Raw genomic sequence first — 82749 nt, forward strand, 5'->3', positions numbered from 1 at the left:
CGCCCGGGGGATAGCCCAAGTGATGGCCGAGTTCAGCGGTCAAGGCTCGTTCAATCAGGGCCTTCTTGAACGCTGCCGAGGCGTCCTCGATGGCTTCCGCTGTCATCAGCCCCTCACCAAACTGCTCAAGCAGCTCTTTGGGGATTTTGGGCAGGTCACGCAGGGGTTTCTTTTTGGTTGGCATACATGCACCTCTGACTCATGTTATGCCCGAACACAAAATTTCTGACACTCCCTAAGCCGCCGTTACCCAAGAAACGGATATACACACAAACCCCACCCATAAAAAAACCCGCATCACTGCGGGTTTTCTCACACCACTGAAGGAAGCCTCAGTTGACCTTAGCGTTCAACTCACCCTTCAAATACCGCTGATACATCGCTTCCAACGAGATCGGCTTAATTTTGGAAGCATTACCCGCCGTCCCAAACGCCTCATACCGCGCAATGCACACATCACGCATGGCCGTCACAGTAGCGCCGAAGAACTTACGCGGATCAAACTCACTCGGATTGGTCGCCATCAAACGACGCATGGCACCAGTGGACGCCAGGCGCAGGTCGGTGTCGATGTTGACCTTGCGCACGCCGTACTTGATGCCTTCGACGATTTCCTCAACCGGCACGCCGTAGGTTTCCTTGATGTCGCCACCGTACTGGTTGATGATCGCCAGCCATTCCTGCGGAACCGAGGACGAACCGTGCATCACCAGGTGGGTGTTGGGGATGCGCTTGTGGATTTCCTTGATGCGGTCGATGGCCAGCACGTCGCCGGTAGGTGGCTTGGTGAACTTGTAGGCGCCGTGGCTGGTGCCGATGGCGATGGCCAGGGCATCGACCTGGGTTTTCTTGACGAAGTCCGCCGCTTCTTCCGGGTCGGTCAGCATCTGGCTGTGGTCCAGCATGCCTTCGGCGCCGATGCCGTCTTCTTCACCGGCCATGCCGGTTTCCAGCGAACCCAGGCAACCCAGTTCGCCTTCCACGGAAACGCCGCAGGCGTGGGCCATGGCCACGGTCTGCTGGGTAACGCGGACGTTGTATTCGTAGTCGGTCGGGGTCTTGCCGTCTTCGCCCAGGGAACCGTCCATCATCACCGAGCTGAAGCCCAGTTGGATGGAGCGCTGGCAGACGTCCGGGCTGGTGCCGTGGTCCTGGTGCATGCACACCGGGATGTGCGGGAATTCTTCGATCGCCGCCAGGATCAGGTGACGCAGGAACGGCGCGCCGGCATATTTGCGGGCACCGGCCGAAGCCTGGACGATCACCGGAGAGTCAGTCTTGTCAGCGGCTTCCATGATGGCGCGCATCTGCTCAAGGTTGTTGACGTTAAAGGCTGGAACGCCGTAGCCGAACTCGGCTGCGTGGTCCAGCATCTGACGCATGCTGATAAGTGCCATTGTGTGTCTCTCCCGGTCGAGGGTCGTTAATCGTGCCAGCCTGCCGGAGCGGCGGCGGCTATTCAAGTCATTGCGGATCGGGGGTTGGCCCCGGCCTGCGTGTTCGGTATCGCTAAACCCAAATACTGACGCGATCCCTGTGGGAGCGAGCTTGCTCGCGATGAGGGCGGTACATTCAACATCACTGTTGCCTGATACACCGCTATCGCGAGCAAGCTCGCTCCCACATCTAGATCTCTGTGGATCCGTTCAATCGTATTACTGCGCCTTGCAGCCACGCCCAATCAAGTCATTGGTGGCGACCCAATACACCAGGCCTTCTTCACCCTTGACGTGAAAAGCCAGCATGTCGTCGCTGTACAGCGAACCTTCAGCACCCGGCTCAAGCTTGAGGCGATAAACCTTATCGGCGCCGCCCAGGCGTACATCGACTTCCTCGCGGGCGGCATCGGTGTAGCGCCAGAGCACTTTGGCCTCGCTGTCACAGGTCCAGCTCGTCCAGCCCTCTGCCACGGGCTCGGACGACTGCAAAAAACCCAGTTGCGAACAACCGGCCAGCAATGCCAACGCCATAACGGCGATCAAGCCTTTCATCCATGTTCCTCGACGGACAGCACACGCCGCCCGCCATGAGTTAAGAGTCAGACCCGTCAAGGACAACCATGTTCCTTGGCCGGGGTTTGCGTCTCGTATTTGTCCAGGCCGTCCGGTCCGGAACGCTTGTTCAGCACCGGATTCGTCTCAGCCTGCCAGTCGGCCTGGTAACAGCCTTCTTCGGGCGTCGGCGTGCCAGTTTGGGAGGCCGGAGCCTGCGGGCTGCTCGAGCAAGCCACCAGCATCGTTGCCGCCAGCAACAACGTGAACGTCTTGACCATCAGAACACTCCTTTGCCTGGTCAACGCAGCCTCAGGCCTTGGCCCGGCTTTCCAGGACTTCCACGGCCGGCAGCACCTTGCCTTCGACGAATTCGAGGAACGCGCCACCACCGGTGGAAATGTAGGAGATCTGGTCGGCCACGCCATATTTGTCGATGGCCGCCAGGGTGTCGCCGCCGCCAGCGATAGAGAACGCGGAGCTTTCGGCGATAGCCTGGGCCAGCACCTTGGTGCCGTTGCCGAACTGGTCGAACTCGAACACACCGACCGGGCCGTTCCACAGGATCGTCTGGGAGGATTTCAGCAATTGGGCGAAGTTGGCTGCGGTTTGCGGGCCGATGTCGAGGATCATGTCGTCGTCGGCCACGTCGGCCACCAGCTTGACGGTGGCCGTCGCGCTTTCAGCGAATTCCTTGGCCACGACCACGTCCACCGGCAACGGTACGCTGACCTTGGCGGCGATTTCCCGGGCGGTGTCCAGCAGGTCCGGCTCGTACAGGGATTTGCCGACCGGGTGACCAGCGGCGGCGAGGAACGTGTTGGCGATGCCGCCACCGACGATCAACTGGTTGCACACCTGACTCAGGCTATTGAGCACGTCCAGCTTGGTGGAGACTTTGGAGCCGGCCACAATGGCGGCCATCGGCTGGGCCGGCGAGCCCAGGGCCTTGCCCAGTGCGTCCAGCTCGGCCGCCAGCAACGGGCCTGCGGCGGCGACTTTGGCGAATTTCGCCACGCCATGGGTCGAACCCTCGGCGCGGTGAGCGGTGCCGAAGGCGTCCATCACGAATACGTCGCACAGGGCGGCGTATTGCTGGGCCAATTCATCGGCGTTCTTTTTCTCGCCCTTGTTGAAGCGCACGTTTTCGAACAGCACGACATCACCGGCCTTCACATCCACGCCGCCCAGGTAGTCAGCGACCAACGGCACGTCGCGGCCCAGGGCACGGCTCAAGTAATCGGCTACCGGCTTGAGGCTGTTTTCCGCAGAGAACTCGCCTTCGGTCGGACGGCCCAGGTGGGAGCAGACCATCACGGCCGCGCCTTTTTCCAAGGCCAGCTTGATGGTCGGCAGCGAAGCCAGGATACGCGCGTCGCTGGTGACAACACCGTCCTTGATGGGGACGTTGAGGTCTTCGCGGATCAGTACGCGCTTACCTTGCAGATCGAGGTCGGACATCTTCAACACGGTCATGGGTCGCAATTCCTGGGTAACTGTTTAGAGAGCAGGTTTTTTCGAAGCGGTTTGCAGGTAATGCTCGGCAACGTCCAGCATTCGGTTGGCAAACCCCCATTCGTTGTCGAACCAGGCCAGGATGTTCACAAGCCGCGGCCCGGAAACACGGGTCTGGCTGGCATCGACAATGGCCGAATGGGGGTCATGGTTAAAATCACAACTGGCGTGAGGCAACTCGGTGTAAGCCAGGAGGCCTTTGAGCGGGCCGCTGGTGGCGGCTTCGCGCAGGATCCGGTTGACCTCGGTGGCGTCGGTATCGCTCACGGTCTGCATCGTGATGTCGAGGCAGGACACGTTGACCGTCGGCACCCGCACGGCTTTGGCCTGAATTCGCCCGGCAAGTTCCGGTAGCAGGCGTTCGATGCCGCGCGCCAGACCAGTGGACACCGGAATCACCGATTGAAACGCCGAACGGGTGCGGCGCAAGTCCTCATGATGGTAGGCGTCGATCACCGGCTGGTCGTTCATTGCCGAGTGGATCGTAGTGATCGACACGTATTCCAGACCAATGGCCTGGTCCAGCAGGCGCAACAGCGGCACGCCGCAGTTGGTGGTGCAGGACGCGTTGGACACCAGCAACTCTTCGCCGGTCAGGCAATCCTGGTTCACACCGTAGACGATGGTGGCGTCGACATCCGCTTCGCTGGCCATCGGCTGGGAGAACAGCACCCGCGGCGCGCCAGCCGCAAGAAAACGCTGGCCATCTTCGCGGGTGTGGTAGGCACCGGAACACTCGAGCACCAGATCGACACCCAGGGACGCCCAATCGATGCCTTCGGGGGTGGCACTGCGCAGCACTTTCACGCAGTCGCCATTGATAAGCAGACAATCGCCCTCGACCCGCACTTCGCCGGGAAACCGGCCGTGGGTGGAGTCAAAGCGTGTCAGGTATTCGATGCTGGCCATGTCGGCCAGATCGTTGATGGCCACAATCTCGAACCCGGCCTTGGCTCCTCGCTCGAACAATGCACGCAAGACGCAACGACCTATCCGGCCGTAGCCGTTGAGTGCAACTTTGTAGGGACGCGGTTGGGGCATGGGGCTCTCGATTACCGTGGTGAATCCTGCAGTTCAGTATTGCCTGAGCCTGCGCTATCGCGAGCAAGCTCGCTCCCACAGGATCGGTGGAGAACCTTGTGGGAGCGAGCTTGCTCGCGATGGCGTCAACCCGGACGATGCAACGTTCGGATCAGTCTTCCAGCAGCTCTTCAGCCTGCCCCAGGATGTTTTCCAGGGTGAAGCCGAACTCCTCGAACAGCGCCGGCGCAGGCGCCGATTCGCCGTAGGTGGTCATGCCGATCACGCGGCCTTCCAGGCCCACGTACTTGTACCAGTAATCGGCATGGGCAGCCTCGATGGCGATCCGCGCGCTGACTTGCAGCGGCAACACAGCCTGCTTGTAGCCAGCATCCTGGGCATCGAACACGCTGGTGCACGGCATGGACACGACGCGTACGTTGCGGCCCTGCTCGGTCAGCTTGTCGTAGGCCTGGACGGCCAGGCCGACTTCGGAGCCGGTGGCGATCAGGATCAGTTCTGGCTCGCCGATGCAGTCCTTGAGCACGTAGCCGCCGCGCGTGATATCGCCGATCTGGTCGGCATCGCGGTTCTGGTGCTGCAGGTTCTGACGGGAGAAGATCAGCGCCGATGGGCCGTCGTTACGCTCGAGGGCGTATTTCCAGGCCACCGCCGACTCCACCGCATCGCACGGACGCCAGGTGTCCAGGTTCGGCGTGCAACGCAGGCTCGCCAGTTGCTCGATCGGCTGGTGCGTCGGGCCATCTTCGCCCAGGCCGATGGAGTCGTGGGTGAACACATACAGGATGCGTTTTTTCATCAGCGCCGACATGCGCACGGCGTTGCGGGCGTATTCCATGAACATCAGGAAGGTGGCGCCGTAAGGTACCAGGCCGCCGTGCAGCGCGACGCCGTTCATGATCGCGCTCATGCCGAACTCGCGAACGCCGTAGTACATGTAGTTGCCGCTGGCATCTTCGGCGCTGACGCCCTTGCAGCCTTTCCACAGGGTCAGGTTGGAACCGGCCAGGTCGGCCGAACCGCCCAGCAGTTCCGGCAGCAATGGGCCGAAGGCGTTCAGGGTGTTCTGGCTGGCCTTGCGGCTGGCGATGGTTTCGCCCTTGGCGGCGACTTCAGCGATGTACGCCGAGGCTTTTTCGGCGAAGTCGGCCGGCAGCTCGCCGCTGAGGCGACGCACCAGCTCGTTTGCCAGCTCGGGGAACTCGGCGGAATAGGCAGCGAAGCGCTGGTCCCAATCGGCTTCGAGCGCACGGCCCTTTTCCTTGGCATCCCATTCGGCGTAGATGTCGGCCGGGATTTCGAACGGGCCATGGTTCCACTTCAGCGCGGCACGGGTCAGGGCGATTTCCTCGGCCCCCAGTGGCGCGCCGTGGCAGTCTTCCTTGCCTTGCTTGTTCGGCGAGCCGAAACCGATGGTGGTCTTGCAGCAGATCAGGGTCGGCTGGGCGCTTTTGCGAGCGGTCTCGATGGCGGTCTTGATCTCTTCCGGATCGTGACCGTCGACGTTGCGGATCACCAGCCAGTTGTAGGCTTCGAAGCGCTTGGGGGTGTCATCGGTGAACCAACCTTCGACTTCGCCATCGATGGAGATGCCGTTGTCGTCGTAGAACGCGATCAGCTTGTCCAGGCCCAGGGTGCCGGCCAGGGAGGCGACTTCATGGGAAATGCCTTCCATCATGCAGCCATCGCCCAGGAACACGTAGGTGTGGTGGTCGACGACGTTATGACCTGGGCGGTTGAACTGCGCCGCCAGGACTTTCTCGGCGAGGGCAAAGCCCACCGCGTTGGCGAGGCCCTGGCCCAGCGGGCCGGTGGTGGTTTCCACGCCTGGGGTGTAGCCGTATTCCGGGTGGCCCGGGGTGCGGCTGTGCAACTGACGGAAGTTCTTCAGGTCATCGATCGACAGGTCATAGCCGGTCAGGTGCAGCAGCGAGTAGATCAACATCGAACCGTGGCCGTTGGACAGCACGAAGCGGTCACGGTCGGCGAACGAGGGGTTGCTCGGGCTGTGCTTGAGGTAGTCGCGCCAAAGCACCTCGGCGATATCCGCCATACCCATGGGGGCACCGGGATGGCCGCTGTTGGCTTTCTGCACGGCATCCATGCTGAGGGCACGAATGGCATTGGCACGCTCACGACGGCTGGGCATCGCTGTTCTCCTGCGGGTATTGAATCGAGAATGAATAAAACGAAACTGAAAAAGGCGAGCATTTTCCCTCACCCACCCGCCCCGGGGCAATGACAGATAGTCATCCTTGAGCGTTTTTCCGGTGGATAAAGTCGCATTCGCCGGGTGAAACCTTTCCGCTGATGATCTGTAGAGTCAAGCACGGATCGGGAAGTGCCATTTATCAACCAATATCAAAACTTTTTGATATTGAACTTGCGAGGATCCAAACCCCTCACTAGACTGCCCTCAACCAGACCGCCCTCACTGGGACGGACCGCCCCACCAATGAAGACTGCGCCACCATGAACCTGCCCGCGCCCTCCATTCGCCAAGACGACTGCGATGAGCTGGCGGCCCTTTGCAAGGCCGGCGGCGATCCGTTGCGGCTCAATGTATTGCGCGCCCTGGCCAACGATTCGTTCGGCGTGCTGGAACTGGCGCAGATCTTCGGCATCGGCCAGTCCGGCATGAGTCACCACCTCAAGGTCCTGGCCCAGGCCGACCTGGTGGCGACCCGCCGGGAAGGCAACGCCATTTTCTATCGCCGCGCCCTGCCCCACACCGACCTGCTGGGCGGCAAACTGCACGCGGCCCTGCTGGACGAAGTGGACGCACTGAGCCTGCCGACCGACGTACAGGCTCGCATCGCCCAGGTTCACGGACAACGGGCGGCCGCCAGCCAGGACTTCTTCGCACGGGTCGCCGAGAAGTTTCGCGCCCAGCAAGACCTGATCGCCGGCTTGCCGCAATACCGTGAAAGCGTGGTGGCGCTGCTCGACAAATTGAGCTTCGAGCCTGCGGCCACGGCGATCGAAGTCGGCCCCGGCGATGGCGCCTTTCTGCCGGAGCTGGCGCGGCGCTTCAGCCAGGTGACGGCACTGGACAACAGCCCGGCCATGCTCGAGCTGGCGCGCCAGGTCTGTGAGCGCGAGGCCCTGGCTAACGTGCGCCTGCAACTGGCCGATGCACTGGACGGCATGAGCCTGCAGGCCGACTGCGTGGTATTGAACATGGTGCTGCATCATTTCGCCGCGCCGGCCGATGCACTCAAGCACATGGCTCGCCTGCTGCAACCGGGCGGCAGCCTGCTGGTGACCGAGCTATGCAGCCACAACCAGAGCTGGGCCAGGGAAGCCTGTGGCGACCTCTGGCTCGGCTTTGAACAGGACGACCTGGCCCGCTGGGCCACCGCAGCGGGCCTCGTGCCCGGGGAAAGCCTCTATGTAGGCTTACGTAATGGTTTCCAGATCCAGGTTCGCCACTTTCAGCGACCCACTGGCGACACTCACCAACGGTAACTTGTAGGAAAACATCGAGATGAGCGAATACTCCCTTTTCACCTCCGAGTCCGTGTCTGAAGGGCATCCGGACAAAATCGCCGACCAGATTTCTGATGCGGTGCTGGACGCCATCATTGCTGAAGACAAGTTCGCCCGGGTGGCGTGCGAGACTCTGGTGAAAACGGGCGTGGCGATCATCGCTGGCGAAGTCACCACGTCGGCCTGGGTCGACCTGGAACAGATCGTTCGCGACGTCATCCTGGGCATCGGCTACAACAGCTCCGACGTCGGCTTCGACGGCGCGACCTGCGGCGTGATGAACATCATCGGCAAGCAGTCCCCGGACATCAACCAGGGCGTTGACCGGGCCAAGCCTGAAGACCAGGGCGCAGGCGACCAGGGCCTGATGTTCGGCTACGCCAGCAACGAGACCGACGTGCTGATGCCGGCCCCGATCACCTTCTCGCACCAGTTGGTTCAACGCCAGGCCGAGGCCCGTAAATCCGGCCTGCTGCCTTGGCTGCGCCCGGACGCCAAGTCCCAGGTGACCTGCCGTTACGAAGGCGGCAAGGTGGTCGGTATCGACGCCGTCGTCCTGTCGACCCAGCACAACCCTGAGGTGTCCTACAAAGACCTGCGCGAAGGCGTGATGGAATTGATCGTCAAGCACGTGCTGCCTGCCGAGTTGCTGTCCAAGGACACCCAGTTCCACATCAACCCGACCGGCCAGTTCATCATCGGCGGCCCGGTGGGCGACTGCGGCCTGACCGGTCGCAAGATCATCGTCGACAGCTATGGCGGCATGGCCCGTCACGGCGGTGGCGCGTTTTCCGGCAAGGATCCATCGAAGGTTGACCGTTCGGCCGCCTACGCCGGTCGTTATGTCGCCAAGAACATCGTGGCCGCCGGCCTGGCCGAGCGCTGCGAGATCCAGGTGTCCTACGCCATTGGCGTCGCCCAGCCTACGTCGATCTCGCTGAACACCTTCGGCACCGGCAAGATCGGCGATGACAAGATCATCAACCTGGTCCGCGAAGTGTTCGACCTGCGTCCATACGCCATCACCACCATGCTCGACCTGCTGCACCCGATGTACCAGGACACCGCCGCCTACGGTCACTTCGGTCGTACGCCAGAGACCAAGACCGTCGATGGCGATACCTTCACCACGTTCACCTGGGAAAAAACCGACCGCGCGGACTCCCTGCGCGCCGCTGCCGGCCTGTAACACCCGCGAGCAAGGAAAAGCCCCTGGCGACTGGGTCGCCAGGGGCTTTTTTTATTAAAAAATCAAAGTCAGGCACCGCTTCTGTGGCGAGGGGATTTATCCCCTCGCCACAGGGGGACCCAACAGGGACCTCAGAGAGTCTAGGCCCGCCGTGCCACCAGCAAAAACGAAGCCGCACTGGCGAGCAGCCCCGCACACATCCGATTGAACAGGCGCTTGCCACTGGGCCGGGCGAACAGCCGCCGCGCGTAAATGCCCATGTAGCAATACAACCCGATGGCGATGCACTCCAGCGCCAGGAACAAGCCACCCAGCACGGCGAATTGTTGGGTGACGGTACCTGTACGGTCGACGAATTGCGGCAGGAACGCAGTGAACAACAAGATTGCCTTCGGATTGCCAATCGCCACCAGGAACTCCTGGCGCGCCAGGCCGGCCCGGGTCATCGATGCGAGCCCGGCTTCGCTGTCGGCCTCGGGCCGGGCCCGCCACAACTGCACGGCCAGATAGAACAGGTAACCGGCACCGACGAGCTTGATCCCCAGGAACAGCAGCTCCGATGTGTGCAACACCGCGGTGAGGCCCACCGCAGCCAGGGCGATCATGATCGCGAACGCCAGCAACCGACCGATGCCGCCGCTGCACGCCCGGACGAAGCCATAACGCGAGGCGTTGCTGATGGAGAGCAGGTTGTTCGGCCCCGGCGCCATGTTCAGCGCAAAGCAGGCCGGAATGAAAACAGCGAGTGTCGGCAGGTCCATTCGGGCGTTCCAGACAGAGGTGGATCGAAGGCTCATTCTGCACCGGTCATTGGGCGGTTCAAGGGACAGTTGCGTGGCGAAATCCCGCGGGACTGTACCGCCGCGACTTTGCCACCAGGCGCCGCAAAATCCGGTAACGCTCCGCCCCTCGCAACAGCCGGGACGCTGACTAGCCTTCAGATACTCAACCGAGCAAGGATGCTTCGATGCCACCGTTCCTCTATGCCCTCGCCTGTCTCGTATTCATGGCCCTCCCCGCAGTAGCCGCACCCTGTCCCGACTGGGCCGCTGAACGAGCCCGGGCGGAGATCGCCGCGCTGCAACAGCAAATCGACACCTGGGACGACCGTTACCACCGCCTCGGCCAGTCGCTGGTGGCCGATGAGCTTTATGATCAATCCCGCACACAGCTGGGCCAATGGCGCCACTGCTTCAATCTCGCGGCGCCCGACAATCCCCTGCGCCCAGCGGGCGGAAAGGTGCGGCATCCTGTCGTCCATACCGGCCTGGAAAAACTGAAGGATGCCGACGCAGTGGAGGCCTGGCTGCTCGGGCGAGAGGAGGTCTGGGCGCAACCGAAAGTCGATGGCGTGGCGGTCTCCCTGGTTTACCGCAAGGGCCGCCTGCATCAGGCGATCAGCCGCGGCGATGGCGTCCAGGGGCATGACTGGACCGCGAGCGCGCACCAGATCGGCGCCCTCGCGCAGCGACTGCGCCAGCCCGTGGACCTGGTCGTCCAGGGGGAGTTGTACTGGCGCCTGGACGCCCATGTCCAAGCCAGCCGTGGCAGTCTGAACGCCCGCGCAACCGTGGCGGGCTTGATGGCGCGCAACAATTTGACGGCGCAGGAAGCATCCTCCATTGGCCTGTTCGTCTGGGACTGGCCTGACGGGCCCGACACCCTGCCAGAGCGGATGGCCGCGCTGAACGCGCTGGGCTTCGCTGACACCCGCGACTACAACCAGCCTGTCCGGACACTGAAGGATGCCGAGCGGTGGCGCGACCACTGGTACCGCACCCCGCTGCCCTTCGCCAGCGATGGGATCGTCCTGCGCCAGAGCCGCCGCCCACCCGCCGACCGCTGGCAGGCCAGGTCGCCGTTCTGGAGCGTGGCCTGGAAATACCCGTATGCCCAGGCCCTGGCCGAAGTGCGCAAGGTGCGCTTCAAGGTCGGGCGTACCGGGCGTATCACCCCCGTGCTGGAACTTGAACCGACCCTGCTCGACGACCGGCGGATTCGCCGGGTCAGCGTCAGCTCCCTCAAGCGCTGGGAGGAGATGGACATCCGTCCCGGCGATCGGGTCGCCATCAGCCTGGCCGGGCTGACCATTCCACGACTCGACGAGGTGGTGCTGCGCAGCCTCGAGCGCCAGGACGTCAATGCGCCTGTGGCGAGCGATCACCACTTCTTGAGCTGCTGGCAAGCGACGCCCGGCTGTGAAAGCCAATTCCTCGCACGCCTGAACTGGCTCAGCGGCAAGCACGGGCTCGCCCTGCCCCATGTCGGCCCCGGCACCTGGGAAAAACTCCTGGCGGCCGGCAGGCTTCACGGATTATTGGATTGGTTGACCCTCGATGCCGCCGAGCTTGCTAACATTGACGGCTTCGGCGAACGCACCAGCGCGCGCCTGCTCGCCAGCCTCGACAGCGCCCGGCAACGCCCTTTCGGGCAATGGCTCAAGGCCTTGGGCCTGCCCCCCATCGGTGAGGCCCGGCTGGAAGGGCCGTGGCAGGCGCTGGCCGAGCGCAGCACCGAACAATGGCAAGCCGAAGTCGGCATCGGACCGGGACGCGCCGCGCAATTGAGCGCCTTTTTTCGCGAGCCGCAGGTGCTGGCCTTGAGTGACGTATTACGCTCCGCCGGGGTCGACGGTTTTTAATCCGCCCCCCGTGCGGTTGAACCCAAGGGGCGAACATGCGTTCCAACAGCGCATCTGTACCGACCGCTCGCGATTTTTTTACGGAGTTGCTATGAATTTCCTGTCCCCCGTTGCCCTGCTGGTCTTATGCAGCGCCATGGCCGCCCCTTTGTTGGCGGACGAGCAAACCCCGGAACTCACCGGCTGCGCGGCCAAGCGCCAGGGCATCATCAACCAGATCGAACTGGCCAAGTCCCGTGGCAACCAGGACCAGCAGGCAGGCCTGGAGACCGCACTGAGTGAAGTCACCACCCATTGCACCGATGCGTCCTTGCGCAAGGAGCGTGAAAACAAGGTGCTCGATGCCAAGCACGAGGTCAGCCGGCGTCAGGCCGACCTGGAAAAGGCCATGAAGAAAGGCGATGCCGAGCGGATCAACAAACGCAAGGACAAGCTGGCAGCCTCCCGCAAGGAATTGCAGGAAGCGGTGGATGAGTTGGATAAGTGAACATTGAAAAGATCGCAGGCTTCGCCAGCGCCTACAAGGATCCGATCCAATCTGTAGGCGCTGGCTGGCGAGCCCTGCGATCTTTCAAGGCAAGTCAATAATCCCGAAACTCTTTATGACAGGCACTGCACGCATCTTCGACCTTCTGCACTGCCGGCCCCAGGTAACTGGCCCTGTACGGTTGGACTTTGCTGGCGGTCACCAACTCACCGGTGGCCGCTTCAAGGTTGCGAGCCAGCTCCTGGAAGCGCGCCTGTTTTTGCCAGACGTCATCCCGGGCGCTGGTGTGGTCTTGCTCGCGTACTTGCGGGAAGTGCTTCCACGGCTCATGGGACAATTGGTCCAGCTGCGCCGCGCCCTCGGCGAAACGTGCGCCATCGAACGGGACTCGGCCGCGCAGCATGCCGCCCAGCTCTTCATTGGTCTTGAGCATCTGCTTGAAAATCGTCTTGCGCTGGCCCAGGGGCGAATTGGGATCGACGCCGCCACAGGCGGACAACATCAGGCAGGCCAGCACGGCCATGGAAAATCGTTTTACAAACATCTTGGCCTCGGGGCAGGAAACGGCGGTTAGTATCCTCGGGTCATCGGTAAAGACCAATGGCCCTATCAACAATACGGGTTGTTCGAGCGCCTGACAGCGTCCGAATGGCTGCAAAGGAAATCTTCATGAACAGCCGCATCAAGCCCTGGCACAAAGGCCTGGCATTGACCCTACCGCTGATGGCACTGTTGGCCGGTTGCAACCGCGGCGAAAAGGTCGAAGAACCGCAGACCCACGCCCTCGCCACCTATGTCAGCGCCCCCTGGGAGGCGCTGCCGGCGGTATCCGATGCAGACCTGCTGGCCGGTTTCGGTTCCTGGCGCAGCGCGTGCACCCGGCTCAAGGCCGATGCGACCTGGGGCCCGACCTGCGCGGCAGCGGCCAATGCGCCGCAAACCCCACAGGATGTACGCAACTTCCTGAAACAGAACCTGGACGTCTATGGCCTGCGCTCGGGGGACAACAGCCCCAACGGCCTGATTACCGGCTATTACGAGCCGGTCTACCCCGGCAGCCTCACCCAGACCACCACGGCGAATATCCCGGTCTACGGTGTACCGGAGGACATGATCATCGTGTCGCTGGACAGCATCTACCCTGAGCTCAAGGGTAAACGCTTGCGCGGCCGCCTCGAAGGCCGGGTGCTCAAGCCGTACGACGACGCGGCCACCATCGAGACCAACGGCGCGAAGGCGCCGGTCATTGCCTGGCTGACCGATCCCATGAACCTGCAATTCCTGCAAATACAGGGTTCGGGACGCATTCAATTGGCTGACGGCCGCCAACTGCGCATCGGCTATGCTGACCAGAACGGCCATCCTTACCGTCCCATCGGACGCTGGCTGGTCGAACAAGGCGAACTCAAGAAAGAAGACGTGACCATGGGCACCATCAGTGCCTGGGCCAAGGCCAACCCGAACCGCATTCCCGAATTGCTCGCCAGCAACCCCAGCTACGTGTTCTTCAACCGCAACCCCGATAGCAACGAAGGCCCGCGAGGTTCGCTGAATGTACCTCTGACCGCCGGCTACAGCGTGGCGGTGGACCGCAAGGTGATTCCGCTGGGCAGCCTGTTGTGGTTATCCACCACTCGTCCCGATGGCAGCGCCTTGAACCGCCCCGTCGCCGCCCAGGACACTGGCGGTGCGATTACCGGCGAAGTGCGGGCGGACCTGTTCTGGGGCACGGGTGAAGCGGCGGGCCAACTGGCCGGGGACATGAAACAGCAGGGACAGATCTGGATGCTCTGGCCCAAGGGCATGGCGTTGCCGCAAGTGCCTCAGGTGGCGAATGCAGTGGCCGCCAACCCTTGAGAAATGGATTGAGGGTACAGGCCCTATCGCGAGCAAGCTCGCTCCCACAGTAGATCGCCAGTGGACACATATCTTGTGTGCGGCTAGATCCAATGTGGGAGCGAGCTTGCTCGCGATAGGGCCAGTACAGACGCCGACGATTCGGCCGCCAGGCTCAAATCGAAACGAAGAAGAAACTCGCCACCAACCCTACCCCCACGAACCACACCAGCGAACGCAGAATCGCCCAGTCTGCCAGATAGCAAATGATGTAGAGCAGGCGGCTGGTGATGAACAGCACCGCCAGCACGTTGATGGTGACCAGTTCGGCGTTGCCGGCCAGGTGCGCGACGATCACAGCGGCGGCGAAAAACGGGCTGATTTCAAAGCTGTTCAGTTGCGCCGCGTAGGCACGCCGGGGCGCGCCTTCGAGTGAATCGAGAAAGTCCCGGGGATCGTGATTATCCTGCAACCGGTATTTCCCACCGGCCTTGGCGATCCCTATACACAGGTAAGGCAGGAGAAAAGCAATCAACACACACCACAGGGCAACCGTCATACCGCACTTCCTTTTTGAGTTTTATAGAGAATCGAGCGTCAGGCTTTCATCACCAGCATGCCAATCAGCACCAGCCCGCAGGCTAAGAGCCGCGGCCGGCCAAAAGGTTCTTTCAGGTAGCGCATGCCGAACAGCACCACCAGGATCACGCTGATCTCCCGCAGTGCCGCCGCTTCGGCGATTGAGCCCAGTTGCATGGCCCATAGCACCAGAGCGTAGCTGAACAATACGCAGAATCCGACCGCCAACCCCAGCCGCCACTGTTCGTGCCAGAACCCCATGAACGCCGGCCGTTTGCTCACCAACGCCAGCAAGGGGAAGGGCCAGGCGCTGAGCAGCGTGACCCAGACCAGGTAATCCAGCGGATGGGACCAACGTCGCAGGGCATGGCCATCGATAAAGGTGTAGCAACCGATGCACAGGCCGATCAGCGCCACCACTGGCAGCATCGACCAGGGCAGCCGGTCGCCGCCACCGCCCTGCCACAACAGGCAAAGCATGCCGAACGGGATCAGCAAAATGCCGATGACCTGCTGGGTCGTCAGCGCTTCGCCAGCGAAAATAAACGTCAGGGCCAGCACCACCAGCGGCGACAGGCCACGCATCAGTGGATAGACCAACCCCAGGTCACCGACCCGATAAGCCTGGATCAGCAAATAGCGGTACAGCAGCTCGAACGCCGCCGAGGCCAGGATCCACGGCCAGATCTCCAACGGCGGCAATGCCACGAAACCCAGGGTCAACGCGACGAACAGCAGGGCGACGCTGTCCATGCACGCCACCACCAGCAAACGCTCGCCACTGAATTTGATCAGCGTATTCCACGCCGCATGCAACAACGCCGCTACCAACACCAAGGCCGTCGCAAGCACGGCACGCTCCTTGTCTTGTCCCTCCTCCCGTAGGCGCTGCCGAAGGCTGCGATCTTTTGATCTTTCACGCCAGACTCAATTGTCAGTGGAAAGATCGCAGCCTCGTTGCACTCGACAGTTCCTACGATCAGCGGGGCTCATGAATTGATTCGCGATCGTTTATACTTCAAGCCGACCACGCCGCACTCAGTTGCGCATACCCCTAATTCCAATAATCTCGCGGTTGTCCCGTTCACTCGAATAGGGGCGCCGGCATGCGTATGCCTGATCAGAGCGTCAAGACTACAGACAGAGACCCTGCGCATGCCACTCGCCTTGCTTGCTTTGGCCGTTGCCGCTTTTGGCATCGGCACGACTGAATTCGTCATCATGGGGCTGTTGCCCGATGTCGCCCGGGACCTGGCCGTGAGCATTCCCCAGGCCGGACTGCTGATCACCGGCTACGCCCTGGGCGTGGTGTTCGGCGCACCGGTCCTGGCGATCGGTACCGCCAACATGCCGCGCAAGGCCACGCTGCTGGGCATGACCCTGATGTTCATTCTCGGCAATGCGCTCTGCGCCCTGGCGCCGAACTACACCACGCTGATGGCCGCCCGGGTCGTTACTGCGCTATGCCACGGAGCATTCTTTGGCATTGGTTCGGTGGTGGCGGCCGGGCTGGTGGCGCCGAACAAACGGGCCCAGGCGATTGCCATGATGTTCACCGGCCTGACCCTGGCCAACGTGCTGGGCGTCCCGTTGGGCACGGCCCTGGGTCAATACGCCGGCTGGCGCTCGACCTTCTGGGCGGTCTCGATCATCGGCGTGATCGCGGCCATTGCCCAATGGGTCTGGCTGCCCAGGGAAATCCCCATGGACAAGGCCAACCTGGCCAGTGAGTTCAAGGTCCTGGGCAAGGTCAACGTGTTGCTCGCCCTGGGCATGAGCGTACTGGCCTCTACCAGTCTGTTCAGCGTGTTCACCTACATCGCGCCGATCCTGCAGGACATCACCGGCGTCAGCCCCCACGGCATCACCGTCATGCTGCTGTTGTTCGGCGTCGGCCTGACGGCCGGCAGCTTCCTCGGTGGACGCCTGGCGGACCGGCGCCTGCTGCCTGCGCTGGTGGGCATGGCCCTGGCCGTGGTGCTGGTGTTGGCCGCGTTCAGCCAGACCAGCCGGTCGGTGATCCCGGCGGCAATCACCCTGGTGCTGTGGGGCATCTTCGCCTTCGCCCTGTGCCCGATCCTGCAATTGCTGATCATCGACCAGGCCCACGAAGCACCGAACCTCGGCTCCACACTCAACCAGAGCGCATTCAACCTGGGCAACGCCGCCGGGGCCTGGATGGGTGGGTTGGTGGTGGCCAGTGGTGCCGACCTGGCGGATCTCCCCTGGACCGGAGCAGCGGTCGGCGGCCTCACGGTATTGACCGCCCTGTTCTTTATCCATCGACAACGACGCTTGGTGGCAGTCGCTGTTTGAGGGCCTGGGAAATATGCCCTGCCGGTGAGCGAATGGGCGACGCCTTCAGTAAGATTTAGCCCCCCAGCCGTGCGAGCCGTTTTACCAGCCCTCCAGAAGCCTTGTTCCAGAGCGCTTCGCAATGACATCCGCCGGGGACTGCTTGCAGCCGGCGGATGTTTGTCCAATTGAGTCGCAACGAAATTAGCCTTCAGATCTTGCTTACAGTTCGGCCCCCTTCCCTCCCGGGCACACGGAACGAACCAGAATGCTAGCAATCTCGCAATACACCCCCTCCCTTCACACGTTTGAAAACGCAGGCCAGCTCGCAAGGCAAGCCATCCCTGAACGCCCCCGACAATTGGCATGCGGCGCGACAGACCGGTCGATTACCCTCGTTCGACATGAAGACGGTAGTGCTCAAGTCAGTATCGATCGGCCTCCCATCACAGAACTGGTCCTGAGCGGCGGTGGCGCCAAGGGGGTGGCGTATTCCGGCTTCGTCGATACGCTCGAAGCCAACGGCATCATGGACAATATCAGAACGATTTCAGGCTCCTCTGCGGGAGCCATATCGGCAGCGCTGCTCGCCAGCGGTATGAATCATGCCGGCTTCGACAGGATTTCTGACGATATCCCTCTTATTTCCTTGCTCGACAGCACCAACGCTACTGTTCAAAAAATCCAGAACGGATTGTCGAAGCTGGGCGAGAAACTGGAAAAAATCCCGCTGGCGCAACTGTTGTGCGATTTGCTGCCACGCCTGGGTTCCAAAGGAATGCCACTGGAGAAGCTGATCAGGGAGGAGGCTTGCACGTCGCTGTTACAACGTTGCAAGGAACACCCGGAGCCTCTTTCCGAAGACGCGCAACAAGCCGTTGCCAATGTGGAAAGGAACCAATACGTCACTTTTGCCGACCTGGCCGTCCTGAGCAAAGAGGTCCCGCAAATCAAATCCGTGGAAATCACCGGCACCGCCATGTTCGAGGAAGGCACGCAATTGGTGGTCTTCAGCGCGGACCTGACCCCCGATATGGACATTGCCGTGGCCGCGCATATCTCCGCGTCACTGCCGGTGGTGTTCAGCCAGCCGACCCTGCAAGGACAGCCGTTCCAACCGATGGGCGCCACCACGGCATTTGCCGATGGCGGCATCCTGAACAACACACCGGTACCGGCCATCTACAACCCGGCCACCTCCATGAGCCCGATCCCGGACGGCGAGCCTTTGATTCTGGTATTCGAAGCTCAAGAGTCGGCCCAGGAAAACCCGCGAGGCACCGGCATCTCGGCCCTGATCGATCGGGTTCTCAAGGCTCCCCACACAGCCAGCGCTGCATGGCATGCCGAACAACTGAAGCAATTTGCCGACAAGACCGTCGTCGTGCCGCTGATAACCGATAAAGGCAATTATTCTGGCCTGGTGAGTGGAACGATCAACTTCAGCATGTCCAAGGAGACCAAGAACCATCTCCAGGAAGAACTGCGCAAGGCTGTTCAAACCCACGTGGACGAACGCAACGCCACGCAGCAGACCTTTTCGTTTGCCTCGGTCGAAGATGCCCTGTTGGCGTTGAGCGACAAGGACTTCGAACCGCTGAGCGCAGAACTGGAAGGCGATGATGCCTGCGCCGAGGTAGTCGCCTTCAGGCGCCATGCGCTGCTGGCGTTGACGCAATTGAAGGAAGCGATCCAGGCGGCCAACGAAACGGCCTCCAAGCTTGAACCCACTTCACAAATGCACACGGCCATCTGGGTCCTCGACCAGCTTGCGGACCAGCCCGGCAAGCTGGATTGGCTGGCAAAACGTCTCAACCACAGCAATGACCCGGACTTCATGCAATTCCTGCAGGCCGCTGCCGAGTGGGACAGCGGCGCGACCAGCGCCATTTCCGAGGTGACCCGTCACGCCGTCGAGCAAATGCACCTGCACGACGTTGCCACGCGCATCCATAACGTCGTGCAAAACGTACTGAATCCCGCGCGCTTTATCGGTGGCCAGCCCGATGCAAACATCAAGCTGATAAAAGGGGCCATCCGGGACCTGCAGGACGTGCAAGATCCAAAGAGCTCCAAAAACTCACTGGAGCAGAAGATCGCGTTCAACAATTCCCTCGAACGGGTCATCGCCAACTACAGGTCGCGCTACACGGGGATGCTCGATCCGGAGTCGACAACCCGCAAGACACTGCGCAACATGCAATTCAAATAACCGCCGCTCACGCCGGGAGCCAGGGATCAGGTTCCCGCCTATTCCGAATCGCTGCGCCGCGCAGGCTTATCCGGGCGTTTATCTTTGGGCAGGCCGACTTCGCTGCGGATCTGTGCATGGCTGATCAAAGCGAAGATGAAGCTGCCGCCGACGATGTTGCCGGCCAGCGTCGGCCCGGCGAAAACCATCCAGAAGTCCTCCCAGGACAACTGGCCGGCGAACACCAGGTAGGACACTTCGGCCGAGCCGACGACGATGTGGGTGAAATCCCCCAGCGCCATGAGGTAGGTGATCAGAATGATGATCCACATCTTGGCGCTTTCCATGGACGGGATCATCCAGACCATGGTGGCGATCATCCAGCCGGAAATGATGCCCTTGGCGAACATCTGGCCGGTGTCGTTCTCCATGACCTTGCGGCCGATCTCCAGGAAAGCCTGATCGGTGCGCGGGTCGAAAATCGGCAGGTGCAGCATCACGTAGGCCACCAGCAAGGTGCCGCACAGGTTGCCCACCAGCACCACCCCCCAAAGCCGCAGCAACCGACCGAAGTTGCCCAGCGTGGGTTTGCTCATGATCGGCAGCACGGCGGTCAGGGTGTTTTCGGTGAACAGTTGCTGGCGGGCCAGGATCACCGCAAGGAAGCCGGCGCAGTAACCGAAACTGGCGATGACCTTGAAGCCCTCGTGATCCGGCAGCCGGGAGCTGAGCAAGCCCATCGCCATCAGCGACAGCCCCATGGTCAGCCCCGCCGCCAGGGCCGACCACCAGAGCGCGGCGATACTGCGCTCCAGCTCCAGATCGCCCTGGGTGCGGATGATTTCATGCAACACGGCCGCCCGCGGCGGCTGGTTACGGTCGACTTCGTGCTGCTCCTGAGCCGAAAGGTCAGGGGTCTTGCCGTCTTTATGAGTGTCCATGCAACTCCTGAACCCGTGGCGTGATGTACCTACGACACGCGGCGCCCGGAGCTGTTCAGTGGCACCCCAAACACAAATGTGGGCGCGAGCCTGCTCGCGATAGCGGTGGGTCGGTTTGCATCGGTGTTGAATATGCAATCGTCATCGCGAGCAAGCTCGCTCCCACAAAGGGTTCTGCGGTGAGGTCGAGATTCAGGTTTGCCGCCAACTCCCCTGTGGGAGCGAGCTTGCTCGCGATGAAAGCGCCGCCGATCTCACTCGACGACATCATCCTTGAACTGGTCCTTGACGTACTTGATCTCGGTCCGGCCATGGGGCGCGGGCAAGCCGTCTTCGCCGAGGTTGACGAAGACCATTTTCTCCACGGTCAGGATGCTCTTGCGGGTGATCTTGTTGCGCACCTCGCAGGTCAAGGTGATGGAGGTGCGGCCAAACTCGGTGGCGGTGATGCCCAGCTCGATGATGTCGCCCTGGCGCGAAGCGCTGACGAAATTGATTTCCGAAATGTACTTGGTGACCACGCGCTGGTTGCCCAACTGGACAATGGCGTAGATCGCCGCCTCCTCGTCGATCCAGCGCAACAGGCTGCCGCCGAACAGCGTGCCGTTGGGGTTGAGGTCTTCGGGCTTGACCCATTTGCGGGTGTGGAAATTCATGATCACTCCTGAGCGTCTGGTCGATGGATTGCTGCATCATGGCAGACCGCACGGCCAGGCTCTACGTCGCGGGCCCTATGACGGTCATCGGCAATTTCGATTTGCCGACAGAAACCCTTTTGGAAGATCCGATTAGCCCGTTATAATCGCCCCGCTTTACCCGGTCCACCCGTTGGACCGGTCCCGCCACCTGTCCGAGGGGCGCTGCAGCAGGCTCGACCTGTCAGGCTCGGATGGGGCGTTGTTTGTACGGGCCTGCCCGCACGGACACTAAACGCACAACGGCGCCCATTCGCATACATTACGAATGGAGGCTCTTCATGAGCGCTGTTATCACGCCCGCAGCTTTTACCGATTACAAAGTCGCCGACATGTCCCTGGCTGCCTGGGGCCGTCGCGAAATCATCATCGCCGAATCCGAAATGCCAGCCCTGATGGGTCTGCGTCGCAAGTACTCTGGCGAACAGCCATTGAAAGGCGCAAAAATCCTCGGCTGCATCCACATGACCATCCAGACCGCCGTGCTGATCGAAACCCTGGTTGCCCTGGGTGCCGAAGTGCGCTGGTCGTCCTGCAACATCTTCTCGACCCAGGACCAGGCCGCTGCCGCCATCGCCGCCGCCGGTATCCCGGTATTCGCCTGGAAAGGCGAGACCGAGCAGGAGTACGAGTGGTGCCTGGAGCAGACCATCCTCAAGGATGGCCAGCCATGGGATGCCAACATGATCCTCGACGACGGCGGCGACCTGACCGAGCTGCTGCACAAGAAGTACGCCGCGGTACTGGACAAGGTCCACGGCGTCACCGAAGAGACCACCACCGGCGTTCACCGCCTGCTGGACATGCTGGCCAAGGGCGAACTGAAGATCCCGGCCATCAACGTCAACGACTCGGTGACCAAGAGCAAGAACGACAACAAGTACGGCTGCCGTCACAGCCTCAACGACGCCATCAAGCGCGGCACCGACCACCTGTTGTCGGGCAAGCAGGCGCTGGTGATCGGCTACGGTGACGTGGGCAAGGGTTCGTCCCAGTCCCTGCGCCAGGAAGGCATGATCGTCAAGGTGTCCGAAGTCGACCCGATCTGCGCCATGCAGGCTTGCATGGACGGTTTCGAACTGGTTTCGCCGTTCATCGACGGGATCAACGACGGCACCGAAGCCAGCATCGACAAGGCGCTGCTGGGCAAGATCGACCTGATCGTGACCACCACCGGCAACGTCAATGTCTGCGACGCCAACATGCTCAAGGCCCTGAAGAAGCGCGCCGTGGTCTGCAACATCGGTCACTTCGACAACGAAATCGACACCGCTTTCATGCGCAAGAACTGGGCATGGGAAGAAGTGAAGCCACAGGTCCACAAGGTGCACCGCACCGGCACCGGCAGCTTCGACCCACAGAACGACGACTACCTGATCCTGCTGGCCGAAGGCCGCCTGGTTAACCTGGGCAACGCCACCGGTCACCCAAGCCGCATCATGGACGGTTCGTTCGCCAACCAGGTCCTGGCCCAGATCTTCCTGTTCGGCCAGAAATACGCCGACCTGTCGCCGGCCCAGAAAGCCGAGCGCCTGACCGTGGAAGTACTGCCCAAGAAACTCGACGAAGAAGTGGCCCTGGAAATGGTCCGCGGTTTCGGCGGCGTGGTCACCAAGCTGACCAAGCAACAGGCTGACTACATCGGCGTCACCGTCGAAGGCCCGTTCAAGCCGCACGCTTACCGCTACTGATCGGCGCTGCTCCCCCTGTGGGAGCGGGCTCTTTTGTGGGAGCGAGCCTGCTCGCGATGCAGACACCTCGATCTGACTGTCGGACCGAGGTGATACTAATCGCGAGCAGGCTCGCTCCCACATAAGCCCGCCCCCACCTGGGATATGCAAGCCTCACCGGCCTACGAGTTTCCAAGGATATGACCATGTCCCAAGACCGTCGCTACAGCTTCGAGTTCTTCCCGACGAAGACCGATGCTGGGCATGAAAAACTGATTGCCACTGCCCGCCAGTTGGCCAGCTACAACCCCGATTTCTTCTCCTGCACCTATGGCGCGGGCGGTTCGACCCGCGATCGCACCCTGAACACCGTGTTGCAGCTCGAAAGCGAAGTCAAAGTTCCCGCGGCCCCTCACCTGTCCTGCGTCGGCGACAGCAAGGACGACCTGCGCGGCCTGTTGACCCAGTACAAGGCCGCCGGCATCAAGCGCATCGTTGCCCTGCGTGGCGACCTGCCGTCGGGCATGGGCATGGCCAGCGGTGAGCTGCGCCATGCCAACGAACTGGTGAGCTTCATTCGTGAGGAAACCGGCGAACATTTCCACGTCGAAGTGGCTGCGTATCCGGAGATGCACCCGCAAGCGCGCAACTTCGAAGACGATCTGCGCAATTTCGTGCGCAAGGCCAATGCTGGCGCCAACAGTGCCATCACCCAGTATTTCTTCAACGCCGACAGTTATTTCTACTTCGTCGAACGTATCCGCAAGCTGGGCGTCGACATTCCTGTCGTGCCGGGAATCATGCCAATCACCAACTACAGCAAGCTGGCGCGCTTCTCCGACGCGTGCGGTGCAGAAATCCCACGCTGGATTCGCAAACAACTGGAAGCCTATGGCGATGACTCCTCAAGCATCCAAAGCTTCGGCGAGGAAGTCATCACACAAATGTGTGAGCGTTTGTTGCAGGGCGGCGCACCAGGGCTGCATTTCTATACCCTTAACCAGGCCGAGCCCAGCCTCGCGGTATGGAACAACCTCAAGCTGCCGCGCTGAATTGACTTAATGCGGTGGTACAAAGAGGCCTTGGCGAAAACCAAGGCCTTTTTTATTAAGCACAGACATCTGGAGGATCGCAGTAGATGCCCAATGGTCACAGGCTAACGACCCCACAACTCATTTATCTGGTCTACGGGGCCGAAACCTATCACCAGGAAGCGTTGTTCAGCATCGCCAGCGCATTGGCCGGTCTGCGCAAGACACCGGACCAAGCCTTGGATATCCAGGTGTTCACCGACAATCGCGCACCGTACGCAGGGCTGCCGGTGCGTCTGCGCCCGCTGGACAATGAAACCCGCCAGGCCTGGATCGAACCCCACGGGTATCACTTCCGTGCCAAGCACGTGGTAATGCAGAAGGTGCTCGAAGAAGCCGAAGTGGCGCTGCTGATCGACACCGACACTTTTTTCCATTGCTCCCCCCTCGAACTGTTTCGCCGGGTCCAGCCTGGCACGTTGCTGTGCAATGCCTTCGGCCTGACGTATGGCGCCAACAAGGACGCCGGGCTTTACCTGACACTGGCCGACACACTGCGCCAGCGGCAGCTCGCGGACGACGACATGCCGTTGTTGAACTCCGGGGTCATTGGTCTCAACTGCGTCGATGCGTCGGTCCTGGATCGCTCGATCGCCCTGATGGATGAGCTGTATCCATTGGCGAAGGGTGCCTACACGCTGGAAGAATTCTGCCTTTCGGTAGCGGCCTATCGCTCGGTGCGGGTGCGCGAGTGCCCGGACCTGATCCACCACTATTGGAGCCGCAAGCAGCTGTTCCGCGCCAAGACCAAAGCCTGGCTCGACAAACACGGTGCCGCACCGACTTGCCACCAGGCCCTGGATGAAACCGGTCAAGTCACCGCCACCCTGCCTCGACCGCCGGCCTTCCAACGCCTGGCCTATAAGTTCATCACCCTGGGGCTGCCCAGCCATAAACGCCAGTTCATGCGCGAGATCCTCTATGGCTGCTATCGCCATACCAATGAGTTCGACCAGGCCTGCGCCCCGGTCTGGTGGGAAAAAGCCCTGCAGAACGTCGAACATCGCCTGGAAAAATCGCTGCAGGACCATGAACTCAAACGTTGGCTCGATCATCCGCTGATTCGCCTCGTGCTGGGTGAGCGCCGCGAAGCCATCTATGCGCATCTGATGCAGGCAAAAGGTAACTAGTGCCTGCGTGGTGAGTTCGTCAGTTCAAATTCGCAGAAGTTGACTCACTCACCAAACAGGCCACCAGGGCACAGGCCAGAGCGCTCTAGCTATTTGATGAGCTCTCGTCGTAACCTCAGGCCCATGCCCGTCATTGTCCAGCTGCTGACCACCCTTCTTCTCTTGTGCCTGAGCGTGACCGCCCAGGCCGAAAAGTTGCGCATTGTCACCGAACCCTGGGCGCCTTATGTCTACGAAGAGAACGGCAAGATGCTCGGCCTGGACTACGAAACCACGGCCATTGTGTTCAAACGCCTGGGCATCGATGTGGAATGGCAGTTCCTGCCCTGGAAGCGGTGCCTGGCGATGCTGGAACAAGGGCTGGCGGACGGTGCGCTGGACATTTTCCACAGCGATGAGCGCGATGCCCTGTTGCTTTACCCCAGCGAACCGCTGTCGGACGTGGAGTTCGTGATGTTCTACGCCAACGCCCGCCCCCATCCGTTTCGCACGCTCGACGACCTGGGCGGCCTGACCGTTGGCACTTCGCCCGGTTACCTGTACAGCCAGGCCTTCCGTGAGTCGACCCTGTTCAAACGTGAAGCGGCGCCCACCCACGAAGCCAACTTCGGCAAGTTGCAACTGGGTCGGATCGACCTGCTCATCACCGACCGCAGGGTCGGCCGACATGTGCTCGAACAAATGCAGTTGGGCGACCAGATCACCGAAAACCCAGTGGTAGTGAGCCGTCAAAGCCAATACCTGGCGGTGCGGCGCAATGCCGGGATGGATTTGCTGGTGCAACGCTTCAGTGCCGAACTCAAGCGTTTCAAGCGCGAACCAGCCTATGCCGAACTGAGCGCCCGCTACGGCGCAGGCGCTATGACCAAGGCCACCTCGCCCGGCCGGGCCAGCACTGAAATAAACCGTTGAGCAGCAGGAAAGCGGCGCGAGGCGTTTGCTCTGTTATACTCCGGCCTTCCCGCCAGGCTTACGCCCGGACGCCCGGCCTTGCAAAAGGCATCCCGACACCGCTACAGCGCCGCCTACGGCCCGCGCGAGCCTTGTCCGGACCCGCCTTCGAGGCCCGGCAGGACCGGACGGGATGACGTCTTTTGGTTGAACGTCATTCGCGCCCGGCAAGACTATCCCATTGGGCCAGGCCCTCACTAAAACAGGATTACTCATGTCCTTTGCTTCCCTCGGTCTCTCCGAGGCTTTAGTCGGCGCCATCGAAGCCGCCGGCTATACCCAGCCTACCCCGGTGCAACAGCGGGCCATTCCCGCCGTGTTGCAAGGTCGCGACCTGATGGTCGCGGCGCAGACAGGTACTGGTAAAACCGGTGGTTTCGCCCTTCCGATCCTGGAGCGGTTGTTTCCCAACGGTCACCCAGACAAATCCCAGCGTCATGGCCCGCGCCAACCGCGCGTACTGGTCCTGACCCCCACCCGCGAACTGGCGGCCCAGGTACACGAGAGCTTCAAGGTCTACGCTCGCGACCTGAAGTTCGTCAGCGCCTGCATTTTTGGCGGCGTCGGCATGAACCCCCAGGTCCAGGCCATGTCCCGTGGCGTCGATGTACTGGTGGCCTGCCCCGGTCGCCTGCTGGACCTGGCCGGCCAGGGCAGCGTCGATTTGTCCCACGTTGAAATCCTCGTGCTGGACGAAGCCGACCGCATGCTCGACATGGGCTTTGTCCATGACGTGAAGAAAGCCCTCGCCCGCCTGCCCGCCAAGCGTCAGAACCTGCTGTTTTCGGCGACGTTCTCCAAGGACATCACCGACCTGGCCGGCAAGCTGCTGCACAACCCGGAGCGCATCGAAGTCACGCCGCCGAACACCACGGTCGAGCGTATCGAGCAGCGTGTGTTCCGCCTGGCGGCCAGCCACAAACGTGCCCTGCTGGCGCACCTGATTACCGCCGGCGCCTGGGAACAGGTCCTGGTCTTCACCCGTACCAAGCACGGTGCCAATCGCCTGGCCGAGTACCTGGACAAGCACGGCCTGCCAGCCGTGGCGATCCACGGCAACAAGAGCCAGAACGCCCGCACCAAGGCCCTGGCCGACTTCAAGGCCGGCGAAGTGCGTATCCTCGTGGCCACCGACATCGCGGCCCGTGGCCTGGACATCGACCAGTTGCCCCACGTGGTCAACTTCGAGCTGCCGAACGTCGATGAAGATTACGTTCACCGTATCGGCCGTACCGGCCGGGCCGGTCGTTCGGGCGAAGCGATCTCGCTGGTCGCGCCGGACGAAGAAAAGCTGCTCAAAAGCATCGAGCGCATGACCAAGCAGAAAATCGCCGACGGTGACCTGATGGGCTTCGATGCCAGCACCATCGAAGCCGAGAAGCCTGAAGTACGCGAACGTCCGGATGTGCGTAATCCGCGCAATGCCCGTGGCCCACGGGGCGACGGTCCGAACGGCGGCGGTGGTGGCGGCGGTCGCAAAGACAAAGGCAAGGACAAGGGCAAGGAAAAATCGGCCAGCAACAGCAACGGCCGCGGCGAACGCCCTGCCCGCGAGCAGAAGCCCCGCGAAGGCACCCCGGCCCGTGAGCAGCAGCGCCCGGCTCCGCGCGCCGCAGCCGATCGTGCCCCGGACGAGTTCCTGGATGACGATGTCGATAACTTCGGTAACCGCGTCGACTACGTGCCACAACAGAAACCGGCCCAGGGCCGCGGTCGCCGTCCGGGTGCCCCGGCACAGGGCGCAGGTGCAGGCGCTCCGCGCAGTGGCCAGCCACAGGGTCGCCAGAACGGTCCGCGCAACAGCAACGGCTCGTCTACCGGCACACCTCCGGCCAAGCGCAGCGGCCCACGCAACGGCGCCCCCCGTGACGGCCAGGCCCGTCGCGACGACACCCGCCCACGCCGCCCGGCCCGTGACGACCAGCCTCGCCAGGAACCCGCCGTGCAGAACCCACGCAGCAACCAGCCGAAGATCATGCACAAGGAATCGAAAGCCGATCGCTTCCCGACACCTGAACAGCTGGATCAACTGCCAAGCCGTCCACGGGGCGAGAAACCGGCATTGCTGACGCGCAATCGCTGAGTTTTCCCAAGCCGTGAAAAAGCCCCGGGTCTCGCGACCCGGGTTTTTTTTTGGCCCGACACATTCCAGATGTGGGAGCGAGCTTGCTCGCGATAGCGGTGTATCAGCCAAGATCAATGCGACAGAACTGCCGTCATCGCGAGCAAGCTCGCTCCCACAGGGTTCTCTGTGCTGCCCGGATCCGCGCAATAAAAAACGCCCCTGGTCCCAAGACCAGGGGCGTTTTTTTGTCAGGCGCGAAGGTTACTTCGCTTTGACACCTTCAAACGAGACGTACAGCTCAACGACGTCAGATTGTGGACCCAGGTCCATCATCTTGCCGAAGTCCGAACGCTTGATGCTGGTGGTGCCCTCGAAGCCGGCACGGTAGCCGCCCCATGGGTCCTTGCCTTCACCCAGGAAGGTGGCCTTGACCACGATTGGCTTGGTCACACCGTGCAGCGTCAGGTCGCCGGTCACGTCGGCAGTCTCTTTGCCAGCGGCATTCTTACCGGTGGATTTGACGCTGGTGGACACGAACTTGGCATCGGCGTACTTGGATACTTCCAGGAAGTCCTTGCTGGCGATGTGCTTGTCGCGCTCGGCGTGGTTGGTGAACACGCTGGCGGTACGTACGTTGAACTCGATCTTGCTGTCTTCTGGCTTGGCGGCGTCGAAGCTGAACTTGCCGTCGATGTCCTTGAAAGTACCGGTGATGTAGCTATAGCCCAGGTGGCTGATCTTGAAGTCGACGAAGGCGTGCTGGCCTTCCTTGTCGACCACGTAGTCGGCAGCCATGGCCTGGCCGGCAGACAGCAGGGCAGAACCGATTGCCAGGGCGGCGAGCGTCTTTTTCAACATGCTTTCTATTCCTTTGGAGTCGAGGTTGAACATCAGGCTTGGCGCCCCAGCATTCGCTTGAGGGTCGCGTCACGGTCGATAAAGTGGTGTTTCAATGCTGCCAACGCATGAAGGCCGGAAAAAATGACCAGCGCCCATGCCAGGTAGAAGTGGATCTCACCGGCGACGTCTGCCTGATCGGGCAGTCCGGACACCAGCGCGGGCACTTCAAACAAGCCAAACACCGGGATCCCGACACCGTCTGCGGTGGAAATCAGGTAACCGGCGATCATCACGGCGAACAACCCGAGATACAGTGCGCCATGGCCAAGCTTGGCGCCGACGCGGGTCAGCCGGCCATAGGTTGGCAGGGTCGGCGGCGGCGGGCTGACAAAACGCCAGATCACCCGCAGCAACATGACCGCCAGCAGCACCAGGCCAATGCTCTTGTGCAGGTCCGGCGCGTCTTTGCGCCAGGTGCTGTAGTAATCCAGGCCGACCATCCACAGGCCCAGGGCGAACAGCCCGTACACCACCAGCGCAACGCCCCAGTGCACAGCGATACTGACCCAGCCATAGCGAGAAGAAGAGTTGCGAAGCTGCATTGCTCATATCCTGTAAAAACTGAGATCAAGACTAGCGAGTTATCTATCGATTTAAAGCGGAAATTTTCGCTTTGAAATATCGAGAAATACGATCATGAGTCTGGAGGGGGTGGGTTAAGGAAAGATTAAAGAGAAATGACGGGCGTGATGGCAAGAGGGCAGGCAGCCATGGGATGGCCGCACGGATCTCATCGCGAGCAAGCTCGCGCCCACAGGAAGCCGTGCCCGGCGCCGTCATCATGATCCAAAATTTTTTGCCCCTGCAATATATATGTATCGCCGTTTCCGTTTTTACCCTTGATTAAATGAAACTCCAACATTCATTGAACAAGATGAAAAACATGGCAGTTCCTTATACTCCATTTCAAACAAGTGGCTCACCGTTGCTGTCTCCCAATCAAACAATGTCACCGGGGCAGTACCTCCAGTCTCCAAATGGACGATTTCGATTGGTATTGCAGGCTAATGGGAATTTGATCATCAAAGATGGTGAGGCTGTAGTCTGGGTTGCAGATGGCAGCCAGCGATATAGCAAAACCTTGCACCCCAAAAGAATGCGTGAGCCTCTACAGTTCGTAATTAGCAACAGTGGCTTTCTCTATGACCCATCCAGAAGACGCTTATGGATTGCTGAAAGTAGCCATAGTACTGACAAGTCGCTTTGGTACAACGCTTGTATGGTCATTCAGGATGACGGCAACCTAGTCATCCATGACAGGCGAACGGGAAAGCTATGCTGGGCTCGCTTTGGCTTCGTCCCGGGACGTATGTCCAAGCCAAAGCGGGTCAAAATTTTATTTGAGGACTTGGAAATTAAAACTTGGTCGTTTTCACTGCCGCCTCTCTAGAGTCACTTATTGACGCACTCTGGCCTGTAAGGATCCATGTCGCATCTATAAACTAATTGAGGATCGTGCTTTTTCAGCACCATACGACCATCAGCAGTGCAACCACTGACACCGAATACTGCCAATAGCATTAAAGCCGCTATCAACTTCATATTAATTCCAGCCTTTACGAGGTGAAAATTGTGAATTATTAGTTTACCGAGCACTCAGGCCTATATGGATCGATGGAGCATTTGTGTGCTAACTGCGGATCATTTTTTGGAATCATCGGAATCATAAGGGGATCTCTACATTCACCATACACACAACCAGAAAGTACAATCACCGTTATTACCGCCGTTAATAGTCTCATAAACACCCCAGCCTTTTGGTTTTGCAGAGACTAGAACGCAACGTTTGCCGTAATCTATCGCTCCCTTCCGACTCTTTTGTGGGAAGCATCCGATATATCGCTAAGACGTGTAGGGCCACGATCGTAAACTGTGCGATGTCACGGCACCGCGCAAGCAAGCCGGGCATTTCATGCTTGAAAAATAAGCAAAAAAAGCGCGGCCCTTGGGCCGCGCTTTTTTACGCCTGGACGTTACTGAGCCTGAGTCTCAGTGGTCGCCGCCGGTTTGGCCGCTGGTTTCTTCACCGGCTCGGCCTTTTTCACCGGCGCCTTGGCTGGGACCTTTTTCGCCGGGGCTTTGGCTGCCGGCCTCTTCGGCGTAGCTTTGGCCGCGGCCTTTTTGGTCGGCTCGGCTTTTACCGGGACCGCAGCCTTCGGCGCTTCTACCGGCGCAGGTGCCGGGGTTGGCGCTGGCGCAGGCGTCGGTGCTGGCGGCGCGACCGGCTCTGGCGCCTTGACCGGCTCCGGCTTCTTGTCGTCATCCGAGCCACCGAACAGGTTGGTGAAGAAGTTGCCCTTCTTCGCCGCCACCGCACCGGCAGCGGCAGCGGCGGCTGTCGCGGCGGGAGCGACCTTGGCCGGCTCGAACGACTTGCCGGCCGCCAGGTCTTCAACCTGGCTGGCCGCCCGCTGACCGCTGCGCAACGCGCCTTCCAGGGTGCCCGGATACAGGGTGTCGGTGTGTTCGCCGGCAAAGGCTACACGCTGCAACGGTTTTTCCCACAGGCGCCAGTACTTGCTGATCTGGCCCGGGCCAAAGGCCAGGTACGCGCCGCCCGTGGACGGGTCGGTGCTGTAGCGGCGGATTTCATAACCGGTGAACGCGCCACGGGCCTGTGGATAAAACGCGTGCAGGCGGATCAGCACCTGATCGACCATCTGCTTGTCGCCGAAGGCCTGCATCACCCGGGCGTTGTCGCCGGACAGGTTGATGACCACGTTGGCGCCGCCCTTCATGGCCGGCTCGATCCACATCATGCCCAGGCCGGCGTTGCTGTAGATTTCGCCCGACATGCGTGCCTTGCTGTCCCAGACGGGGGTCTTGAACTTGAGCATGATCTGGTCGCGCCAACCGTAGTTGGTGCCCTTGATCGCGCCTTGATGCTGGGCGTCCAGGGCCGGGGTCAACTGGATCTTGTTCAGCGCCCGCAACGGCACCGCCAGCACCACGTAGTCAGCCTGGTAACCCACGCTGCCGACCTTGACGGTCACGCCGTCCTTGTCCTGGGAGATGGCCGACACCGGCGAGTTGGTCTTGATGGTTTTCAGTTGCTTGACGAACGCCTGGGCCAGTACCGGACTGCCGCCGAGCAGGCGCGAGGCGCGCAGGTCGCGGTCGGACACGCCGCGATAGACTCGGCTCTGCTGTGCGAAATACAGCAGTGACAAGCGCGAAGGTTCGTCATAACGAGTACGAATTTCCTGGTTGACCAGTTGCCGCGCGGTGGCTGGCAGTTGCAGACGGTCGAGCCAGTTGGACACGGTGATCTGGTCCAGGGCATGCAGGGTATTGTTGGCTGCGGGGTTCTGCGGGTCTTCGACGGAGCGCGCCAGGTCGTCCAGGGTGGTTTCGTAGCGCTTGAGGGCTTCGGCGGTGGCCGGCTGCTTGGTCGCCAGGTCGGCGGCGGTGAAATAGGTGCCGTCGATCAGGTAGCTGGGGGTACGCACGAACTCCGGGGCCGGCGTGGTGCTCAGCTTGAAGGTCGAGACGTACTTGTTCAGCACCGGCTGCGTCTTCTCATTGCCGATCCACTCGCTGGTGGCCATGCCCGAGCGACCGCCCAGGTCCGGCTTGGCTTCCAGCAGCGTCACGGCCCAGCCTTTGTTCTGCAGCTCATAGGCCGCGGTGAGTCCCGCCAGGCCGCCGCCGATGACGATGGCCGTCGGTTGCTTGTCCTTGGCCAGCGCCGAAACGCTGAACAGCCCTATCATCACCAGCGCACAGGCGCGCAGCCAACCAGCAGACATTCAACGAACTCCGGAGTAAACGTAGGTAGTTTCAGTTTTTCGAGCCAGACAGCTCAGAAGAGCCGCGAAGAATACGACAGCCATCAAAGCGCCGCCAGCGGCGTCTATCGCCTCGCTCAAAGTAGCGTCAACGACACAATGGGTTGTCCCCAGGGCCGCCATTGCATAGGCTTGCGCGATTGTTTTGCCCGCGCCCGCCGCGAGCCGCCTCGAGGAGACTGTAAATGGGCCTGAATAACCAGTGGATGCAACGCGACCTCGCGGTGCTGTGGCATCCCTGCACCCAGATGAAAGACCACGAACAGCTGCCGCTGATCCCCATCAAGCGCGGTGAAGGCGTGTGGCTGGAAGATTTCGAAGGCAAGCGCTACCTCGATGCCGTCAGTTCCTGGTGGGTCAACGTGTTCGGCCATGCCAACCCGCGCATCAACCAGCGCATCAAGGACCAGGTCGATCAGTTGGAGCACGTGATCCTGGCCGGCTTCAGCCATCAGCCCGTGATCGAACTGTCCGAGCGCCTGGTGAAGATGACGCCCGAGGGCCTGACCCGGTGCTTCTATGCCGATAACGGCTCGTCCTGCATCGAAGTGGCGATGAAGATGAGCTTCCACTACTGGATCAATCGCGGCCGGCCGGACAAGAAGCGCTTCGTCACCCTGAGCAACAGCTACCACGGCGAAACCATCGCGGCGATGTCAGTGGGCGATGTGCCGCTGTTCACTGAAACCTACAAAGCGTTGTTGCTGGACACGATCAAGGTGCCGAGCCCCGACTGCTACCACCGCCCCGAAGGCATGGGCTGGGAAGAACATTCGCGCAACCTGTTCGCCGCCATGGAGCAGACCCTGGCCGAGCACCACGATACGGTGGCGGCGGTGATCGTCGAGCCGCTGATCCAGGGTGCCGGCGGCATGCGCATGTACCACCCGGTGTACCTGAAGTTATTGCGCGAGGCGTGCGACCGCTATGGCGTGCACCTGATCCACGACGAAATCGCCGTCGGCTTTGGCCGCACCGGGACGATGTTCGCTTGCGAGCAGGCCGGTATCACGCCGGATTTTCTCTGCCTGTCCAAGGCCCTGACCGGCGGTTACCTGCCGCTGGCGGCGTGCGTGACCACCGACGAGGTCTACAGCGCGTTCTACGACGACTACCCGACCCTGCGCGCCTTCCTGCACTCCCACAGCTACACCGGCAACCCGCTGGCCTGCGCGGCGGCCCTGGCGACGCTGGATATCTTCGAAGAAGACAACGTCATCGAGAACAACCAGGCCCTGGCCCAACGCATGGCCAGCGCCACCGCGCACCTGGCCGCTCACCCGAACGTCGCTGAAGTACGCCAGACCGGCATGGTGCTGGCCATCGAGATGGTCAAGGACAAGGCCAGCAAAACCGCGTATCCGTGGCAGGAACGGCGTGGCCTGGCGGTGTTCCAGCATGCCCTGGAGCGCGGTGCATTGTTGCGGCCGTTGGGTAGCGTGGTGTATTTCCTGCCGCCGTATGTCATCACCCCCGAGCAGATCGACTTCCTCGCCGAAGTGGCCAGCGAAGGCATCGACATCGCCACCCGGGACAAGGTCAGCGTGGCGGTGCCGAAGGACTTTCACCCGGGCTATCGCGATCCGGGCTGAACCTCGGTCTTCTTGTTGGAACACTATTGTGGCGAGGGGATTTATCCCCGCTGGGCTGCGCAGCAGCCCTAAAACCGGATACCCCGGTGCTTCAGGCAAATCGCGTTGGATGTATTTGGGGCTGCTTCGCAGCCCAGCGGGGATAAATCCCTTCGCCACAGGTGCCGGGAGCATCCATAGCACCGTTAACTTTTTCAGAGATTCGACATGAGACTGTCCCGCTTCTTCATCGACGCCCCCCTGAGCCTCGGCGACCACGAACTGCCCGAAGCCCAGGCCCACTACATCGGCCGGGTGCTACGCATGGCCGAGGGCGATGCGGTGCAGGTGTTCGATGGCTCCGGCCAGGAGTTTCGCGGCACGTTGGCCGAAGTCGGCAAAAAGCGCGTGCGGGTGCAGTTGGACGAGCAGTTCGCCGGACAACTTGAATCGCCGTTGCGTATCCACCTCGGCCAGGGCCTGTCCCGAGGCGAGCGCATGGATTGGGCGATCCAGAAAGCCACGGAGCTGGGGGTCAGCGAAATCACGCCGATTTTCAGCGAGCGCTGCGAAGTGCGCCTCAAGGACGAACGCGCCGACAAACGCCTGCTGCACTGGCGCCAGGTGGCGATCAGTGCTTGCGAGCAGTGCGGGCGCTCGACCGTGCCGGTGATCCATCCGCCGCTGCTGCTGACTGACTGGTTGAAGCAGGCCGAGGCCGAACTGAAGCTGGTGCTGCACCCGGTGGCCGAGCCGCTGGTCAGTCATGAAAAACCGTCGACCCTGGCCTTCCTGATCGGTCCCGAGGGCGGCCTGTCGGATGCCGAGGTCGAGCAGGCCAAGACCGCCGGCTACCAGGCCGCCCGCCTCGGCCCCCGCGTGCTGCGCACCGAAACCGCGCCGGTGGTGGCCCTGGCCGTGGCGCAGCAGTTGTGGGGGGATTTCTGAAGTCAGATGCCCCCTGTGGGAGCGAGCTTGCTCGCGATGGCGGTGGGCCAGTCAACATCGATGCTGATTGATCCGACGCTATCGCGAGCAAGCTCGCGCCCACATTGAGTCCAAGTTGTTCAGGGGTCAGAGCACATAAAGCAGAATCGCCACGAAATGCAGCAGGCTGCCGGCGATCACGAACAGGTGCCAGATGCCGTGGGCGTGGCGCAATCGATGGTCGAGGGCGAAAAAGATGATACCGACGGTGTACAACACGCCGCCCGAGGCCAACCAGGCGAACCCGGTGCTGCCCAGGGCCGCCAGCAGGGGCTTGACCGCCACCAGCACGATCCAGCCCATCACGGCGTAGATCACGATCGACAGGATCCGCGCTTCGGAACGCGGCTTGATTTCCTGCAAGATACCAATCACGGCCAGCCCCCAGACGATCCCGAACAACGTCCAGCCCCACGGCCCGCGCAGGGTCACCAGGCAGAACGGGGTATAGCTGCCGGCGATCAACAGGTAGATCGAAAAGTGATCGACCTTCTGCATGATTTCTTTTTTGCGCCCGCGCACGCTGTGATAAACCGTCGAAGCGCTGTACAGCACCAACAAGGTGAACCCGTAGATCGCCACGCTGACGATCTTCCACGGATCGCCCGCCATCCCGGCGATCACCAGCAACCACACTGCGCCGATAAACGCCGCCACCGCCCCCACCAGGTGCGTCCAGGCGTTGAGTCGTTCCCCGTGATACATCCAATACCACCTCACATTTAGAAACAGGTGCCCAGGCTCAGGCTTGGCGCTGCAAAGTGCAATGGTTTGCTGCTACCCCCTGATTAACTCCTCCAGAAAGAGTCGATTGGGGCACAATCAAACCATACGAATAAGAGTCCGCCCCATGCTGATCGACGAAGAATTGACCCTGAAGAAACTGGAGGTGTTCCTGGCCTTCATGCGCACCGGCAACCTGGCGCGGGCAGCCGCCGAGTTGCAGACCAGCAATGTCAGTGTGCACCGGGCCATTCACTCGCTGGAAAGCGCCCTGCGCTGCCCATTGTTCAAGCACGAAGGTCGCAACCTCACACCGCTGGAAAGCGCTTACGTGCTGGAAGAGCGGGCGCAGAAGCTGATCCAGGACGTGGTCGACAGCGTGCGCCTGACCCGTGAGGCCGCCGGGTTCTCCGCCGAACGCTTCAAGCTCGGCTCGCTGTATTCGTTGACGGTCAAGACCGTGCCGCAGTTGATCATGGGCCTGAAGATCCGCCGCAGCGAACTCAATATCGACCTGATCCTGGGCTCGAACATCGACCTGCTGTACAAGCTCAAGAACATGGAGGTAGACGCGATCCTGATCTCCCTGGACGACAGCGTGAACGACCCGGACTGCGAACATATCGAGCTGTTTTCCGACGACATCTTCCTCGCCACGCCAGCCGACTCGCCCTTTGCCCAGCGCAACGAAGTCGACCTGGCCGAAGTGCGCGACGAAACCTTCATCACCCTCACCCAAGGCTTCGCCACCCACCAGGACGGCGTCCGGGTGTTCAAGCAGGCGGGGTTCGAGCCGAAGGTGGCGATGCAGGTCAACGACATCTTCACCCTGCTGAGCATGGTCAGCTCCGGGGTGGGCTATGCCTTGCTGCCGGGGCGGATCGCGGCGGTGTATGAAAACCGGGTGAAACTGATCCCGTTGCAGGAAAAGTACCGGTTGCAGCAGCACATCGGCGTGGTGTTCCTCAAGGCCAAGGAGCGGGATCCGAACCTGCTGGCGCTGTTGGCCGAGTGCCGGATGTATGCCAATCGCCAGGCCTGAAATCGCGCCGCCCCCATCGCGAGCAAGCTCGCTCCCACAAGGGATATGTGAACACCGATCCAATGTGGGAGCGAGCTTGCTCGCGATGAGGGCAGCCCGCTCAGCGAAAGTCCAAAGCCCTACCCCATCAATCCCCGCATGATCAGGAACAATAACGAAGGCCCCAGCAGGCACCCAAGCGCCGTATAGAACGCCGCCGTCAGGCAACCGTACGGCACCAGCTTAGGATCCGTCGCCGCAAGGCCACCGGCCACGCCGCTGGAGGTGCCCATCAGGCCACCGAAGATCACTGCGCTACGGGGATTATTCAGACCAATCATCGGCGCTACGAACGGCGTCGCCACCATTACCAGGATCGCCTTGATCAAACCGGCGGCAATGGACAACGCCATCACTTCGGAACTGGCACCGATAGCCGCTCCGGTCACCGGCCCGACGATATAGGTCACCGCCCCCGCGCCGATAGTGGTCAAGCTCACCGAATCGGTGTAACCGAAGGCCATCGCCACGCCGACACCGGCAATGAATGACGTACCCACACCGACGAACAACGCCAGCACGCCAACGAAACCGGCACGTTTGAGTTCTTCGACGCTCACGCCGAACGCCGTGGCGACGATGGCGAAGTCCCGCAACATGGCACCGCCCAACAGGCCGATCCCAGACAGCAGCGGAATGTCCACCACACCCTTCTGTCCGCCTGTCATTGCTCCGCCGATGTAGGAGAGCACCAGACCAAGCAGAATGGCGATGGCCGAGCCATGCAACCGACCTTTGGTGAACGTGTTACTGATCCAATAGGACACCCACATGGTAATGCCGACAATGGCGAAACCGCTGATCAGGCCGTAGCCGGTGATGACTTTCATCATGGATTCGTACATGGCAATCACCCGACCGTCTTAACGGAAACATCGGCATGGGAATCTTTGTTGCCAATGCGCACCAGCACCGGCACCAACGCAAAGGCGATCACCACCGCCAGGGTTCCGGCCAGGATTGCCATCGGCCCGCCTTTGAGCGCGCCGTAGACGTTTTGCTGCGCCGCCATCGCGACCACGATAGGAATGTAGACTGCGCTCCAAAACTCCACACCGGCCTCGGACTTGCCCTTGAACAGGCCGCGCTTGCTCAAATAGCTGCCCAGACCGATCAACAGCAGCATAGCAATGCCGACACCACCGACATTGGCCGGCACGCCAATCAATTTGCCCAGCAGCTCACCGATGAAAATACCCGCCAGGGTACAAAAGGCCAGAAACGCCACACCGTAAATAATCATTGTCGTAGTCCTCAAAGTGCATCGTCGAAGTTGTTGTTTTTGTGCTTCGTCAGCTTGAGTCGGTGTCTAGGGTTGGCGGCTTCCCTCCTCACGCAGCAGCGCCTGCAAGGTATCGAGCCGGGCACCGTCGAAGGCAATGACGGTGCCCTGCTCGAACACCCGGCGCGCCAGCCCGGTGAGTACCGCGCCGGGTGGCAGTTCGATCTGTAGCCGCACGCCGCGCTCGTAGGCGCTTTGCACGGTGCTGCGCCAATCGACGACGCGGCACATGTTGAAGGCCAGGTCGTCACGCAGGGCCTCAATGCTGATCACCGGCCGGGCGCGGCTGCCGCTGAGATAGCCCAGTGAGGGCACTTTCAACGGCACTCCGGCAAACGCCTGGGCCAATGTCCGCGCCGGAGCGTCCAGCAACGGGCAATGGGACGGCACGCTCACCGCCAGCCGACAGGCTTTGCCAGCCCCTTGGCGCCGAGCCTTTTCGGCGACCAGGCCCATGGCTTCGTCGCTGCCGGCAATGACCACTTGGTTGTCGGCGTTGATATTGGCCAGGTAGACCGGCGTTGCTTCACCGTGCACCTGCTCCAGCAAGGCTTCCACTGCCGCCAGGTCCAGGCCGATGATCGCGGTCATGCCGTAGCCGTGCGGATACGCCTGCTGCATCAGTTCACCGCGCAGGCTGACCAGCCGCAGCGCATCCTCGAAGCCCAGCGCCCCGGCAACGACTGCCGCCGGATACGCACCGATGGACAACCCCGCCACATAATCCGGCGCCGGAGCTTGTTCCAGCAATCGTCGGGCCGCCGCCACGCCGGCGATCAGCAGGCACAGCTGCACGGCACGGGTCGATTGCAATGCCTCGGCGCTGTCCAGTCGCAAGACGTCTTCACCGAGCACATCCCCTGCCTCGTCCAGGATCAGCGGCGCCAGCCCATGGAGCATGCCCACGCGCTGCGCCCCCTGGCCGGGAAAGACGAAGAGGCTGCTCACGCGACCTGCTCCACGCAAGGCTGCCAAGGATCGCTCACCAGCCGGGCCTGAACGTCATCCTTGAGCAAGACCCGAGGCGACGCTCCCGCCCACTCGCGCAAGGCGACGCCGCCGCAGGGGGTTTGCAATTGCATGTCCACGGCGCATGCCGAGCCGTCCAGCTGCGCCAGCAACTCCCTGGCCTGAAGGCGATCCAGCGGTTGCGGCGTGCGCAGGATCAGGTCCAGGTCGCTGCGCTCGTGCAGCACCTCGATACCGCTGGCCAGTTCGAACCCGGCGCTGCCACTGATGCCCCAGGTCCAACCGCTGGCGTCGAGCAACGGACGCAGCCGGGACAGCGCGTGCAAGGCCGGCAGGTCGCGACGGGATTCGACGTGACATAGGTCTTCGGGGCGCACCCGGCGTTTGATCGCCGCCACCAGAATCGACGTGGCGTAACGTTGTTCCCGCGATTGCCCGCGCACGCCCACCGCAACGTATCCCGCAGCGCTCATCGCCCTTCGCACCACCACCGGTTGCCCGAGACTCAAGGCTTCAACGGCCCAGGCCGGCGCATCCGCAGGCAACCGCTCCGGGGTCAGCCCCCAGAGCAGGTCGTGGGCCATGAGGTTGTTCACCACTGCGCCCTCAACAACTGGCGAACCGTGCTGGAGGCTACCCGATGGGGCGCGCCCAGACGGCTGCTCAGGTCTCGAGGTGCACCGGCAACATCCTTGATCGCCTGTTGCAGGCAATCGGTCACCCGCGCCAGATCAGCCGCCGTCGGTTGTTCGATCTGCTCCACCGACAAGGTTTCCCACAGCAGGCCCAGGCTGGCAAAGCTGTCGATGTCGTAGGCCATCGGCGGCACGCTGGCGGCCAAGGCTTCAAGCTCTTCGACACTGCGCAAGGTCACCCGCGCCGCCGAGGCCTTGCCCATGGCGTGGACCATCACCCCCGGGTCACGCAGGGCGATCAGCCGGTTGGCCTGGTAGCCGTGGGCCAGGAACGCCCCCGACATCGCCTTGCCCACCAGCAAGCCGATCACCGGATGCCCGGCCAGCCGCGCACGGGCATAGCTGTCCGCCGCACCGGCCAAGGCCTGATGAATGCCCAGGGCTTCTTCGCGCCGGCCATAGGCCTGGCTCGGTACATCGACAATCGCGATCAACGCACGCTTGTGGGTGGCATCGCGGTCGGCGGCGATGGCGTCATCCACCGCCTTGGCCAGGCCCCAACCTTCCAGCAAGCCGACTTCGCCGTTGCGCGCCCGTGGGAAACGGTTGCCGGGATCGGCCACCACCGCCAGCAGGCGCACGGTTTGCTCGCCCAGGCGAACATCGGCGACTTTCAACGAAGCAGGCAAACCTTGTACCGCGCTGGCATCGCCACTCAAGGCTTCGAACCAGCGCAAGCCTCTCAATGAATACGCACTCATGGGCGTTCTCCCTGATACAACTGACGAACCGCTGCCGGTTCGATTTGCACGTCAGTGTCCAAGCGTGCCAAGCGCCGCAGGAACAGTTCGGCCTGGCCGCTACGGTGTTGCACGGGCACGCCCAGGTGCAGCAATTGGCTGACCTGTTGGCGGATCTGCGTCACATCGTCGGCCGCATAACGATCCACCAGACCCGTGGCGAAACGCTGCTCGCCCCCCGTCAGGCTCCAGATGAACGGCCGGTCACGGGAGTCGTATTCGTCGAGGCCGGCTTCCTGTTCGATCACTTGCGGACCGTTCAGGCCCAGCCGCGCTTCCCGAGTCACCAGCAGATAACTGCACAGCCCGGCGGCGATGGACATGCCGCCAAAGCAACCGACGCTGCCAGCCACCACGCCAACCACCGGCTGGTACTGACGCAAATCGACAATCGCCGAATGAATCTCGGCAATCGCCGCCAGCCCCAGGTTGGCCTCCTGCAACCGCACGCCACCGGTTTCCAGCAGCAGCACGGCGCGGGTCGGAATGCCTTTGCGGTTGTCCTCGGCGGCCAGCTCCAGCGCACCGGCAATCTTCGCCCCGCCGACTTCACCGAGACTGCCGCCCTGGAACGCGCCTTCGATGGCGGCGATCATCACGGGCAGGCCATCGAGCGAGCCTTTGGCGATCACCACGCCGTCGTCGCTTTGCGGCACCACACCCTGACGCAACAACCACGGCGACATGACCCGCTGGAACGGGTCGAGCAATTCACGGAAGGTGCCGTCATCGAGCAAGGCCTTGGCCCGCTGCCGGGCGCCGAGTTCGACGAAGCTGTGCTTGTTGAGCAACGCTGCGCTGTCAGTCATGGCCGATCTCCTCGAAACCTTGCTCCAGTCGCAAGCGCACCACGCCGGGGGTTGCGCCGAAATCATGGATGTCGATGGACAGGGCCGGTGGCGTCTGGCCGTCGAACATGCGAGCGAACAGATGTTGCCAGCGTTGCTCGCTGCCATTGACCGAGGTCTGCACCTGGATGGTCAGCTTGCCCGCCAGGCCAGGCTCGATCAGCACTTCCAGGTCGCCCGAGCCGACGCAGCCCACCAGCGCCCGGCCCCGTGGCGGCTGCCCGGCGGGGAATTCAAAGGATAGGGTTTCCATCAGCACACTCCAGGGAAGAGGCCATCGCCGCGCTCGATACGATCGAGGAACAGGCAGGCGGCGAGCAGGTCGGCAGCGCCGCCGGGCGAGGCGTTCAAGGCAATCAGTTGTTGGTCCAGCGCGTGCAATTGGCGACGACCGCCCAGGCTCGCACTGCCACCGGCATCGAGCACCGCTCTGGCGCCTTGTTGCATGGCCTGTAGACCCGCTTCGCCGGCGCGGTAGAGCACGCAGGTGTCGGCCAGGCGAGTCATGATCGCCAGCAAGGCATCGAGCCGGGCATTCTGCTCACCCGCCCCCGCCGCGCGGCTGCGCTTGAGTTGCGGCAGGCCCAGGCCAGTCACCGCCGGAAACGCCAGTTGCGCTTCTTCCCGGGCACCGCGCACGCCGTAACGCTGGGCGACCTGGGCACCGTGGCTCAAGGGTTGGGGCGCATGACGGTCGTTGAGCAAGGCCAGGCGGGCAGCGCGCAAAGTAACGGCACTGGCAACACTGGATTCAGGTACCAGCGCCGCTGCAGCGACCAACAGGCCCAAGGCCCAGATCGCGCCACGATGGGTGTTTACCCCGCCTGTGGTGGCGAGCATCGCCGCTTCCCCCTCACGGCCAATCCGCCCAAGGGCTTCGCGCAACGGCAGGTCGATTTCGCCGCATTCAAGGGCGGCCTCGGCCATCTCCTTGAACGCCGGCCACAGCGACAGCGCCGACGCATGCATCAGGCCCAGGTGCAGGTCGGTGTGGGCGCCATTGCCGCGACGGTCCACCAAGGCCGGTTTAGGCGACAGGTCGGCTTCGTCGATCAGCGCATCCACCGCCATGTCCGCCAGACGTTCGGCCAAGGACAGTTTTTTCGGTTGCAGGTTGAAGGCGTGCATTTACCAGCTCCTGAACTTGGCGGGCGGGTTGTAGAGGCCACCGGACCATTCCACCAGATCGGCCACGCTCTTGGCCGCGAGCAACTCGCGGGTAGCGTCGGTGCGACGGATGCCGAGGTCTTCGGGCAAGGCGATCAGCCCTTCGCGGCGCATACGCGCGGTGTCTTTCGGATCATGGCGCAAACCGATGGCGGTGACCCCGGCCACGGCGGCGATCATCGCCTGGCGTTCTTCCAGGGAACGAGCCTTGTACAGGTAGGCGATGCCCTCTTCGGTCAACAGGTGGGTGACGTCGTCGCCGTAGATCATGATCGGCGCCAGGGGCATGCCAGCTTTCTTCGCCACATCCACCGCATCGAGGGTCTCGACGAAGGTCGGTTTGCCGCCCTCCTGGAACGTCTCGACCATCTGCACCACCAGCTTCTTGCCGCGTTCGAGCAACGGCGCCTCGCCATCGCCATGGCGCATGTCGAGCCAGGCCGGCGTGCCATGACGGCGACCGCGTGGGTCGTGGCCCATGTTCGGCGCACCGCCGAAGCCGGCCAAGCGGCCACGGGTCACAGTGGAGGAATGGCCGTCACCGTCCACTTGCAGAGTGGCGCCGATGAACAGGTCCACCGCGTACTGCCCGGCCAGTTGGCAGACCATGCGGTTGGAGCGTAGCGAGCCGTCGTGACCGGTGAAGAACACGTCGGGGCGGGCGGCGATGTAGTTTTCCATGCCCAACTCGGTGCCAAAGCAATGCACGCTTTCGACCCAGCCGCTTTCGATGGCCGGGATCAGGGTTGGGTGCGGATTGAGGGTCCAGTTACGGCAGATCTTGCCCTTCAGGCCGAGGGATTCGCCGTAGGTCGGCAGGATCAATTCGATGGCGGCGGTGTTGAAACCGATGCCGTGGTTGAGGGACTGGACGTTGTGCTTCTCGTAGATCCCACGGATCGCCATCATCGCCATCAACACGTGCACAGGCTTGATGTGGCGCGGGTCGCGGGTGAACAGCGGCTCGATGTAGAACGGCTTGTCGGCCACCACCACGAAATCGACCCAGGACGCCGGGATGTCCACCCGCGGCAGGTCACTGACGTCGTCCACCAGCTGATTGACCTGGACAATGACGATGCCGTCGCTGAAAGCCGCCGGCTCGATCAGCGCCGGCGTGTCCTCGGTGCTGGGGCCGGTGTAGATGTTGCCGGCGCGGTCGGCCATGAAGCCGGCCGAGAGCACCACGTTGGGGATCAGGTCCACCACCAGCCGGGCGTAGAGTTCGATGTAGGTGTGGATCGCCCCGACTTCCAGCAGGCCGTCTTCGAGCAACTGGCTGATGCGCAGGCTCTGGGTGCCGGCGAAGGAAAAGTCCAACTTGCGAGCGATACCGCGTTCGAACAGGTCCAGATGTTCGGAACGACCGACACTGGGCATGATCATGTGCAAGTCATGCAGCTTGCCCGGGTCAGCCTTGACCAGCGAGCGCGAGAGAAAATCCGCCTGCTTCTGGTTATTGCCTTCCAGCACCACGCGGTCGCCGGGCAGGATCAACGCCTCCAGCGCCGCGACGATCTTGTCGGTGGGCAACACCACACCGTCGGCAAGCCCCTTCACCAGCCCGAGACGCCGCTGCTTTTCGCTGCGCCGCCGCGTCCAGCGCGAGTCGGGGGATATTGTTGTTGTCATGACCACTCCACGGGTTCGCTGTCGTGGGGGTTACCTTAGGAGTGTTGAGGCGAGGGCATCAATCAAGCTCAGCGGCGGATCGTTACGGTTGGAGTAACGGTTAAAAAACGGCGCCAGCCCCTGTGGGAGCGAGCTTGCTCGCGATGACGGTGGATCAGTCAACACTGAGCCGGCAGACACTGCGCTATCGCGAGCAAGCTCGCTCCCACATGGGCGCTACATAGGCTTCAGGATTTGTGCTGCTGCACCAACCCGGCCGCCACCACCAACTCCTCCAACGCCAGCAAGTCCGGCACTTTCGCCACATGTTCCCCCACTTGCACCGCCGCCTGCTCCAGCCCGCACAGCGGCACGTCGACATAGCTCAACTGACTGTCGAGCTTGTAGGACCGCGGGATCCCTTGCACCAGCAATGCGATGAAGCGCAGCTCCGGTCGGCCGCCCAAGGCATTGAGGATGACGATGCGTGCTCGCTCGCCGATCACGGTTTTCTGGCCGCAGGCCGATTCGAAGCTCAGCAGCGGGATTTGCCGTTCGCGCCAGCCCACCCAGCCCAGGAACCACGGCGGGGTGTCCATATCGAAGGCGCTGCTCTGGTAGTCGATCAGTTCGGCCACCGCCACGTTGGGCAGGATCAGGTGGCGGTCGGCCAATGGCAGCAGCAGGCCAGTGAGGTGGCTGGCGCGTGAGTGATGTAGGTCATGCATGGCTTCTGCTCCAGTAGGCGATGCTGTCGAGCAGCACCGATTCCTGGTACGGCTTGCCCAGGTAGTCGTTGACACCGATGGCCATGGCGCGGTCGCGGTGCTTCTGACCGGTGCGGGAGGTGATCATGATGATCGGCAGGTGCGCCAGGCGTGGGTCGTTGCGCACTTGCGTGGCCACTTCGAAGCCGTCCATGCGCGGCATCTCGATGTCCAGCAGCATCAGGTCAGGCGCGTGCTCGGACAGCAGCGCCATGGCGTCCACGCCGTCCTTGGCGGTCAGGACGTGCATGCCATGGCGCTCCAGCAGGCGGCTGGTGACCTTGCGCACCGTCACCGAGTCGTCCACCACCAGCACCAGCAGCGGCCGTTGCGGCTCACCCTCGCCTTCCGCCGGCACCTGGCGGCGCGGGACCTGGTGGGGCAAGGCGCGGATCGGCGCCAGCAGGTCGAGAATCAACACCACCCGGCCATCCCCCAGGATCGTCGCCCCGGACAAACCCTGCACCGCCGAGAATTGCGGGCCAAGGCTCTTGACCACGATCTCCCGGGTCCCGGCGATAGCGTCCACCTGCACGGCCACGTGCCGCTCGTTGCACTGCACCAACAGCACCGGCAACGGCTGGCTCTGGCCCAGCAGCTTCGGCCGGGGGCCGGTTTTCAGCAACTCGCCCAGGTAGCACAGTTCATAGCGTTGCCCGGCATAGGTGTAGGTCGGCGGGTCGAGTTGGTAGTAGCCGTCCAGTTCGGCCGGCAACACCCGGACAATGCTTTCGATGGCGTTCAGCGGGATCGCGTACTGGTCTTCGTGACAATGCACCATCAACGCCCGGTTCACTGCCACGGTAAACGGCAGGCGAATGCGGAAATGCACGCCCTGCCCCGGCGTGGAGTCGATGGTCATGCTGCCGCCCAACTGCCGCACCTCTTCGTGGGCCACGTCCATGCCCACGCCACGCCCGGAGATCTGGGTGATTTTTTCCGCCGTGGAAAACCCTGGTTGCAGGATGAACTGCAGCACGTCGCGGTCGCTGATATCGCTGTCCGGCGCCAGCAGGCCCCGCTTGATCGCCTTGCTCCGCACCGCCTCCAGCGGCACGCCGGCACCGTCGTCGCGGATGTCGAAAATGATGTCGCCGCCTTCCCGCGACAGGTCGAGGCTGATGCGCCCTCGCGCCGGCTTGCCGGCGGCGAGGCGCACGTCGGCCGGTTCCAGGCCGTGGTCGACGGCGTTGCGCAGCATGTGCTCCAGGGGCGCGGCCATCCGTTCCAGGACGTTACGGTCCATTTCGCCGTCGGCATTGCCCACCACGAACTCCACGTCCTTGCCCAGTTCCTGCGCCACTTGCCGGACGATGCGCTTGAGCCGCGGCAGCATGCGCTCGAACGGCACCATGCGCGTGCGCATCAGGCCTTCCTGGAGTTCGGTGTTGATCCGCCCCTGCTGTTGCAGCAGGAGTTCGGCATCGTGATTGCTGCGATCCAGGGTTTCCTTGAGTTCGAGCAAGTCCGAGGCAGACTCGAACAGCGCCCGGGACAGTTGCTGCAACTGGGAATGCCGATCCATCTCCAGCGGGTCGAACTCTTCGTAGCCCAGGCGCTCGGCCTCCACTTGTTGACGACTGAGAATCCGCCCCTGGGTTTCGGTATCCAGGCGCCGCAACTGGTCGCGCATGCGCTCGATGGTGGTTTCCATTTCGCTCAGGGCCACGTGTGCGTCGTTGACCTGCTGTTCGATGCGCCCACGGAAAATCGACGTTTCCCCCGCCAGGTTCACCAGGTCGTCGAGCAGTTCGGCGGAGACCTTGACCATGTCCGCCCCGTCGCCCGCTGCACCGGGGTCTTGTCTGGCGGGCGCCGCGGGCGGACTTGCGATGGGGGGCGTGATCGGCTCCGGCGCCGGAACAGCCTGGGACACCGCACTTGCCTGGGGATGATTCACCGCCTGGATCTGCGCGATCAGCCGATCGGCCAGCGGGCACGGATGGCCGGCGCGCACCGCATCGAGCATCTGCGCCAGTCGGTCATGACTGCTTTGCAGCAAGGCAAACAATGCCGGGGTCGGCTGGAGCAGGCCCGCCGACAGGCCTTCGTAGAGGTTTTCCAGCTCATGGGCCAGGTCGCCGATAGGGACGATTTCCACCATCCGCGCACCGCCCTTGAGGGTGTGCAAATCCCGCAGCAGGGTTTCCACGGCCTGGCGATTCGACGGTTCTTCCTGCCAGCGCAGCAGCGCCGCGCCTGAGCTGTCGAGGATGTCGAAGCCTTCTTCGAGGAAGATTTCCAGCAACTCGGGATCATGGCCGGCGCCGTCGGCCTGGGCCGCTGCGCTCGTCTCGATGGCGTTCGGCTTGTCCTGGCGGAACCTTCGGATAGCGTCGATCAGCGCAACGGGATCGCCCAACGGTTGGCCCTGTTGCAACTGCCCGAGCAACAGGTCCAGGCGTTCGTGGCTGCTGCCGAGCAGTTGCGCCAGTTCCTCACTGTAGCTGTAGCGCCGGTCCACCAGCCCTTCGTAAAGGTTTTCCAACTCCTGGGCCAGATCGCTCACCGGCCGGATGTCGGCCATCCGCGCGCCGCCCTTGAGGGTGTGCAAGTCGCGTTGCAGCGAGGACAGCGGCGCACCGTTGTCCGGATCGGCCAACCAGCGCTGCAAGGCCTGGGCGGCACTTTCGAGGATGTCCTGGGCCTCTTCGAGGAAAATCGACGCGAGGTCATCGTCCACCGAGGTCTCGGCGGGCGCGTCACGTTCCATTTCCGCCGTCGCGTGGCCCAGTTCGCGGATACTCAGCGTGCGGCTGCCGTCGCTACGGATCAGGCCAGTGGCCGACGGGTCGAGGCTCTCCTGAAGCAGGCGACGCAGGGCCGCTACCCGCTCTGGCTGCGGACGCACATGCTGCCCGGCCGCCAGCTCATCGAGCATGTCAATCAGCGCTTCATGGGCGAGCTGCGCCTGCTGGAAAAATTCATCGCTGACCGCCAGGCTGCTTTCTTCCACCGCGCCGTAGAGGTCAAGCAAGGCTTCGCAGAGTTCGTCCACCGGGTGCAGGTCGGCCAGGTGCGCACCTTCGCCGAGGGTCGTCAGTTCATCCAGCAGCGCACTCAGTTCCTGGCCTTCGCCGGGGTGCTGCTGCCAGCGCTGCAAGAGGCTTTCGGCGTCCAGCAGGATGTCCATGCCCTGGGCGAGGAAGTTGTTGATCAGCTGTGGATCGCGCTTGGTCCGTATCGCTTTGTCGGGCGCACTGTTGGCGGCGTGCAGACGCTCGGCCAGCAGGGCCTGGGCGCGCTGGATCAGATCCCCGGCGCCGGGGATCGGCGCCAGCGGCTCGCTGTGCAACTGGCGCAGGCCGCGGCGCAGCAGCCCTTCGGCCTCCAGCAGCAACTCCACCTCATCCAGGTCGAGGGCAATCAGGTGCGCCCGGTACTCCCGGGCCAGTTCATCCATCGCACCGGCCAGCTCGGCGATGGGTAGCACGCCGGCCATCGAAGCGCTGCCCTTGAGGGTGTGCAAGGCCCGCTGCAATTCATCGCTGGCCTGCAACGGCAGGTGGTCGGCCGCCTGGTCGAGAAAACGATTGAGGCTGGCGAGGTGGCCCTGGGCTTCGTTGTCGAAGATCTTCAACAACAGCGGATCGAGAGCGGTCACGTCCTGCTCATCGTCTTCATCGTCTTCATCGCCGCCCTTGGCCAGTGCATGGGCGCGGGCGGCCAGGCGGTCGACGTCATCGCGCTGGCGCTGCCGATTGGCCGCGAATTCGGCCACCAGGGTCGGCAACAACGGCACCGTGTCTTCGATCAACTGACGGACCGACGCCTGCGGCTCGACGCTGCGTTCCAGTACCCGGTTGAGCAGGTTTTCCACGGCCCAGGCCAGTTCACCCAGCACCAGCGCCCGCACCATCCGACCACTGCCCTTGAGGGTGTGGAAGGCCCGGCGCAGTTCGCTCAAGGCGCCGTGGTCGTCGGGATGCGCACTCCAGCGTGGCAAGTATTCACGCAGGACGTCGAGCACCTCGGCGGTTTCCTCGAGGAAGACCTCACGCAACTCGTCGTCCACCGGGCTCTCGTCCAGCGGTGGAGGCAACAGGCTGCCTGGGGTGCTCCTGGCCGGCGGATTGACCGCCGAGACCGGGCTGGCCAGCACCTGTGCCAAGGACTGCACCGTCTGCGGGTCATCCAGTTCCTGCAAGTCCTGCATGACCTGGGCTTCGTTGGGACTCAACACATCGTCAAGCACCGGCACCCGCGCTTCGTCAGGGTAATAACCGAGCGCGGCCAGGCTCCGTTCGACCCCATCGAGCAAGGGCTCGCCAGGGGTTTCCGGGTCCTCGCTCAAGCGCTCCAGGTAGTATTCGAGACCGGTGATCACGTCGGCCAAATGATCGAGCTCTTCCCAACCCGGCTGGGCCCGCTCCAGCAACAGATGGTCACGGATGAACGCGTTGCAGGCCTCCACCAGGCTGGCGGCACGGCTCAGGGGGATCATCGCCAGCGCACCGCGCACCTGGGTCAGCAGCGCCGGCAACGGTTGCAGCTGCTCGCTGTTCCAGTCCGCGTCGATGTAGTCGACGATCATATCCTTGGCCTGTTGCAGGCAGGTGTGGGCTTCCTTGATGACAATCTGGTGGATCTGGGTCAGGTCGGTGGTGGGCAGGTGCGTGTCTTCGCGGCTCTCGGGCTCGACGGTGCCGACCATGCCGGCCAGGGTCGCCTCGACATAGAGCAAGGCCCCGGCTACGTCCATGAGGGTCGCGTCATCCGGCTCGCGCTGGCCCTGGGCGAGGCTCAGCACCACCGCCAGTTGATCGATGATGACCTTGCGCGGCTGGCCGAAACCCAGCACCGCCAAGGTGTCGGCGATCTGCCGCAACGGCGCCAGCAGGCAGTCCAGTTCCGAGGCGTGCTGGCGATCGCTGCGCACGAACAGGTCCAGGCGCTCCTTGACCCGTACCAACTCCTCGCACAGCGCGGCGAGCACCGAGCGCATGGCATCGCGGTCGGGCCCGGCCAGGCGCGCGCGTTCTTCGTCGACCATGGCGCTGTCGGGCAGCGCGTCGTCCAGTGAGTAGCGTTCTTTCATGATCTGCATCTGCCCGCTGGGATGTTCGGCCTTGGCAATATAGAACAACAAGCTCTTGAGCAGGTGGGGCGGTGCCGGCTGATTGATGCCGGGCATGCCTTGGTCCAGCAGGCGCTTGAGTTCCTTGTCGGCTTCCTTGAACAGGCTGCGCAGCGCCGGGCTGTTGGCGATGCGCCCGTCACGCATGCCTTCGACCAGCGCTGAAGCCACTTGCCATAAGGCATTGAGCGGCGCCCCGGCACACAACGTTTCCAGGCGCTGGAAAACCTTGGCCAGGTAACCGAGGTGGGTCGCGTCATCCTGCTCGCGCAGCAGGCCCACCAAGGCCATTTGCAGGGTCTGGCGCCATTTGCGCAAGGTGTTCGGCAGGTCCGCGGGTTCGAGGCGCTGCAAGGCCTCGTCGCTGAGCGGCGCGATATCGGGCAATTCGGGACTGAACAGGCTGGTTTCCGACAACAGGCTCTCGCCCCGGGCACTGCGCAGGTCGTTGATCAGGGGCAGTACCACCAGCGGCAGGTCGCGGCGGGCGCCTTGTATGCGGTCCAGGTAGATCGGCAACTGCCCCAGGGCCTGGCTCAACAGACTGATGGCTTCACCGCGATGGGTGACGCGATTGTCCCGCAGGGCGGCGCACAGCTGCTCCATCTCCTCGGCCAGCAACGCCGCACCGTAGAATTCGACCATCTGCAGGCTGCCGTGGACCTGGTGAATGCAGGCCAGGCATTGCCCGAGGGCGTCCGACGCCTGGGGATCGTCCACCAGGCGATTGAGGGCCAGATGGGCCTGCTTCAGCGTTTCGGCAATCTCGCCCTTGACCCATTCCAGGGCCACGTAGTCGTGCCGATCACCCATAACCACTCCAAATCAACCTGTGGCGAGGGGATTTATCCCCGCTGGACTGCGAAGCAGTCCCAAAATAGCCAGCCTGGTACATAGCGATTGGGTTCTGCATTGCCAGGGGCCGCTTCGCGCCCCAGCGGGGATAAATCCCCTCGCCACAGAAGATCTCTGCGGCCAGGAAAGTGCGGCCAGTCACCCCTTGTCCTCATCCGCCACAGGTGCGGCCGGCAAGGTAAAACCCGACACCGAACGGCGCAGCTGGCTGGCCATTTTCGCCAGGTTGCCAATGCTCTCGGCAGTGGCGGTGGAACCGGATGAGGTCTGCGAGGTGATCTGCTGGATCACGTTCATGGTCAAGGAAATCTGCCCCGCCGAGGTGGTCTGTTGCTGCGCAGCGTTGGAGATGCTCTGGATCAGCGCCGCCAGGGTCTTGGACACGCCTTCGATTTCTTCCAGGGCGACGCCGGCGTCCTGGGCCAGTCGCGCACCGCGCACCACTTCGGTGGTGGTCTGCTCCATGGAGATCACCGCTTCGTTGGTGTCGGCCTGGATCGCCCGCACTAGGGTTTCGATCTGCCGGGTCGCCGCCGACGAACGCTCGGCCAGGCGTTGCACTTCATCGGCCACCACCGCGAACCCGCGCCCGGCATCGCCGGCCATGGACGCCTGGATGGCGGCGTTGAGGGCCAGGATGTTGGTCTGGTCGGCGATGTCGTCGATCAGGCTGACAATGTCGCCGATTTCCTGGGATGACTCGCCCAGGCGCTTGATGCGCTTGGCGGTGTCCTGGATCTGTTCGCGAATGTTGTCCATGCCATGAATGGTGTTGTGCACCACCTCGTTACCCTTGTTGGCAATCTCCACCGAACGCTCGGCCACCGCCGACGATTCGGCGGCATTGGCCGACACCTGGTCGATGGACTGGGCCATTTCATTAATTGAAGTCGAAGCTTCGGAAATTTGCTGGGCCTGGTGCTCGGACGCCTGGGCCAGGTGCATCGCCGTGGCCTGGGTTTCCTGCACGGCCGCGGCGACCTGGCCGGCGGTGAGGTTGATGGTCGCCACCAGATCCCGCAGTTGGTCCACCGAGTAGTTGATGGAATCGGCGATGGTGCCGGTGAAATCCTCGGTGACCGAGGCCGTGACGGTCAGGTCGCCGTCGGCCAGGTCCTCGATTTCATCCAGCAGCCGCATGATCGCGTTCTGGTTGCGCTCGTTCTTTTCCGCGGTTTCGTGCAACTGGCGGTTGGTCTCGCGGACCATCACCAGCCCGATCAGGATGATCGACATCAGCGCCAGCAGGCCCAGCACATAGCCGCCGATGGTATTGACGGAACGCCCGCCGGCCAGGTTTTCGAAGGCCGTGGCCAGGTGCGAAGCCTCGTCGAGCAAGGTCTGCGACAAGTTGAAGATATTGCCGGCCGATTCGCGGACCTTGAACAACTCCGGCGAGGTCTCGAGGATTTCATCCACCGAGCCGGACACGAACTCGAACAGCTCGCTGATTTCGCTCAGCCGCGCCCGGGCATCGCGGTCCTGGACCTGGGAGATTTTCAGGGCCGGGTCACCTTGCAACATGCCATTGAGCACCTGGCCAAAACGCGCCGCATCGCGACCGAAGGTATCGGCGGCCTGGCTGGCGTTTTCGTCCCCCGCCAGCACGGTATTCACCGCGCCGAGAATCCGCTCGGCCAGCAGGGACTGGCGCTGGGCCATGGCCACTTGGGTGGCCGGCGCGCCACGTTGCAGCAGGATCTCGACGACTTTTTCGTACTCGACCTGCAACTGTGGCACGGTTTCGGCCAGGGTGGCCGCCACCTGGTGCAGCGACAGCACGGTCTGTTCGCTGGAGAGGATGGCATCGGTGTTCTTGAGCAGGCGCTCCCAGTCCAGCTGCACGGCGCGCATCTGCGGGCGCAGGGTGGCGGGCGCAGGGGGCAGGCCGGTCACAGGGTCGCCCTGTTTCAGGTAGCCCCAGCGCTGGGCGAAGTCATTGCGCGCATCGCTCAGCAGCTTGAACGCCGCAGGCTTGCCGGCGGCGGCCTCGGTGGCGTTCTTGGCGATGCGCTGGGACAGCACCCGCAGCTCACCGGCATGGCCGATGTACTGTTTGTCGTAGGTGGACTGGGTGTTGAGGTAAGCGAAGTTGGCGAACAGCAGCACCATGAAGACGATCAGCGCGACGAACAGCACGATGATCTGCGAACGACTGCGCGACGCTTCCAGTGGCTTGCCTGTTTTTACTTTGATCATCGGTTCTCGCCTGTGCTGCCCAGTCCAACTCACTCACCGTGGTCCCATGTGGGAGCGAGCTTGCTCGCGATAGCCTTGGATCAGTCAGCATTGCCCTGACCGACCTACCGCAATCGCGAGCAAGCTCGCTCCCACAAAGGGCCTGCGCTGCATCTCGTCAAATCGCCACATCCATGAACCCCGGTGACCGTGCCAGGGCAAACGGGCTGAACACCTGCCACTCGCGCTCGCCGCCGAACCGGCCCTTGACGAAGGCCGCTTCCGGGCCGTCGTGGTCGTCCACCAGCATCGGCTCCAGGCTATCCTGGGCAAAGTGCTGCAACCCGAGGACCTCGTCCACCAGCAACCCGGCGAACACCTCGTCGTGGTCCACCACCAGCACCCGCCGCTGCTTGCGCACGGTGGACAGCTCATGGCCGAAGAACCCGCACAGATCCATCAACGGCAACAAGCGCCCCCGCAGGTTAGCCACGCCACGCACCCACGGCTTGACCCCGGGCAAATGCGTGTAACGTGGCTCGTGCAGCACTTCACTGACTTCGCCCATCGGCGCTACATACCAGTGCTCGCCCAGGCGAAAGCCGATGCCGCTCCAGCCGGCACGGTGGGTCGGCTGGGAGGGCAGGTCCGCCCCCAGCAGCCGGCAACGCCGGTCGATCTGCAGCAGCAGTTCGAAGGCCGTCAGGGACTGGCTCATGGCCGCGCCGTCAACCCGCCAGTACTTTGTTCAGGGTCGCGATCAGGGTTTCTTCGTCCACCGGCTTGGTCAGGTAGTCCTTCGCCCCCTGGCGCGTACCCCAGACCTTGTCGGTGTCCTGATCCTTGGTGGTGATGATGATCACCGGGATATGGCCGGTGTCCGGGTCCTTGGTCAACTGGCGCGTGGCCTGGAAACCATTGAGGCCGGGCATGACGATGTCCATCAGCACCGCATCGGGTTTTTCCTGGCGGGCCAGCGCCACGCCATCGGCGCCATTCTCGGCCTTCAGGACCTGATGGCCGTGCTTTTCCAGCATGCCGGTCAGTTTGTACATTTCAGTCGGCGAATCATCGACGATCAGAACTCGTGCCATGGTATTCCCCATTTTCTTGTTGACCCCAGGCCCGTTGGCCGAGTGTCATTAATGTGCCTGGTGCGGCTGGACAGCGGTAAAGCCCGGGACATGGGCCTGTATCGCCCCCAGCAGTTCTTCCTTGCTGAACGGCTTGGTCAAAAACTGATCGGAACCGACGATGCGCCCCTTGGCCTTGTCGAACAACCCATCCCTGGACGACAGCATGATCACCGGCGTGGCCTTGAACGCGCTGTTGTTCTTGATCAGGGCACAGGTCTGGTAGCCATCGAGGCGCGGCATCATGATGTCGACGAAGATGATGCCCGGGTGATGGTCGGCAATCTTGGCCAGGGCATCGAAACCGTCGATCGCCGTGATCACCTCGCAGCCCACGTTGCGCAGCAAGGTTTCGGCGGTGCGGCGGATGGTCTTCGAGTCGTCGATGACCATGACCTTCAAGGCGCTGGGTTGCTGTTGCGTAGAGTGCTCTGCCATTGCCGCTGCGGACCGGTTTTTAACGCCTGAGAGTGAACGACAGCGCAAACCCTTGATGTTCAAGGCCCGCACGTCACATGGCAGCCTTTTTAGCACAGTCTCCATCGCCGATCTATCGGCCGCTCGGCGCGGTGGTTTTTCCTTGACCGCCAATCTTCCGGGCGCCACTCTGACGCCACTTTTTCACGCCATTATGTGCCCATCACATTTCGAGGAACCAAGCCATGAGCGTACGCGTCGGCATTGTCATGGACCCTATCGCCAGCATTTCCTATAAAAAGGATAGCTCGCTGGCCATGCTGCTGGCCGCTCAGAAGCGCGGCTGGGAGCTGTTCTACATGGAGCAGCGCGACCTCTACCAGGCCGAAGGCCAGGCGCGGGCGCGAATGAAGCCGCTGAACGTCTTCGCCAACCCTGAGAAGTGGTTCGAGCTGGGCGACGAGCGCGATGCGCTGCTCAGCGACCTGGACGTGATCCTGATGCGCAAGGATCCGCCGTTCGACATGGAGTTCGTGTACTCCACCTACCTGCTGGAACAAGCGGAAAACGCCGGCGTGCTGGTGGTCAACAAGCCCCAGAGCCTGCGCGACTGCAACGAAAAGCTGTTCGCCACGCTGTTCCCGCAGTGCACACCGCCGACCATCGTCAGCCGTCGCCCGGACGTGTTGCGCGAATTTGCCGACCATCACGGCGACGTGATCCTCAAGCCCCTGGACGGCATGGGCGGTTCCTCGATCTTCCGGCACACCGCCGGCCACCCGAACCTGTCGGTGATCCTGGAAACCCTGACGCTGCACGGCAAGCAGCAGATCATGATCCAGGGCTACCTGCCGGCCATCGTCGATGGCGACAAACGCATCCTGATGATCGATGGCGAACCGGTGGATTATTGCCTGGCGCGTATCCCGGCGGCCGGTGAAACCCGGGGCAACCTGGCAGCCGGCGGACGTGGCGAGGCGCGGCCGTTGACCGAGAAGGACCGCTGGATCGCTGCCCAGGTCGGCCCGACCCTGCGGGAAAAAGGCCTGCTGTTCGTGGGCCTGGACGTGATCGGCGAGCACCTGACGGAAATCAACGTCACCAGCCCGACCTGCATCCGCGAGATCGATAACGCCTTTGGCACCGACATCGGCGGCCTGTTGATGGATGCCATCGATCAGAAGCTCAAGGCTCGTTGATCCAGATCTGCTGAAGGGAACCCACATTGCGTTATCATGCCCGGCCTGAAAAAAACGCGATGTTGGTTTCCTTGTCATGACACTCCCGTCCGATCTGCCCCAAGAGCTCGCCCATCGCAGCGTGCGCCCGGCTGATCGCCTCGGTTTTACCCTGTTCCTGGCGGCGTTGATCCACCTGGCCTTGCTGCTGGGCGTCGGGTTTGCCACGGTCGAGCCGAAACAGATCAGCCAGACCCTGGAAATCACCCTGGCCACCTTCAAGAGCGAAACCAAGCCCAAGAAGGCCGACTTCCTCGCCCAGGAAAACCAGCAAGGCAGCGGCACCCTGGAAAAGAAGGCGATCCCCAAGACCACCGAGATCGCGCCCTTCCAGGACAACACGGTGCAGAAAGTCACCCCGCCGCCCGCCGCCAAGCCCGAAGTGCAGGAAACGGCGCCCAAGGCGGCCGTGACCACCGTGGCGCCGAAGCCGAAGAAAGCCCCGGTCAAGGAAGAGGTCAAGCCTGATCCCAAGCCCCAGGCCCCCACGCCCACCTTCGACAGCTCCCAGCTGTCCAGCGACATCGCCAGCCTGGAAGCCGAACTGGCCCAGGAGCAACAGCTCTACGCCAAGCGCCCGCGCATCCACCGCCTGAGCGCCGCTTCGACCATGCGCGACAAGGGTGCCTGGTACAAGGACGAGTGGCGCAAGAAGGTCGAGCGCATCGGCAACCTCAACTACCCTGACGAAGCGCGGCGCAAGCAGATCTACGGCAACCTGCGGCTAATGGTCTCGATCAATCGTGACGGCTCGCTGTATGAAGTGCTGGTGCTCGAATCCTCCGGCCAGCCGCTGCTGGACCAGGCCGCACAGCGGATCGTGCGCCTGGCCGCACCGTTCGCGCCGTTTACCGGGGACCTGTCGGACATCGACCGGCTGGAAATCATCCGCACCTGGAAATTCGCCCGCGGCGACCGGCTGTCCAGCAACTGATAACCATCCAATCCCCTTGTGGGAGCGAGCTTGCTCGCGATAGCAGACGGCCAGTCGACCTCTGTGTTGAATGATCAATTGCTATCGCGAGCAAGCTCGCTCCCACAGGGGATTGGTGACAGTCTCAGGCATTTCCCGGCTTGTCAGTTCGCCCCTGCGCCGCCACACTAGCGCCTATGAAAAACGTCAGCCCCACCTACCTCAAGCATCACTTCCTGATCGCCATGCCGCACATGGCCGATCCGAACTTTGCCCATACCTTGACCTACATCGTCGAGCACACGGCCAATGGGGCCATGGGGCTGGTGATCAATCGCCCGCAGGAGCTGAACCTGGCGGACATCCTTGAGCAACTGCGGCCCGAGATCGAACCGCCACTCTTGTGCCAGCACGTGCCGATTTTCATCGGCGGCCCGGTGCAGACCGACCGCGGCTTCGTGCTCCATCCGTCGGGCCCCAAATACCAGGCCACGGTAGACCTGGACGGCTTGTCGCTGTCCACCTCCCAGGATGTGCTGTTCGCCATCGCCGACGGCGTCGGCCCGCAGAAAAGCCTGATCGCCCTCGGCTATGCAGGCTGGGAACCCGGGCAACTGGAAGCCGAGCTGGCCGACAACGCCTGGCTGACCTGCCCGTTCGACGCCGACATCCTGTTCAATACCAGCAGCGAACTGCGCCTGGAAGCGGCGGCCAGCCGGTTGGGGGTCAACCTCAGCCTGCTCACCAGCCAGGCAGGACACGCCTGATGGCCCTGCGCTTGCTGCTGGGCTTCGATTACGGCACCAAACAGATCGGCGTAGCGGTCGGCCAGGTCATTACCGGCCAGGCCCGCGAGCTGTGTACCTTGAAGGCGCAGAACGGTGTTCCGGACTGGAACCAGGTCGAAGCGCTGATCAAGGAGTGGAAACCCGATGCCGTGGTGGTCGGCCTGCCGCTGAACATGGACGGCACGCCCAGCGACATGTGCCTGCGCGCCGAAAAGTTCGCCCGCCGGCTCAATGGCCGCTACAACCTGCCCTTCTATACCCATGACGAGCGCCTGACCACGTTCGAGGCCAAGGGCGAGCGCCTGATGCGCGGCGGACAGAAAGGCAGCTACCGCGACAACCCGGTGGACGCCATCGCCGCCGCCCTGCTGCTGCAAGGCTGGCTCGACGCCAACGCCGCCCTGTTCGAAACCTGATTTTTTACAAAGCGCCGCCAAGGCGCTTTCTTTTAGCGATAAGCCGCGCCACTCACCACCGGCCCGGGAACCTGAAGGAGCCAGCATGAGCCTGCCCAATCCTGCCGAACTGATCAGCCAGATGGCGATTCGTCTCACGGCACACCTGGAACACCGCGGCATCAGCGAACCGCGCTACATCGGCATTCGCACCGGTGGCGTCTGGGTCGCCCAGGCCTTGCTCGAAGCACTGGGCAGCCAATCGCCGCTGGGCACCCTGGATGTGTCCTTCTACCGCGACGACTTCAGCCAGAACGGCCTGCACCCGCAAGTACGCCCCTCGGCACTGCCGTTCGAGATCGAAGGCCAGCACCTGGTGCTGATCGACGACGTGCTGATGAGCGGCCGGACCATCCGCGCCGCCATGAACGAATTGTTCGACTACGGTCGCCCGGCCAGCGTGACGCTGGTGTGCCTGCTGGACCTGGACGCCGCCGAGCTGCCGATCCGGCCGAACGTGGTCGGCGCGACGCTGACGCTGGCCGCCCATGAGCGGGTCAAGCTCTCCGGGCCGTCGCCGCTGCAACTCGAACTGCAAGACCTTGCCCTTTAACTGCCCTTGTAAGAGTCCATCGCGATGACGCCTCTCGAAACCAAGCGCCCGCTGCAGCTCAACGATCAGGGCCAGCTGCGGCACTTCCTGTCCCTCGACGGCCTGCGCCGCGAGCTGTTGACGGAAATCCTCGACACCGCCGACTCGTTCCTCGAAGTCGGTGCCCGGGCGGTGAAGAAAGTCCCGTTGCTGCGCGGCAAGACCGTGTGCAACGTGTTCTTCGAAAACTCCACCCGCACCCGCACCACCTTCGAACTGGCGGCCCAGCGCCTGTCGGCGGACGTGATCACCTTGAACGTGTCCACGTCCTCGGCGAGCAAGGGCGAAACCCTGCTCGACACCTTGCGCAACCTCGAAGCCATGGCCGCCGACATGTTCGTCGTGCGCCACGGCGACTCCGGCGCAGCGCACTTCATCGCCGAACACGTGTGTCCGCAAGTGGCGATCATCAACGGCGGCGACGGCCGTCACGCCCACCCGACCCAGGGCATGCTCGACATGCTGACCATCCGTCGACACAAGGGCAGCTTCGAAAACCTGTCGGTGGCCATCGTCGGCGACATCCTGCACTCGCGGGTCGCCCGCTCGAACATGCTGGCCCTCAAGACCCTCGGTTGCCCGGACATCCGCGTGATCGCGCCGAAAACCCTGCTGCCCATCGGCGTCGAGCAATACGGCGTGAAGGTCTACACCGACATGACCGAAGGCCTCAAGGACGTGGACGTGGTGATCATGCTGCGTCTGCAACGCGAGCGCATGACCGGCGGCCTGCTGCCCAGCGAAGGCGAGTTCTACCGCCTGTTCGGCCTGACCACCGCCCGCCTGGCCGGGGCCAAGCCGGATGCCATCGTCATGCACCCGGGGCCGATCAACCGCGGCGTGGAGATCGAGTCGGCGGTGGCCGACGGGCCGCACTCGGTGATTCTCAACCAGGTGACCTACGGCATCGCCATCCGCATGGCGGTGCTGTCCATGGCCATGAGCGGGCAAACGGCCCAGCGCCAATTCGACCAGGAGAACGCCCAGTGAAGCTCAGCATTCTCGGCGCACGCGTGATCGATCCGGCCAGCGGCCTGGATCAAGTGACTGACATTCATATCGATGCCTGCAAGATCGTCGCCCTGGGCGCCGCGCCCACCGGTTTCGTGGCGGCTGAAATCCTCGACGCCCAGGGCCTGGTGGCCGCGCCCGGCCTGGTGGACCTGAACGTCGCCCTGCGCGAACCGGGCTACAGCCGCAAAGGCAGCATCGTCAGCGAAACCCGGGCCGCCGCGGCCGGTGGCGTGACCAGCCTGTGCTGCCCACCACAGACCAAACCGGTACTGGACACCTCGGCCGTGGCCGAACTGATCCTCGACCGCGCCCGCGAAGCCGGCAACACCAAGGTCTTCCCGATCGGCGCGCTGAGCAAGGGCCTCGACGGTGAGCAACTGGCCGAACTCATCGCCCTGCGCGACGCCGGTTGCGTGGCGTTCGGCAACGGCCTGAACAGTTTCCGCAACACCCGCACCCTGTGCCGCGCCCTGGAATACGCGGCGACCTTCGGCCTGACGGTGATCTTCAACTCCCAGGATCACGACCTGGCCGAAGGTGGCCTGGCCCACGAAGGTCCGACCGCCAGCTTCCTCGGCCTGCCGGGCATCCCGGAAACCGCCGAGACCGTGGCCCTGGCCCGGGACCTGCTGTTGGTGGAACAAAGCGGCGTGCGCGCCCACTTCAGCCAGCTGACCAGCGCCCGCGGCGCGGCGTTGATCGCCCAGGCCCAGGCCCGCGGCTTGCCGGTGACCGCCGATGTGGCGCTGTACCAACTGATCCTGACCGACGAGGCGCTGATCGACTTCAACAGCGTCTACCACGTCCAGCCGCCGCTGCGCACCCGCGCCGACCGCGATGGCCTGCGCGAGGCGGTGAAGTCCGGGGTGGTCTCGGCCATCTCCAGCCATCACCAACCCCATGAGCGTGATGCCAAGCTGGCCCCGTTCGGCGCCACCGAGCCGGGCATCAGCAGCGTCGAACTGCTGCTGCCGCTGGCCCTGACGCTGGTGGAGGACGGCTTGCTGGACCTACCGACCTTGCTGGCCCGCCTGAGCGCCGGCCCGGCCCAGGCGCTGCAATTGCCGGCGGGGAAACTGGCGGTGGGCACCGCGGCGGACCTGGTGCTGTTCGACCCAGCCGCGTCCACCGTGGCCGGCGAAGCCTGGCGTTCCAAGGGCGACAACTGCCCGTTCCTCGGTCACAGCCTGCCGGGAGTGGTGCGCTATACCCTGATGGATGGGCGGATCACCCACCAGGCCTGATACCGCGCCGTTTCTATCGCGAGCAGGCTCGCTCCCACAGGGGGATCTTGGTGAACACATGATGGGTGAACACCTCGATCCAATGTGGGAGCGAGCTTGCTCGCGATACAGGCGACTGGGTCTTACTGAAAAGCCCCACGCTTCTGCGCATTACGAATCGACACCTGATCGTTCAGCGTCCAGAAGTCATACAGCACCCCGAGGAAAAACACCCCACCGGTCAGCAGGTAAATAATCCCGCTGATCCACTTGCCCTGATACATCCGGTGTACGCCCAGCACCCCGAGAAACGTCAGCAGAATCCACGCCACGCTGTACTCGATCGGCCCTGGGGTGAAACGCAGGTCCGCCTCGCGGTCCATGGCGGGGATCAGGAACAGGTCGATCAGCCAACCGATGCCCAGCAGGCCGAAGGTGAAGAACCAGATCGTGCCCGTGACCGGCTTGCCGTAATAGAAACGGTGGGCGCCGGTAAAACCGAAAATCCACAGCAGATACCCGATGACTTTGCTGTGGGTATCGCGGATGGCGTCCTGCTGATAGCTGTTCATGAATGGCCTCTTTTACCTCGATAGAAAAATTTGTTCGGACTTTGTGTGACTTTTTTATGTCTCGCCGACAAGCGGTCCTGAGCGACTTGAACCAAGCAAACCCCCGTGGTGTCGGGGTTCTGTCGGACAATCGGGTCAATTTGTCGCATTTATGCGGGGTTCGTAGCGACTTCCGAATCGACAAACGGCCTCAGGAACGCGAAAAAAGCTGTTATAAAGTTGCGCGCTAACCTTTAAGAGCCTTGCCTAATGCGTCCATTTTTCAAGACATGGCTAACCATTTGCCTATTATTGCCACTGGCCGCCCACGCCACCAATCGTGAGCAACGTCTTCCCAACGTCAACGGCTATACCCCGAAATCCCATGTTTCTGCTCCCTCGAGCAAGAACAAGCCAAGCGTCCAGCGCGTGGGCACGGCCAACAGCAAGCTGGTGCCGCCCATGGCGACCAAAGCGAGCAGCAACGTGCTGAGCCGCGCCGTGAATGTACTTGGCACACCTTATCGTTGGGGCGGCAGCAGCCCAAGTAAAGGCTTCGATTGCAGCGGGTTGGTCAAATACGCTTTCAACGACGCCACGTTCGACCTGCCGCGCACGTCCAACGCCATGGCCGCCGGTCACGGCGAGAAAGTCGAGCGCAAGGATCTCAAGCCCGGCGACCTGATCTTCTTCAAGCTCAAGAGCCGTCGGGTCAACCACGTGGCCATCTACCTGGGCAACGACCGCTTCATCCACGCCCCACGCCGCGGCAAGTCGGTGACCATCGACACCTTGAACAAGCCGTACTGGGACACTCACTACGTGGTGGCCAAGCGGGTACTGCCGAAAGAACCAGGTGCGCTGCGCGTGGTTCAGCGCTGATCAGAAGAGCCTGCCAGCCCCCTTGTGGCGAGGGGATTTATCCCCGCTGGGCTGCGAAGCAGCCCCAAATGGCTAGCCTGAAATAAAGGTGAAAGCCTTATATTGTTGGGGGGCGCTTCGCGCCCCAGCGGGGATAAATCCCCTCGCCACAGGTCACACCGCTTGCCCCTCTAGAAGTTATCCGGCGTCCGCGCCTTCTCCCGCGCATGTTCGCGGCTGATCAGGCCCTTGTTCACCAAGTCCTTCAAACACATATCCAGCGTCTGCATCCCCAGCGAACCGCCGGTCTGGATCGATGAGTACATCTGCGCGATTTTGTCTTCGCGGATCAGGTTCCGAATGGCCGAGGTCCCCAGCATGATTTCATGCGCCGCGATCCGGCCCCCACCGATCTTCTTGATCAGCGCCTGGGAAATCACCGCCTGCAACGACTCCGACAGCATCGAGCGAACCATGGATTTCTCGTCACCGGGAAACACGTCCACCACCCGGTCGATGGTCTTGGCCGCCGAGGTGGTGTGCAAGGTGCCGAACACCAGGTGCCCGGTTTCGGCGGCGGTCAGCGCCAGGCGAATGGTTTCCAGGTCGCGCATCTCGCCCACCAGGATCACGTCCGGATCCTCCCGCAGGGCTGAACGCAGGGCCGTGGAGAAACTTTGGGTGTCGCGGTGCACCTCGCGCTGGTTGATCAGGCATTTGCGCGGTTCGTGAACGAATTCGATAGGGTCTTCGATGGTGAGGATGTGATGGTGCTTATGGCTGTTGAGGTAGTCGATCATCGCCGCCAGGGTGGTGGACTTGCCCGAACCGGTCGGCCCGGTCACCAGCACCAGTCCGCGCGGCGATTCGGTCACCTTGCGAAACACCTCGCCCATCCCCAGGTCTTCCATGGTCAGGACTTTCGACGGAATGGTCCGGAACACCGCCCCCGCGCCGCGATTCTGGTTGAAGGCGTTGACCCGGAATCGCGCGACGCCCGGCACGTCGAAGGAAAAGTCAGTCTCCAGAAACTTTTCGTAATCCACCCGTTGCCGGTCGTTCATGATGTCGTAGATCAGTTCATGGACCTGCTTGTGGTCCAGCGCCGGCAGGTTGATCCGCCGCACATCGCCATCCACGCGGATCATCGGCGGCAGCCCGGCGGACAGGTGCAGGTCCGATGCCCCCTGTTTGGCGCTGAACGCCAGCAGTTCAGTGATATCCATAGCGCTCCTCAATTCCAGTAGAATGCCGCGAACCTCACCGCTGGCGCTTCCTTTATGTCCACGATAGCAGACAACATTGCTCAGGTTAGTTCGCGCATCCGCACGGCGGAGCAGACCGCCCAACGTACCGAAGGCAGTGTCCAACTGCTGGCCGTGAGCAAGACCAAGCCTGCCCAGGCCCTGCGTGAAGCCTATGCCGCCGGCCTGCGGGACTTCGGCGAGAATTACCTGCAAGAGGCCCTGGGCAAACAGGTCGAATTGACCGACCTGCCCTTGATCTGGCACTTCATCGGCCCCATTCAATCGAACAAGACGCGCGCTATCGCCGAACACTTCGATTGGGTGCATTCCGTGGATCGTTTGAAAATTGCACAGCGCCTGTCCGAGCAGCGCCCGGCCGAGTTGCCGCCGCTGAACATCTGTATCCAGGTCAATGTCAGCGGTGAGGCCAGCAAATCCGGCTGCACCCCGGAGGACCTGCCCGCCCTGGCCAGCGCCATCAACGCTTTGCCGCGCCTGAAGCTGCGCGGGCTGATGGCGATTCCCGAACCCACCGAAGAACGTGCCGCCCAGGATGCAGCCTTCGCCGCCGTTCAACGCCTGCAAGCCAGCCTGGCACTGCCGCTGGACACACTTTCCATGGGCATGAGCCACGACCTCGAGTCGGCCATTGCCCAAGGCGCCACCTGGGTGCGCATCGGTACCGCCCTGTTTGGTGCCCGCGACTACGGTCAATCCTGAACATGACCGACTCATCTCTTTATAAGGACCTGTCATGAGCAACACGCGTATTGCCTTCATCGGCGCCGGCAACATGGCCGCCAGCCTGATCGGCGGCCTGCGGGCCAAGGGCCTGGACGCTTCGCTGATCCGCGCCAGCGATCCGGGTGAAGGGGCCCGCACCCGAGTGAGTGCCGAGCACGGCATCGAAACCTTCGCCGACAATGCCCAGGCCATCGACGGTGCCGACGTCATCGTGCTGGCAGTCAAGCCGCAAGCGATGAAAACCGTCTGCGAAGCCCTTCGCCCCAGCCTCAAGCCCCATCAACTGGTGGTGTCGATTGCCGCCGGCATCACCTGCGCCAGCATGAACAACTGGCTCGGCGAACAGCCGATCGTACGCTGCATGCCCAACACGCCGGCGCTGTTGCGCCAAGGCGTCAGCGGCCTGTTCGCCACGCCACGGGTGAGCGCCGAGCAACGCCAGCAGGCCGAAACCCTGCTGTCGGCCGTTGGCCTGGCCCTGTGGCTGGACACCGAACAGCAACTGGACGCGGTCACCGCCGTCTCCGGCTCGGGCCCGGCGTACTTCTTCCTGCTGATCGAAGCCATGACCGCCGCTGGCGAAAAGCTTGGCCTGACCCGGGAAACCGCCGCCCAGTTGACCTTGCAGACCGCACTCGGTGCCGCGCACATGGCGGTATCGAGCGACGTCGATGCGGCCGAGCTGCGTCGTCGCGTGACCTCGCCGGCCGGCACCACCGAAGCGGCCATCAAATCGTTCCAGGCCGGGGGCTTCGAAGCCCTGGTGGAAAAAGCACTCGGCGCCGCCGCGCACCGCTCGGCCGAGATGGCCGAACAACTGGGCCAATAAGGAGCCATTCATGATTGGATTGAACACCGCAGCGGTCTACGTGCTGCAAACCCTCGGTAGCCTGTACTTGCTGATCGTGCTGCTGCGTTTCGTGCTGCAACTGGTGCGCGCCAACTTCTACAACCCGCTGTGCCAGTTCATCGTCAAGGCCACCCAGCCGCTGCTCAAGCCGCTGCGCCGGATCATCCCGAGCCTGTTCGGCCTGGACATGTCGTCGCTGGTCCTGGCGATCCTCGTGCAAATGGCGCTGATGGCCCTGACCCTGCTGCTGACCTACGGCACCACCGGCAACCCGCTGCAATTGCTGATCTGGTCGATCATTGGCGTGACCGCGCTGTTCCTGAAGATTTTCTTCTTCGCCATGATCATCAGCGTGATCCTGTCGTGGGTCGCGCCGGGCAGCCATAACCCGGGGGCCGAACTGGTGAACCAGATCTGCGAGCCGGCCCTGGCGCCGTTCCGCCGCATCGTGCCGAACCTGGGCGGCCTGGATATCTCGCCGATCCTGGCGTTCATGGTGCTCAAGCTGATCGACATGCTGGTGATCAACAACCTGGCGGCGATGACCCTGATGCCGGAAATCCTGCGGCTGCTGATCTGACCCCGTAGGAGCTGCCGAAGGCTGCGATCTTTTGATCTTTCGCTTGAGACTCAAGTGTCTGGGAAAGATCGCAGCCTCGTTGCACTCGGCAGCGCCTACAGGGCCGCTTCGCGCCCCAGCGGGAGCAAGCTCCCTCGCCACAAAAAACTCATCCGACACAGGGTTTTCACCCAAGGAACAATCAACGCCGCCCTTTGCTTGCCGCCTGCCACAGTGGTCTTTAGACTTACGCCTCATTTCAACGCGAGCAGGGTCGATGCCAGCTGCCTTTCCCCCCGATTCCGTTGGTCTGGTGACGCCGCAAACGGCGCATTTCAGCGAGCCCCTGGCCCTGGCCTGCGGCCGTTCGTTGCCAGCCTATGACCTGATCTACGAAACCTACGGCACCCTCAATGCCACGGCGAGCAACGCCGTGCTGATTTGCCACGCCTTGTCGGGGCATCACCACGCCGCCGGCTACCACAGCATCGACGACCGCAAGCCCGGCTGGTGGGACAGTTGCATCGGCCCGGGCAAGCCCATCGACACCAACAAGTTCTTCGTGGTCAGCCTGAACAACCTGGGCGGCTGCAACGGCTCCACCGGCCCCAGCAGCCTCAACCCGGACACCGGCAAGCCCTTCGGCGCCGATTTCCCGGTGCTGACCGTGGAAGACTGGGTCCACAGCCAGGCCCGCCTGGCCGACCGCCTCGGTATTGGCCAGTGGGCCGCGGTGATCGGCGGCAGCCTGGGGGGCATGCAGGCCCTGCAATGGACCATCACCTACCCGGACCGCGTGCGCCACTGCCTGGCAATCGCCTCGGCCCCCAAGCTGTCGGCGCAAAACATCGCCTTCAACGAAGTGGCGCGCCAGGCGATCCTCACCGACCCCGAATTCCACGGCGGTTCGTTCCAGGAACACGGCGTGATCCCCAAGCGCGGGCTGATGCTGGCACGGATGGTCGGGCACATCACCTACCTGTCCGACGACTCCATGGGCGAGAAATTCGGCCGTGGCCTCAAGAGCGAAAAGCTCAACTACGACTTCCACAGCGTCGAGTTCCAGGTCGAGAGCTACCTGCGTTACCAGGGCGAGGAGTTTTCCGGGCGTTTCGACGCCAACACCTACCTGCTGATGACCAAGGCCCTGGACTACTTCGACCCGGCGGCGAACTTCGACGATGACCTGGCGAAAACCTTCGCCAAGGCCACCGCCAAGTTCTGCGTGATGTCGTTCACCACCGACTGGCGCTTCTCCCCGGCGCGCTCGCGGGAGCTGGTGGACGCGCTGATGGCCGCGCGCAAGGACGTCTGCTACCTGGAAATCGACGCACCCCAGGGCCACGACGCCTTTTTGATCCCGATCCCGCGCTACCTGCAGGCGTTCGGCAACTACATGAACCGTATAACGCTGTGAGGACGCCATGAGAGCCGATCTGGACATCATCCAGGAATGGATCCCCGCCGGCAGCCGCGTGCTCGACCTGGGCTGCGGCAACGGCGAACTGCTGACCTGGCTGCGGGACAACAAACAGGTCACCGGCTACGGCCTGGAAAACGACCCGGACAACATTGCCGAGTGCGTCGCCAAGGGCATCAACGTCATCGAGCAGGACCTGGACAAGGGCCTGGGCAACTTCGCCAGCAACAGCTTCGACATCGTGGTCATGACCCAAGCCCTGCAAGCGGTGCACTACCCGGACAAGATCCTCGACGAAATGCTGCGGGTCGGGCGCCAGTGCATCATCACCTTCCCCAACTTCGGCCACTGGCGCTGCCGCTGGTACCTGGCGAGCAAGGGGCGCATGCCGGTGTCGGATTTCCTGCCCTACACCTGGTACAACACGCCGAACATCCACTTCTGCACCTTCAAGGATTTCGAGGCGCTGTGCCGCGAACGTGAAGCCAAGGTCATCGATCGCCTGGCCGTGGACCAGCAGCACCGCCACGGGTGGGCCAGCAAGCTATGGCCTAATCTGTTAGGTGAAATAGGCATCTATCGGGTCAGCAGCCCAGGCCTTGCCGATTACCAGGTCGCGGTGTAAGCCCCGGCCTCACCAGGAGCACGACATGAAACGTCTAGCGTTGTTTCTCATCACCGCTTGCCTGAGCGTTGGCGCCATGGCCGCCGACGTCATCAAGGGCGAGCGCAAGGAAGTGTTCGGTGATATCACCGTGCACTACAACACGTTCAACTCCACCTTCCTGACACCCGACATCGCCAAGGCTGCCGAGCTGATTCGCAGCAAGAACCAAGGGGTGATCAATGTCTCGGTGATCAAAAGCGGCAAGCCATTGATCGCCGACGTCAGCGGCACGGTGAAGGACCTGACCAGCAAGACAGTCCCCCTCTCCTTCCGCCAGATCACCGAACAAGACGCGATCTATTACATCGCCCAGTATCCAGTGGACCAACAGGAAACCCGCACCTTCGAGATCAAGGTGCAAACCGGCGACAAGATCAACACCATCAACTTCAACCAGGAACTGTTCCCCGGCGAATGATGAACCTCACCCAACTCGTACTGGCCAGCCACAACGCCGGCAAACTCAAGGAACTGCAGGCCATGCTCGGCGGGTCGGTGCAGTTGCGCTCGATTGGCGAATTCAGCCAGGTGGAACCGGAAGAGACCGGCCTGTCGTTCGTCGAGAACGCCATCCTCAAGGCCCGCAATGCCGCACGCATCTCGGGCCTGCCGGCGCTCGCCGACGATTCCGGGCTGGCCGTGGACTTCCTCGGCGGCGCACCGGGCATCTACTCGGCCCGTTACGCTGACGGCAAAGGAGACGCTGCGAACAACGCCAAGCTGCTCGATGCCCTCAAGGACGTGCCCGAAGCCGAGCGCGGCGCGCAGTTCGTCTGTGTACTGGCCCTGGTGCGCCACGCCGACGATCCGCTGCCAATCCTCTGTGAAGGCCTGTGGCACGGGCGCATTCTCACCCAAGCCAGCGGCGAGCACGGTTTTGGCTACGACCCGTTGTTCTGGGTGCCGGAGCGCAATTGCTCCAGCGCCGAGCTGGGGCCGGTGGAAAAGAACCAACTGAGCCACCGCGCCCGCGCCATGGCCCTGCTGCGTCAACGCCTGGGCCTGCAATGATCGATGACGCTCCCGCACCGCTGATCCATGGCGGTGTACAAACGCCCCGGGCGCCACTGCCGGTGTTGCCGCCCCTGGCGTTGTACATCCACATCCCGTGGTGCGTGCGCAAATGCCCGTATTGCGACTTCAACTCCCACACCGCCAGCCCGCAGCTGCCGGAGGAGGAATACGTCGACGCCTTGCTGGCAGACCTCGACCAGGATCTGCACGCGGTCCATGGTCGCCCGCTGAGCTCGATCTTTTTCGGTGGCGGCACCCCGAGCCTGTTCAGTGCCCAGGCCCTGGGCCGATTGCTCAAGGGGGTCGAGGCGCGGATACCGTTCGCCCAGGACATCGAAATTACCCTGGAAGCCAACCCCGGCACATTCGAGCAAGAAAAATTCGTCGCTTACCGGGCCTTGGGCATCAACCGCCTGTCCATCGGCATCCAGAGCTTCCAGCAGGCCAAGCTCGAAGCCCTGGGGCGCATCCATAACGGTGACGAAGCGATACGCGCCGCCGGCATGGCCCGCCAGGCCGGGTTCGACAACTTCAACCTGGACCTGATGCACGGGCTACCCGACCAGTCCCTCGACGATGCCTTGAGCGACCTGCGCCAGGCCATTGCCTTGAAGCCGACCCACGTGTCCTGGTACCAGTTGACGCTGGAACCGAACACGGTGTTCTGGAATCAGCCGCCGACCTTGCCCGAAGACGACACGCTGTGGGATATCCAGGAAGCCGGGCAGGCCTTGCTGGCCGAACACGGCTACGTCCAATACGAAGTCTCGGCCTACGCCCAGCCCGGTCGGGCGGCGCGGCATAACCTCAACTACTGGAGCTTCGGCGACTTCATCGGCATAGGCGCCGGCGCCCACGGCAAGCTCAGCCATCCGGACGGGCGCATCGTGCGCACCTGGAAGACCCGACTGCCCAAGGACTATCTCAATCCGGCCAAAAGCTTCCAGGCTGGCGAGAAAACCCTGGCCAATGAAGAACTGCCGTTCGAGTTCCTGATGAACGCCCTGCGCCTGACCGCAGGCGTGGACGCGCGACTGTACCCGGAACGCACCGGGTTGCCCCTGCAAAGCCTGGCCGAAGGCCGGCGCGAGGCCGAACAAAGCGGGTTGTTGCAGGTCGAACCGACACGTCTGGCGGCCACCGAGCGCGGACAGCTGTTTCTCAATGACTTGCTGCAGACATTTCTGAGCTGATCAACACAAGGAAATCGAATGGATCTGGTACTCGACCTGCTGGCCACCGTGTCCCGTTGGAGCCGCAGCAACCTGTCGGAAATCTCCCTGGCATTGGTAGGCTGCCTGCTGGTGCTGTTTGGTGCCGACATCAAGGGCTGGGTCGACCAACGCCTGGGCAGCATCGCCGGCGCCTTGCGCGTCCCCTTGATCGCCCTGCTGTGCATGATCGGCAGCGGTGCCGCGCTGATCTATGCCACGCAATGGATCGTCAGGGGCTTGAGCCAGTTCAACAACTACAGCCTGGCGCCGGTGTTGTTGGTGGTGCTGGTGTTGATTGGCGTGGTGGCGGATCGGCGCTGATCCCCCAGACACCACAAAACAACTGTGGGAGCGAGCTTGCTCGCGATGGCGGTATAACAGTCAACATTGATGTTGGATGTCATGCCCTCATCGCGAGCAAGCTCGCTCCCACAGTTTTTACCGCCTGATGCTTACGCCACCTTTTCGAACTTCAAATCCCAAACCCCATGCCCCAGCCGTTCGCCACGGCGCTCGAACTTGGTGATCGGCCGTTCGGCCGGACGGGGCACGCACTTGCCGTCTTCGGCCAGGTTGCGATAGCCCGGGGCGACGTTCATCACTTCCAGCATGTACTCGGCGTAGGGTTCCCAGTCGGTGGCCATGTGCAGCACACCGCCGACCTTCAACTTGCTGCGCACCAGTTCAGCGAACGACGCCTGGACGATACGGCGCTTGTGGTGCCGGCTTTTGTGCCAAGGGTCCGGGAAGAACAGCATCAGCCGGTCGAGACTGTTGTCGGCCACGCAGCGGTTGAGCACTTCGATGGCGTCGCAATCGTAGACTCGCAGGTTGGTCAGCCCTTGGGTCAACACCCCGTTGAGCAGCGCGCCGACGCCGGGACGGTGGACTTCCACCCCGATGAAATCCTGCTCCGGCGAAGCGGCGGCCATTTCCAGCAACGAGTGGCCCATGCCGAAGCCGATTTCCAGCGAGCGCGGGGCCGAGCGGCCGAACACCTGGTCAAAATCCACCGGCGCATCGGCCAGGGGCAGGACAAACAGCGGCGCGCCCTGCTCCAGGCCACGCTGCTGGCCTTCGGTCATGCGCCCGGCGCGCATCACGAAACTCTTGATGCGGCGGTGCTGGCGCTCTTCGCCTTCTTCCGGCAGGACCGGCGTGTCGTTCGATTCAGTCATCAATGGCTCTTACTTGATCAGACCATCCAGCGGCGAGGAGGCGCTGGCGTAGAGTTTTTTCGGCATGCGGCCGGCCAGGTACGCCAGGCGACCGGCGACGATGGCGTGTTTCATGGCTTCGGCCATCAGGACCGGCTGCTGGGCGTGGGCGATGGCCGAGTTCATCAGCACCGCCTCGCAACCCAGCTCCATGGCGATAGTGGCGTCGGAGGCGGTGCCGACACCGGCATCCACCAACACCGGGATCTTGGCTTCTTCCAGGATGATCTGCAGGTTGTACGGGTTGCAGATCCCCAGGCCGGTACCGATCAGGCCGGCCAGCGGCATGACCGCGATGCAGCCGATTTCCGCCAGTTGACGGGCAATGATCGGGTCATCGCTGGTGTAGACCATCACGTCGAAACCTTCCTTGACCAGGGTTTCGGCGGCCTTGAGGGTTTCGATCACGTTGGGGAACAAGGTTTTCTGGTCCGCCAGCACTTCCAGCTTCACCAGGTTGTGGCCATCGAGCAGCTCACGGGCCAGGCGACAGGTGCGCACGGCCTCGATGGCGTCGAAGCAACCGGCGGTGTTCGGCAGGATGGTGTAGCGATCCGGCGGCAGGATATCCAGCAGGTTCGGTTCGCCCGGGTTCTGGCCGATGTTGGTCCGGCGCACGGCGACGGTCACGATCTCGGCGCCCGAGGCCTCGATGGCCAGGCGGGTTTCTTCCATGTCGCGGTATTTGCCGGTGCCTACCAGCAAGCGCGACTGGTAGGTACGACCGGCCAGGACGAAGGGCTTGTCGCTACGAACGATGCTCATGGGAAATCCTCTGTTGGGGTGAGGTTCTTGCGAAATGCTGCGAAACCGAGGCGACTAGCCGCCACCGATGGCGTGGACCACTTCGACCGAATCGCCGTCGTTCAACGTGGTTTCGGCGTGCTGGCTGCGCGGGACGATATCCAGATTGAGCTCCACCGCGACGCGACGTCCAGCGAGTTCCAGACGGGTCAGCAGGGCCGCAACGGTTTCACCGTCGGGCAGTTCAAGGGGTTCGCCGTTCAACTGAATGCGCATGCCGGATGCCGCCATCATTTTTAGGGGCTGGCATTCTAGCCCGATCAGTCAGGGCGACCCAAGCCATTCGTCATGAAATGGACTGCCCGGTCAGCCCAGCCGCCAGGCGGCAAGCCCCAGGCACAGCCAACCGATCAGGAACGCCACGCCGCCCAACGGGGTGATGATGCCCAGCTTGCTGATGCCGGTCAGGGTCAACAGATACAGGCTGCCGGAGAACAACAGGATGCCGATGACAAAGGAGATCCCGGCCCAGGTGACGATCCGCCCGGGAATGTGCGTGGCCAGCAGCGCAACGCCCAGCAACGCCAGGGTGTGCACCAGTTGGTAGGTGACGCCGGTGTGGAAAATCGCCAGGTAATCGGCGCTCAGGCGATTTTTCAGGCCATGGGCGGCAAATGCCCCCAGCGCCACGCCCGTAAAACCAAAAAAAGCCGCCAGCATCAGAAAGCTACGCAACATGGGAACTCCAGTCAGACTCGGTGGACAGGGTCTGTATAATGGCCCGCTCGACGGGTTCGGCCAAGCCATCTCTATGCTGCGTTTATTGTTTCGACGATTCCTTAAAGCCCTGCTCTGGTTCGCCGTCGGCAGCGTCGTGCTGGTGCTGCTGTTTCGCGTGGTGCCGCCGCCGTTCACGGCGCTGATGATCGAGCGCAAGGTTGAATCCTGGTTCGGCGGTGAGCCGATCGACCTGCAACGCACCTGGCAGCCTTGGGACCGGATTTCCGACAGCCTCAAGGTGGCGGTGATCGCCGGTGAAGATCAGAAATTCCCCGAGCACTGGGGCTTCGACATTGGCGCGATCCAGGCCGCCTTCGCTCACAATGGGCGTGGCGGTTCGATTCGCGGCGCCAGCACCCTCAGCCAGCAAGTGTCCAAGAACCTGTTCCTGTGGTCGGGCCGCAGTTGGCTGCGCAAAGGCCTGGAGGCCTGGTTCACCGCGCTGATCGAAGTGCTCTGGCCCAAGCAGCGGATCCTTGAGGTGTACCTCAACAGCGTCGAGTGGGATGACGGTGTGTTCGGGGCGGAAGCCGCAGCACGCCATCACTTCCGCACCAGCGCCGACGCCTTGTCCCGGCAACAGGCCAGCCTGCTGGCGGCGGTATTGCCCAACCCGCGGAAATGGAGCGCCAGCCGGCCGAGCCCCTATGTGCTACGGCGGGCGGGCTGGATTCGCCAGCAGATGAGCCAGCTGGGAGGTGACAGCTACCTGCTGGAGCTCGATCGTTCGCGGCGAGCGCCTTGGGCGCAGTAGCGCAGACACTGAAAAATCCCTGTGGGAGCGAGCTTGCTCGCGATGGCGGTTCGACAGCCACCATTGATGTTGAATGTAATGGCCTCATCGCGAGCAAGCTCGCTCCCACAGGGTCGGCAGTGAATTCAAATCATTGGCACAGACAAAAACGCCCCGATCATCGCTGATCGGGGCGTTTCTATGGCTGCTATCGCAGGTCAAGCCGCAATCGACACCTTGAGCTTGTTCATCGCGCTCTTCTCGAGCTGGCGAATCCGCTCGGCCGACACGTTGTACTTCTGCGCCAGGTCGTGCAGCGTGGCTTTTTCCTCGGCCAGCCAGCGCTGGTAGAGGATGTCGCGGCTGCGTTCGTCCAGCACTTCCAGGGCTTCGTGCAGGTTGGTGTTGGAGTTGTCGCTCCAGTCGGCGTCTTCCAGTTGACGCGCCGGGTCATACCGGTGGTCTTCCAGGTAGTTGGCCGGCGATTGGAAAGCGCTGTCGTCATCCGCTTCGGCGGCCGGGTCGAAGGCCATGTCATGGCCGGTCAGGCGGCTTTCCATCTCGCGTACTTCCCGGGGTTCTACGCCCAGGCTTTCAGCCACGCGGTGGACTTCTTCGTTGTTCAGCCAGGCCAGACGCTTCTTCTGGCTGCGCAGGTTGAAGAAGAGCTTGCGCTGGGCCTTGGTGGTCGCGACTTTCACGATGCGCCAGTTGCGCAGGATGAACTCGTGGATTTCCGCCTTGATCCAGTGCACGGCGAACGACACCAGGCGCACACCCATTTCCGGGTTGAAGCGCTTGACCGCCTTCATCAGGCCGACGTTGCCTTCCTGGATCAGGTCGGCCTGGGCCAGCCCGTAGCCGGAATAGCTGCGGGCGATATGTACGACAAAACGCAGGTGGGCGAGCACCATCTGCCGAGCCGCCTCAAGATCCTGCTCATAATAGAGACTCTCGGCCAGTTCACGCTCCTGCTCGGGCGTCAGCAAGGGGATGCTGTTCACCGTGTGCACATAGGCCTCCAGGTTCGCACCCGGGACCAGAGCATAAGCAGGTTGCAAAGAAGTGGTCATACGAAAAAACCTCCGACTCACATAACTCGTGCAGTTCAGCACTGCGAAAATTGACCGGGAACCCTAAGACAAGTTCCCACAAAAACCGAAAGGTCAATACGCGCAAAAAACACTATTTTGGCGCAAGCTCACGCAAGTGGCGTGCGACCGCAATCCATGCACCGATATAACCCAACAGCACCGCGCCAAGCAAGAGCGACAGACCGTCGGCGACTGGCACTCCGGCCAGCGCAAAATCACTGCCGTACAAACCGGCCAGCCCCACTACCGCATCGTTCAGCCAGTCCAGGCCAAACGCCAATACGCCCCAGGACAGAATCCCCGCACCGAAGCCATACAGCGCCCCCATATAAAGGAAGGGCCTGCGTACATAACTGTCCGTGCCGCCCACGAGTTTAATCACTTCTATCTCGGTGCGGCGGTTTTCAATATGAAGACGAATGGTATTGCCTATCACCAAAAGTAATGCAGAAACCAGCAGCACCGTCAGACCGAAGACAAACCGGTCGCCGAGCTTGAGGATCGCCGCAAGACGCTCGACCCAGACTAGATCAAGTTGCGCCTGTTGTACCTTCGGCAACTCGGAAAGTCTTTGTCTTAATGCTTCAAGGGCGGGCTTGTCGACCTCGTTCGGCGTCACCAGCACCACGCCCGGCAGCGGGTTCTCCGGCAGCTCCTTGAGCGCGTCGCCCAGGCCGGACTGTTGCTGGAACTCTTCCAGCGCCTGCTCGCGGCCGATGTACTCGGCTTCGGCCACACCCGGCATCGCCTTGATCTGCTCACCCAATGCCTGGCCTTCGGCGGGACTGGCGTCCATCTGCAGGTACAGGGAAATCTGCGCCGCGCGCTGCCAGGAGCCGCCCAGGCGCTCCACATTACTCAGCAATAATGACAGGCCCATGGGCAGGCTCAAGGCAACCGCCATCACCATGCAGGTAAAAAAGCTGCCGATGGGCTGCTTGCCCAGGCGCCGCAGGCTGTCCAGCAGGCTGGCGCGATGGCTTTCGATCCAGGCGCGCAGCAGCGTGGCGAAGTCCGGGCCGTCGTCATCGTCGCGCTTTTTCTTTTGCGGCTGCGGATCAGAGGCCTTCGGGGCCACGCGTTCGGCCACTTTCGGGCTGCGAGTAGCACTCATACGCCAGCCTCCCCGTCACCAATCAGGCGTCCACGCTGCAAGGTGAGCATGCGGTGACGCATGCGGGCGATCAGGGCCAGGTCGTGACTGGCGATCAGCACGCTGGTGCCCAGGCGGTTGATGTCTTCGAACACGCCCATGATTTCCGCCGCCAGGCGCGGGTCGAGGTTACCGGTGGGCTCGTCCGCCAGCAGCAAGGCCGGGCGATGGACGATGGCGCGGGCGATGCCGACGCGTTGTTGCTGGCCGGTAGAGAGGTCGCCCGGGTACAGGTCGGTCTTGTCCGACAGGGCCACGCGCTCCAGGGCCGAGTCCACACGCTTGATGATTTCGGCCTTGGACAGGCCAAGGATCTGCAACGGCAGCGCCACGTTGTTGAACACCGTGCGGTCGAACAGCAACTGGTGATTCTGGAACACCACGCCGATCTGCCGCCGCAGGTAGGGGATCTGGGCATTGCTGATGGTGCTCAGGTCCTGGCCGGCCAGCAGCAGTTTGCCAGTGGAAGGCCGCTCCATCGCCAGCAAGAGGCGCAGCAAGGTGCTTTTACCGGCACCGGAATGGCCGGTGACAAACAGAAACTCGCCCCGACGGACCCGAAAGCTCAGCTCATGCAAGCCGACGTGACCGTTCGGATAGCGTTTACCGACCTGTTCGAAACGAATCATGAATGCTCCCGTTCGGCAAACAGTGCCTGGACAAAGGGCTCGGCTTCAAAGGTGCGCAAGTCGTCGATGCCTTCGCCCACGCCGATGTAGCGAATGGGCAGGCCGAACTGCTTGGCCAGGGCGAAAATCACCCCGCCCTTGGCGGTGCCGTCGAGCTTGGTCAGGGCCAGCCCGGTCAGTTCGACGGTCTGGTTGAATTGCTTGGCCTGGTTGATGGCGTTCTGGCCGGTACCGGCGTCCAGGACCAGCAGCACTTCGTGAGGCGCGTCGGCGTCGAGCTTGCCGATCACCCGGCGCACCTTCTTCAATTCTTCCATCAGGTTGTCTTTGGTGTGCAGGCGACCGGCGGTGTCGGCGATCAGCACATCGATGCCACGGGCCTTGGCTGCCTGCACGGCGTCGAAGATCACCGAAGCGGAGTCGGCGCCGGTGTGCTGGGCGATCACCGGGATCTTGTTGCGCTCGCCCCACACTTGCAGCTGTTCGACCGCGGCGGCGCGGAAGGTGTCGCCGGCGGCGAGCATGACTTTCTTGCCTTCGAGCTGCAGCTTCTTGGCCAGCTTGCCGATGGTGGTGGTCTTGCCGGCGCCATTGACGCCAACGACCAGGATCACGAACGGCTTGTTCTGCGAGGCGATCACCAGCGGCTTTTCCACCGGCTTGAGCAGGCTGGCCAGCTCGCCCTGCAGGGATTTGTACAGGGCGTCGGCGTCGGTCAGCTGCTTGCGCGCGACCTTCTGGGTCAGGCTCTGGATGATCACCGAGGTGGCCTCGACACCGACATCGGCGGTCAGCAGGCGGGTTTCGATGTCTTCCAGCAATTCGTCGTCGATGACTTTCTTGCCCAGGAACAGGCTGGCCATGCCTTCGCCGATGCTGGCGCTGGTCTTGGACAAGCCCTGCTTGAGGCGGGCGAAAAAGCCGACCTTGTTTTCCTCAGCGCTGCGGACGGGCTCGGCTTCCAGCACGGCAGGTGCCGGCCCGGGGGCGGCAGGCGCAACCACGGGTGCAACGACGGCGGCTGGCGGTTCAATGACAGCTTCGACGACCGGCGCCTCGACAACATGTGTCGGCGCTGGAATCGGCGGGGTGATATGGGGTGCCGTTTCCTCGACCAGCGCGACGGGCTCTTCCGCCACCGGCAAGGTCAGCCAGGGCGCTTGCTCGGCGTGCGGGGTCAGCGGCTGCTCGGCCATCGGCTCGGCAACGGGCTCAGGCTCGACCGGTTGCAGCACCGGCTCGGCGATCGGCAGGACAATGGGCGCCGCTTCTTCGGCCACTGCCTCGGCGGCGGGCTCAGGCAGCGCTTGTGGCTGTTCGACGACGGTATCCTGCGGCTTCTTGCGCAGCCATCCGAACAGGCCTTTTTTCTCGCCAGCCGCGGCTGGGGTCTTCTTGTCGTCGTTGGAACCAAACATGGAGGACGGCTATCTCACGGTAGCGAAGCGCCACGAGGGCGCCTCGGTGATAAATATTCAATGCTGAACAGACTGCGTTTCATCCAGCTTGTTCACGCGCAACATTTTGTCGAAGCGTCCCCAGGACGCCTCAAAGTCGATTTTTTCGAAGGACTGGTACGGCATCATCGGCGAAAACGCCGGGATCAACGAGCAAACCCAGGGTTTCTCCGCAGAACCCAGACAACCCCGGGCCGATAAAAGGCCCGATAGGCGTGGCCGCCAGTAAAACGGATCAGTATCCTAGCACCTCCTCGCCTGCCGAGGCTAAGACCTAGCAGGCAACCCAACAGGTTTAAACACGAATGAATGCTCTTGCCCGCCGCGCCGCAGGCCTGCTGCTCAGCACAGTTTGTCTGCCTCTTTCAGCCTTGGCTGCCGACCCACAACCCACCCATGAGTTCACCCTCGACAACGGCCTGAAGGTCGTCGTGCGCGAAGACCATCGTGCGCCGGTGGTGGTGTCCCAGGTCTGGTACAAGGTCGGTTCCAGCTACGAAACGCCAGGCCAGACCGGTTTGTCCCACGCCCTTGAGCACATGATGTTCAAGGGCAGTGAAAAAGTCGGCCCCGGCGAAGCGTCGCTGATCCTGCGCGACCTCGGTGCCGAAGAGAACGCCTTCACCAGCGACGACTTCACCGCCTACTACCAGGTGCTGGCCCGCGACCGCCTGGGCGTGGCCTTCGAACTGGAAGCCGACCGCATGGCCAGCCTGCGCCTGCCGCCGGAGGAGTTCAGCCGCGAGATCGAGGTGATCAAGGAAGAGCGCCGCATGCGCACCGACGACAAGCCCATGTCCAAGGCCTACGAGCGCTTCCAGGCCATGGCTTACCCGGCCAGCGGCTACCACACGCCGACCATCGGCTGGATGGCCGACCTGGACCGGATGACCGTCGAGGAACTGCGCCACTGGTACGAGTCCTGGTACACCCCGAACAACGCGACCCTGGTGGTGGTTGGCGACGTGACGCCGGAGGAGGTCAAGGCCCTGGCCCAGCGTTACTTCGGCCCGATTGCCCGGCGCGCGGTGCCGGTCGCGAAAATCCCCCTGGAACTGGCCGAACCCGGCGAACGCCAGATCACCCTGCATGTGCAGACCCAACTGCCCAGCGTGATGCTGGCCTTCAACGTGCCGAGCATCGCCACCGCGACGGACAAGGCGTCGGTCAACGCGCTGCGGCTGATCTCGGCCCTGCTGGACGGCGGCTACAGCGGCCGGATCCCGACCCAACTGGAGCGCGGCGAAGAATTAGTGTCCGGCGGCTCGTCGAGCTACGACGCCTTCACCCGCGGCGACTCGTTGTTCACCTTGTCGGCGACGCCCAACACGCAGAAAAACAAAACCCTCGCCCAGGCAGAAGCAGGTTTGTGGCGCTTGCTCGAGCAGTTGAAAACCACCGCCCCGACCGCCGAGGAACTGGAACGCGTACGCGCCCAGGTCATCGCCGGCCTGGTGTATGAGCGCGACTCGATCACCAGCCAGGCCACCGCCATTGGCCAGCTGGAAACCGTCGGCTTGTCCTGGAAGCTGATGGACACCGAACTCGCCGAACTGCAAAGCGTCACCCCGCAAGACATCCAGAAGGCAGCCCAGCTGTATTTCACCCGCTCGCGCCTGAGCGTTGCGCACGTCCTGCCCGAGGAGAAAGCTCATGAATGAGCGCAAATCATCGCGCCTGGCGCCGATCGGCCTGGTATTGATCGCCCTGGCCGGCGCCCTGGCCTTTTACCTGTCGCCGTCCAGCGACTCCAACGCCAGCCAGGCATTGGACAAGGCCAAGTCCGGCCACAAGCTGCAATCCTTGGCCGAACTGAACGACAAGGCGCCCAGTCGGCGCCAGCTCGACGTGCAAACCTGGACAACCGCTGACGGCGCCAAGGTGCTGTTCGTCGAAGCCCGGGAATTGCCAATGTTCGACCTGCGCCTGACCTTCGCCGCCGGCAGCAGTCAGGACGGCGACGCCCCCGGCCTCGCCCTGCTGACCAACGCCATGCTCAACGAAGGCGTGGCCGGCAAGGACGTCAGCGCCATCGCCCAAGGCTTCGAAAGCCTCGGCGCGGACTTCGGCAACGGCGCCTACCGGGACATGGCCGTGGCGTCCCTGCGCAGTCTCAGCGCAGTCGACAAGCGTGAGCCGGCATTGAAGCTGTTCGCCGAAGTCGTCGGCAAACCGACGTTCCCTGCCGACTCCTTCGCCCGGATCAAGAACCAGATGCTCGCCGGTTTCGAGTACCAGAAGCAGAACCCCGGCAAACTGGCGGGCCTGGAACTGATGAAGCGCCTGTACGGCGAGCATCCTTACGCCCACTCCAGCGACGGCACCGCCGAGAGCATTCCACCGATCACCCTGGCCCAGGCCCGGGCGTTCCATGCCAAGGCCTATGCCGCCGGCAACGCAGTGATCGCACTGGTGGGGGACTTGTCCCGCGCCGAAGCCGAAGCGATTGCCAACCAGGTGTCCGCCGCGCTGCCCAAAGGCCCGGCCCTGGCGAAAACCCCGCCACCGGTGGAACCGAAGGCGAGCATCGGCCACATCGAGTTCCCGTCCAAGCAGACCAACCTGATGCTCGCGCAACTGGGCATCGACCGCGACGATCCGGACTATGCCGCGGTGTCCCTGGGCAACCAGATCCTCGGCGGCGGTGGCTTCGGCACGCGGCTGATGACTGAGGTCCGCGAAAAACGCGGCCTGACCTACGGCGTGTATTCCGGCTTCACGGCGATGCAGGCCCGCGGCCCGTTCATGATCAACCTGCAGACCCGTGCCGAGATGAGCGAAGGCACCTTGAAACTGGTGCAGGACGTGTTCGCCGATTACCTCAAGAACGGCCCGACCCAGAAAGAACTCGATGACGCCAAGCGTGAGTTGGCGGGCAGCTTCCCGCTGTCCACCGCCAGCAATGCCGACATCGTCGGCCAGCTCGGCGCCATGGGGTTCTATGACTTGCCGCTCAGCTACCTGGAAGACTTCATGCGCCAGTCCCAGGAACTGACGGTCGAGCAGGTCAAGGCCGCACTGAACAAACACCTGAGCACCGATAAAATGGTCATCGTCACCGCTGGCCCGAGCGTGCCGCAAAAGCCGTTGCCGCCCCCTACTGACAAACCTGCCGAGCAACCGCTCGGGGTTCCGGAGCACTAATGGCCCGTCCATCGAATTCCAGCAAAAAACCCGTGCACAACGGTGTGAACCAGTTGCGCATCATCGGCGGCGAATGGCGCAGCCGGCGCCTGAGTTTCCCGGATGCCCCGGGGTTGCGCCCCACCCCGGACCGCGTGCGGGAAACCCTGTTCAACTGGCTCGCGCCCTACGTGGCAGGCGCCCGGGTGCTCGACCCGTTCGCCGGCAGCGGCGCGCTGTTTCTCGAGGCCCTGTCCCGTGGCGCCGCCATGGGCCAGGCGCTGGATGCCAGCAACCTGGCGGTCTCCAGCCTCAAGGAGCACCTGGGCACCCTGCGTTGCACCGTCGGTCAGGTGCAGACCGCCGACGCGCTGCGCTACCTGGACAGCCAACCGGCGACACCTTTCGACCTGGTGTTTCTGGACCCGCCTTTCAACCAGAACCTGTTGCCGACGGTCTGCGCCTTGCTCGAGGAGCGTCAGTGGCTGGCCGAGGATGCCTGGGTCTACACTGAAAGCGAGACTGCCCCGTCCAGCCTGGGCTTGCCGGGCAACTGGCGCTTGCACCGCGAGCAGAAATCCGGACGGGTGTACTACGCGTTGTGGCAGCGTTTGCCAAAGGACATTGGCTGAACGGCTGACCAGTGCATCGAGAATAATAATGATGTCCGCCGCATCCGAAGGTTTCGTCCCTGCCCCTGGCCTTGGCAACCCGCACCTGCAAACCTTGTGGGGCCCCTTGTGGCGCCGGACCACCCACATCGAGCGTCAACGCGAGCGCCTGTGGCTGGAAGACGGTGATTTCCTCGACCTCGACTGGCACGGCCCCCACAGCGCCGAGGCGCCGTTGGTGCTGGTGCTGCACGGGTTGACCGGCTCTTCCAACTCGCCTTACGTAGCCGGGTTGCAGCAGGCGCTCGGTCGCCAGGGCTGGGCCAGCGTGGCCTTGAACTGGCGCGGCTGCTCGGGCGAGCCGAACCTGTTGCCCCGCAGCTATCACTCGGGCGTCAGCGAAGACCTGGCCGCCGCCATTACCCACTTGCGCGCCAGGCGGCCCTTGGCGCCGCTGTTTGCGGTGGGTTATTCACTGGGCGGCAACGTGTTGCTCAAGCACTTGGGCGAGGCCGGCCGCGACAGCCAGTTGCAAGGGGCGGTGGCGGTCTCGGTACCGTTTCGCCTCGACCAGTGCGCCGACCGCATCGGCCAGGGATTTTCCAGGTTCTACCAGGCGCACTTCATGCGACAGATGGTGGCCTATGTGCGCAACAAGCAACGCCAGTTCCAGCACGACGGACGCCACGAAGGCCTGGCAACCCTGACGGCCCTTGGCCCGCTGGAAAACATGCGCACCTTCTGGGACTTTGACGGCCGGGTGACGGCGCCGCTGCACGGGTTCTCCGATGCCGCGGACTACTACCGCCGCGCCTCCAGCCGCTATTTCATGGCGGGCATCAGCACACCGACCCTGGTCATCCAGGCTGCCGACGATCCTTTTGTGTTTCCCCACAGCCTGCCCGAACCCGACGAATTATCCACCTCGACCCAACTTGAACTGCACGCCCGGGGCGGACATGTCGGGTTTGTCGACGGAACCCTGCGGCGCCCGGGGTATTACCTGGAGCGGCGGATTCCCGATTGGTTGGCCAGCCTGAGGCGCGGCTGACGATTCGCAGACAACACAAATCCCCTCTGGGAGTTGTTCACCAGTTCAGCGTTCGCCAGCAATCCCTGTGGGAGCGCTTGCTCGCGATAGCGGCGGGACAGCGACATTGAAGTTGCCTGGCACACCGTCATCGCGAGCAAGCTCGCTCCCACAATTTTTTTGGGGTGTTCACCGGTTCAGCGTTCGCCAGGAATCTCCTGTGGGAGCGAGCTTGCTCGCGA

At 62.7% G+C, this 82749-nt stretch carries 78 protein-coding genes, 2 pseudogenes and 1 riboswitch; of the genes and pseudogenes, 38 read left to right on the plus strand and 42 right to left on the minus strand.

The genetic code is table 11. From position 1 onward, the window contains the following. The 7 genes and pseudogenes from BLQ55_RS26080 to tkt all read right to left on the minus strand — a co-directional run. A pseudogene (locus BLQ55_RS26080) lies at window positions 1-184 on the minus strand (IS256 family transposase); the annotation flags it as partial. A gap of 148 nt (window positions 185-332) precedes the next feature. After that, window positions 333-1397: a class II fructose-bisphosphate aldolase gene (gene fba / locus BLQ55_RS26085; RefSeq protein ID WP_072346296.1), complete on the minus strand. Its 1065-nt coding sequence runs from the start codon at window positions 1395-1397 to the stop codon at window positions 333-335. Window positions 1398-1655: 258 nt separating this feature from the next. Then, the gene (locus BLQ55_RS26090; RefSeq protein WP_092204911.1) at window positions 1656-1991 is read right to left on the minus strand and encodes an MliC family protein; all 336 of its coding nucleotides are present in this window, start codon (window positions 1989-1991) and stop codon (window positions 1656-1658) included. Between the two features lie 56 nt (window positions 1992-2047). Continuing rightward, a complete protein-coding gene (locus BLQ55_RS26095) occupies window positions 2048-2272 on the minus strand; it encodes a hypothetical protein (protein ID WP_092204912.1) in 225 nt (74 codons plus the stop codon). Between the two features lie 31 nt (window positions 2273-2303). Beyond that, a complete protein-coding gene (locus tag BLQ55_RS26100) occupies window positions 2304-3467 on the minus strand; it encodes a phosphoglycerate kinase (protein WP_092258179.1) in 1164 nt (387 codons plus the stop codon). A 24-nt stretch (window positions 3468-3491) separates the two neighbouring features. Further along, window positions 3492-4547, minus strand: coding sequence for an erythrose-4-phosphate dehydrogenase (gene epd / locus BLQ55_RS26105; protein WP_092258182.1), 1056 nt, complete (start codon window positions 4545-4547; stop codon window positions 3492-3494). Window positions 4548-4698: 151 nt separating this feature from the next. Next, the gene (tkt, locus tag BLQ55_RS26110; protein ID WP_092204915.1) at window positions 4699-6696 is read right to left on the minus strand and encodes a transketolase; all 1998 of its coding nucleotides are present in this window, start codon (window positions 6694-6696) and stop codon (window positions 4699-4701) included. Between the two features lie 323 nt (window positions 6697-7019). Here tkt and BLQ55_RS26115 point away from each other — a divergent pair, with 323 nt between their 5' ends. Beyond that, window positions 7020-8015 (plus strand): ArsR/SmtB family transcription factor, encoded by a 996-nt coding sequence (locus BLQ55_RS26115; RefSeq protein WP_092204916.1) that lies wholly within the window; start codon window positions 7020-7022, stop codon window positions 8013-8015. Window positions 8016-8034: 19 nt separating this feature from the next. Continuing rightward, entirely contained in the window at window positions 8035-9225 is a 1191-nt protein-coding gene (gene metK / locus BLQ55_RS26120) for a methionine adenosyltransferase (protein ID WP_092204917.1), read from the plus strand. Between the two features lie 140 nt (window positions 9226-9365). Here the strand turns inward: metK and BLQ55_RS26125 are convergent, their stop codons facing one another. Beyond that, complete coding sequence (locus tag BLQ55_RS26125; RefSeq protein WP_092258186.1) at window positions 9366-9986, minus strand: LysE family translocator; 621 nt, start codon at window positions 9984-9986, stop codon at window positions 9366-9368. Window positions 9987-10192: 206 nt separating this feature from the next. On the opposite strand from BLQ55_RS26125, the gene ligB reads away from it, so the two are divergent. Together ligB and BLQ55_RS26135 are read left to right on the plus strand one after the other, a co-directional pair. Beyond that, window positions 10193-11866, plus strand: a complete 1674-nt coding sequence (gene ligB / locus BLQ55_RS26130) for an NAD-dependent DNA ligase LigB (protein ID WP_092258189.1) — start codon at window positions 10193-10195, stop codon at window positions 11864-11866. Between the two features lie 91 nt (window positions 11867-11957). After that, on the plus strand, window positions 11958-12353 hold the full coding sequence (locus tag BLQ55_RS26135) for a DUF1090 domain-containing protein (protein WP_092204920.1): 396 nt from the start codon (window positions 11958-11960) through the stop codon (window positions 12351-12353). A 94-nt stretch (window positions 12354-12447) separates the two neighbouring features. On the opposite strand, the gene BLQ55_RS26140 is transcribed toward BLQ55_RS26135, so the two are convergent. Next, on the minus strand, window positions 12448-12897 hold the full coding sequence (locus BLQ55_RS26140) for a c-type cytochrome (RefSeq protein WP_060740241.1): 450 nt from the start codon (window positions 12895-12897) through the stop codon (window positions 12448-12450). A 125-nt stretch (window positions 12898-13022) separates the two neighbouring features. On the opposite strand from BLQ55_RS26140, the gene BLQ55_RS26145 reads away from it, so the two are divergent. Further along, window positions 13023-14210: a murein transglycosylase A gene (locus BLQ55_RS26145; protein WP_092258192.1), complete on the plus strand. Its 1188-nt coding sequence runs from the start codon at window positions 13023-13025 to the stop codon at window positions 14208-14210. Between the two features lie 154 nt (window positions 14211-14364). Here the strand turns inward: BLQ55_RS26145 and BLQ55_RS26150 are convergent, their stop codons facing one another. Both BLQ55_RS26150 and BLQ55_RS26155 read right to left on the minus strand, forming a co-directional pair. Next, complete coding sequence (locus BLQ55_RS26150) at window positions 14365-14748, minus strand: MAPEG family protein (RefSeq protein WP_060740239.1); 384 nt, start codon at window positions 14746-14748, stop codon at window positions 14365-14367. Window positions 14749-14786: 38 nt separating this feature from the next. Then, complete coding sequence (locus tag BLQ55_RS26155; RefSeq protein ID WP_092204922.1) at window positions 14787-15620, minus strand: EamA family transporter; 834 nt, start codon at window positions 15618-15620, stop codon at window positions 14787-14789. Window positions 15621-15923: 303 nt separating this feature from the next. On the opposite strand from BLQ55_RS26155, the gene BLQ55_RS26160 reads away from it, so the two are divergent. Both BLQ55_RS26160 and BLQ55_RS26165 read left to right on the plus strand, forming a co-directional pair. Continuing rightward, window positions 15924-17084: an MFS transporter gene (locus tag BLQ55_RS26160; protein WP_092258196.1), complete on the plus strand. Its 1161-nt coding sequence runs from the start codon at window positions 15924-15926 to the stop codon at window positions 17082-17084. A 247-nt stretch (window positions 17085-17331) separates the two neighbouring features. Continuing rightward, on the plus strand, window positions 17332-19275 hold the full coding sequence (locus tag BLQ55_RS26165; RefSeq protein WP_092258199.1) for a patatin-like phospholipase family protein: 1944 nt from the start codon (window positions 17332-17334) through the stop codon (window positions 19273-19275). A gap of 38 nt (window positions 19276-19313) precedes the next feature. Here BLQ55_RS26165 and BLQ55_RS26170 read toward each other — a convergent pair whose 3' ends face one another. Both BLQ55_RS26170 and BLQ55_RS26175 read right to left on the minus strand, forming a co-directional pair. Continuing rightward, window positions 19314-20195, minus strand: coding sequence for a formate/nitrite transporter family protein (locus BLQ55_RS26170; RefSeq protein ID WP_092258202.1), 882 nt, complete (start codon window positions 20193-20195; stop codon window positions 19314-19316). Between the two features lie 254 nt (window positions 20196-20449). Continuing rightward, a complete protein-coding gene (locus tag BLQ55_RS26175; RefSeq protein ID WP_072346269.1) occupies window positions 20450-20851 on the minus strand; it encodes an acyl-CoA thioesterase in 402 nt (133 codons plus the stop codon). Between the two features lie 190 nt (window positions 20852-21041). Continuing rightward, window positions 21042-21148: riboswitch (S-adenosyl-L-homocysteine riboswitch) on the plus strand. A 23-nt stretch (window positions 21149-21171) separates the two neighbouring features. Here BLQ55_RS26175 and ahcY point away from each other — a divergent pair. From ahcY to BLQ55_RS26200, 5 genes and pseudogenes are all read left to right on the plus strand, one after another. Continuing rightward, entirely contained in the window at window positions 21172-22581 is a 1410-nt protein-coding gene (gene ahcY / locus BLQ55_RS26180) for an adenosylhomocysteinase (RefSeq protein ID WP_092204927.1), read from the plus strand. 185 nt (window positions 22582-22766) lie between these two features. Next, the gene (gene metF / locus BLQ55_RS26185; RefSeq protein WP_092204928.1) at window positions 22767-23612 is read left to right on the plus strand and encodes a methylenetetrahydrofolate reductase [NAD(P)H]; all 846 of its coding nucleotides are present in this window, start codon (window positions 22767-22769) and stop codon (window positions 23610-23612) included. Window positions 23613-23698: 86 nt separating this feature from the next. After that, window positions 23699-24781, plus strand: a complete 1083-nt coding sequence (locus BLQ55_RS26190; protein WP_092258205.1) for a hypothetical protein — start codon at window positions 23699-23701, stop codon at window positions 24779-24781. Window positions 24782-24904: 123 nt separating this feature from the next. Beyond that, window positions 24905-25715, plus strand: a pseudogene (locus tag BLQ55_RS26195) (substrate-binding periplasmic protein); the annotation flags it as partial. A 231-nt stretch (window positions 25716-25946) separates the two neighbouring features. Beyond that, window positions 25947-27815, plus strand: coding sequence for an RNA helicase RhlE2 (locus BLQ55_RS26200; protein ID WP_092258208.1), 1869 nt, complete (start codon window positions 25947-25949; stop codon window positions 27813-27815). Window positions 27816-28058: 243 nt separating this feature from the next. Here BLQ55_RS26200 and BLQ55_RS26205 read toward each other — a convergent pair whose 3' ends face one another. Both BLQ55_RS26205 and BLQ55_RS26210 read right to left on the minus strand, forming a co-directional pair. Next, window positions 28059-28655 carry a YceI family protein gene (locus tag BLQ55_RS26205; protein ID WP_092258211.1) on the minus strand — a complete coding sequence of 199 codons (597 nt, stop codon included), beginning with the start codon at window positions 28653-28655 and terminating at the stop codon, window positions 28059-28061. A gap of 32 nt (window positions 28656-28687) precedes the next feature. After that, on the minus strand, window positions 28688-29239 hold the full coding sequence (locus tag BLQ55_RS26210; RefSeq protein WP_092258214.1) for a cytochrome b: 552 nt from the start codon (window positions 29237-29239) through the stop codon (window positions 28688-28690). 341 nt (window positions 29240-29580) lie between these two features. Here BLQ55_RS26210 and BLQ55_RS26215 point away from each other — a divergent pair, with 341 nt between their 5' ends. After that, window positions 29581-30087: a lectin-like bacteriocin LlpB gene (locus BLQ55_RS26215; RefSeq protein WP_092258275.1), complete on the plus strand. Its 507-nt coding sequence runs from the start codon at window positions 29581-29583 to the stop codon at window positions 30085-30087. Between the two features lie 583 nt (window positions 30088-30670). Here the strand turns inward: BLQ55_RS26215 and BLQ55_RS26220 are convergent. Then, complete coding sequence (locus BLQ55_RS26220) at window positions 30671-32446, minus strand: flavin monoamine oxidase family protein (protein ID WP_092258217.1); 1776 nt, start codon at window positions 32444-32446, stop codon at window positions 30671-30673. 224 nt (window positions 32447-32670) lie between these two features. On the opposite strand from BLQ55_RS26220, the gene BLQ55_RS26225 reads away from it, so the two are divergent. Both BLQ55_RS26225 and BLQ55_RS26230 read left to right on the plus strand, forming a co-directional pair. After that, a complete protein-coding gene (locus tag BLQ55_RS26225; RefSeq protein WP_092258220.1) occupies window positions 32671-34077 on the plus strand; it encodes an adenosylmethionine--8-amino-7-oxononanoate transaminase in 1407 nt (468 codons plus the stop codon). A gap of 207 nt (window positions 34078-34284) precedes the next feature. Then, window positions 34285-35004, plus strand: coding sequence for a 16S rRNA (uracil(1498)-N(3))-methyltransferase (locus BLQ55_RS26230; RefSeq protein WP_072405885.1), 720 nt, complete (start codon window positions 34285-34287; stop codon window positions 35002-35004). Window positions 35005-35130: 126 nt separating this feature from the next. Here the strand turns inward: BLQ55_RS26230 and BLQ55_RS26235 are convergent, their stop codons facing one another. Continuing rightward, complete coding sequence (locus BLQ55_RS26235) at window positions 35131-35748, minus strand: PAQR family membrane homeostasis protein TrhA (protein WP_092204934.1); 618 nt, start codon at window positions 35746-35748, stop codon at window positions 35131-35133. Window positions 35749-35893: 145 nt separating this feature from the next. Here BLQ55_RS26235 and BLQ55_RS26240 point away from each other — a divergent pair, with 145 nt between their 5' ends. Continuing rightward, entirely contained in the window at window positions 35894-36808 is a 915-nt protein-coding gene (locus tag BLQ55_RS26240; protein WP_092204935.1) for a LysR family transcriptional regulator, read from the plus strand. A gap of 119 nt (window positions 36809-36927) precedes the next feature. Here BLQ55_RS26240 and madM read toward each other — a convergent pair whose 3' ends face one another. The 15 genes from madM to BLQ55_RS26315 all read right to left on the minus strand — a co-directional run bounded on the left by madM (window position 36928) and on the right by BLQ55_RS26315 (window position 54607). Next, window positions 36928-37692, minus strand: a complete 765-nt coding sequence (gene madM / locus BLQ55_RS26245) for a malonate transporter subunit MadM (protein WP_092258278.1) — start codon at window positions 37690-37692, stop codon at window positions 36928-36930. A gap of 5 nt (window positions 37693-37697) precedes the next feature. Next, complete coding sequence (madL, locus tag BLQ55_RS26250; protein ID WP_092258223.1) at window positions 37698-38090, minus strand: malonate transporter subunit MadL; 393 nt, start codon at window positions 38088-38090, stop codon at window positions 37698-37700. A 66-nt stretch (window positions 38091-38156) separates the two neighbouring features. Then, complete coding sequence (gene mdcH / locus BLQ55_RS26255) at window positions 38157-39077, minus strand: malonate decarboxylase subunit epsilon (protein ID WP_092258226.1); 921 nt, start codon at window positions 39075-39077, stop codon at window positions 38157-38159. Then, window positions 39074-39697, minus strand: a complete 624-nt coding sequence (locus tag BLQ55_RS26260; RefSeq protein WP_170847661.1) for a malonate decarboxylase holo-ACP synthase — start codon at window positions 39695-39697, stop codon at window positions 39074-39076. The genes mdcH and BLQ55_RS26260 overlap by 4 nt, the downstream gene beginning before the upstream one ends. Next, window positions 39691-40494: a biotin-independent malonate decarboxylase subunit gamma gene (gene mdcE, locus BLQ55_RS26265; RefSeq protein WP_092258229.1), complete on the minus strand. Its 804-nt coding sequence runs from the start codon at window positions 40492-40494 to the stop codon at window positions 39691-39693. The genes BLQ55_RS26260 and mdcE overlap by 7 nt, the downstream gene beginning before the upstream one ends. Continuing rightward, window positions 40491-41342, minus strand: a complete 852-nt coding sequence (locus BLQ55_RS26270) for a biotin-independent malonate decarboxylase subunit beta (RefSeq protein ID WP_092204938.1) — start codon at window positions 41340-41342, stop codon at window positions 40491-40493. Before BLQ55_RS26270 ends, mdcE begins: the two co-directional genes overlap by 4 nt. Beyond that, window positions 41335-41634, minus strand: coding sequence for a malonate decarboxylase subunit delta (locus BLQ55_RS26275; protein WP_003206454.1), 300 nt, complete (start codon window positions 41632-41634; stop codon window positions 41335-41337). Before BLQ55_RS26275 ends, BLQ55_RS26270 begins: the two co-directional genes overlap by 8 nt. Continuing rightward, on the minus strand, window positions 41634-42509 hold the full coding sequence (locus tag BLQ55_RS26280; protein ID WP_092258232.1) for a triphosphoribosyl-dephospho-CoA synthase: 876 nt from the start codon (window positions 42507-42509) through the stop codon (window positions 41634-41636). Before BLQ55_RS26280 ends, BLQ55_RS26275 begins: the two co-directional genes overlap by 1 nt. Beyond that, a complete protein-coding gene (gene mdcA / locus BLQ55_RS26285) occupies window positions 42510-44180 on the minus strand; it encodes a malonate decarboxylase subunit alpha (protein ID WP_092258234.1) in 1671 nt (556 codons plus the stop codon). Window positions 44181-44407: 227 nt separating this feature from the next. After that, window positions 44408-44887 (minus strand): chemotaxis protein CheW, encoded by a 480-nt coding sequence (locus tag BLQ55_RS26290; protein WP_092204941.1) that lies wholly within the window; start codon window positions 44885-44887, stop codon window positions 44408-44410. Further along, the gene (locus BLQ55_RS26295; RefSeq protein WP_092258237.1) at window positions 44880-50816 is read right to left on the minus strand and encodes an Hpt domain-containing protein; all 5937 of its coding nucleotides are present in this window, start codon (window positions 50814-50816) and stop codon (window positions 44880-44882) included. The genes BLQ55_RS26290 and BLQ55_RS26295 overlap by 8 nt, the downstream gene beginning before the upstream one ends. A 180-nt stretch (window positions 50817-50996) precedes the next feature. Further along, window positions 50997-53057, minus strand: coding sequence for a methyl-accepting chemotaxis protein (locus BLQ55_RS26300; RefSeq protein ID WP_092258240.1), 2061 nt, complete (start codon window positions 53055-53057; stop codon window positions 50997-50999). Window positions 53058-53214: 157 nt separating this feature from the next. Continuing rightward, complete coding sequence (locus BLQ55_RS26305) at window positions 53215-53754, minus strand: chemotaxis protein CheW (RefSeq protein ID WP_092204945.1); 540 nt, start codon at window positions 53752-53754, stop codon at window positions 53215-53217. Window positions 53755-53764: 10 nt separating this feature from the next. Then, window positions 53765-54130: a twitching motility response regulator PilH gene (pilH, locus tag BLQ55_RS26310; RefSeq protein ID WP_003206465.1), complete on the minus strand. Its 366-nt coding sequence runs from the start codon at window positions 54128-54130 to the stop codon at window positions 53765-53767. Window positions 54131-54178: 48 nt separating this feature from the next. Then, window positions 54179-54607, minus strand: coding sequence for a response regulator (locus BLQ55_RS26315; RefSeq protein ID WP_092258243.1), 429 nt, complete (start codon window positions 54605-54607; stop codon window positions 54179-54181). A gap of 224 nt (window positions 54608-54831) precedes the next feature. On the opposite strand from BLQ55_RS26315, the gene gshB reads away from it, so the two are divergent. The 7 genes from gshB to BLQ55_RS26350 all read left to right on the plus strand — a co-directional run bounded on the left by gshB (window position 54832) and on the right by BLQ55_RS26350 (window position 60830). After that, entirely contained in the window at window positions 54832-55785 is a 954-nt protein-coding gene (gene gshB, locus BLQ55_RS26320) for a glutathione synthase (protein WP_092204946.1), read from the plus strand. Between the two features lie 76 nt (window positions 55786-55861). Beyond that, window positions 55862-56758: an energy transducer TonB gene (locus BLQ55_RS26325; protein WP_092258247.1), complete on the plus strand. Its 897-nt coding sequence runs from the start codon at window positions 55862-55864 to the stop codon at window positions 56756-56758. Between the two features lie 176 nt (window positions 56759-56934). After that, entirely contained in the window at window positions 56935-57504 is a 570-nt protein-coding gene (locus tag BLQ55_RS26330) for a YqgE/AlgH family protein (protein WP_092203077.1), read from the plus strand. Continuing rightward, a complete protein-coding gene (gene ruvX / locus BLQ55_RS26335) occupies window positions 57504-57941 on the plus strand; it encodes a Holliday junction resolvase RuvX (RefSeq protein ID WP_092258250.1) in 438 nt (145 codons plus the stop codon). Before BLQ55_RS26330 ends, ruvX begins: the two co-directional genes overlap by 1 nt. A gap of 85 nt (window positions 57942-58026) precedes the next feature. Then, window positions 58027-58533 (plus strand): bifunctional pyr operon transcriptional regulator/uracil phosphoribosyltransferase PyrR, encoded by a 507-nt coding sequence (gene pyrR / locus BLQ55_RS26340; RefSeq protein ID WP_060740208.1) that lies wholly within the window; start codon window positions 58027-58029, stop codon window positions 58531-58533. Between the two features lie 24 nt (window positions 58534-58557). After that, window positions 58558-59562, plus strand: a complete 1005-nt coding sequence (locus BLQ55_RS26345) for an aspartate carbamoyltransferase catalytic subunit (RefSeq protein ID WP_003177495.1) — start codon at window positions 58558-58560, stop codon at window positions 59560-59562. After that, on the plus strand, window positions 59559-60830 hold the full coding sequence (locus BLQ55_RS26350) for a dihydroorotase (protein WP_092203079.1): 1272 nt from the start codon (window positions 59559-59561) through the stop codon (window positions 60828-60830). The genes BLQ55_RS26345 and BLQ55_RS26350 overlap by 4 nt, the downstream gene beginning before the upstream one ends. A 122-nt stretch (window positions 60831-60952) precedes the next feature. Here BLQ55_RS26350 and BLQ55_RS26355 read toward each other — a convergent pair whose 3' ends face one another. Further along, window positions 60953-61381, minus strand: coding sequence for an NINE protein (locus tag BLQ55_RS26355; protein WP_060740206.1), 429 nt, complete (start codon window positions 61379-61381; stop codon window positions 60953-60955). A gap of 249 nt (window positions 61382-61630) precedes the next feature. Between BLQ55_RS26355 and BLQ55_RS26360 the strand changes: the two genes are divergently transcribed. Next, complete coding sequence (locus BLQ55_RS26360) at window positions 61631-62242, plus strand: C40 family peptidase (RefSeq protein ID WP_060740205.1); 612 nt, start codon at window positions 61631-61633, stop codon at window positions 62240-62242. A 170-nt stretch (window positions 62243-62412) separates the two neighbouring features. Here BLQ55_RS26360 and BLQ55_RS26365 read toward each other — a convergent pair whose 3' ends face one another. Further along, the gene (locus tag BLQ55_RS26365; protein WP_092203081.1) at window positions 62413-63447 is read right to left on the minus strand and encodes a type IV pilus twitching motility protein PilT; all 1035 of its coding nucleotides are present in this window, start codon (window positions 63445-63447) and stop codon (window positions 62413-62415) included. A 54-nt stretch (window positions 63448-63501) separates the two neighbouring features. Here BLQ55_RS26365 and BLQ55_RS26370 point away from each other — a divergent pair, with 54 nt between their 5' ends. The 9 genes from BLQ55_RS26370 to BLQ55_RS26410 all read left to right on the plus strand — a co-directional run bounded on the left by BLQ55_RS26370 (window position 63502) and on the right by BLQ55_RS26410 (window position 70257). Further along, window positions 63502-64188 (plus strand): YggS family pyridoxal phosphate-dependent enzyme, encoded by a 687-nt coding sequence (locus tag BLQ55_RS26370; protein ID WP_092258253.1) that lies wholly within the window; start codon window positions 63502-63504, stop codon window positions 64186-64188. A 34-nt stretch (window positions 64189-64222) separates the two neighbouring features. Continuing rightward, the gene (gene proC, locus BLQ55_RS26375) at window positions 64223-65041 is read left to right on the plus strand and encodes a pyrroline-5-carboxylate reductase (RefSeq protein WP_092258256.1); all 819 of its coding nucleotides are present in this window, start codon (window positions 64223-64225) and stop codon (window positions 65039-65041) included. A gap of 10 nt (window positions 65042-65051) precedes the next feature. Next, window positions 65052-65642, plus strand: coding sequence for a YggT family protein (locus BLQ55_RS26380; protein ID WP_092203087.1), 591 nt, complete (start codon window positions 65052-65054; stop codon window positions 65640-65642). A 256-nt stretch (window positions 65643-65898) separates the two neighbouring features. Beyond that, window positions 65899-67038 (plus strand): homoserine O-succinyltransferase MetX, encoded by a 1140-nt coding sequence (locus BLQ55_RS26385; RefSeq protein ID WP_092258259.1) that lies wholly within the window; start codon window positions 65899-65901, stop codon window positions 67036-67038. A 7-nt stretch (window positions 67039-67045) separates the two neighbouring features. Continuing rightward, a complete protein-coding gene (metW, locus tag BLQ55_RS26390; RefSeq protein ID WP_060740200.1) occupies window positions 67046-67666 on the plus strand; it encodes a methionine biosynthesis protein MetW in 621 nt (206 codons plus the stop codon). A gap of 25 nt (window positions 67667-67691) precedes the next feature. After that, window positions 67692-68126, plus strand: coding sequence for a DUF4426 domain-containing protein (locus tag BLQ55_RS26395; RefSeq protein WP_092203089.1), 435 nt, complete (start codon window positions 67692-67694; stop codon window positions 68124-68126). Then, on the plus strand, window positions 68123-68719 hold the full coding sequence (gene rdgB, locus BLQ55_RS26400) for an RdgB/HAM1 family non-canonical purine NTP pyrophosphatase (protein WP_060740198.1): 597 nt from the start codon (window positions 68123-68125) through the stop codon (window positions 68717-68719). Before BLQ55_RS26395 ends, rdgB begins: the two co-directional genes overlap by 4 nt. Next, a complete protein-coding gene (hemW, locus tag BLQ55_RS26405) occupies window positions 68716-69915 on the plus strand; it encodes a radical SAM family heme chaperone HemW (RefSeq protein ID WP_092203091.1) in 1200 nt (399 codons plus the stop codon). The genes rdgB and hemW overlap by 4 nt, the downstream gene beginning before the upstream one ends. A gap of 18 nt (window positions 69916-69933) precedes the next feature. Then, window positions 69934-70257, plus strand: a complete 324-nt coding sequence (locus BLQ55_RS26410) for a DUF3392 family protein (protein WP_092258261.1) — start codon at window positions 69934-69936, stop codon at window positions 70255-70257. A gap of 131 nt (window positions 70258-70388) precedes the next feature. Here the strand turns inward: BLQ55_RS26410 and trmB are convergent, their stop codons facing one another. The 4 genes from trmB to BLQ55_RS26430 form a co-directional block, all read right to left on the minus strand. Continuing rightward, window positions 70389-71114, minus strand: coding sequence for a tRNA (guanosine(46)-N7)-methyltransferase TrmB (gene trmB, locus BLQ55_RS26415; protein WP_014340682.1), 726 nt, complete (start codon window positions 71112-71114; stop codon window positions 70389-70391). Window positions 71115-71123: 9 nt separating this feature from the next. Beyond that, a complete protein-coding gene (locus BLQ55_RS26420; RefSeq protein WP_060740195.1) occupies window positions 71124-71918 on the minus strand; it encodes a thiazole synthase in 795 nt (264 codons plus the stop codon). Between the two features lie 54 nt (window positions 71919-71972). Further along, window positions 71973-72173: a sulfur carrier protein ThiS gene (gene thiS / locus BLQ55_RS26425; RefSeq protein WP_060740194.1), complete on the minus strand. Its 201-nt coding sequence runs from the start codon at window positions 72171-72173 to the stop codon at window positions 71973-71975. 90 nt (window positions 72174-72263) lie between these two features. After that, complete coding sequence (locus BLQ55_RS26430; protein WP_072405917.1) at window positions 72264-72635, minus strand: DUF423 domain-containing protein; 372 nt, start codon at window positions 72633-72635, stop codon at window positions 72264-72266. Window positions 72636-72708: 73 nt separating this feature from the next. Here BLQ55_RS26430 and mtgA point away from each other — a divergent pair, with 73 nt between their 5' ends. After that, entirely contained in the window at window positions 72709-73431 is a 723-nt protein-coding gene (mtgA, locus tag BLQ55_RS26435) for a monofunctional biosynthetic peptidoglycan transglycosylase (RefSeq protein ID WP_060740192.1), read from the plus strand. A gap of 197 nt (window positions 73432-73628) precedes the next feature. On the opposite strand, the gene rpoH is transcribed toward mtgA, so the two are convergent. From rpoH to ftsY, 4 genes are all read right to left on the minus strand, one after another. Then, entirely contained in the window at window positions 73629-74483 is an 855-nt protein-coding gene (rpoH, locus tag BLQ55_RS26440; protein WP_003177476.1) for an RNA polymerase sigma factor RpoH, read from the minus strand. 112 nt (window positions 74484-74595) lie between these two features. Then, the gene (ftsX, locus tag BLQ55_RS26445; protein ID WP_092203093.1) at window positions 74596-75618 is read right to left on the minus strand and encodes a permease-like cell division protein FtsX; all 1023 of its coding nucleotides are present in this window, start codon (window positions 75616-75618) and stop codon (window positions 74596-74598) included. After that, a complete protein-coding gene (gene ftsE, locus BLQ55_RS26450) occupies window positions 75615-76286 on the minus strand; it encodes a cell division ATP-binding protein FtsE (protein WP_003177474.1) in 672 nt (223 codons plus the stop codon). The genes ftsX and ftsE overlap by 4 nt, the downstream gene beginning before the upstream one ends. Beyond that, window positions 76283-77704, minus strand: coding sequence for a signal recognition particle-docking protein FtsY (gene ftsY / locus BLQ55_RS26455; protein WP_092258264.1), 1422 nt, complete (start codon window positions 77702-77704; stop codon window positions 76283-76285). The genes ftsE and ftsY overlap by 4 nt, the downstream gene beginning before the upstream one ends. Window positions 77705-78048: 344 nt before the next feature. On the opposite strand from ftsY, the gene BLQ55_RS26460 reads away from it, so the two are divergent. Genes BLQ55_RS26460 through BLQ55_RS26475 form a run of 4 tightly spaced genes read left to right on the plus strand, consistent with a single transcriptional unit; the run spans window position 78049 to window position 82528 of the window. Further along, a complete protein-coding gene (locus BLQ55_RS26460; RefSeq protein ID WP_092258267.1) occupies window positions 78049-79404 on the plus strand; it encodes a M16 family metallopeptidase in 1356 nt (451 codons plus the stop codon). Further along, window positions 79397-80887, plus strand: a complete 1491-nt coding sequence (locus BLQ55_RS26465; RefSeq protein ID WP_092258270.1) for a M16 family metallopeptidase — start codon at window positions 79397-79399, stop codon at window positions 80885-80887. Before BLQ55_RS26460 ends, BLQ55_RS26465 begins: the two co-directional genes overlap by 8 nt. Next, window positions 80887-81498, plus strand: coding sequence for a 16S rRNA (guanine(966)-N(2))-methyltransferase RsmD (gene rsmD, locus BLQ55_RS26470; RefSeq protein ID WP_092258273.1), 612 nt, complete (start codon window positions 80887-80889; stop codon window positions 81496-81498). Before BLQ55_RS26465 ends, rsmD begins: the two co-directional genes overlap by 1 nt. A 31-nt stretch (window positions 81499-81529) precedes the next feature. Beyond that, a complete protein-coding gene (locus BLQ55_RS26475) occupies window positions 81530-82528 on the plus strand; it encodes a hydrolase (protein WP_092258281.1) in 999 nt (332 codons plus the stop codon). Window positions 82529-82749: the final 221 nt, after the last annotated feature.

It is taken from the genome of Pseudomonas sp. NFACC13-1 (genome assembly GCF_900104425.1).
Classification (GTDB): Bacteria; Pseudomonadota; Gammaproteobacteria; order Pseudomonadales; family Pseudomonadaceae; genus Aquipseudomonas; species Aquipseudomonas fluorescens_AA.

What these genes read in the sequence shown, in the direction of transcription:
- BLQ55_RS26210 (WP_092258214.1), bottom strand. Translation starts at nt 29,239, where the DNA reads ATGCAGCTTCGCAACTCTTCTTCTCGCTATGGCTGGGTCAGTATCGCT.
- mdcA (WP_092258234.1), bottom strand. Translation starts at nt 44,180, where the DNA reads ATGACAACAACAATATCCCCCGACTCGCGCTGGACGCGGCGGCGCAGC.
- BLQ55_RS26275 (WP_003206454.1), bottom strand. Translation starts at nt 41,634, where the DNA reads ATGGAAACCCTATCCTTTGAATTCCCCGCCGGGCAGCCGCCACGGGGC.
- rdgB (WP_060740198.1), top strand. Translation starts at nt 68,123, where the DNA reads ATGATGAACCTCACCCAACTCGTACTGGCCAGCCACAACGCCGGCAAA.
- BLQ55_RS26205 (WP_092258211.1), bottom strand. Translation starts at nt 28,655, where the DNA reads ATGTTGAAAAAGACGCTCGCCGCCCTGGCAATCGGTTCTGCCCTGCTG.
- BLQ55_RS26115 (WP_092204916.1), top strand. Translation starts at nt 7,020, where the DNA reads ATGAACCTGCCCGCGCCCTCCATTCGCCAAGACGACTGCGATGAGCTG.
- pilH (WP_003206465.1), bottom strand. Translation starts at nt 54,130, where the DNA reads ATGGCACGAGTTCTGATCGTCGATGATTCGCCGACTGAAATGTACAAA.
- BLQ55_RS26190 (WP_092258205.1), top strand. Translation starts at nt 23,699, where the DNA reads ATGCCCAATGGTCACAGGCTAACGACCCCACAACTCATTTATCTGGTC.
- BLQ55_RS26380 (WP_092203087.1), top strand. Translation starts at nt 65,052, where the DNA reads ATGATTGGATTGAACACCGCAGCGGTCTACGTGCTGCAAACCCTCGGT.
- BLQ55_RS26475 (WP_092258281.1), top strand. Translation starts at nt 81,530, where the DNA reads ATGTCCGCCGCATCCGAAGGTTTCGTCCCTGCCCCTGGCCTTGGCAAC.
- fba (WP_072346296.1), bottom strand. Translation starts at nt 1,397, where the DNA reads ATGGCACTTATCAGCATGCGTCAGATGCTGGACCACGCAGCCGAGTTC.
- ftsY (WP_092258264.1), bottom strand. Translation starts at nt 77,704, where the DNA reads ATGTTTGGTTCCAACGACGACAAGAAGACCCCAGCCGCGGCTGGCGAG.
- mtgA (WP_060740192.1), top strand. Translation starts at nt 72,709, where the DNA reads ATGCTGCGTTTATTGTTTCGACGATTCCTTAAAGCCCTGCTCTGGTTC.
- BLQ55_RS26095 (WP_092204912.1), bottom strand. Translation starts at nt 2,272, where the DNA reads ATGGTCAAGACGTTCACGTTGTTGCTGGCGGCAACGATGCTGGTGGCT.
- BLQ55_RS26140 (WP_060740241.1), bottom strand. Translation starts at nt 12,897, where the DNA reads ATGTTTGTAAAACGATTTTCCATGGCCGTGCTGGCCTGCCTGATGTTG.
- madM (WP_092258278.1), bottom strand. Translation starts at nt 37,692, where the DNA reads ATGTACGAATCCATGATGAAAGTCATCACCGGCTACGGCCTGATCAGC.
- BLQ55_RS26370 (WP_092258253.1), top strand. Translation starts at nt 63,502, where the DNA reads ATGTCCACGATAGCAGACAACATTGCTCAGGTTAGTTCGCGCATCCGC.
- thiS (WP_060740194.1), bottom strand. Translation starts at nt 72,173, where the DNA reads ATGCGCATTCAGTTGAACGGCGAACCCCTTGAACTGCCCGACGGTGAA.
- BLQ55_RS26465 (WP_092258270.1), top strand. Translation starts at nt 79,397, where the DNA reads ATGAATGAGCGCAAATCATCGCGCCTGGCGCCGATCGGCCTGGTATTG.
- BLQ55_RS26165 (WP_092258199.1), top strand. Translation starts at nt 17,332, where the DNA reads ATGCTAGCAATCTCGCAATACACCCCCTCCCTTCACACGTTTGAAAAC.
- BLQ55_RS26150 (WP_060740239.1), bottom strand. Translation starts at nt 14,748, where the DNA reads ATGACGGTTGCCCTGTGGTGTGTGTTGATTGCTTTTCTCCTGCCTTAC.
- metK (WP_092204917.1), top strand. Translation starts at nt 8,035, where the DNA reads ATGAGCGAATACTCCCTTTTCACCTCCGAGTCCGTGTCTGAAGGGCAT.
- BLQ55_RS26270 (WP_092204938.1), bottom strand. Translation starts at nt 41,342, where the DNA reads ATGACTGACAGCGCAGCGTTGCTCAACAAGCACAGCTTCGTCGAACTC.
- epd (WP_092258182.1), bottom strand. Translation starts at nt 4,547, where the DNA reads ATGCCCCAACCGCGTCCCTACAAAGTTGCACTCAACGGCTACGGCCGG.
- rpoH (WP_003177476.1), bottom strand. Translation starts at nt 74,483, where the DNA reads ATGACCACTTCTTTGCAACCTGCTTATGCTCTGGTCCCGGGTGCGAAC.
- BLQ55_RS26280 (WP_092258232.1), bottom strand. Translation starts at nt 42,509, where the DNA reads ATGCACGCCTTCAACCTGCAACCGAAAAAACTGTCCTTGGCCGAACGT.
- trmB (WP_014340682.1), bottom strand. Translation starts at nt 71,114, where the DNA reads ATGACTGAATCGAACGACACGCCGGTCCTGCCGGAAGAAGGCGAAGAG.
- BLQ55_RS26100 (WP_092258179.1), bottom strand. Translation starts at nt 3,467, where the DNA reads ATGACCGTGTTGAAGATGTCCGACCTCGATCTGCAAGGTAAGCGCGTA.
- metF (WP_092204928.1), top strand. Translation starts at nt 22,767, where the DNA reads ATGTCCCAAGACCGTCGCTACAGCTTCGAGTTCTTCCCGACGAAGACC.
- BLQ55_RS26290 (WP_092204941.1), bottom strand. Translation starts at nt 44,887, where the DNA reads ATGCATGACCTACATCACTCACGCGCCAGCCACCTCACTGGCCTGCTG.
- pyrR (WP_060740208.1), top strand. Translation starts at nt 58,027, where the DNA reads ATGAGCCTGCCCAATCCTGCCGAACTGATCAGCCAGATGGCGATTCGT.
- BLQ55_RS26220 (WP_092258217.1), bottom strand. Translation starts at nt 32,446, where the DNA reads ATGTCTGCTGGTTGGCTGCGCGCCTGTGCGCTGGTGATGATAGGGCTG.
- metW (WP_060740200.1), top strand. Translation starts at nt 67,046, where the DNA reads ATGAGAGCCGATCTGGACATCATCCAGGAATGGATCCCCGCCGGCAGC.
- BLQ55_RS26410 (WP_092258261.1), top strand. Translation starts at nt 69,934, where the DNA reads ATGGATCTGGTACTCGACCTGCTGGCCACCGTGTCCCGTTGGAGCCGC.
- ftsX (WP_092203093.1), bottom strand. Translation starts at nt 75,618, where the DNA reads ATGAGTGCTACTCGCAGCCCGAAAGTGGCCGAACGCGTGGCCCCGAAG.
- BLQ55_RS26395 (WP_092203089.1), top strand. Translation starts at nt 67,692, where the DNA reads ATGAAACGTCTAGCGTTGTTTCTCATCACCGCTTGCCTGAGCGTTGGC.
- ftsE (WP_003177474.1), bottom strand. Translation starts at nt 76,286, where the DNA reads ATGATTCGTTTCGAACAGGTCGGTAAACGCTATCCGAACGGTCACGTC.
- BLQ55_RS26200 (WP_092258208.1), top strand. Translation starts at nt 25,947, where the DNA reads ATGTCCTTTGCTTCCCTCGGTCTCTCCGAGGCTTTAGTCGGCGCCATC.
- BLQ55_RS26430 (WP_072405917.1), bottom strand. Translation starts at nt 72,635, where the DNA reads ATGTTGCGTAGCTTTCTGATGCTGGCGGCTTTTTTTGGTTTTACGGGC.
- BLQ55_RS26240 (WP_092204935.1), top strand. Translation starts at nt 35,894, where the DNA reads ATGCTGATCGACGAAGAATTGACCCTGAAGAAACTGGAGGTGTTCCTG.
- BLQ55_RS26125 (WP_092258186.1), bottom strand. Translation starts at nt 9,986, where the DNA reads ATGGACCTGCCGACACTCGCTGTTTTCATTCCGGCCTGCTTTGCGCTG.
- BLQ55_RS26355 (WP_060740206.1), bottom strand. Translation starts at nt 61,381, where the DNA reads ATGAACAGCTATCAGCAGGACGCCATCCGCGATACCCACAGCAAAGTC.
- hemW (WP_092203091.1), top strand. Translation starts at nt 68,716, where the DNA reads ATGATCGATGACGCTCCCGCACCGCTGATCCATGGCGGTGTACAAACG.
- rsmD (WP_092258273.1), top strand. Translation starts at nt 80,887, where the DNA reads ATGGCCCGTCCATCGAATTCCAGCAAAAAACCCGTGCACAACGGTGTG.
- BLQ55_RS26460 (WP_092258267.1), top strand. Translation starts at nt 78,049, where the DNA reads ATGAATGCTCTTGCCCGCCGCGCCGCAGGCCTGCTGCTCAGCACAGTT.
- ruvX (WP_092258250.1), top strand. Translation starts at nt 57,504, where the DNA reads ATGGCCCTGCGCTTGCTGCTGGGCTTCGATTACGGCACCAAACAGATC.
- BLQ55_RS26170 (WP_092258202.1), bottom strand. Translation starts at nt 20,195, where the DNA reads ATGGACACTCATAAAGACGGCAAGACCCCTGACCTTTCGGCTCAGGAG.
- BLQ55_RS26295 (WP_092258237.1), bottom strand. Translation starts at nt 50,816, where the DNA reads ATGGGTGATCGGCACGACTACGTGGCCCTGGAATGGGTCAAGGGCGAG.
- BLQ55_RS26315 (WP_092258243.1), bottom strand. Translation starts at nt 54,607, where the DNA reads ATGGCAGAGCACTCTACGCAACAGCAACCCAGCGCCTTGAAGGTCATG.
- BLQ55_RS26215 (WP_092258275.1), top strand. Translation starts at nt 29,581, where the DNA reads ATGGCAGTTCCTTATACTCCATTTCAAACAAGTGGCTCACCGTTGCTG.
- tkt (WP_092204915.1), bottom strand. Translation starts at nt 6,696, where the DNA reads ATGCCCAGCCGTCGTGAGCGTGCCAATGCCATTCGTGCCCTCAGCATG.
- BLQ55_RS26225 (WP_092258220.1), top strand. Translation starts at nt 32,671, where the DNA reads ATGGGCCTGAATAACCAGTGGATGCAACGCGACCTCGCGGTGCTGTGG.
- ahcY (WP_092204927.1), top strand. Translation starts at nt 21,172, where the DNA reads ATGAGCGCTGTTATCACGCCCGCAGCTTTTACCGATTACAAAGTCGCC.
- BLQ55_RS26235 (WP_092204934.1), bottom strand. Translation starts at nt 35,748, where the DNA reads ATGTATCACGGGGAACGACTCAACGCCTGGACGCACCTGGTGGGGGCG.
- madL (WP_092258223.1), bottom strand. Translation starts at nt 38,090, where the DNA reads ATGATTATTTACGGTGTGGCGTTTCTGGCCTTTTGTACCCTGGCGGGT.
- mdcE (WP_092258229.1), bottom strand. Translation starts at nt 40,494, where the DNA reads ATGAGTGCGTATTCATTGAGAGGCTTGCGCTGGTTCGAAGCCTTGAGT.
- BLQ55_RS26330 (WP_092203077.1), top strand. Translation starts at nt 56,935, where the DNA reads ATGAAAAACGTCAGCCCCACCTACCTCAAGCATCACTTCCTGATCGCC.
- BLQ55_RS26420 (WP_060740195.1), bottom strand. Translation starts at nt 71,918, where the DNA reads ATGAGCATCGTTCGTAGCGACAAGCCCTTCGTCCTGGCCGGTCGTACC.
- BLQ55_RS26160 (WP_092258196.1), top strand. Translation starts at nt 15,924, where the DNA reads ATGCCACTCGCCTTGCTTGCTTTGGCCGTTGCCGCTTTTGGCATCGGC.
- ligB (WP_092258189.1), top strand. Translation starts at nt 10,193, where the DNA reads ATGCCACCGTTCCTCTATGCCCTCGCCTGTCTCGTATTCATGGCCCTC.
- BLQ55_RS26090 (WP_092204911.1), bottom strand. Translation starts at nt 1,991, where the DNA reads ATGAAAGGCTTGATCGCCGTTATGGCGTTGGCATTGCTGGCCGGTTGT.
- BLQ55_RS26145 (WP_092258192.1), top strand. Translation starts at nt 13,023, where the DNA reads ATGAACAGCCGCATCAAGCCCTGGCACAAAGGCCTGGCATTGACCCTA.
- proC (WP_092258256.1), top strand. Translation starts at nt 64,223, where the DNA reads ATGAGCAACACGCGTATTGCCTTCATCGGCGCCGGCAACATGGCCGCC.
- BLQ55_RS26230 (WP_072405885.1), top strand. Translation starts at nt 34,285, where the DNA reads ATGAGACTGTCCCGCTTCTTCATCGACGCCCCCCTGAGCCTCGGCGAC.
- BLQ55_RS26135 (WP_092204920.1), top strand. Translation starts at nt 11,958, where the DNA reads ATGAATTTCCTGTCCCCCGTTGCCCTGCTGGTCTTATGCAGCGCCATG.
- BLQ55_RS26360 (WP_060740205.1), top strand. Translation starts at nt 61,631, where the DNA reads ATGCGTCCATTTTTCAAGACATGGCTAACCATTTGCCTATTATTGCCA.
- gshB (WP_092204946.1), top strand. Translation starts at nt 54,832, where the DNA reads ATGAGCGTACGCGTCGGCATTGTCATGGACCCTATCGCCAGCATTTCC.
- BLQ55_RS26385 (WP_092258259.1), top strand. Translation starts at nt 65,899, where the DNA reads ATGCCAGCTGCCTTTCCCCCCGATTCCGTTGGTCTGGTGACGCCGCAA.
- BLQ55_RS26345 (WP_003177495.1), top strand. Translation starts at nt 58,558, where the DNA reads ATGACGCCTCTCGAAACCAAGCGCCCGCTGCAGCTCAACGATCAGGGC.
- BLQ55_RS26365 (WP_092203081.1), bottom strand. Translation starts at nt 63,447, where the DNA reads ATGGATATCACTGAACTGCTGGCGTTCAGCGCCAAACAGGGGGCATCG.
- BLQ55_RS26325 (WP_092258247.1), top strand. Translation starts at nt 55,862, where the DNA reads ATGACACTCCCGTCCGATCTGCCCCAAGAGCTCGCCCATCGCAGCGTG.
- BLQ55_RS26175 (WP_072346269.1), bottom strand. Translation starts at nt 20,851, where the DNA reads ATGAATTTCCACACCCGCAAATGGGTCAAGCCCGAAGACCTCAACCCC.
- BLQ55_RS26305 (WP_092204945.1), bottom strand. Translation starts at nt 53,754, where the DNA reads ATGAGCCAGTCCCTGACGGCCTTCGAACTGCTGCTGCAGATCGACCGG.
- BLQ55_RS26300 (WP_092258240.1), bottom strand. Translation starts at nt 53,057, where the DNA reads ATGATCAAAGTAAAAACAGGCAAGCCACTGGAAGCGTCGCGCAGTCGT.